Source organism: Frankia umida (assembly GCF_023242945.1).
Lineage (GTDB): Bacteria > Actinomycetota > Actinomycetes > Frankiales > Frankiaceae > Frankia > Frankia umida.
This window is the reverse complement of sequence record NZ_JALKFT010000006.1, coordinates 173,015-288,283: the sequence shown is the minus strand read 5'-3', so window position 1 is coordinate 288,283 and position 115,269 is coordinate 173,015. Positions and strand designations below refer to the sequence as shown.

At 71.8% G+C, this 115,269-nt stretch carries 86 protein-coding genes, 1 tRNA gene and 4 pseudogenes; 38 read left to right on the top strand and 53 right to left on the bottom strand.

Annotated features, from left to right (window positions below):
- The 4 genes and pseudogenes from MXD59_RS08910 to MXD59_RS08895 form a co-directional block, all read right to left on the bottom strand.
- A pseudogene (locus MXD59_RS08910) lies at window positions 1-406 on the bottom strand (hypothetical protein); the annotation flags it as partial.
- 67 nt (window positions 407-473) lie between these two features.
- Window positions 474-1,151, bottom strand: a complete 678-nt coding sequence (locus MXD59_RS08905) for a TerD family protein (protein ID WP_248824254.1) — start codon at window positions 1,149-1,151, stop codon at window positions 474-476.
- A 230-nt stretch (window positions 1,152-1,381) separates the two neighbouring features.
- On the bottom strand, window positions 1,382-2,557 hold the full coding sequence (locus MXD59_RS08900) for a DUF475 domain-containing protein (RefSeq protein WP_248824253.1): 1,176 nt from the start codon (window positions 2,555-2,557) through the stop codon (window positions 1,382-1,384).
- Window positions 2,558-2,771: 214 nt separating this feature from the next.
- Entirely contained in the window at window positions 2,772-3,347 is a 576-nt protein-coding gene (locus MXD59_RS08895; RefSeq protein ID WP_163547736.1) for a TerD family protein, read from the bottom strand.
- A gap of 662 nt (window positions 3,348-4,009) precedes the next feature.
- On the opposite strand from MXD59_RS08895, the gene MXD59_RS08890 reads away from it, so the two are divergent.
- From MXD59_RS08890 to glgB, 4 genes are all read left to right on the top strand, one after another.
- A complete protein-coding gene (locus MXD59_RS08890; protein ID WP_248824278.1) occupies window positions 4,010-6,004 on the top strand; it encodes an alpha-1,4-glucan--maltose-1-phosphate maltosyltransferase in 1,995 nt (664 codons plus the stop codon).
- Complete coding sequence (gene treS / locus MXD59_RS08885; protein ID WP_248824252.1) at window positions 6,001-7,806, top strand: maltose alpha-D-glucosyltransferase; 1,806 nt, start codon at window positions 6,001-6,003, stop codon at window positions 7,804-7,806. Before MXD59_RS08890 ends, treS begins: the two co-directional genes overlap by 4 nt.
- A gap of 304 nt (window positions 7,807-8,110) precedes the next feature.
- The gene (locus MXD59_RS08880; protein WP_248824251.1) at window positions 8,111-9,514 is read left to right on the top strand and encodes a maltokinase N-terminal cap-like domain-containing protein; all 1,404 of its coding nucleotides are present in this window, start codon (window positions 8,111-8,113) and stop codon (window positions 9,512-9,514) included.
- Window positions 9,515-10,113: 599 nt separating this feature from the next.
- Window positions 10,114-12,315, top strand: a complete 2,202-nt coding sequence (gene glgB / locus MXD59_RS08875) for a 1,4-alpha-glucan branching protein GlgB (protein ID WP_372512004.1) — start codon at window positions 10,114-10,116, stop codon at window positions 12,313-12,315.
- Between the two features lie 218 nt (window positions 12,316-12,533).
- Here the strand turns inward: glgB and MXD59_RS08870 are convergent, their stop codons facing one another.
- Together MXD59_RS08870 and MXD59_RS08865 are read right to left on the bottom strand one after the other, a co-directional pair.
- Window positions 12,534-13,547 (bottom strand): tetratricopeptide repeat protein, encoded by a 1,014-nt coding sequence (locus tag MXD59_RS08870; RefSeq protein WP_372511986.1) that lies wholly within the window; start codon window positions 13,545-13,547, stop codon window positions 12,534-12,536.
- Window positions 13,548-13,674: 127 nt separating this feature from the next.
- A complete protein-coding gene (locus tag MXD59_RS08865) occupies window positions 13,675-13,980 on the bottom strand; it encodes an MTH1187 family thiamine-binding protein (protein WP_163547740.1) in 306 nt (101 codons plus the stop codon).
- Window positions 13,981-14,301: 321 nt separating this feature from the next.
- Between MXD59_RS08865 and MXD59_RS08860 the strand changes: the two genes are divergently transcribed.
- Window positions 14,302-16,116: an ATP-binding response regulator gene (locus MXD59_RS08860; protein WP_248824250.1), complete on the top strand. Its 1,815-nt coding sequence runs from the start codon at window positions 14,302-14,304 to the stop codon at window positions 16,114-16,116.
- Window positions 16,117-16,198: 82 nt separating this feature from the next.
- On the opposite strand, the gene meaB is transcribed toward MXD59_RS08860, so the two are convergent.
- The 4 genes from meaB to MXD59_RS08840 all read right to left on the bottom strand — a co-directional run bounded on the left by meaB (window position 16,199) and on the right by MXD59_RS08840 (window position 20,346).
- Window positions 16,199-17,260 carry a methylmalonyl Co-A mutase-associated GTPase MeaB gene (meaB, locus tag MXD59_RS08855; RefSeq protein WP_308301675.1) on the bottom strand — a complete coding sequence of 354 codons (1,062 nt, stop codon included), beginning with the start codon at window positions 17,258-17,260 and terminating at the stop codon, window positions 16,199-16,201.
- Between the two features lie 71 nt (window positions 17,261-17,331).
- The gene (locus MXD59_RS08850; protein ID WP_248824249.1) at window positions 17,332-18,519 is read right to left on the bottom strand and encodes an acetyl-CoA C-acetyltransferase; all 1,188 of its coding nucleotides are present in this window, start codon (window positions 18,517-18,519) and stop codon (window positions 17,332-17,334) included.
- A 256-nt stretch (window positions 18,520-18,775) separates the two neighbouring features.
- The gene (locus tag MXD59_RS08845) at window positions 18,776-19,792 is read right to left on the bottom strand and encodes an FG-GAP repeat domain-containing protein (RefSeq protein ID WP_248824248.1); all 1,017 of its coding nucleotides are present in this window, start codon (window positions 19,790-19,792) and stop codon (window positions 18,776-18,778) included.
- Window positions 19,789-20,346, bottom strand: a complete 558-nt coding sequence (locus MXD59_RS08840; protein ID WP_251080282.1) for a SigE family RNA polymerase sigma factor — start codon at window positions 20,344-20,346, stop codon at window positions 19,789-19,791. The genes MXD59_RS08845 and MXD59_RS08840 overlap by 4 nt, the downstream gene beginning before the upstream one ends.
- A gap of 196 nt (window positions 20,347-20,542) precedes the next feature.
- Between MXD59_RS08840 and ccrA the strand changes: the two genes are divergently transcribed.
- Both ccrA and MXD59_RS08830 read left to right on the top strand, forming a co-directional pair.
- Complete coding sequence (ccrA, locus tag MXD59_RS08835) at window positions 20,543-21,892, top strand: crotonyl-CoA carboxylase/reductase (protein WP_248824247.1); 1,350 nt, start codon at window positions 20,543-20,545, stop codon at window positions 21,890-21,892.
- Between the two features lie 74 nt (window positions 21,893-21,966).
- A complete protein-coding gene (locus MXD59_RS08830) occupies window positions 21,967-22,680 on the top strand; it encodes an ATP synthase subunit B family protein (protein WP_248815005.1) in 714 nt (237 codons plus the stop codon).
- A gap of 103 nt (window positions 22,681-22,783) precedes the next feature.
- On the opposite strand, the gene MXD59_RS27315 is transcribed toward MXD59_RS08830, so the two are convergent.
- From MXD59_RS27315 to MXD59_RS08795, 7 genes are all read right to left on the bottom strand, one after another.
- A complete protein-coding gene (locus MXD59_RS27315; RefSeq protein WP_504858346.1) occupies window positions 22,784-23,002 on the bottom strand; it encodes an Rv1322 family protein in 219 nt (72 codons plus the stop codon).
- A gap of 122 nt (window positions 23,003-23,124) precedes the next feature.
- On the bottom strand, window positions 23,125-23,748 hold the full coding sequence (locus MXD59_RS08820; RefSeq protein WP_248824246.1) for a YkvA family protein: 624 nt from the start codon (window positions 23,746-23,748) through the stop codon (window positions 23,125-23,127).
- Between the two features lie 180 nt (window positions 23,749-23,928).
- Window positions 23,929-25,764, bottom strand: coding sequence for a 3-hydroxyacyl-CoA dehydrogenase family protein (locus tag MXD59_RS08815; RefSeq protein WP_372512003.1), 1,836 nt, complete (start codon window positions 25,762-25,764; stop codon window positions 23,929-23,931).
- Between the two features lie 169 nt (window positions 25,765-25,933).
- Window positions 25,934-26,596, bottom strand: a complete 663-nt coding sequence (nucS, locus tag MXD59_RS08810) for an endonuclease NucS (protein ID WP_163547699.1) — start codon at window positions 26,594-26,596, stop codon at window positions 25,934-25,936.
- Window positions 26,597-26,700: 104 nt separating this feature from the next.
- On the bottom strand, window positions 26,701-27,351 hold the full coding sequence (locus tag MXD59_RS08805; protein ID WP_248824244.1) for an HD domain-containing protein: 651 nt from the start codon (window positions 27,349-27,351) through the stop codon (window positions 26,701-26,703).
- Window positions 27,332-29,413: an ethylmalonyl-CoA mutase gene (locus tag MXD59_RS08800; protein WP_248824243.1), complete on the bottom strand. Its 2,082-nt coding sequence runs from the start codon at window positions 29,411-29,413 to the stop codon at window positions 27,332-27,334. The genes MXD59_RS08805 and MXD59_RS08800 overlap by 20 nt, the downstream gene beginning before the upstream one ends.
- Before the next feature lie 147 nt (window positions 29,414-29,560).
- Window positions 29,561-30,196: a hypothetical protein gene (locus tag MXD59_RS08795; protein ID WP_248824242.1), complete on the bottom strand. Its 636-nt coding sequence runs from the start codon at window positions 30,194-30,196 to the stop codon at window positions 29,561-29,563.
- Between the two features lie 435 nt (window positions 30,197-30,631).
- On the opposite strand from MXD59_RS08795, the gene MXD59_RS08790 reads away from it, so the two are divergent.
- Window positions 30,632-31,009, top strand: a complete 378-nt coding sequence (locus tag MXD59_RS08790) for a hypothetical protein (protein ID WP_248824241.1) — start codon at window positions 30,632-30,634, stop codon at window positions 31,007-31,009.
- Window positions 31,010-31,067: 58 nt separating this feature from the next.
- Here the strand turns inward: MXD59_RS08790 and murA are convergent, their stop codons facing one another.
- A complete protein-coding gene (murA, locus tag MXD59_RS08785) occupies window positions 31,068-32,372 on the bottom strand; it encodes a UDP-N-acetylglucosamine 1-carboxyvinyltransferase (protein WP_248824240.1) in 1,305 nt (434 codons plus the stop codon).
- Between the two features lie 240 nt (window positions 32,373-32,612).
- On the opposite strand from murA, the gene MXD59_RS08780 reads away from it, so the two are divergent.
- A complete protein-coding gene (locus MXD59_RS08780) occupies window positions 32,613-33,185 on the top strand; it encodes a cob(I)yrinic acid a,c-diamide adenosyltransferase (protein WP_248824239.1) in 573 nt (190 codons plus the stop codon).
- A 259-nt stretch (window positions 33,186-33,444) separates the two neighbouring features.
- On the opposite strand, the gene MXD59_RS08775 is transcribed toward MXD59_RS08780, so the two are convergent.
- The 23 genes and pseudogenes from MXD59_RS08775 to MXD59_RS08665 form a co-directional block, all read right to left on the bottom strand.
- The gene (locus MXD59_RS08775; protein ID WP_163547705.1) at window positions 33,445-33,705 is read right to left on the bottom strand and encodes a F0F1 ATP synthase subunit epsilon; all 261 of its coding nucleotides are present in this window, start codon (window positions 33,703-33,705) and stop codon (window positions 33,445-33,447) included.
- Entirely contained in the window at window positions 33,705-35,144 is a 1,440-nt protein-coding gene (gene atpD, locus MXD59_RS08770) for a F0F1 ATP synthase subunit beta (protein WP_163547706.1), read from the bottom strand. Before atpD ends, MXD59_RS08775 begins: the two co-directional genes overlap by 1 nt.
- A 173-nt stretch (window positions 35,145-35,317) precedes the next feature.
- Complete coding sequence (locus MXD59_RS08765) at window positions 35,318-36,226, bottom strand: F0F1 ATP synthase subunit gamma (RefSeq protein ID WP_248824238.1); 909 nt, start codon at window positions 36,224-36,226, stop codon at window positions 35,318-35,320.
- 21 nt (window positions 36,227-36,247) lie between these two features.
- Window positions 36,248-37,807: pseudogene (gene atpA / locus MXD59_RS08760) on the bottom strand (F0F1 ATP synthase subunit alpha); the annotation flags it as partial.
- An 84-nt stretch (window positions 37,808-37,891) separates the two neighbouring features.
- Window positions 37,892-38,728 carry a F0F1 ATP synthase subunit delta gene (locus tag MXD59_RS08755; protein ID WP_248824237.1) on the bottom strand — a complete coding sequence of 279 codons (837 nt, stop codon included), beginning with the start codon at window positions 38,726-38,728 and terminating at the stop codon, window positions 37,892-37,894.
- Window positions 38,729-38,730: 2 nt separating this feature from the next.
- Window positions 38,731-39,318 carry a F0F1 ATP synthase subunit B gene (locus tag MXD59_RS08750; protein ID WP_163547709.1) on the bottom strand — a complete coding sequence of 196 codons (588 nt, stop codon included), beginning with the start codon at window positions 39,316-39,318 and terminating at the stop codon, window positions 38,731-38,733.
- Between the two features lie 15 nt (window positions 39,319-39,333).
- The gene (locus MXD59_RS08745) at window positions 39,334-39,579 is read right to left on the bottom strand and encodes an ATP synthase subunit C-like protein (RefSeq protein ID WP_163547724.1); all 246 of its coding nucleotides are present in this window, start codon (window positions 39,577-39,579) and stop codon (window positions 39,334-39,336) included.
- Between the two features lie 68 nt (window positions 39,580-39,647).
- Window positions 39,648-40,517, bottom strand: coding sequence for a F0F1 ATP synthase subunit A (atpB, locus tag MXD59_RS08740; RefSeq protein WP_163547710.1), 870 nt, complete (start codon window positions 40,515-40,517; stop codon window positions 39,648-39,650).
- Between the two features lie 881 nt (window positions 40,518-41,398).
- Window positions 41,399-41,545: a F0F1-ATPase subunit family protein gene (locus MXD59_RS08735; protein WP_248815018.1), complete on the bottom strand. Its 147-nt coding sequence runs from the start codon at window positions 41,543-41,545 to the stop codon at window positions 41,399-41,401.
- A 284-nt stretch (window positions 41,546-41,829) separates the two neighbouring features.
- On the bottom strand, window positions 41,830-42,264 hold the full coding sequence (locus MXD59_RS08730) for a Cg1360 family ATP-synthase-associated protein (RefSeq protein WP_248824236.1): 435 nt from the start codon (window positions 42,262-42,264) through the stop codon (window positions 41,830-41,832).
- The gene (locus MXD59_RS08725) at window positions 42,261-43,367 is read right to left on the bottom strand and encodes an MraY family glycosyltransferase (protein ID WP_163547711.1); all 1,107 of its coding nucleotides are present in this window, start codon (window positions 43,365-43,367) and stop codon (window positions 42,261-42,263) included. The genes MXD59_RS08730 and MXD59_RS08725 overlap by 4 nt, the downstream gene beginning before the upstream one ends.
- A gap of 39 nt (window positions 43,368-43,406) precedes the next feature.
- Window positions 43,407-44,726, bottom strand: coding sequence for a serine hydroxymethyltransferase (gene glyA, locus MXD59_RS08720; protein WP_248824235.1), 1,320 nt, complete (start codon window positions 44,724-44,726; stop codon window positions 43,407-43,409).
- A 220-nt stretch (window positions 44,727-44,946) separates the two neighbouring features.
- Window positions 44,947-45,597 (bottom strand): L-threonylcarbamoyladenylate synthase, encoded by a 651-nt coding sequence (locus MXD59_RS08715; protein WP_248824274.1) that lies wholly within the window; start codon window positions 45,595-45,597, stop codon window positions 44,947-44,949.
- A complete protein-coding gene (gene prmC, locus MXD59_RS08710) occupies window positions 45,597-46,529 on the bottom strand; it encodes a peptide chain release factor N(5)-glutamine methyltransferase (RefSeq protein WP_372512002.1) in 933 nt (310 codons plus the stop codon). Before prmC ends, MXD59_RS08715 begins: the two co-directional genes overlap by 1 nt.
- Window positions 46,529-47,599 (bottom strand): peptide chain release factor 1, encoded by a 1,071-nt coding sequence (prfA, locus tag MXD59_RS08705; RefSeq protein WP_248824233.1) that lies wholly within the window; start codon window positions 47,597-47,599, stop codon window positions 46,529-46,531. Before prfA ends, prmC begins: the two co-directional genes overlap by 1 nt.
- A gap of 139 nt (window positions 47,600-47,738) precedes the next feature.
- Entirely contained in the window at window positions 47,739-47,975 is a 237-nt protein-coding gene (rpmE, locus tag MXD59_RS08700) for a 50S ribosomal protein L31 (protein WP_136446497.1), read from the bottom strand.
- A 219-nt stretch (window positions 47,976-48,194) separates the two neighbouring features.
- Window positions 48,195-50,549 carry a transcription termination factor Rho gene (gene rho, locus MXD59_RS08695; RefSeq protein WP_248824232.1) on the bottom strand — a complete coding sequence of 785 codons (2,355 nt, stop codon included), beginning with the start codon at window positions 50,547-50,549 and terminating at the stop codon, window positions 48,195-48,197.
- Between the two features lie 473 nt (window positions 50,550-51,022).
- Window positions 51,023-51,979, bottom strand: coding sequence for a homoserine kinase (gene thrB / locus MXD59_RS08690; RefSeq protein WP_248824231.1), 957 nt, complete (start codon window positions 51,977-51,979; stop codon window positions 51,023-51,025).
- A 44-nt stretch (window positions 51,980-52,023) separates the two neighbouring features.
- Complete coding sequence (gene thrC, locus MXD59_RS08685; RefSeq protein WP_248824230.1) at window positions 52,024-53,202, bottom strand: threonine synthase; 1,179 nt, start codon at window positions 53,200-53,202, stop codon at window positions 52,024-52,026.
- Complete coding sequence (locus MXD59_RS08680) at window positions 53,199-54,482, bottom strand: homoserine dehydrogenase (RefSeq protein WP_248824229.1); 1,284 nt, start codon at window positions 54,480-54,482, stop codon at window positions 53,199-53,201. The genes thrC and MXD59_RS08680 overlap by 4 nt, the downstream gene beginning before the upstream one ends.
- Window positions 54,479-55,879 carry a diaminopimelate decarboxylase gene (lysA, locus tag MXD59_RS08675; protein ID WP_248824228.1) on the bottom strand — a complete coding sequence of 467 codons (1,401 nt, stop codon included), beginning with the start codon at window positions 55,877-55,879 and terminating at the stop codon, window positions 54,479-54,481. The genes MXD59_RS08680 and lysA overlap by 4 nt, the downstream gene beginning before the upstream one ends.
- A gap of 38 nt (window positions 55,880-55,917) precedes the next feature.
- On the bottom strand, window positions 55,918-57,576 hold the full coding sequence (gene argS / locus MXD59_RS08670; RefSeq protein ID WP_248815028.1) for an arginine--tRNA ligase: 1,659 nt from the start codon (window positions 57,574-57,576) through the stop codon (window positions 55,918-55,920).
- Window positions 57,577-57,685: 109 nt separating this feature from the next.
- Window positions 57,686-58,072 (bottom strand): response regulator transcription factor, encoded by a 387-nt coding sequence (locus MXD59_RS08665; RefSeq protein WP_163547719.1) that lies wholly within the window; start codon window positions 58,070-58,072, stop codon window positions 57,686-57,688.
- A 74-nt stretch (window positions 58,073-58,146) separates the two neighbouring features.
- On the opposite strand from MXD59_RS08665, the gene MXD59_RS08660 reads away from it, so the two are divergent.
- The 10 genes from MXD59_RS08660 (at window position 58,147) to MXD59_RS08615 (ending at window position 75,051) form a co-directional block, all read left to right on the top strand.
- Window positions 58,147-58,218, top strand: a tRNA-Arg gene (locus MXD59_RS08660).
- Window positions 58,219-60,019: 1,801 nt separating this feature from the next.
- Entirely contained in the window at window positions 60,020-61,000 is a 981-nt protein-coding gene (locus tag MXD59_RS08655; RefSeq protein WP_308301674.1) for an AAA family ATPase, read from the top strand.
- On the top strand, window positions 60,997-62,139 hold the full coding sequence (locus MXD59_RS08650; RefSeq protein ID WP_248824227.1) for a DUF58 domain-containing protein: 1,143 nt from the start codon (window positions 60,997-60,999) through the stop codon (window positions 62,137-62,139). Before MXD59_RS08655 ends, MXD59_RS08650 begins: the two co-directional genes overlap by 4 nt.
- 188 nt (window positions 62,140-62,327) lie before the next feature.
- On the top strand, window positions 62,328-64,685 hold the full coding sequence (locus MXD59_RS08645) for a transglutaminaseTgpA domain-containing protein (protein WP_248824226.1): 2,358 nt from the start codon (window positions 62,328-62,330) through the stop codon (window positions 64,683-64,685).
- Window positions 64,678-67,470 (top strand): PKD domain-containing protein, encoded by a 2,793-nt coding sequence (locus MXD59_RS26350; protein WP_283096552.1) that lies wholly within the window; start codon window positions 64,678-64,680, stop codon window positions 67,468-67,470. The genes MXD59_RS08645 and MXD59_RS26350 overlap by 8 nt, the downstream gene beginning before the upstream one ends.
- A gap of 6 nt (window positions 67,471-67,476) precedes the next feature.
- The gene (locus MXD59_RS08635; protein ID WP_248824224.1) at window positions 67,477-70,041 is read left to right on the top strand and encodes a protein kinase domain-containing protein; all 2,565 of its coding nucleotides are present in this window, start codon (window positions 67,477-67,479) and stop codon (window positions 70,039-70,041) included.
- A gap of 1,041 nt (window positions 70,042-71,082) precedes the next feature.
- The gene (locus tag MXD59_RS08630) at window positions 71,083-72,198 is read left to right on the top strand and encodes an ABC transporter substrate-binding protein (RefSeq protein ID WP_248824223.1); all 1,116 of its coding nucleotides are present in this window, start codon (window positions 71,083-71,085) and stop codon (window positions 72,196-72,198) included.
- Between the two features lie 157 nt (window positions 72,199-72,355).
- Entirely contained in the window at window positions 72,356-72,964 is a 609-nt protein-coding gene (locus MXD59_RS08625; RefSeq protein WP_248824222.1) for a YdeI/OmpD-associated family protein, read from the top strand.
- Between the two features lie 70 nt (window positions 72,965-73,034).
- Entirely contained in the window at window positions 73,035-73,712 is a 678-nt protein-coding gene (locus MXD59_RS08620; RefSeq protein WP_248824221.1) for a type II toxin-antitoxin system PemK/MazF family toxin, read from the top strand.
- Window positions 73,713-74,763: 1,051 nt separating this feature from the next.
- The gene (locus MXD59_RS08615; RefSeq protein ID WP_248824220.1) at window positions 74,764-75,051 is read left to right on the top strand and encodes a putative quinol monooxygenase; all 288 of its coding nucleotides are present in this window, start codon (window positions 74,764-74,766) and stop codon (window positions 75,049-75,051) included.
- A 4-nt stretch (window positions 75,052-75,055) separates the two neighbouring features.
- On the opposite strand, the gene MXD59_RS08610 is transcribed toward MXD59_RS08615, so the two are convergent.
- The 3 genes from MXD59_RS08610 to MXD59_RS08600 all read right to left on the bottom strand — a co-directional run bounded on the left by MXD59_RS08610 (window position 75,056) and on the right by MXD59_RS08600 (window position 77,493).
- Entirely contained in the window at window positions 75,056-75,598 is a 543-nt protein-coding gene (locus tag MXD59_RS08610) for a GNAT family N-acetyltransferase (protein WP_248824219.1), read from the bottom strand.
- Complete coding sequence (locus MXD59_RS08605; protein ID WP_248824218.1) at window positions 75,595-76,482, bottom strand: GNAT family N-acetyltransferase; 888 nt, start codon at window positions 76,480-76,482, stop codon at window positions 75,595-75,597. Before MXD59_RS08605 ends, MXD59_RS08610 begins: the two co-directional genes overlap by 4 nt.
- 147 nt (window positions 76,483-76,629) lie before the next feature.
- Complete coding sequence (locus tag MXD59_RS08600) at window positions 76,630-77,493, bottom strand: SDR family NAD(P)-dependent oxidoreductase (RefSeq protein WP_248824217.1); 864 nt, start codon at window positions 77,491-77,493, stop codon at window positions 76,630-76,632.
- A gap of 245 nt (window positions 77,494-77,738) precedes the next feature.
- Here MXD59_RS08600 and MXD59_RS08595 point away from each other — a divergent pair, with 245 nt between their 5' ends.
- A complete protein-coding gene (locus tag MXD59_RS08595) occupies window positions 77,739-78,359 on the top strand; it encodes a helix-turn-helix domain-containing protein (protein ID WP_248824216.1) in 621 nt (206 codons plus the stop codon).
- Window positions 78,360-78,367: 8 nt separating this feature from the next.
- On the opposite strand, the gene MXD59_RS08590 is transcribed toward MXD59_RS08595, so the two are convergent.
- A complete protein-coding gene (locus MXD59_RS08590) occupies window positions 78,368-79,186 on the bottom strand; it encodes a class I SAM-dependent methyltransferase (protein WP_248824215.1) in 819 nt (272 codons plus the stop codon).
- Between the two features lie 377 nt (window positions 79,187-79,563).
- Here MXD59_RS08590 and MXD59_RS27755 point away from each other — a divergent pair, with 377 nt between their 5' ends.
- From MXD59_RS27755 to MXD59_RS08540, 10 genes are all read left to right on the top strand, one after another.
- Window positions 79,564-79,905: a hypothetical protein gene (locus tag MXD59_RS27755; protein WP_248824214.1), complete on the top strand. Its 342-nt coding sequence runs from the start codon at window positions 79,564-79,566 to the stop codon at window positions 79,903-79,905.
- A 29-nt stretch (window positions 79,906-79,934) separates the two neighbouring features.
- Complete coding sequence (locus tag MXD59_RS27750; RefSeq protein WP_248824213.1) at window positions 79,935-80,297, top strand: DUF2127 domain-containing protein; 363 nt, start codon at window positions 79,935-79,937, stop codon at window positions 80,295-80,297.
- Between the two features lie 176 nt (window positions 80,298-80,473).
- On the top strand, window positions 80,474-81,307 hold the full coding sequence (locus tag MXD59_RS08575; protein ID WP_248824212.1) for an amidohydrolase family protein: 834 nt from the start codon (window positions 80,474-80,476) through the stop codon (window positions 81,305-81,307).
- Between the two features lie 152 nt (window positions 81,308-81,459).
- Window positions 81,460-81,981, top strand: coding sequence for an MSMEG_0572/Sll0783 family nitrogen starvation response protein (locus tag MXD59_RS08570; protein ID WP_248824211.1), 522 nt, complete (start codon window positions 81,460-81,462; stop codon window positions 81,979-81,981).
- 3 nt (window positions 81,982-81,984) lie between these two features.
- Window positions 81,985-83,043: an MSMEG_0568 family radical SAM protein gene (locus tag MXD59_RS08565; protein ID WP_248824210.1), complete on the top strand. Its 1,059-nt coding sequence runs from the start codon at window positions 81,985-81,987 to the stop codon at window positions 83,041-83,043.
- Window positions 83,043-84,446: an MSMEG_0567/sll0787 family protein gene (locus tag MXD59_RS08560; protein ID WP_248824209.1), complete on the top strand. Its 1,404-nt coding sequence runs from the start codon at window positions 83,043-83,045 to the stop codon at window positions 84,444-84,446. The genes MXD59_RS08565 and MXD59_RS08560 overlap by 1 nt, the downstream gene beginning before the upstream one ends.
- Window positions 84,443-85,318 carry a carbon-nitrogen hydrolase family protein gene (locus tag MXD59_RS08555; protein WP_248824208.1) on the top strand — a complete coding sequence of 292 codons (876 nt, stop codon included), beginning with the start codon at window positions 84,443-84,445 and terminating at the stop codon, window positions 85,316-85,318. The genes MXD59_RS08560 and MXD59_RS08555 overlap by 4 nt, the downstream gene beginning before the upstream one ends.
- Window positions 85,315-86,703 carry an MSMEG_0569 family flavin-dependent oxidoreductase gene (locus tag MXD59_RS08550; RefSeq protein ID WP_248824207.1) on the top strand — a complete coding sequence of 463 codons (1,389 nt, stop codon included), beginning with the start codon at window positions 85,315-85,317 and terminating at the stop codon, window positions 86,701-86,703. The genes MXD59_RS08555 and MXD59_RS08550 overlap by 4 nt, the downstream gene beginning before the upstream one ends.
- The gene (locus MXD59_RS08545; protein ID WP_248824206.1) at window positions 86,700-87,617 is read left to right on the top strand and encodes a carbon-nitrogen hydrolase family protein; all 918 of its coding nucleotides are present in this window, start codon (window positions 86,700-86,702) and stop codon (window positions 87,615-87,617) included. Before MXD59_RS08550 ends, MXD59_RS08545 begins: the two co-directional genes overlap by 4 nt.
- Window positions 87,614-88,810, top strand: a complete 1,197-nt coding sequence (locus MXD59_RS08540) for an MSMEG_0565 family glycosyltransferase (RefSeq protein WP_248824205.1) — start codon at window positions 87,614-87,616, stop codon at window positions 88,808-88,810. Before MXD59_RS08545 ends, MXD59_RS08540 begins: the two co-directional genes overlap by 4 nt.
- 40 nt (window positions 88,811-88,850) lie before the next feature.
- Here the strand turns inward: MXD59_RS08540 and MXD59_RS08535 are convergent, their stop codons facing one another.
- A complete protein-coding gene (locus tag MXD59_RS08535; protein ID WP_248824204.1) occupies window positions 88,851-89,441 on the bottom strand; it encodes a hypothetical protein in 591 nt (196 codons plus the stop codon).
- A gap of 119 nt (window positions 89,442-89,560) precedes the next feature.
- Window positions 89,561-91,036 carry an NsdA family TPR-like regulatory protein gene (locus MXD59_RS08530; protein WP_504858345.1) on the bottom strand — a complete coding sequence of 492 codons (1,476 nt, stop codon included), beginning with the start codon at window positions 91,034-91,036 and terminating at the stop codon, window positions 89,561-89,563.
- Window positions 91,037-91,040: 4 nt separating this feature from the next.
- Here MXD59_RS08530 and MXD59_RS08525 point away from each other — a divergent pair, with 4 nt between their 5' ends.
- The 3 genes from MXD59_RS08525 (at window position 91,041) to aat (ending at window position 95,922) form a co-directional block, all read left to right on the top strand.
- Complete coding sequence (locus MXD59_RS08525; RefSeq protein WP_248824202.1) at window positions 91,041-91,280, top strand: hypothetical protein; 240 nt, start codon at window positions 91,041-91,043, stop codon at window positions 91,278-91,280.
- Between the two features lie 1,173 nt (window positions 91,281-92,453).
- Window positions 92,454-94,823, top strand: coding sequence for a putative bifunctional diguanylate cyclase/phosphodiesterase (locus MXD59_RS08520; protein WP_248824272.1), 2,370 nt, complete (start codon window positions 92,454-92,456; stop codon window positions 94,821-94,823).
- Window positions 94,824-94,902: 79 nt separating this feature from the next.
- Entirely contained in the window at window positions 94,903-95,922 is a 1,020-nt protein-coding gene (gene aat, locus MXD59_RS08515; RefSeq protein WP_248824201.1) for a leucyl/phenylalanyl-tRNA--protein transferase, read from the top strand.
- A gap of 18 nt (window positions 95,923-95,940) precedes the next feature.
- On the opposite strand, the gene MXD59_RS08510 is transcribed toward aat, so the two are convergent.
- Complete coding sequence (locus MXD59_RS08510) at window positions 95,941-97,425, bottom strand: aminotransferase class I/II-fold pyridoxal phosphate-dependent enzyme (protein ID WP_248824200.1); 1,485 nt, start codon at window positions 97,423-97,425, stop codon at window positions 95,941-95,943.
- Window positions 97,426-97,988: 563 nt separating this feature from the next.
- Here MXD59_RS08510 and MXD59_RS08505 point away from each other — a divergent pair.
- Window positions 97,989-98,726, top strand: coding sequence for a class I SAM-dependent methyltransferase (locus MXD59_RS08505; protein WP_248824271.1), 738 nt, complete (start codon window positions 97,989-97,991; stop codon window positions 98,724-98,726).
- A 184-nt stretch (window positions 98,727-98,910) separates the two neighbouring features.
- Window positions 98,911-99,474 carry a dihydrofolate reductase family protein gene (locus tag MXD59_RS08500; protein WP_248824199.1) on the top strand — a complete coding sequence of 188 codons (564 nt, stop codon included), beginning with the start codon at window positions 98,911-98,913 and terminating at the stop codon, window positions 99,472-99,474.
- A gap of 210 nt (window positions 99,475-99,684) precedes the next feature.
- On the opposite strand, the pseudogene MXD59_RS08495 reads toward MXD59_RS08500, so the two are convergent.
- Window positions 99,685-100,047 (bottom strand): annotated as a pseudogene (locus MXD59_RS08495) (ArsI/CadI family heavy metal resistance metalloenzyme); the annotation flags it as partial.
- Between the two features lie 97 nt (window positions 100,048-100,144).
- Between MXD59_RS08495 and MXD59_RS08490 the strand changes: the two are divergent.
- On the top strand, window positions 100,145-100,633 hold the full coding sequence (locus MXD59_RS08490) for an ArsR/SmtB family transcription factor (protein WP_308301678.1): 489 nt from the start codon (window positions 100,145-100,147) through the stop codon (window positions 100,631-100,633).
- Here the strand turns inward: MXD59_RS08490 and MXD59_RS08485 are convergent.
- From MXD59_RS08485 to MXD59_RS08475, 3 genes and pseudogenes are all read right to left on the bottom strand, one after another.
- Window positions 100,621-101,781, bottom strand: a pseudogene (locus MXD59_RS08485) (MFS transporter); the annotation flags it as partial. The gene MXD59_RS08490 and the pseudogene MXD59_RS08485 overlap by 13 nt on opposite strands.
- A gap of 188 nt (window positions 101,782-101,969) precedes the next feature.
- Window positions 101,970-102,884, bottom strand: a complete 915-nt coding sequence (locus tag MXD59_RS08480; protein WP_248824198.1) for a GntR family transcriptional regulator — start codon at window positions 102,882-102,884, stop codon at window positions 101,970-101,972.
- Window positions 102,885-102,921: 37 nt separating this feature from the next.
- On the bottom strand, window positions 102,922-106,413 hold the full coding sequence (locus tag MXD59_RS08475; RefSeq protein ID WP_248824197.1) for a UvrD-helicase domain-containing protein: 3,492 nt from the start codon (window positions 106,411-106,413) through the stop codon (window positions 102,922-102,924).
- Window positions 106,414-106,667: 254 nt separating this feature from the next.
- On the opposite strand from MXD59_RS08475, the gene MXD59_RS08470 reads away from it, so the two are divergent.
- Window positions 106,668-111,821 carry a PDDEXK-like endonuclease domain-containing protein gene (locus MXD59_RS08470; protein ID WP_248824196.1) on the top strand — a complete coding sequence of 1,718 codons (5,154 nt, stop codon included), beginning with the start codon at window positions 106,668-106,670 and terminating at the stop codon, window positions 111,819-111,821.
- On the opposite strand, the gene MXD59_RS08465 is transcribed toward MXD59_RS08470, so the two are convergent.
- A complete protein-coding gene (locus MXD59_RS08465) occupies window positions 111,729-113,108 on the bottom strand; it encodes an acetamidase/formamidase family protein (protein WP_248824195.1) in 1,380 nt (459 codons plus the stop codon). The genes MXD59_RS08470 and MXD59_RS08465 overlap by 93 nt on opposite strands.
- Window positions 113,109-113,363: 255 nt before the next feature.
- Between MXD59_RS08465 and MXD59_RS08460 the strand changes: the two genes are divergently transcribed.
- A complete protein-coding gene (locus tag MXD59_RS08460; protein WP_308301673.1) occupies window positions 113,364-114,440 on the top strand; it encodes a thiamine-phosphate kinase in 1,077 nt (358 codons plus the stop codon).
- Window positions 114,441-115,269 lie beyond the last annotated feature (829 nt).

Sequence of the window (115,269 nt, the reverse complement as noted above, 5' to 3'; positions counted from 1 at the left end):
GGGCCGCGGGGGGGGGGCCCCCCGCCGCGGCGCCCCCGCCCCGGCGGGGGGCCCGCCCCCCCGGCGCCGGCCGGTAGGGACCGGACGCGAAGCCCGCGGACACCCGCGGATCCGCGTGCCGTGGACGGACGTCGAGCGGGTCCACGGACGCGCCGGGACCCGCCACCTCCCCGGCACGCGGGTCGGCGTCACGTACGTCGCGCGGCTCGCGTGGGTCGGCCCCCTCCGACCCGGCGTCGCGTGGGTCGGTCCCGCCGGGGTCGGCCTCGCGCGGGTCGGCGCCGTGGGAGTCCGGATACGCGACAGGGTCGTCACGCTCCTGCGACGACCCGTGGCGCGCCGACGCGGTGGGAAACCAGCTCGTCCGCTCGGTTCGTGGGGCGGGGTCGCGGCGTGGCTGGAACATCGGAAAACGATCCTCCTCGCCGCCGGGCGGCGGGACCGGGGGGGTCATCGCGAGGTACCGGCGTGTCCTACTTACTGCCGGCGGTCCAGTTCAGACCCCATGCGTATGCCTTGTCGAGCTCACGGTGCCCGCTGACATACCGGACCTCGCGGCTGACGCTGAAGTCGTTGCCAGTATTCGTCAACAGCGCGATCGCGCACATCCGGGACCCGCCCGCCTGCTCGTCCAGCCGTACCTCGATCGGGGCCCCCTGCGCGGGGGTCAGGGTGACCACGGCGTCGGCCTGGTCGAAGGACGCCACACCCTCGTAGATGAAGGCGAAGACGAGCACCCGACGGATCTGGGCGATCTGGTTGAGGTTGACGTAGAGGTTCTCCCCGCCGGCCGCGGCACCGGTCCGGTCGTCCGCGTCGAGGTTGAGAAACGGCGCCGCGTCGAACGAGCCGAACGCGTTGCCGAGCGCCTGCACGACGCCGGAGCGGCCGTCGGAGAGCTCGAACAGCGCGGCCAGGTCGAGGTCGATGCCGCTGGAGCCGGCGCCGAGGACACGCTTGAGGAAGCCACCCTTGGGGGCGCCGGACGCGGGGTTCTGGTTCCAGTTCAGGTTCACGTGCAGTCGACCGCCGCCGCCCTGCTTGCTCAGCGAGACGGTCGGGGTGGATTTGGTCAGCGTCACCTTGCTCAACGACACCGGGCCGGAGCCGGCCGGTGGCGCGGCCGGACGCTTCGAGTAGTCAATGCCCATGGATCCGCTCCCTCGCGGTCGCCGGGTACCTGCGCGGTCGCCGGGCGCCTGCGCGGATACCGGATGTCAGTCAGATCACTGGATGCTCCCGACGATGTCACATCCGTTGCGTACTGCTCCAGACCCTGTCCGTCGTCCCACGGACAGGGCCGTCCCAGAAGCAGCGCGGTCAAGCGGGCCGTGCGACAACGCTGTGTGCCCAGGTGTTACAGGAAGTGCGGGAAGTGCGGTTACAGCGGGGCCGGGGCCGGCTCGCGGGATGTGTCGGGTTCGTCGTCCTGCCCGGCGTTGTCACCCCCGGCCGCGGCCTCCTTGCGGCGGTGTCGGATGGAGGACACCAGCGCCAGGCCGATGAAGGCGACGCCGACCAGGCCGGTGATGATCTCCGGCACCTCGGTCTCGATCGAGATGGCCAGAATGATCGCCAGCGCGCCGATCGCGTAGTGCGCACCGTGCTCGAGATAGATGTACTCGGACAGGGTGCCGCGCCGGACCAGGTACACCGTCAGTGACCGGATGTACATGGCACCGATGCCGAGACCGGCGGCGATGACGAAGATGTTCTGGGAGATCGCGAACGCGCCGACGACCCCGTCGAAGGAGAACGAGGCGTCGATGACCTCCAGGTAGAGGAACAGGAAGGCGGCGGCCCGGCCGGTGGCGAGCACCAGCTTGGGCGTCCCACCGGAACGGGCGGGTGCGGCCGTGTCCCCGGCCGCCACTGCGCCGCCCACGGCGCTGTCGTCGTCAGCACCGTCGTCCTCGTCGCCGATCCCCTGCGCCTCGAAGAACTCCCCGAGACCACGCACCGCCAGGTAGGTGGCCAGACCCGCGACGCCCGAGGTGAGCACCTGCTGGGTGTGGTCGCCGGAGAAGGCCTCACCGACGACGAGCAGGGCCACGAGTGCGACCACGATCGGGATCACGTCCAGCTGGCCGGCCCGACGCAGCGGCTCCTCCAGCTTCCTGATCCACTGGATCTCCCGCTCGGGATCGAACAGGAAGTCCAGAAAGATCATGAACAGGAAGATCCCGCCGAACGCGGCGATCGCCGGATGCGCGTCCCCGAGCTTCTCCGCGTACTGCGCGCTGTCGTTGAGAGCCAGGTCGAACACGTCGACCGGGCTCAGATGCGCGGTCAGTGCCACGATCACGATCGGGAAGATCAGCCGCATGCCGAACACGGCGATGAGCACGCCGAGCGTCAGGAAGATCTTCTGCCACCACTCGCTCATCCGGCGCAGGATCGTGGCGTTGATCACCGCGTTGTCGAAGGAGAGGCTGATCTCCAGGATCGCGAGGATGGCCACGATGGCCGCGTCCCGGGGCCCGCCGAGCACCCCGGCCGCAGCCACCCCCAGCGCGGTTATTGCAAAGGACCATCCGAAGATCCTCAAGGCGTGCACGCCCACCAACACCTTTCCGGACCGATCGCCAGACCACGGTCACCCGGCCACACCGCGCGGGTGGATCCGCGGTCCGTCGGATCCACCGGGTCGCTCGAAGTCACCGGAGACCGCGTCGATCCCGAGGCCATCGGCCCAGGTCGGCGGTCGACGGCATCGTAGCCGCTCACCAGGGGTGCGCGACCTGACAAATGGGCTACACCAGGCGTTGGATTCAGACGTTTACGCCGAAGTCCCGGGCGATGCCGGCGAGACCGGAGGCGTAGCCCTGGCCGACGGCGCGGAACTTCCAGTCGCTGCCGTGCCGGTAGACCTCACCGAAGACCATCGCGGTCTCGGTGGAGGCGTCCTCGGTCAGGTCGTAGCGGGCGATCTCGGTACCGCCGGCCCCGTTGACGACCCGGATGAAGGCGTTGCGGACCTGGCCGAAGTTCTGCTGGCGCGACTCGGCGTCGTAGATCGACACCGGGAACACGATCTTGTCGATCTCGGTGGGCAGCGAGCCCAGGTTGACGGTGATCGCCTCGTCGTCGCCCTCGCCCTCACCGGTGAGGTTGTCGCCCTGGTGCTCGATCGCGCCGTCCGGGCTCTTGAGGTTGTTGAAGAAGATGAAGTGCCCGTCCGAGACGACCTTGCCGTCGGCGCGGCAGGCGATGGCGCTGGCGTCCAGGTCGAAGTCGGCACCGGTCGTGCTGCGCACGTCCCAGCCCAGACCCACCAGGATGCTGGTCAGGCCGGGGGCCTCCTTGGTCAGCGAGACGTTGCCGCCCTTGCTGAGGCTTACTCCCACTGTGCTCTCTCCTCCTGCGTCCGCCGACCACCGTCGAGGTTCGGTCGGCTGCGATGTGTGTGCCCTGTGGTCACCCGGTGCCATGGTTCGGACCAGGCGCCGGCAGCCTACTGTCGGGCGCGATCGCCCCCGTGCGGCCGCACCCGGGTACGCCCGGGCACCGCCGCGGCCGTGCCCGGCCGTGCGACAGTGGCCTCGATGCGGTGCCCGTCAGCGCAGATCCCCCAAGCTCCGTGTGCACTGCGGGACGAACGAGCGCCGCGCAGGGTTCCCGGCGACCCCCCGAGGAGATTGGTCACGTGGCCGTAACACGCGGGGCCGCCGTAACACGACTGGAAACTCGGCCACCGACCCGATGGACGCATCCACACCGTGCACCCAACGCCCGGGCACCTGCGGTGGGCTCGGCCAGACCGCCGCGTGGCCGTGGTCTGGCCGCGAAAGTCCACGCCGAACCGCACAACAGACGCGGTTCGGACGTTCGTACGCCTGGCAACTGGGGAACATCGGCAGCAGTGCAGACCATCCGGACGGTGCCGACTGACCCACCTCGACGCCAACATTCACCCACGCGATGGTCGCGGGCAGTTCACGTAGAGGTGTCGCTATTCGCCACGTGCAGGGCGGACCATTGAGGCGTGGTTCGTCTGGATAAGGTCGCCATGATGATCGGACGTTCAGTAGGCCGGGTTGTCATCTCCGACGTGACCCCGGTCGTGTCGTGCGGCCAGTGGCCCGCGCGCGCGGTCGTGGGCGAGAGAATTACCGTGGGCGCGACCGTCTTCCGGGAGGGTCACGATCTCATCGGTGCGAACGTGGTGCTGTCCGGGCCCGACGGCCAGGGCACGCCCTACGTTCCGATGCGGGTGGTCGGCGCGGGCACCGACCGCTTCGAGGCGGAAATCACCGTGGGCGGAAGTGGCCTGTGGGGATTCCGCGTCGAGGCGTGGGCGGATCCTGTCGCCACCTGGCGCCACGGCATCGAGCTGAAGGTCGGCGCGGGGCAGGGCTGTGACGAGCTCGCGGTCGACTTCGAGGACGGTGCCCGGCTGCTGCTGCGGGCACTACCAGGGGTACCGGAGGGGCGGCGGGCGGAGATAGCCCGGGCGGTAGCCACGCTGCGTGACGATGCGCTCAGCGATCCTCATGATCGGATCGCTGCCGTGCTCGACGCGCACCTGGTGAGCCTGCTCGACGCGTTTCCGCTGCGCGAGCTGATCACCCGCTCCCCGCTGTACCGGGTGTGGGTGGACCGGCCCAGGGCGCTCTACGGGAGCTGGTACGAACTGTTCCCGCGCTCGGAGGGTGCCACCCTGGACCCGCCGCGCTCCGGGACGTTCCTGACCGCCGCCGAGCGGCTGCCCGCGGTCGCCGCGATGGGCTTCGACGTGGTGTACCTGCCACCGATCCATCCGATCGGCGAGGTCAACCGCAAGGGCCCGAACAACACCCTCACTCCGGGTGAGGACGACCCGGGTTCCCCGTGGGCGATCGGCAGCGAGCACGGCGGCCACGACGCCGTGCATCCAGACCTCGGCACGATCGAGGACTTCGACCTGTTCGTCGCGCGGGCCCGCTCGCTCGGCATGGAGATCGCCCTCGACCTCGCCCTGCAGTGCGCGCCGGACCATCCGTGGGCCAAGCGGCATCCGGAGTGGTTCGTCGTGCGCAGTGACGGATCCATCGCCTATGCCGAGAACCCGCCGAAGAAGTACCAGGACATCTACCCGCTGAACTTCGACGCGGACCCGAACGGTCTCTACCAGGAGATCCTTCGGGTGGTTCGGTACTGGACCGGGCACGGAGTGCGCATCTTCCGGGTCGACAATCCCCACACGAAGCCGGTCGAGTTCTGGGAATGGCTCATCGGTCAGGTGAAGGCGACCGAACCGGACGTGCTCTTCCTCGCCGAGGCCTTCACCCGGCCGGCGATGATGCACACACTGGCCAAGGTCGGTTTCACTCAGTCATACACCTACTTCACCTGGCGCAACGAGAAGTGGGAACTGGAGGAGTACGCGACCGAACTGGTCGCCTCCGCGCATTACATGCGGCCGAACTTCTTCGTCAACACCCCGGATATCCTGCCCGGTTTCCTCCAGGACGGCGGGCCGGCGGCGTTCCGCCTGCGGGCGGCGCTCGCGGCGACGCTGTCGCCGACCTGGGGTGTCTACGCCGGGTACGAGCTCGGTGAGAACCTCGCGGTCCGGCCGGGCGGCGAGGAGTACCTCGACTCCGAGAAGTACCAGTACCGGCCGCGGGACTGGGCGGGTGCCGAGGCGGCCGGGCTCTCACTCGCGCCGTACCTGACCCGGCTCAACCAGATCCGCCGGGCCCACCCGGCCCTGCACTGGCTGCGCAACCTGCACCTGCACCAGGCCGACAGCGAACAGATCATGGTCTATTCCAAGCGCCTGCCCGCCACCGACGCCGCCGCCGCCGACACGGTGCTCGTCGTCGTCAACCTCGATCCGCACCAGGCCCACGAGACCACGGTGCATCTCGACCTGCCCGCGCTCGGTTCCGACTGGGACGACACGATCGAGGTCACCGACGAGATCACCGGGGCGACCTACCAGTGGGGCCGGCACAACTACGTCCGGCTCGACCCGACGGTGGAGTCCGCGCACATCTTCACGGTGCGGACCCGGTCATGAGCGACGCGCTCGACCCCGGCCGGCCATCCGAAGGCGCGTTCGTCGAGGCGGAGGTCATCGTCAACACCGAGCCGGAGCCGTTGAGCGAGCGGATCGGCGCCGAGGCCCCGCGCCCGGCGCCGGGGCCGGCACCGTCCGGGCCGGTCGGCCCGTCCCCCCGCGACCCGCACTGGTACAAGCGCGCGGTGTTCTACGAGGTACTGATCCGCGGCTTCGCAGACTCCAACGGGGACGGCACCGGCGACATCCGCGGACTGATCTCCAAGCTCGACTACCTCGAGTGGCTCGGCGTCGACTGCCTGTGGCTGTTGCCGATCTACTCGTCGCCGCTGCGCGACGGTGGCTACGACATCGCCGACTACTTCCAGGTCCTGCCCGAGTTCGGCGACCTGGGCGATTTCGTGGCTCTCGTCGACGAGGCCCACCGCCGCGGCATCCGGATCATCGCCGACCTGGTGATGAACCACACCTCGGACGCGCATCCGTGGTTCCAGGCGTCCCGCTCGGACCCGGACGGCCCCTACGGCGACTTCTACGTCTGGTCCGACACCGACACCCGGTATCCGGAAGCCCGGATCATCTTCGTCGACACCGAGAAGTCGAACTGGTCGTGGGATCCGGTGCGCGGCCAGTACTACTGGCACCGCTTCTTCTCCCACCAGCCCGACCTGAACTATGACAATCCGGACGTCCAGGAGGCGATGCTCGAGGTCCTGCGGTTCTGGCTGGATCTCGGCATCGACGGGTTCCGCCTCGACGCGGTGCCCTACCTGTACGTGCGGGACAACACCAACGGCGAGAACCTGCCCGAGACGCACGAGTACCTGCGCCGCGTCCGCAAGGAGGTCGACGCCAAGTACGCCGACCGGGTGCTGCTCGCCGAGGCCAACCAGTGGCCCTCCGACGTCGTCGAGTACTTCGGCGCCGACGACGAGTGCCACATGGCGTTCCACTTCCCGTTGATGCCACGCATCTTCATGGCGGTCCGGCGTGAGTCGCGCTACCCGATCTCGGAGATCCTGGCGCAGACCCCACAGATTCCGACGAACTGTCAGTGGGGCATCTTCCTGCGCAACCACGACGAGCTCACCCTCGAGATGGTCACCGACGACGAGCGTGACTACATGTGGGCGGAGTACGCCAAGGACCCCCGCATGAAGGCGAACATCGGTATCCGCCGCCGGCTCGCGCCGCTGCTGGACAACAGCCGCGACCAGATGGAACTGTTCACCGCGCTGCTGCTGTCGCTGCCGGGTTCCCCGGTGCTGTACTACGGCGACGAGATCGGCATGGGCGACAACATCTATCTGGGTGACCGCGACAGTGTCCGCACCCCGATGCAGTGGTCGCCCGACCGCAACGCCGGGTTCTCCACCTCCGACCCGGCCCGCCTCTACCTGCCGCTGATCATGGACCCGGTCTACGGCTACCAGGGACTCAACGTCGAGGCCGGGCAGCGCACCCAGACCTCGTTCCTGTCCTGGACGCGGCGGATGATCGAGGTACGCAAGCGGCATCCCGTCTTCGGCCTGGGCAGCTTCGAGGAACTGGGCGCGTCCAACCCCTCGGTGTTCGCCTATGTGCGCGAGTTCGGCGACGACAGCGTGCTGTGCGTGGCGAACCTGTCACGCTTCGCCCAGCCGGTGGAGCTTGACCTGCGCCGCTTCGAGGGAATGGTCCCCGTCGAACTGCTGGGACGGGTGCACTTTCCGCCGATCGGCGACCTGCCGTACCTGCTGACCTTGCCAGGTCACGGACATTACTGGTTCGCGCTGTCCAGACCGGGGGAATTCACCCCCTGAGCCCTGTCCACGTCCAGTCCGTACACTGCCGCTCCGGTCGCCCCACCGATCGCCCCGCCGGCCATCCCGATCCGTCCGGACCTGTTCGATGCCGGATGGGTCGGGCTGGCCGTCGTAGGCGTCGGTGTCGGCGTCGTGGCGCGGTCAACGGATGCTCAGCTGACGGACGACCGACGCGGTGGGGACAGTCCGGACCGGTGTCGGCGCGCTGCGTAGGCGTAGTACGGACAAGGAAAGGTATTTTCGGGATATTCGACGTTAGGTGCGATGATGATCGTCGACTGCGGGGACCGGGAGGCCGGGGATGGGTGACCACCATGGTGAGCTGACCGGCCTGTTGACGGACTGGCTGCCGCGGCAGCGCTGGTTCGCCGGCAAGGGCCGGGCCAGCGGCCGGTTGCGGATTCACCGGGACATCCTGGTCAGCGAGCCGTTGCGGCTGCTGATCGTCGAGGTCGACTACGACCGCGGCCCCGCCGAGTTCTACCAGGTCCCGCTGGTGCTGCGTCATGACGCGCCGCACGGGCACGAGGGGTTCCTGATCGGCGAGTGCGCCGGCGGCCTGGTGTACGACGGGCTCGCCGATCCCTCCGGCGCGGCCACACTGTTGGACTTCCTCGCCCGGGCCGTGCACCGCGACGACCTCGTCGCCGAACGCTTCCCGGCGCCGGACGACGACACCCGGGTACCGCTGGTCGACCTGCCCGCGGCCCCGATCGGGGCCGAGCAGTCCAACTCCTCCGTCGTCTACGGCGACGCCTACATCCTCAAGGTGTTCCGCCGGCTGTGGCCCGGCGAGAACCCCGACCTCGAGGTGACCCGGGCGCTGGCCGCCGTCGGCAGCCAGCACGTGGCCGCACCGGTGGCCTGGTACACCGGCGAGGTCACCGGCGTCCCGACCACGTTCGGTTTCCTGCAGCAGTACCTGCGCAGTGGCAGCGAGGGCTGGCGGATGGCGCTGGCCAGCGTCCGCGACCTGTACGCCGAAGCCGACCTGCGCGCCGACGAGGTCGGGGGTGACTTCGCCGCCGAGGCCGAACGCCTCGGCGCCGCCACCGCGCAGGTGCACGCCGACCTCGCCCGCGCCCTGCCGACCCGTCCGCCGACCGCGGACGACCTGCGCGGGCTCGCCGCCTACCTGCGCGGCCGTCTCGACGCCGCCCTCGACGGGGTGGAGGCGCTGCACCCACACGCAGAGGCGATCCGCACCGTCTACGACGCGCTGCACGCAGCGCCCCCGGCCCTCGTGCACCCCCGGCCCTTCCAACGCCTGCACGGCGATCTGCACCTGGGTCAGGTGCTGCGGGTCGACTCCGGCTGGGTGCTGTTCGACTTCGAGGGCGAGCCGGCCCGGCCGGTCGCCGACCGTGTCGGCCTCGAGTCCCCCCTGCGCGACGTCGCCGGGATGCTGCGTTCCTTCGACTACGCGGCCCGGTCACTCCAGCTCGAACGGGACGACGAGCCGGGCCTGGAGTACCGCGCGCAGGAATGGGCGCAGCGCAACCGGGACGCCTTCTGCCAGGGCTACGCCGCCACCGCCGGACGTGACCCGCGCGACGACGCGACGATGCTGCGCGCCCTGGAACTCGACAAGGCCGTCTACGAGGTGCTCTACGAGGCACGTCACCGACCCGGCTGGATTCGGATCCCGCTGGCCGCGGTCACCCGGCTCACCGCGACCGCGGCACCCGCCGCACCCGCCGGCTAGCACTCTGCCTATTCGACCATCCAGGCCCCATTCGACCATCCAGGCCCCATTCGACCATCCAGGCCCCATTCGACCATCCAGATCACCTGATCCCCCACGCGGAGAGAGGCAGGGGTGTCCCCGTGACCAACGGCGACGTCACCAACGGCACGGCGCGAACGGGGCGCCGCGGCGCGCAGGGAGCCATCGGTTGGCCGGCCCCTGCCGGCCCCGCCGGCCCCGACGCGTCGATCCGTGACCGGGAGGGCCGGGTGGCCCTGGCCGATCGCGCCGCCGAGCGGTTCAGCCACCCCGGCGAGCCGACCACCGCCACCACCACCGAACGAGCCGAGACAGAACGGACCGACACCGAACAGACCGAGACCGTGCCGTCCGCCGAGTCCGCCGGCGCCACCCCCGCGGGTGACGGGTCGGGCAGTGGCGACAGGTCAGGCAGTGGCGACAGGTCAGGCAGTGGCGACGGGTCGGGCGGCGGCGACGGGGTACCGACAGGCGAGGGTGACGTGGGTGAACCGCAGCGGCCGGCCGAGGTGAACGGCGCGGCGCGGGAAACGGCCGTGGCCGTGGCCGAGCCGCCGCCGCTGGACGTACCGCCCGGGGTGCTGGACCGGCTGGTGGCCGGCACCCATCACGACCCGCACTCGGTGCTCGGCGCCCATCCCAGCGGCGACGCGACCGTCGTACGCGTGCTGCGCCCGGACGCGAGCTGCGCGACCCTGCTCGTCGGCGAGGCGCGCTACCCCGCCACCCGGCTGCACAGCGGCGGGGTGTTCGCCGCCGTGCTGCCCGGTCACCTGCCCGACTACCAGGTCGAGGTGACCTATCCGCACGCCACCGGCGTCATCGACGATCCCTACCGGCATCTGCCGACCGTCGGCGAGATCGACCGGCATCTGATCGCCGAGGGACGCCACGAGCAGCTGTGGAAGGTCCTCGGCGCCCACCCGCGCACCCTGCACACCCCCGGCGGCCAGGCGGTCACCGGTGTCAGCTTCGCGGTGTGGGCCCCGTCCGCGCGGGGGGTTCGCCTGGTCGGCGACTTCGACTTCTGGGACGGCCGCGCCTTCCCGATGCGTTCGCTGGGCAGCTGCGGTGTGTGGGAGCTGTTCGTCCCCGGTGCGGGCGCCGGCCTGCGCTACAAGTACGAGATCCTCGGCTTCGACGGTGTCTGGCGGCAGAAGGCCGATCCGATGGCCTTCCGCACCGAGGTTCCACCCGCGACCGCGAGCGTCGTCACCCACTCGACCCACACCTGGTCGGACGGGGACTGGATCGCGCGTCGGGCCAGCACCGCCTGGCACACCGAACCGATCAGCATCTACGAGGTGCACCTGGGCTCCTGGCGGCGCGGACTGTCCTACCTCGAGCTCGCCGAGCAGCTCACCGCCTACGTCCAGGACAGCGGTTTCACCCACGTCGAGCTGCTGCCCGTCGCCGAGCATCCCTTCGGCGGCTCCTGGGGATACCAGGTCTCGGCCTACTACGCGCCGACGGCCCGCTTCGGCAGCCCGGACGAGTTCCGCCACCTCGTCGAGACCCTCCACCAGGCCGGCATCGGCGTGATCGTCGACTGGGTGCCCGCGCACTTCCCCCGCGACTCCTGGGCGCTGGGCCGCTTCGACGGCACCCCCCTGTACGAGCACCCCGATCCGCGCCGCGGTGAGCAGCCCGACTGGGGCACCTACGTCTTCGACGTGAGCCGTCCCGAGGTGCGCAACTTCCTCGTCGCCAACGCCGTGTACTGGTTCGAGGAGTTCCACGTCGACGCCCTGCGGGTCGACGCCGTCGCCGCCATGCTCTACCTGGACTACTCCCGCCCCGACGGCCAGTGGCTGCCCAACGAGCACGGCGGCCGGGAGAACCTCGACGCCGTCGCCTTCCTGCAGGAGACCAACGCGACGGTCTACCGCCGCTTCCCCGGCGCCATGATGATCGCCGAGGAGTCGACCGCCTGGCCCGGTGTCACCCGCCCGACGCACCTGGGCGGACTCGGCTTCGGCTTCAAATGGAACATGGGCTGGATGCACGACACCCTGGACTACACCTCCCACCAGCCGGTGCACCGCAGCTTCCACCATCACCAGATGACGTTCTCCATGGTCTACGCCTACTCGGAGAACTACATCCTGCCGTTCAGCCACGACGAGGTCGTCCACGGCAAGGGTTCGATGCTGCGCCGCATGCCCGGCAACCGCTGGGAGCAGCTGGCGAACCTGCGCGCCCTGTACGCCTACATGTGGGCGCATCCCGGCAAGAAACTGCTCTTCATGGGCAGTGAGTTCGGCCAGGACAACGAGTGGAACGAGGGCGCCTCCCTCGACTGGCCCCTGCTCGACGAGCCCGGTCACCACGGTCTCGCCGCCCTCGTCCGCGACCTCAACGCCCTCTACCGGGCCTCCCCCGAGCTCTACCGCCGGGACGTCGACCCCACCGGCTTCTCCTGGATCGACGCCAACGACACCGGCAACAACGTCTTCTCGTTCCTACGCTGGTCCGGCGCCTCCGACACCGCCGCCTCCGACACCGGCTCGGGTGACGCGACCTCCGGCGGCTCCGGTGTGATCGCCTGCATCACGAACTTCGCGGGCATCGCCCACCACGAGCACCGGATCGGGCTGCCGTTCCCCGGCCGCTGGCGGGAGGTGCTCAACACCGACAGCCAGCGCTACGGCGGCGCCAATCTCGGCAACCTGGGCGCGGTCGAGGCCACCGACCGGCCGTACCACGGCCTGCCGGCCTCCGCGTCCGTCACCCTGCCGGTCCTCGGCGCCATCTGGCTCCGCCACGACCCCACTGTCTGACCCGCACCCCACTCCTGACCCGCACCGACACCTCGCGGACCCCAGGCGGACCGGGTGGTCCGGGTGGTCCGGGTGGTCCGGGTCCATGACGCCGGGGCCGCGACCAGGGCAGTGTCCGGCCGGGGCCTGCGCAGGGATCGAAACAGCGGATTCCTCAGCAGGCCCCGGCGGGGACGATCATCTGGCCACGGCGCGGGTGGGCCAGAACGGGGCGGGGGTCAGAACAGGGCTGCGGCCAGGGATCTGCGGGCGGGGGCCACGGCGGGGTCCTCCTCGCCCAGGGCCTGGAAGAGACCGACCAGGTGGGCTCGGACCTGCTCGCGCTCGGGGCCGCTGGTGCGCCGGACCAGTGCGACCAGGTCGGCCAGGGCACCGGGGGTGTCACCCTCGGCCAGACGCAGGTCGGAGGCGGCGATCGCGGCCTCGAGGTCGTCCGGATCGGCGGCGAGACGAGCCCGGATACGGGCCGGGTCGTGATCGCGTACCCGGCGCAGCAGCTCGGCCCGGGCCAGGCCCAGCGTGGCTTCCGGGTCGCCGGGCGCCTCGTCGAGACGAGCGCGGTAGGACTCGACCGCCGTGTCGAGATCGCCCTGGGCGAGGGCGTCCTCGGCGGCGGCGAGGTGCGGGTCCTGTTGGGGCGCGCCGCCGGGTACGCCACCGGGCGCATCGCCGGTCGCCTCGGCGACGACGGACAGCAGCTGGTCGAGCCAGGCGCGGGCCTCCCGCTCGGGGACGGCGCCGGTGAACTCGCCGATGATGCGCCCGCCGACGACCGCCTTGACGGTCGGAATGCCCTGCACCCCGGCCGCCTGGGCGAGCTGCGGGTTGGCGTCGACGTCGATCTTCGCGAGAATCCAGCGCCCGCCGTCGTCCGCCGCGAGCTTCTCCAGTACCGGGCTGAGCTGCTTGCACGGGCCACACCACGAGGCCCAGAAGTCGAGCACGACCGGCACCTGCATCGAGCGGTTGACCACGTCCGTCTCGAAACTCGCTTCGGTCACGTCGATCACCACCGGGCCGGTGGCGGTGCCCGCGCCGGCCGGGGCGCCGCCGCCCGCTCCCGCGGGGGCGGGACCCGGGTTGGGGGGTGGGGGCGCAGCGGCCGGCTTGGGGTCGAGCGGAACGGCGCCGGCGAGGCGCAGGCCGCCGAGGCTGTCGGGCAGTCGCCCGGGTCGTCCCGGGCCTCCCGCGCCCCGCGGCACTCCGGATGGAACTGGTGGCCTACGTTGCATGCCTCCATCGTGACATCCGGCGCGCGTCCACGGAGGTGCTGGCCGGCGCCAGTTCGCGTCCGGCTGTAGCTCCGCTCGTCGGCCCGCGCGTCAGACCGGGCTCGTCCGGCCGGGTCCGGCCGGATCGTCAGGCCGGATCGTCGGCGGCGAGGATGCGCTCGATGCTGGCCACCTTGCTGTGCAGCGCGTCGTCCACGGAGTCCCGCAGGTCGGCTTTCAGGACGAGGCTCACCCGGCCCGCGTGGGCACGGACGGCCTCGGTCGCGCGGCGCACGACCTCCATGACCTCGTCCCAGTCCCCTTCGATGGTCGTGAACATCGCGTTGGTCTCGTGCGGCAGGCCGCTGGCGCGTACGACCCGGACGGCCTCGGCGACCAGCTCCGCGACCCCCTCGCCGGCTCCGATGGGCGTGACACTGAAGGCAACCAGCATGAACCACACCTACCACGCGAAGCCCCGTCCGACCATCCGATGACCCTCCCCGGTGGACGACGTCCCACGCCGGACGACGGCGATCGGCGGGTGACGGCGACCGGAGTGCGGCCCACGGGCCGGCGGACCGGTGTCTCCGGAGGGCCGACAGCCGCCTGCTACCGTGACAAATCCGGGCGGCCGGTAAGCTGTCGACATGTCACCAGAAGTCACGGGTGGCGCACCGAACGGGCGATTGCGCAAACCCGGGACAACAGGGCCTGGCGACACGCCCTACCATTGCCCGCCGTGGGGTGGACGAAGACGGATAACGAGGCGTAGGTGGGGCCACGCACGCTGCTCGACGCGCTGACGGACCTTGCGGTGGTCGTCGGCGCGGACGGCCATGTCACCGACATGGGTGCGGCCGCCCAGGCGTTCCTGGCCGACCGTGTGCCGCGCGATCCGCATGTCACCGATCTGGTCGAGGTGGTCGACCCGGCGTTCCGGGTGGCCCTGGTCGAGGCGGTCACCGCCGGGCTGGCGCACAGCGATCAGTGGCGCGGGTCGGTCGGCCTGGTCACGGGCTCCGGGGCCACCGCGCCGCACCACGTCACCGTCCGGCGCGATCCCGAGGGCGGGCTGGTCGTCATCGCCCGGGACACCAGCGACAGCCGGGCCCGTGAGGTCGCCGAGAACGAGTCGCGCGCCAAGGACGAGCTGATCGCCCGGCTCGGCCACGAGCTGCGCACACCGCTGAACGCGATGCTCGGCTTCGCCCAGCTCCTCGAGCTGGAGCCGCTCTCCCCCGATCTGCACGACGATGTCGAACGCATCATCACCGGCGGCCGGCACATGCAGGCGCTCATCGACGACGTGCTCGACCTGGCCCGGTTGCGGGCTGGCCGCGGCGACATCAGCAAGGGTCCGGTGAACGTCCTGGACATCGTCAAGGGCGTGGTGGAGCTGGTCGAGCCGCTGGCCGCGCCGCGCAGCATCCGCCGGGTCATCCATCCGGCCGAGCCGCTGATCGCCGACGCGGACCGTCGCCGACTCTGGCAGGTTCTGCTGAACCTGGTCGGCAACGCGCTGAAGTACGGCCGCGAGGGTGGCTGCGTCCGGGTCGGCGTCGTCCCGATCACCGGCTCGCGGATTCGCATCGAGGTCGAGGACGACGGCGTGGGCCTCTCGCCCCGCGCGATCGACCGCCTGTTCCGACCGTTCGAACGCCTCGGCGCCGAACGCACGGGCATCGAGGGCAGCGGCCTGGGCCTCGCCCTGTCCCACGCCCTGGTGACAGCGATGGGCGGCGTGCTGACGGTCGCCAGCCGGCACGGTGTCGGCAGCGTGTTCGCCGTCGTGCTGGACGCCGTCGACATGCGCTTCGAGGACCCGGACGCCTACGACGACGACGGCTTCGACCAGCCCTACAGCGGTGGCTCGAGTGGCTACGGCTCCTCGGGCGGCTACGGCTCGTCCAACGGTTATGGCTCCTCGGGTGGCTACGGCTCCTCGGGCGGTTACGGTGCCTCGGGCGGTTACGGTGCCTCGGAGGGCTACGGCTCGTCGGAGGGCTACGGCGGCGCGGGAGATCGCACCGGCACGGGCAGCTACACCGGCGCGAAGGGATACGGGAGCACAAGCGGCCCCGCCAGCGCCGGAGCGCAGGGTTCCGCTGGCGGGGCCGGCTGGAGCGCGGGTGCCGCGAGTGGGTACAGCGGTGCGGCGGCGGCACTGTCAGGCGGTTCGAACGGGCGGCGAGCACCCTCGGACGACCTGCGGGTGGTCCATGTCAGCGGCGATCCGGCGGTGCGCTCCGCCGTCGCGAAGGTCCTCGCCGACACCCTTGGCGCCGACACCGTCACCGTGCCACGGGCAGGGCTGGCCCTGGACGCGGTGCGCCGGGCCCGGCCGGCGTTCGTCCTGATCGACCAGGATCTTCCCGACGCGTCCGCGCCGGAGCTGCTCGCGCAGCTGGCGGCGGACCCGACCGGCGCCGCCATCCCGGCGTTCGTGCTGGCGGAGGATGCCGACTCGCCCGAACGCACCCGGCTGCGCCGGGCCGGCGCCGTCGACGTCCTCGACCTGCCGCTTGTTCCCGCGAGCCTCACCACCGTCACCGCCGCGCTGACCGCCACGGTTCCCGCCCACCGCTAGCGCGCTGTCCACGATCGTTCAAGGACGGCGTTGCCGGCACGGGCCGTCGTCGCATCACTCCACCGGTGGTGGGTGGCAGGGGTCAGTCGGTCGACGCGTCCGCCGGGGGTGACCAGGCGGCGGACAGCAGGCGCTCGGACGCCCGGGCGGGGTCGATCGTCGCGTCGACCACGGCGCCGGCGAGTGCGGCGAGTGCGGCTTCCATCGCCGGGTCGGCGAGCCTGGCCCGCACGGTGGCCAGCGCGAGCGTGCGGATCTCGCCGCGGGCGCGGGCCAACCGGCGCCGTCCGAGCTCGCCGGAGGCGACCAGCCACTGGTAGTGGTCCGTGATCCGCCCGAGGAGGATGTCGATCCCCTGCCCGTGGACGGCCGCCAGCCGGACCACCCCCGGACCGGGACCGTCCGCCTGCGGCGTCCGTCGGCCCAGGCGGAGCATCGCGGTGAGGTCGGCGACGGTACGGTCGGCACCCGGCTGATCGGACTTGTTCACGACCAGGATGTCGGCCACCTCGAGCAGACCGGCCTTGACCGCCTGCACGCCGTCTCCGGCTCCGGGCGCGAGCAGCAGACAGGTGGTGTCGGCCAGCGCGGCGATGTCGACCTCGGCCTGGCCCACCCCGACCGTCTCGACCAGCAGCAGGTCGTAGCCGGCGGCCCCGAGCACGCGCAGCGCCTGCGCGGTCGCCAGGGCCAGACCGCCGAGCTGACCACGACTGGCCAGGGAGCGCACGAAGACACCCGGGTCACCGGCGAGCTCGGTCATCCGAATCCGGTCGCCCAGCAGCGCGCCGCCGGTCACCGGGGAGGACGGGTCCACCGCCAGCACCCCCACCCGCCGCCCGGCGTCCCGAAAGGCACGCGCCAGTGCCGCGGTCGTCGTCGACTTGCCCACCCCAGGTGGCCCGGTCAGCCCGACGATCTGCGCGGGCCTGGCCGGCCCGGCGTGGACCGCGTGCGCGGTGAGAGCGGCGCTGAGCTCCGGCCATCCGGCCGGGTTGTTCTCGGCCAACGACAGCAGCCGGGCCACGGCCCGCCGGTCGCCCTCGGCCGCCGCGGCGACCAGACCCGCGATCCCGGCGCCGGCCGCGGCGGGCCGCACCGGGCCGGTGTCCCGCTGGTTCGCCCGCACCGATCCAGTGTCCACCCGGCCGTCCGGTTTCCCGGGGACCGTCAGCGGACGAGGCTGTGACCCGGTCAAGGCCGTCGGGGGCCCGGTCAGGCCGTCGGGACGCGCAGGACGAGAGCGTCGCCCTGGCCGCCACCGCCGCACAGACCAGCGGCACCCAGGCCGCCACCGCGGCGGGCCAGCTCCTTGATCAGAGTCAGGACGATGCGGGTGCCGGAGGCGCCGAGCGGATGACCGATCGCGATCGCGCCGCCGTTGACGTTGACGATGTCGGGGTTGAGGCCGAGTTCGCGCACCGACTGGACCGACACCGCGGCGAACGCCTCGTTGATCTCGACGAGGTCGAGGTCGGCGGGGGTGAGGCCCTCCTTGGCCAGCGCCGCGGTGATCGCGTTCGACGGCTGGGAGTGCAGGGTGGCGTCGGGGCCGGCGACGAAGCCGTGGTGGCCGACCTCGGCGAGGATCGGCAGGCCGAGCTCCTCGGCCTTGGCCCGGCTGGCCACGATGACCGCGGCGGCGCCGTCGGAGAGCTGGGAGGCGGAGCCGGCGGTGATCGTGCCGTCCTTGCCGAAGGCGGGACGCAGGCGGGCGAGCGACTCCGCGGTGGTGTCGGCGCGCACCCCCTCGTCGGCGCTGATCACCAGTGGCTCGCCGCGACGCTGGGGCACGGTGACCGGGACGATCTCGTCGTCGAACAGGCCGTTCTTGGCGGCGGCGGCGGCCCGCTGGTGCGAGCGGGCGGCGATCTCGTCCTGCTCGGCGCGGGTGATGGCCAGCCGGCCGTTGTGCCGGTCGGTGCTGGCGCCCATCGAGACCTGGTCGAACGCGCACAGCAGCGCGTCGGTGTCGATCGAGTCGGTCAGGGCGGTGTCGCCGTACTTCACCCCGGCGCGCAGGGAGCGGACCAGGTGCGGCGCGGCGGTCATCGACTCCATCCCGCCGGCGACGACCAGGTCGAACTCGCCGGCGGCGATGTAGGTGTCGGCCAGGGCGATCGCGTCCAGCCCGGACAGGCACAGCTTGTTGATGGTGACCGCGGGGACCCGCATCGGGATGCCGGCCTCGACAGCCGCCTGCCGGGAGGCCATCGGACCCGCGCCGGCCTGGATGGCGTGCCCCAGGATCACGTAGTCGACCTGGTCGCCGGTGAGCCCGGCCCGCTCCAGCGCGCCGCGGATCGCGATGCCGCCGAGCTGCGCCGCGGTGAAGCCCCTGAGCGCCCCCGAGAGCTTCCCGATCGGTGTCCGCGCACCGGCCACGATCACGGAACCCGGCATGCCTGCCTCCTCATCGCCCCGCCGGCAACGTGCCCGCCGGTATCCAGCCCGCCGGCATCGTGCCCACTGGGCCTCGCCCCTCTGACTCGGGACACCACGCTCGTTCCCGTGGACACCACGATAACGTGATCTTGCTCGTGGCGCCCGCGTCGTGTGGGCCCTCGGCCCGGCCACACGACGGGCTCGGGCCGCTGCCACCCGGACCGGGACACCCCGCCCGCGGCGGTCGTGGCCGGGCGTCCCGGGGGTGCCGCCGTCAGGACAGCGAGCCGCAGCCTGGGACGAAGGGAGACGTGTCGGAGGGCAGCCGCACGGTGCTGGTGGCCGGGCTGCCGGTCACGGTCAGGCCGTCCCTGCTCAGGGTCAGCGCCGTGGTGGTGACGGAGAACGCATTTCCGTCCGTGGAGGTTCCGACGCTGATCTCGAGGTCGTGGTCGTGGTCGCCGCAGCGAAAGCCGCTGGCGGTGTTGGTGTGCGTCCCCGAGGTCAGGGTGAACCCGGTGGGCGGGGCGACGGCGACCAGGGTGTCGAGGCCGATGTAGTGCAGCAGCGCGTAGCTTTTCGTGCCGCCGCTGTCGCTGGTCTGCACCAGCAGCTCACCGAAACCGTCACCGTCGATGTCGACGACGGCGCTTGTCAGCGGCACGGAGATCTCGGGCAGGGTCACCCGGGCGACAACCGCGTCCCGCGAGAAGGTCACCCTGACGGTGGCGCCGTCGGATGACACGTCATCGGAGCGACCGTCCCCGTCGATGTCACCGGCCCCCGCCGGCCTGGCGGCCGGGCTGGGCAGCGGCGGACTGTTGACACCGGGGCCCGTCGAGGACGACGGTGAGCTGGGACTCGCCGACACCGTGGGCGAGGTGGTCGTCGGCAGGGTCGGCCGGGTGCCGGGCGAGCTGGGCGGTGTGCTGGCGCCCCCGCTGGCGGCCGGACCGCGGCCACCGGATGACTGGCCACCACCATGGGTGGAACCCGAGCCGCTGGGCCCGGAGCCGGTGCCGGCCGGGGTCGGACCGGTGTAGTTGCTCGGCACCACCGGGGGGACCGCGGGTTCGACCAGCTGGTTGGACGGGCTGGGTCGGATCGCGACCACGGCCAGCGCGATCAGCGCGGCCATCACCATCCCGCCGAGGGTGAACGCCGGCAGCCGCCAGCGGCGCCGACGATCGATACCGGCCCGGATCTGCCGATAGGCGTCCGCGGAGGGCCGGATCGGGTCGACCGCCTCGCTGAGCAACCGTGTGAGCTCGTTCGGTTCCAACGTGCTCACCGCAGCCCTTCCAGCTTGCCGCTGAGCGCGGACAGCCCCCGGGAGGTGTAGGCCTTCACCGAGCCGACACTGCAGCCCATCACCGCCGCCGCGTCCGCCTCGGACATGTCGGCGTAGTAGCGCAGGACGACCGCCTCTCGCTGACGCCGCGGCAGCTCACGCAGTGCCTGGATCACGGCGGCCCGCTCGACCAGAGAGTAGGCCCCCTCCTCGGCGCTCGCGGCATCGGGCATCGGCTTCGGGGCATGCTTGAGAGCGACGAGTCGACGACGCAGCGTGGAGCGTGCGAGATTGACGACCGTCTGCCGAAGGTAGGCCAGGGCCTTGTCCCGGTCCTGGAGCCGCCCCCAGGCCGCATGCACCCGGATGTAGGCGTCCTGGACGACCTCCTCGCACAGGCCGATGTCGTCCAGCAGCAGCGCGGCGAGACGCACGAGTGACCGGTAGTGCTCGGAGTACAGGGCGGTCAGGGCGGCGTCCGCGTCCCGCGCGACATCGCTACGGGCGGCGTCGCTCCGCGCAGGCACGGGCCGCCACCCTTCTACGACAGTCATGGGCGCGGTCACGCCACGTTGGACGCCGACCTGACCCTCGAAGTTGCCCCGAACTCACCACGGGTTGTCCGAATCGTTCTATCGCGTCGCGTGCCAAACAGACAGCCCCCACCCCCTGCCGCCGCACCGCGACACGCCGCCGCGCTCCGCCACCGTGCGGCGCCCGGGACCCACCACCCGCCGCTGGAGGCCGACCGTGAAGGACATCGTCGAGGCGATCATCGCCGGGCTGTCGCCGTCCGAGGCCCGTCATGCCGAGTTCGCCCAGTTCACGGTGCCCGATTCGTACCGTGCCGTAGTGGTTCGCCGGGACGAGACGGCCATGTTCGACGGCCTGCCCACCCAGGAGAAGGACCCGCGCCGCTCGTTGCATGTCGACGAGGTACCGACCCCGGAACTCGGCCCTGGTGAGGCGCTGGTCGCTGTCATGGCCTCCTCCGTGAACTACAACACTGTCTGGACTTCGATCTTCGAGCCGGTGCCGACGTTCGGGTTCCTGTCCCGCTATGGCCGGACGTCCGCCCTTGCGGCTCGTCATGACCAGCCGTATCACGCGGTGGGGTCCGATCTGGCCGGAGTCGTGCTGCGGACAGGACCAGGAGTACATGTCTGGTCCCCGGGGGACGAGGTCGTGGCGCACTGCCTGTCGGTCGAGCTCGAACACGCCGATGGTCACAACGACACGATGCTGGATCCCGAGCAGCGGATCTGGGGTTTCGAGACGAACTTCGGCGGCCTGGCCGAGCTTGCCCTGGTCAAGGCCAACCAGCTCATGCCCAAACCCGCGCATCTCACCTGGGAGGAGGCCGCCGCCCCCGGTCTGGTCAACTCGACCGCCTACCGGCAGCTGGTCTCCACCAACGGGGCGACGATGAAGCAGGGCGACATCGTGCTGATCTGGGGCGCCTCGGGCGGGCTGGGCTCCTACGCCACCCAGCTGGCGCTGCGCGGTGGCGCGATTCCGGTGTGTGTGGTCTCCTCGCCGGCCAAGGCGGCGCTGTGCCGGGCACTCGGTGCCGACCTGGTCATCGACCGGGCCGCCGAGGGCTACCGGTTCTGGCGCGACGAACACACCCAGGACCCGTCGGAGTGGCAGCGGTTCGGCCGTCGCATCCGCGAGCTCACCGGCGGGGAGGACCCGGACATCGTGTTCGAACACCCCGGACGGGAGACCTTTGGCGCCTCCGTCTATGTGGCCAGGCGTGGCGGGACGATCGTCACCTGCGCGTCGACGAGTGGATTTCGCCATGAGTTCGACAATCGTTACCTGTGGATGCACCTCAAGCGGGTGATCGGCACGCATTTCGCGAACTACCGGGAGGCGTGGGAGGCCAATCGCCTGGTCTGCCGGGGGATGATCCACCCGACCCTCTCCCGGGTGTACCCACTTGCCGAAACCGGCCAGGCCACCCGGGATGTGCACCGCAACGTCCATCAGGGCAAGGTCGGTGTCCTGTGTCTGGCTCCGTCCGAAGGGCTGGGTGTGCGCGACGAACAGCTACGCGCCCGCCACCTGAGGGCAATCAACCGGTTCCGTGGCGTGTAGTCGCGGAATTCGCGACGGGCCCAAACACCGGCTGGCCTCACGCTGTGCCGCAGCGTCTGAGATGCTCAGGTCCTATGACCGAACACACCGATCTGATCCCGATGGCCGGCGAGTCCGGCGGGACCCCCGCGTTCGACCTGGTGCGTCGTGGCTACGACCCCAACCAGGTCACACACCACGTGAACTGGTTGACCGAACAGCTCCACGAGGCCGAGGCGCACCGGGCGGCAGCCGAGGCCGCGGCGTCGGAGGCGGCGAGCGAGGCGGCCCGGGTCCGTGACGACCTGGCCGCCAACCGTCCCGCCTGGGAGGAGTTCGGTGGCCGGGTCACCCAGATCCTCCAGCTCGCCGAGGAGGAGGCCGCCACCGTCCGCGCCGAGCGGACCAGGGAGGCCGAGGCCCGGCTCGAGGAGGCCCGGCGCATCGTCACCGAGGCCGAGGCCGCGCGGGAGAAGACCCTGCGCGACGCCGACGAGCAGGCCGCCTCGATCGTCTCGACGGCGCGCGCCGAAGCCGAGCGGATCGTGGACCTCGCCCGTTCGACCGCGGCCGCGGCCGAGGACGAGTCCCGGCGGCGTCTCGGCGACCTCGAACGCCAGCGTGAACAGGTCACCACCCAGCTCGCCGCCCTGCGCGACCAGGTGACGACCCAGCTCGGCGCCCTGCGCGACAAGCTGACCGCCGCGAGCGCCTCGATCGCCTCGATCGAGGCCACCCCGATGGACGACCGCAAGGCGCTCACCGCCGAGCCACAGGCCCTGCCGGCCCCCGCCGGGCGCGGCGCCTGACCGCACCCGCACCCGCACGGCCCTCGGGCGTGGCGCCGTCGGGCGCCGTGGTCCGGGTGGTTCATGGTGGCCCCAGGGGTCGGTCAGCCCTGCGGGCCGGGCGTCAGCCTGCCTGGTTCGGCCGTGGCCGGGACGCGCGACAACGGCGCTCCCAGCAGCCGCGGTGCCAGTGCCGGCGGTCGTCGACCCGCTCCGGCTGCCACACGACCAGATGCGGCGTGCCCGGTCTGATCTCGTGATCACAGCCGGGACACCGGTACATCTTCACCGACGCCGCCCCACTGAGCGACCGGACGGTCCACTCGCCGTCGCGCAGCCGCACCACCGGGTCCGCGATCCACCACACACCCGGCCGCGGCCCCGTGTCCCGTTCACGTTCACGTTCACGCTCGTGCCCGGATCGCCGCCGTCGCTGTACGCCCCCGCCACGGCGTGCCCCGCGGGTCACGAGCGTGTGGTTCCACCTGCCGGACCGGAGCCGCCCCGGCCACGATCCCGGTCCCGGTCCCTGTCCCGCCGCCCTCGCCACGAGCCGGACCCGGCACCGCCACCCGCCGGACCGGCATCGGACTCGGTCACCCAGTCCGCCCGGCTCACGACCTCACCGTCGACGATGCGCGGCGGATCCCCGCCCGACGCACCGCGTGCCGCGTGCCCCGGCCGGACCCGGTCGATGCCGGCCACGACCAGCGACCGTGCCACCTTCGCCTTGCGCACAGCTCCCGCGGGGCTCGCCAACGCCGCCGAGGCGCCGATGAGCACCTGGAAGCCACGGTCGCTGCCGCGCCAGTGCTCCCGCAGAATCGGCTCGCCGGCGCCGACCACCAGCCGACGGAACGCGAACGCCACGATCGCCACATCGTCGAGTTGGCCGACGACGGGGATCATGTTCGTCACCCGGTTCTTCGGCGACGCCAGATAGGCCAGCGCCACCGCGGCCTCCACCTTCGCCGAGTGCGGCACCCGCGGATCGGCGACCACCCGACGCAACATCACGACGAGGTCGGGCAGAAAGGTCACGACCTCCCGGCCAAAGGTCAGCAGAGCGTCCTTGTCGAGCGTGGCCATCGCCGCCGTGCCACCTCCCAGCTACCCGCCAGTACCCAGCTACCCGCCGGTACCTGTGATCACCTGTACCAGCGATCACGCATCCGCAAACCGGGCATCCGGTCGACCGACCACATTCTAGTGCGCGTCACCGACCCTCCTCGGCCGCCGACACCACCGGGTGGGGGCCTCCCGGTGGCCTCACACCGGCGCGCGACGGCCGTGTTCCCGAAAGCCCCGTCCCGTCTTGCGACCGAGAAAGCCAGCTCGAACCAGCTGCTCGAGCAGCGCGGCGGGTGCGAGGCCCGGCTCGCGGAACTGTTCGTGCAACGACCGGGTGATGGCCAGGGTGACGTCCAGTCCGATCACGTCCGCGAGCGCGAACGGCCCCATCGGATGGGCACACCCGAGCGTCATCGCCGTGTCGATGTCCTCCATCGTGGCGTAGTGGGCCGCCACCATGCGGATCGCGTCGCCCAGATACGGGAACAGCAGTGCGTTGACGATGAAGCCCGCCCGGTCGGCGCAGCGCACCGGCTGCTGCCCCGCCGCTCGGGCCAGCGCCAGTACCGTCTCGGTCGCCGCCGCCCCCGTGAGCACCGTCGGCACCACCTCGACCAGACGCATCGCCGGCGCCGGGTTGAACCAGTGCATCCCCACGACATCCCGCGGCCGGCTCGTCGCCGTGGCACATTCGATCACCGGCAGGGATGACGTGGTCGTCGCGAGCACCGCCCCCGGTCGGGCCACCTTGTCCAGATCGCTGAACAGCGCCCGTTTGACCGCCAGATCCTCGACCACGGCCTCGATGAGGATGTCGCAGTCGCCGAGATCCCCCAGGTCGGTCGTGGTCCGCAACCGGCCGAGCGCCGCCGCACGCTCGTCCTCGGTACACCGTCCACGGGTCACCGCGGCCGCCAGCGCGGCGTCCAACCGTCCCCGCACTCCCCCGGCCGCGGCGGGATCCGCCTGGTCGGGACGGCGCACCCGCACCACCACCTCATGCCCGCTGCGCAGCAGCACCTGCGTGATCCCCAGCGCCATCGTGCCGCCGCCCACCACCCCGCACACGCGTACCGGCCGGGAGGGCGGCGCTGCCGCTGCCGGTACCGCTGCCGGTGTCGGGTCGCCCGGCACCGTCCCGTTCGAGTCCGGGCCGGTGGCCGGCGGGTAGGTGTGGAAGCCCCGTCCGGACTTGCGTCCCAGCAGGCCGGCGGCGACGAGCTGGCCGAGCAGCGGCGCCGGCGCGTGGCGGCGATCGCCGGTCTGGGCGAACATCGAGTCGAGGATCTCCCGGGCGGTGTCCAGCCCGATCAGGTCGAGCAGGGCGAGCGGCCCCATCGGATGCCCGCAGCCCAGCCGCATCGCGGTGTCGATGTCGGACGCGGTGGCGAAGCGGGCCTCGGCCATCCGCACCGCGTCGTTGAGATAGCCGAACAGCAGGGCGTTCGCGATGAACCCGGCCCGGTCGGCGGTCACGACCGGTGTCTTGCCGGCCGCCTCGGCCACCTCGACCACCATCGCCAGCGCATCGGGGTCGGTCACCACCGTGCGCACCACCTCGACCAGGCGCATCACCGGCGCCGGGTTGAACCAGTGCATGCCCAGGACGCGCTGCGGTCGTCCCGTCCCGGCGGCGAGCTCCAGCACCGACAGCGAGCTGGTGTTGGTCGCGAGCACCGTGTCCGGCGCGGCCAGCTCGTCCAGCCGGGCGAGCAGTGCCGCCTTGGCCTCCAGCCGCTCCTCGACGGCCTCGATGACCAGTCCGCAGCCGCTCGTCCCCGCGGCGGCGACCGCCGCGAGATCGGTGCCAAGCCGCAGCCGGGCGACCACGGCGTCGTGCCCGGCGGCATCAAGCTGACCGTGCGCCCTGGCCCGTTCGAGCGATCGCGCCACCCGTTCACCGCCGCGGCGCAGCGCGTCGGCGTCCCGCTCGATTCCGACCACCGTGAACCCCGCCCGGGCGAGCGCCTCGGCGATCCCCGCGCCCATCGTGCCCAGTCCCACGACGGCGATCGGCCGCTCCGACAACGACATCTCGGCCATGCCACGCTCCCCGCTACCGACGGTGATACCGCGGACACGCCGATCCTCCCAGGCCACCCCCGGCCCGGCCCGACGATCATCTGCCGGCGAACCACGGCCATGGTTCACGACGCCCCGGTGCGAGGCCGCGGATGTGCGGGGGTCGCCGTGGGGGCGAGGGTCAGAACAGGGTGGGGATGGAGGGTTCCAGGCCGCGCAGGTCGTCATAGTCGACGACGGCGCAGCCCAGGCCGCGGTCGGCGGCGAGCAGACGGGCCTGGGGGGTGATGGACTGGGCCGCGAGGATGCCCCGCACCGGGCGCGGCAGCGCCGGATCATCACGCAGCCGGGCCAGGTAGCGGGTGAGCTGCTCGACCCCGTCGATCTCACCCTTGCGCTTGATCTCGACGGCGACCGTGGAGCCGTCGAGATCGCGGCAGAGCAGGTCCACGGGACCGATGCCGGTCTCGTACTCCCGGCGGACCAGGGTGAGCCCGGGTGCGATCGCGTCCGGACGGTCGGCCAGCAGGACCTGCAGGTGCGCCTCGACGCCGTCCTTGCGCAGGCCGGGGTCGATCCCCAGCTCATGGCTGGAGTCGTGGAGCACGTCCTCGATGGTGATGATGAGCTGTTCGGACGCCTTGTTGCTCACCCGCCACACGCCGGGCTCCTCGGCGATGACACAGGGCGGGCTCATCCAGTTCAGCGGTTTGTACGCTCGGCCATCCGCGTGGATGGACACCGAACCATCCGCCTTGACCAGCACGAGCCGTACCGCGCTTGGCAGATGGGCGGTGAGCCGCCCGACGTAGTCGACGCTGCACCGAGCGATCACCAACCGCATGCGGTCACGGTACCGCGCCCGATCCGGCCCCCCTGCCCGACCCCCGACCGCCAGCGGTCGTCCGGCGCCCGCCGAACGCCCACGACAGACGAGCGGCAGGACCGTCAGGAAGATCCCCCGGCGGAGGGCTTCACGGCGGAGGGCTTCACGGCGGAGGGCTTCACGGCGGACGCCTCTTCGGCGCCGCGGTGGTGTTGGAGGACCAGGTCGTCGAGCAACGCCCGGCGCCCGGCGTAGCGCTGGCCCAGGGCCTGTGCCTTCTCGGCACCCAGCCGCGCCAGCCGGACGGGGTCGGAGTTGTCCTGCATGTCGGCGTGTTTGACGACGACGGCCAGCGGGTCGGCGGCGACCCGGGCCAGATAGTCGCGCATGGACTCGTCCGGACGATGCGAGAGCGCGTCCACCGCGGCGACGACCAGGGTCGGATATCCGGCCGCGGTCAGGTGTTCCAGCGTGATCTCGCTGTCCTCGACGACGTCATGCAGGATCGCGGCGAACTGGGCGGCCAGGGGGTCGACCCCGGCCGGTCCGGCGGTGCGGGACACCGTGTCCATCACCCGACGGGGATGGCCGATGTACTCGTCGCCGGCCTTGTCCCGTTGCCCGGCGTGCATCCGGGTCGCCAGCGCCACCGCGTCCTCGAGCGAGGGCACCGCCGGAGCAGCCGTGGCGGGGCTGGCGGAGGTGGCAGGGCTGGCGGGGCTGGCAGGGGTGGCGGAGGTGGCAGGGGTGCCGTCAGGAGGACTCGAGCCCATGAGCTGACCGTACGACCTCCAGGATGTTCAGGATGATGGCGTCCAGCTCGAAGTCACGGGGAGTGAAGACACCGGCCACGCCGAGTCGGGTCAGGCGTTGTGCGTCGGCCGGCGGGATGATGCCCCCGACGATCACCGGCAGGTCGCCGGCACCGGCGGCCCGCAGCCCACCGATCACCTCCGTCGCCAGATCCAGATGGGCACCGGAGAGGATGGACAGGCCCACCACGTGGACGTCCTCCTCGATCGCCGCGGCCACGATCTGCGCCGGCGTCAACCGGATGCCCTGGTAGATCACTTCGAATCCGGCGTCACGGGCCCGCACCGCGATCTGTTCGGCACCGTTGGAGTGCCCGTCCAGACCGGGCTTGCCGATCAGCAGCCGGACTGGCCGCCCCAGCTCGGCCCGGGTGCGCACGACCAGCTCACGCACCTCGTCCGCCCGCGAACGTCCCCCCGCTCCCACCTCACCCCCGCTGGACGGGACACCTGCCGTGGACGAGCTGCCTGCCGTGGACGAGGCGCCTGGGGCGATGGTGCGGGTGGCGCCGGCGACGCCGGTCGGGGCGCGGTACTCACCGAAGATCTCACGAAGAGTGTCGGTCCACTCGCCAGTGGTCACCCCGGCGCGGACGCAGGCCAGGGTGGCGGGCATCAGGTTCGCGGTGGTCGCGGCGGCGGCGCGCAGCTCGAGCAGGGCCGCGCGGACAGCGGCCGCGTCCCGTCCGGCCCGCCAGGCGGCGACGGCACGCTGCGCCGCCTTCTCGGCCTCGGGGTCGACCGGCTGGATCGCCGCGTCCAGCTCGGCGAGCAGTGGGTTCGGCTCGGTCTCGGTGAACCTGTTCACGCCGACGACGACCTGGGTACCATCCTCGATCCGGGCCCGGCGGTCGGCCTGGGCGGACACCATCGCCGACTTCAGGTAGCCGCTTTCCACGGCGGCCACCGCGCCCCCCATCGCCTGCACCCGGTCGATCTCCGCGCGGGCACTGGCGACCAGCTCGTCCACCCGGGCCGCCACGACGACCGAGCCCTCGAAGAGATCCTCGTGCTCGAGCAGATCGGTCTCGTGCGCGAGGATCTGCTGGATACGCAGCGACCACTGCTGGTCCCACGGCCGGGGCAGGCCCAGCGCCTCGTTCCAGGCCGGTAGCTGCAACGCGCGGCAGCGGGCGTTCTTCGACAGTGTCACCCCGAGGGTCTCCAGCACGATCCGGATGATGTTGTTCTCCGGCTGCGCCTCGGTCAGGCCGAGCGAGTTGACCTGCACTCCGTAGCGGAACCGGCGGGCGGCCGGGTCGGTCACCCCGTAGCGGGTGCGCAGCAGCTCGTCCCAGAGGGCGACGAACGCGCGCATCTTGCACAGTTCCTCGACGAACCGCTCGCCGGCGTTGACGAAGAAGGACACCCGCCGGCAGACCTCGCTCATCCGCTCCGGCGTGCCGATGCCCGCGGCGGCCACCGCGTCCAGCACGGCGATCGCCGAGCAGATCGAGAAGGCGAGCTCCTGCACCGGGGTGGCGCCGGCTTCCTGGAGGTGGTAACTGCAGATGTTGATCGGGTTCCAGCGCGGCAGTTCCGCGACCGCGTACGCGATGACGTCGGTGACCAGGCGCAGGGACGGCCCGGGTGGGAAGACATACGTCCCGCGGGAGAGGTACTCCTTGATGATGTCGTTCTGGGTGGTGCCGGCGAGCTGCGCCGGGTCGGCGCCCTGCTCCTGCGCGACGACCTGGTAGAGCGCCAGCAGCCACATCGCCGTGGCATTGATCGTCATGGACGTGTTCATCCGCGCCAGCGGGATCTCGTCGAACAGCTGGCGCAGGTCACCCAGATGCGCGATCGGCACGCCCACCCGGCCGACCTCACCGCGGGCCAGCGGATGGTCCGGGTCATAGCCCGTCTGGGTGGGTAGGTCGAAGGCGACCGACAGGCCGGTCTGCCCCTTGGCCAGGTTGCGCCGGTAGAGCGCGTTGCTGCGCGCCGCGCTCGAGTGCCCCGCGTAGGTCCGAAAGATCCAGGGCCGGTCCCGAGCCGCCGCCGCCGACTCCACTGGTGTCATTGCCGCGGCCTCATTTCCGAGCGGGCCGCGCCGGCGGCCGGGGACGGACGTGTTCCCGCCCCGGCCGAGCGGACGGCGGGCGAGGGCATGAGACTACGACCACACGCCCCGCCGGCGCTCACCGAACGTCCATACCCCGCTACCCGCTCAGGCGCCGATGCAGGGCTGCAGCGAACCCTTCCAGACGTCCACCAGGGCCTTGGGGATGCTGTCGCAGGCTCCGGCGCCGTGGCTCACGATCGTCCAGGGCCCGGACCCGATCCGGCGCCACACGTGCGGATCGGCCGGCGGGCTGGCGACACCGGCGACGTTGATCCGGCCGATCGCCCAGTACTGGTCCTGCGCGGCGTCCACACCCTCGACCGCACCGAAGTACATGCCCTCCACCACCGTCACCTGCGCGGCGGTGACGGTGGTGGAGGGATCGGTCTCCTTGATCTCGGCCGCCACGGTGAACTGCAGGGCCAGGCGGAGCGCCGCCGGGTTCGGTTCGGAGTTGAGCACCATCTGGTGTGCCGCGCCCGGACTGCGCGTGGCCGCCCAGGACGGCGTCCCCTGCACCGGGCTGAGTTCGGCCGCGGGCGTCTGACCGGTCGCGGTGTCGCCGGCGGAGTGGTCACGATCGGCGGTGGCGAACCCGATCCCCAGGCCGAGCACGATCGCGACGACGAACGCCACGATCACCACGACGGGTCGCAGCTCACGCGCCCCGAGCAGCCCCACGGGCCGCGCGCCGCGTTCGCTGGCGATATCCACCTGCGCGGGCACCTCCACGTCCTGCACGCCTCCGTCCAACCTCCACCGTGCCGTGACCGGCGAGCCGCCACCCGTAGGCCGAACCCGATCAGCACGTACCCGGCAAGCATGCCCCATCCGACGGGCGCGCGGCAGGCAGGCACACCCTGGATGACACACCGCTTTCCCTTGGGTTCGATCCGCTTACCAGACGATCGGATCGCACCATCGCCATCATCCTCCGCAGCCAGCGAAACACCGCACGATTCGCCGACCCGACCGCGAGGCTGCGGCCGGGTGCGTCCAGACGCGGTCCACCGGCCACCAGATGTGACCAGGCCGCGGGGACGGATCGGCCCGCATCGGTCGGGAACCCGCCGACCGATGCGAACGTCTGGGACGATGGACGGCGGGCCGGGCGAGCCACGCCAGGCCGGACGGGCCGCCTCGGAGCAGCGGGGCGTCGGGAGGTGTCGGGCGGCCGTGAACACGGCGGAGTTCCTCATCGGGCCGACGGTGCTGGTGGTGGTACTGGGGCTGCTGCTCATCGCGGCGCGGTGGGCGAGCACTCCGCTGCGGGCCCTGCCCCGCGGTATCCCGCTCGGTCACGACTTCGGGCTGCTCGTGCCCGTCGCCATCGTCGACACCCCGGCCGAGGTGACCCTCGCCCAGGCGGTCCTGTGCACCCAGGGCATCCGCTCCACGTGGGCGATGGCGATGACCCCGCTGCACATCGACGCGTCCGGCAACATCCTGTCCCGCCCGCGCCACCGCCGCCACGTGCTCGTCTTCGGCGTGGACGCCGCCCGCGCCACCCGCACCCTGCACCCGCCCCGCGGCGGTCAGCTCCCCTACGCCTGACCCCGCGGCGCCGGCTCTCCCACCCGAGCGGCGGATGAGTGGATGACCGGTGGCACCTTCAGGCGACCGCGCGGTCCCGGACGCGGGTGATGTCGGCGCCCAACGCCCGCAGATCCTCGACGAAATGGGCGTAGCCGCGGTCGATGTGGTGCACCTCGGTCACCTCGGTGACCCCGTCGGCGACCAGACCCGCGAGCACCAGGGCCGCCCCCGCCCGCACGTCCGAGGCCATCACCCGCGTACCGGTCAGCCGAGCGGCCTGGCGCACGATGACGTGATGGCCGTCGGTACGCAGATCGGCGCCCAGTGTGTGCAGCTCCCGGCAGAACACGAACCGACTGTCGAACACGTTCTCGGTGATCAGCGACGTGCCGGAGCTGATCGCCTCCAACGCGATCACCTGCGGCAGCAGATCCGTCGGGAACCCCGGGTACGGCAGGGTCACCACGTCGATCGAACGCGGCCGCTGCGACCCTGCCACCCGAAACCCGTCCCCGCGCACGTCGACCTGCGCGCCGGCCTCGACCAGCTTCTCCAACACGATCGCGAGATGCTCCACCCGACCGCCACGGATCAGCACGTCCCCGCCGGTCATCAGCGCGCCGACCGCGTACGTCCCGGCGACGATCCGATCCGCCACCGTCTCGTGCTCCACGGCGGACAGCCCGTCCACCCCGTCCACCACGAGCGTGGACGACCCCGCCCCACCGATCTGCGCCCCCATCGCCGTCAGCATCGCGCACAGGTCGGCGATCTCCGGCTCGCGCGCGGCGTTGTCGATGACGGTCGTGCCCTTCGCCAGCACCGCCGCCATCACCAGGTTCTCGGTGGCGCCGACGCTGGGAAAGTCCAGCCAGATCGACGCCCCCTGCAACCGCCCGTCGGTGCGCGCGACGAGCACCCCGTCCTCCACGTCCACCACCGCACCGAGCTGGGTCAGCCCGTTGACGTGGATGTCCAGCGCCCGCGACCCGATCGCGTCCCCACCGGGCAGCGCCACCCGCGCCTCACCGCGGCGCGCCACCAACGGCCCGAGCACCGCCACGGACGCCCGGATGCGCCGCACCAGATCACCATCGGCGGCTCCCCCGGCGTCCTCGGGCATGTCGATGCACAACCGCCCGCCCGCCGCGCCGCCCCCCGAGGGTGTCTCCCACTCCCGGTGCCGGCTCACGGTGGCACCCAGCCCCGTGAGCACGTCCGCCATCACCGTCACGTCAAGGATGTCGGGGACGGCTGTCAGGACCGTCCGGCCGGGAGCCAACAGACTCGCGGCCATCAACTTCAGCACCGAGTTCTTCGCACCCGGAACGGCGACCTCACCGATCAACCGGGTGCCGCCAGTCACCACGAAGCGTTCCACGGATCTCGATGCTAGGTCCTGGCCGGAAGATCTTCACCGGCCCCCACCACTTTGACCATAAGCACACCTAGTAATCGCCTTGTCCCCCAGCGCCCTCCGCCAGGACCGACACCCCGTCGTGCACCCGCACGAACGCCTCATCCCGGCCCGCCAGAGCGTCCGCCACCCGCACCGCGAACACCTTCGAACCGTTGGCTTCGCGTCCGCGCGTCGGGCCGGCCCGCTTCCTAGACTGGGGGCATGGCGGTACACCTGACCCGGATCTACACCCGTACCGGTGACGACGGGACGACGGCGCTCGGTGACATGTCCCGGGTGGTGAAGACGGATCCGCGGCTGGCCGCCTACGCCGACGTCGACGAGGCGAACGCGGCGATAGGCGTGGCGCTGGCCCTCGGCGGGCTGGCGGACGAGGTGCGCACCGTGCTCGGGCAGGTCCAGAACGACCTGTTCGACGTCGGCGCCGACCTGTGCACCCCGGTCGTGGCGGACCCGCCGTATCCGCCGCTGCGGATCACCGAGGGCTATGTCGACCGGCTGGAGGAGGCCTGCGACCGGTTCAACGCCGATCTGCCGAAGCTCGCCTCGTTCATCCTCCCCGGTGGGACACCGGGCGCCGCTCTGCTGCACACCGCCCGCACGGTCGCCCGGCGGGCCGAGCGGTCGGTCTGGGCGCTGCTCGAGGCCGACCCGGAGCACACCGGTCCCCTGCCGGCCCGTTACCTCAACCGGCTCTCGGACCTTCTGTTCATCCTCGCCCGCATCGCGAACCCCGGCGGCGACATCCTCTGGCGACCCGCGGCCCACGCCTGATCACCGGCTCCCCCGCGTGGGAGCCAGAGGCCGTGCGCGGCCGGCGGTGGTGGTGAGGCGCCACGGCGCGCGCCGGCCGGGGCCGGTCACATCCCGGGTGGACGTGCGACGGGCGCGTCCCCGTCGTGCGAGGAACGCGCCCGTGAGATACCCGACCGGCTGACGTGAGCCAGCCGGTCGGAACCGCCAGCCGCCCAGCCGCCCAGCTGACCGGGACGGCCAGCCGATCCAGGCGGTGGTCAGCTGTTCGGTGTGGTGGTCAGCTGCTCAGAGTGGCGGTTTCGGCCAGGATGCTGACGCCGGAGTGGGTGACGGAGATGAAGCCACCGTCGACCGCCGCGGAGATCTCCTGACCGCCGGTCTTCACCCGGACGGTGCCACCGGGGGCCAGGACCCCCAGCAGCGGCACGTGGCCGGGCAGTACACCGAGGTCACCGTCGGTGGTGCGGGCGATCACCATGTCGGCGTCGCCGGACCACACCTCCTGCTCGGGCGAGACGATCGCGACCCGGATGGGCATCAGAGGTTCTCGGCGTTCTTCTCGGCTTCCTCGATACCACCGCACATGAAGAACGCCTGCTCGGGCAGGTGGTCGAAGTCGCCCTGGGTGAGCCGCTTGAACGAGTCGATCGTCTCGTCCAGCGGGACGAACTTGCCGGGGATGTTGGTGAACTGCTCCGCGACGAAGAACGGCTGCGACAGGAACCGCTGGATACGCCGAGCCCGGTTGACGAGGATCTTGTCCTCTTCGGAGAGCTCGTCGATGCCGAGGATGGCGATGATGTCCTGGAGGTCCTTGTAGCGCTGCAGGATGCGCTGGACCTCGCGGGCGGTGTCGTAGTGCTCCTGCCCGATGTAGCGCGGGTCGAGGATGCGGGAGTTGGAGTCCAGCGGGCTGACCGCGGGGTAGATACCGAGGTCGGAGATCGACCGGTCGAGCACCGTCTGGGCGTCGAGGTGGGTGAACGTCGTCGCCGGCGCCGGGTCGGTCAGGTCGTCCGCGGGGACGTAGATCGCCTGCAGCGAGGTGATCGAGTGACCGCGGGTGGAGGTGATCCGCTCCTGCAGGACGCCCATCTCGTCGGCCAGGGTGGGCTGGTAGCCCACGGCCGACGGCATCCGGCCGAGCAGGGTCGACACCTCGGAACCGGCCTGGGTGAACCGGAAGATGTTGTCGATGAACAGCAGCACGTCCTGCTTCTGGACATCGCGGAAGTACTCGGCCATGGTGAGGGCGCCCAGCGCCACCCGCAGCCGGGTGCCGGGCGGCTCGTCCATCTGGCCGAACACCAGGGCGGTGTCCTCGATGACGCCGGCCTCGGTCATCTCCAGGAACAGGTCGTTACCCTCGCGGGTGCGCTCGCCGACCCCGGCGAACACCGACACGCCACCGAACTCCTTGGCGACCCGGCGGATCATCTCCTGGATGATGACGGTCTTGCCGACGCCCGCACCGCCGAACAGGCCGATCTTGCCACCGCGCACGTACGGGGCGAGCAGGTCGATGACCTTGATGCCGGTGGTGAACATCTCGGTCTTCGACTCGAGCTGGTCGAACGCCGGGGCCGAGCGGTGGATCGGCCAGCGGGTCTCCGCGTCGACCTTGTCGACGTCGAGCGGGGTGCCGAGCACGTTGAACACGTGCCCCTTGGTGGCATCGCCGACCGGAACGGAGATCGGGGCTCCGGTGTCGCGCACGGGTGCGCCGCGCACGAGGCCGTCGGTCTGCTGCATCGAGATGGCCCGCACGGTGTTGTCACCGATGTGCTGGGCGACCTCGAGGGTCAGCGTCAGGGTCTGGCCGCCGATTGTGCGGTCGACCTCGAGTGCCTGATAGATCTCGGGGAGCTCGTCTGGTGCGAACTCCACGTCGACGACCGGTCCGATGACTCGGGCGACCCGGCCGACTCCCGGGGCCCGGCCCTCCGCCGCAGCCGGCGAGCTGGTGGTGACGGTCATGGCGTCCTCAGTTTCCCATCGTTGCCCGTCGCCGCAGCCTCGGGCTAGCCGTTCTCTGGCACCTGGGGCACTGCGCCGGCGCGGCGGGCTCGTCCCAGCCCGCTACACCGGCGCCGTACCGTCTTACAACGTTGCGATCGTTCCGTTAGTGCCGGTTGCCGGCCCGAAGGTGATCAGCCGGCCGAGGCAAGGGCGTTCGCCCCACCGACGATCTCGGAGATCTCCTGGGTGATGGCGTCCTGCCGGGCCCGGTTGGCCAGGCGGCTGTAGATCCGGGCGAGGTCCTCGGCGTTGTCCGTGGCCGACTTCATCGCCCGCTGCCGCGCGGCGGACTCCGACGCGGCCGATTCCAGCAGCGCCGCGTAGAGCCGGCTTTCGACGTACCGGGGCAGCAGCGCGTCGAGCACCGCCTCGGCCGACGGCTCGAACTCGTACTGGGGCAGCGGCGTGCCGGAGGACGAGGCGGGGGCCGCCCCGTCCGACTCGCCGATCGCCTTCGGCAGCAGCCGGTTCGCGACGGCCGTCTGGGTCAGCGCCGAGACGTACTCGGTGTGCACCAGGTGGATCTCGTCGACCCCGCCGTCCTCGCCGCCGGCGACGAACGACGAGATCAGCGCGTCGGCGACCGACTTGGCGTCGGCGTAGGACGGCTGCTCGGAGAACCCGGTGTACTCGCCGTTGATCGTGCGGCCGCGGAAGCGGTAGTACCCGACTCCCTTACGGCCGACGACGTGCAGCTCGATGTCCTTGCCCTCGGCGCGCAGCGTCTCGGTGAGCTCACCCGCCCGCTTGAGCGCGTTCGAGCTGTACCCGCCGGCCAGACCACGGTCGCTGGTGACCACGACGACCGCGACCCGGGTGGGGTTCTCCCGGCCGGTGGTCAGCGGGTGGCTGGTCGTCGACTGCGACGCCACCGCCTCGATCACCCGGGTGATCTCCTCGGCGTACGGGCGGGCCGCCGCGACCCGGGCTCGCGCCTTGGCGATCCGGGAGGCGGCGATCAGCTCCATCGCCTTGGTGATCTTCTTCGTCGACTGCACCGAGCGGATGCGCCGCCGGTACTCACGAAGCTGCCCCGCCACGGATCAGCCCTCGTTCCGGGCCAGCGGCTGCCCGTCGGCCAGCGTGAACTGGTTCTTGAAGGTGGCGATGGCCGTCTCGAGCGAGGAGACCGTGTCGTCCCCGAGCTTGCCGGTGGCGATGATCGAATCGAAGATCGTGCCGTGCGAGCGGCCGACGTAGTCGAGGAACTCCCGCTCGAACCGGCGGATCTCGCCCACCGGCACGTCGTCGAGCTTGCCCGTGGTGCCGGCCCAGAGCGACACGACCTGCCGCTCGCTGGCGTACGGCTGGTTCTGCGGCTGCTTGAGCAGCTCGACCAGCCGCGCGCCCCGGGCCAGCTGGTCCCGGGAGGCCTTGTCCAGGTCGGAACCGAAGGCGGAGAACGCCTCCAGCTCGCGGTACTGGGCGAGGTCCAGGCGCAGCCGGCCGGCGACGGACTTCATCGCCTTGGTCTGTGCGGACCCGCCGACCCGCGACACCGAGGTGCCGACGTTGATGGCCGGACGGACACCCTGGTTGAACAGGTCCGACTCCAGGAAGACCTGGCCGTCGGTGATCGAGATGACGTTCGTCGGGATGTAGGCCGAGATGTCGCTGGCCTTCGTCTCGATGATCGGCAGCCCGGTCAGCGATCCGCCGCCCAGCTCGTCGGACAGCTTCGCGCAGCGCTCCAGCAGACGGGAGTGCAGGTAGAACACGTCGCCGGGGTAGGCCTCACGGCCCGGCGGGCGGCGCAGCAGCAGCGAGATCGCCCGGTACGCCTCGGCCTGCTTGGACAGGTCGTCGAACACGATCAGCGCGTGCTGGCCGTTGTACATCCAGTGCTGGGCGATCGCCGAACCCGAGTAGGGGGCGATGTACTTGAAGCCGGCCGGCTCGTCCGCGGGGGCGGCGACGATGGTGGTGTAGGCCAGCGCGCCGGCCTCCTCCAGGGTGTTCACCACCTCGCGGATGGTCGACTTCTTCTGGCCGATGGCCACGTAGACGCACTTGACCTGGCGCTTCGGGTCGCCGGATTCCCAGTTGTCACGCTGGTTGATGATCGCGTCGATGGCCACCGTGGTCTTGCCGGTCTGCCGGTCACCGATGATCAGCTGGCGCTGGCCGCGGCCGATGGCGGTCATGGCGTCGATCGCCTTGATGCCGGTCTGCAGCGGCTCCTTGACCGGCTGGCGCTGGACGACCGTCGGCGCCTGCAGCTCGAGGGCACGGGTGCCCTCGGTCTGGATCTCGCCGAGGCCGTCGATCGGCCGCCCGAGCGGGTCGACCACGCGGCCGAGGAAGCCGTCGCCGACCGGGACCGCGAGGATCTCGCCGGTGCGGCGGACCTCCTGGCCCTCCTGGATGTGCTCGGCGTCGCCGAGGATGACGCTACCGATCTCGCCGACCTCGAGGTTCAGCGCGAGACCGAGCACGCCGCCTTCGAACTCGAGCAGCTCGTTGGTCATCGTGTGCGGCAGACCCTCGACCCGGGCGATTCCGTCGCCGGTGACGACGACCCGGCCGACCTCCTCCCGACCGGCGGAGGTGGCCTGGAAGGAGTCGACGTACTCCCGTAGGGCGTCGCGGATCTCCTCCGGCCGGATGGAGAGCTCAGTCATCGCTTACGTCCTTCGTCGTGCATCGCTGGCGGGGTTCGTCGCTGGCAGGGTTCGTCGCAGGCAGGTTCATGATCGCCACGGCGACTACCGGAGCATCGCCCGGCGCGCGGCGACCAGACGGCGCAACACGCTGCCGTCGACCACCTCGTCACCGACCTGTACCACGACCCCGCCGAGCAGCGTGGGATCGAGGTCTACCTGGAGTTGGATCTGGCGACCGAAGTACCGGCTGACGGCGGCGCCCAGGCGGGTGACCACCTCGTCGGACAGCGGCACCGCCGAACGGACGACCGCGACGACCCGGTCCCGGCGGGCCGCGGCGATCCGGCTGAAGTCAGCCAGGCGCCGTTCGACATCGCCGTGCACCCGGTCGGCCGCGGCCTGCTCGGCGAGCTTGAGGGTCACCGGATGGGCCCGCCCGGACAGCAGGCGGGCCAGCAGCCCGTTCTTGAGCTCCGTGGGCGCGGCCGGGTCGGTGAGGGCGAGCGCGAGCTGCGAGTTCTGACCGAGAATCCGACCGAACCGGAACAGCTCGTCCTCGACCTCCTCCAACGCCCCGTCCCGCTCGGCCTCGACCAGCAGCGCCTCGACGCTCAGCTCGAGCAGCGCGAAGCGCAGATCGGTCTGCCGCGACCAGCGGGCGCTGACCGCGGCCTGCACGATGGTCAGGCTCGCGGGGGCGAGCTGACCAGCGAACAGCCGGGCGGCCAGATCGGTGCGGGCCGCGACCGGCGCGCCGGGGTCGGTGAACGCCCGGCGCACGGTCGGTTCACGGCCAAGCAGCGCGGCGACGGAGCGCAGGTCCGCGGCGACCCGCGCGGCATCGGCGGCGCTGGCCGCGGTGACGCCGACCGGAGTCGCCATCACCTGGTCGAGGGTGGCCCGGGCGGCGGCGAGGCCATGCCTGCTGGCTCCCTCCACCGTCAGCCCCCCGGCCCGACCGGCGCGGCAGTGCTACCCGCGGCCGAGTTGTCCAGCGCGGCGATGAAGTCGTCGATCAGCCGGCTCTGGGTGGTCGTGCTCTCCACCTGGTAGCCCACGATCTTCGACGCCAGTTCGACGGCGAGGTCCCCGACTTCCCGACGAACCTGGGCGACGATCTGTGCCCGGTCGGCCGCGAGCTGGGCATCGGCTCGCGCCCGCAGTTCGATGATCTCCCGCTGGGCCTCGTCCCGGAGACCCGCGGTGATCTGCAGACCTTCGCTGCGCGCTTCGTCCCGGATGCGCGCTGCTTCGGCCCTGGCCTCGGCGAGCTGGGCGCGGTACTCCTCCAGCAGCGCCTGTGCCTCACGCTGTGCCGCCTCGGCGCGGGCCAGCCCACCCTCGATGCGGTCGGTGCGCTCCTGATAGACCTTCGAGACCTGCGGGCGGATCTTCCAGAAGAAGAAGGCCACCAGCAGCCCGAACGCCAGCGTGCCGATGATCAGTTCGCTCAGCGGCGGGATCAGGACGTTCTCGTCATGGCCACCACTCTCGGTGGCGGCAGACACAAGGGCAACTGTCAAAGACATGATCGCTCCCCCGGTTTACGGGAAGACGAAGGGAACGACGAAGCCGATGAGCGCGAGGGCCTCGGCCAGCGCGAATCCGATCAGCATGTACCGGAAGGCCACCTGCTCAGCCTCGGGCTGGCGCGCGATCGCCTGGACGCCGAGACCGAAGATGAGGCCGATGCCGATACCCGGGCCGATGGCGGCCAGACCATAGGCGACTGCGCCGAGGCTGCCGGTGACGGCATCCTTCGAGGCCAGGACGTTGGTGACTTCGAGCACGGACACGGTGCTTTCCTATTCAGTCAGGCACCGGGCTCGCCGGTGCAGGTAGAGAGAGAGGAGGGAAATCAGGCGTGTGCCGCCGCGGGCACGCCCACCGGGGCGTGCTCGGCGAGATCCTCGGACGGAGCGACCTCGTGCTCTCCGTGCGCCATCGCGCCACCGATGTAGGCGGCGGTGAGGATGGTGATGATGTAGGCCTGGAGAGCGTCGATGACAAGCTCGAACGCCGTGAGGACAATCGCCACGAGCAGCGACGCGACACCGAAGACAAAGGGAGGCTTGGGCAGCAGGTAGTCCGCGCCCAGGGAGAAGACCAGCAGCAGGAGGTGCCCCGCGAACATGTTCGCGAACAACCGGATGGCCAGCGTGAACGGCCGCACGATCAGGGTCGACAGGACCTCGATCGGAGCCAGCAGCACCCGGATGAACAGTGGCGCCGTCGGCGCCGGGTCGACCATCTCCTTGAAGTACGCACCCGCACCGTTGGCCTTGATACCGGCGTAGTTGAACATCACGTAGGTGATGACCGCGAGGACCATCGGCACCGCGACCCGTGACGTCGCCGGGAACTGGGCCCCCGGGATCACCGCGAGCGAGTTCGCGACCAGCACGAAGCTGAACAGGACCAGCAGGTAGGGCGTGTACCGCGCGCCCTTCTCGCCGATCACACCGCGGGCGATCTGGGTGTCGACGAAGTCGTAGGCGGACTCGCACAGGTTCTGCAGACCGCGAGGTATGATCCTAGCTTGACGGAAACCCAGCCAGAAGATCACGCCGACGAACAACGCGGCGAAGATCGTGAGACCGGTCGCCTTGTTGAGGTACAGATGTACGGAACCGACCTCGATGTCAAACCAGTGCGGGGTCTGAAAGACCTCCTTCGTGGGTCCTTCGAAGCCCTCATCAGCGAGGACCGGCACGACTGACACCTCCATGATCGATTAGGTAAGGCACCCACGGCTCAGCGAGCTTGCCGTGCCGGCGGCAGATTGCCCCCACCCTACCGGGTTCGCACGACACGCCCACACCGAAGAACGACTCGTAGTCAACCGGCGGTAGCGCGTCGAAGGACGCCCCGGCGCACCCGAACCCTGATGGGTGTCGACCGCCCGACGTCCTGTTGACCGCGATACTATCCACACCCACGCGCCGCAGGCACGAACTCGCTTCGAGGTTCATCCTGACTCATGCGCGCGTTGTCCGTGGGTTTCGCTCCGTTGATGACGATTCCACATTGCGTGACCACCTTATGACGTCGCGTTCGGGCGGCTGCCCGAACACAGGTCGCTGGTCGACCTGGTGGCGAGGTGGACGCACGGTGCTGCCGGCTCACCCTCATCCTCACCTTCACCCCCTCCCACCTGGTTGTGGCGCTTTGACGGCCCTTGCGGCACGTGCTGGCTGCCCCCACTCTCTCCGATCTCGACCCCGCCGTCGATGACCCAGGAGGTCATGACGAAGCGGGCGTACCGGTTCGCGCTGGTCGTTCGCCACGGAATTTCTCGTGACCGGCCGGACCGCGACAAATCGGACCGGCAGCACCCATCGAACAGCCGACAATGCCCAGCAACCAGGTCCCTCGGGCAGGAACGGTCGGGTCCATTCGGAACGCCGCGGTCGGGACCATCGCAACGTTACGACAGGCCACGCGGCCGGCTGGCACCTCATTAGCGAACAAAAGGTGCATTGCACCCTTGACGTTCCGAGTTCCGCAGCCTCATGGTTCCGCACCGTCAGGAATCCACCTGGTCACGGTCTCACAGCCCGATCACGATCCCACACCGCCCGCGCCGGGCAGCGCCTGGCCGCCGCTGTGTCAGCGCCTGGTCAGGCGGTAGATCACGAGGTACATGGCCGCACCGATGCCGATCGCGAGGCCGATCGGCAGAAACAGACCGTCGAAGCCGAGCAGGCGATCAGCGCCGAAGCCGACCGCACCCCAGAAGCCCAGGCCCGCGGCCAACGTCCCGAAGATGTTCCATGCCTCGCCCGGATGCCGCGTGCTCCCCCGCGGCGCCGCCGGCCCCGGTGGTCGCCGTGGCCCTCGAAGCGACCCACCCCGGCCCGCGGCCCCACCAGCATCACCTGAGGTGACACCGGAACGCGGTCGCGGTGGACTGGCACCTTCGGGCCGTCCGGGACCGTCGCCAGGGTTCTTGCCAACACCGGATCCGCCGGGCCGGGCGGCATCAGCACCGTTTCCGGTCCTGGCGTTCGAATCAAGGTCGGGATCGGGATCGGGCGTCATCAGGTGGGTGGGCGACGGCTGGTATCCCAGGCACCCGGCCGCTGGGGATCGTAGAACGGCACCCGGGTGTGGGTGGCGACCCAGAGCTCCGCACCCATCCAGACGAACACGCCGACGAAGATCGACCAGGCGAACGCCAGCAGATCGAGCGTGTCGGTATCCTGAATCGCGAGCAGCAGCCCCCCGAGCAGGCCGATTTTCAGCGCGTAGGTGCCAAGCGCCGCCGGCAGCAGATGGTGCGGGGCGCGGCGGGCGACCGCACCGACGGCAAGTTTCGAGATGCTGAAGAACGCCACCACGATGGCCAGACCCACCACGACGCTTACCACCCCGGTGCCCCCACGTAGCGCCGCGGTGAGGGCGATCGCGGGCACCGCGAGGGCGACGGTGAGCACAAGCCCCAGCCGGATCACCCGGGCGGCCGGCACGATCATGCCTTCGCCGATCGCTGCGTGCTGACCAGCAGGGCGAGCAGCGCCGCGAGCCCCACCCCGACCGTGGCCACGAGGATCGGCAGCGGCGAGGCGGAGAACGACGCCGCGACACCACCGAATCCCACGAGAGCCGCCCAGAAATACATGAACAGAACCGCCCTCACATGCGAGTTGCCGATTTCGAGCATCCGGTGATGAAGGTGCATCTTGTCGGCCGCGAACGGCGACCGCCCCGCCCGGGTCCGCCGGATCACCGCAAGCCCCAGGTCCAGGAACGGAACCGCGAGGACGGCCAGCGGGATCGCGAGCGGTATCAGGGACGGATACGACCGGGAGGGCCCAGCGTATCCCCCGTAGGCCACCTGGCCGGTCACGGAGATCATCGAGGCGGCCGAGAGCAGACCGATCAGCATCGAGCCCGAGTCGCCCATGAACAGCCGGGCGGGATTGAAGTTGTGTGGCAGGAAACCGACGCACACCCCCGCGGTGACGGCCGCCAGCAGCGCCGCCGGGGACGCCCGGTAGAACCCGTCGATCACCGCGATCTCGTAGGCGAAATAGAACGTCGCCAGCGACGCGATCGCCGCCACGCCGGCGGCCAGTCCGTCCAGACCGTCGATGAAGTTCATCGCGTTGATGAGTACCACCGTGGCCAGAATCGACAGTGGGACCGCCGTTTCCGGGCCAAGACTCAGCGTGATCTCACTGTCCCGGTTGATCGCGAACGACCACTGGACGCCGAGCAGCACCATGATGCCCGCCACGGTGAACTGACCGGCGAGTTTGGTCAGCGAATCAAGGTCCCAGCGGTCGTCGGCGACCCCGAGCAGGCAGATCAGCGTCCCGGCGACCAGCACTGCCCGGGTCTCGGACCAGTCCTGCGAGACGACGGACAGAAACGGCAGCCGGTCCGCCACCTCCAGGCCCGCGTACAGACCCGCGAGCATCGCGAGACCACCGAGCCGGGGCGTCGGGGTGGCGTGCACGTCCCGGGCGCGCACCCCGGCGACGGCGCCGATCCGCAGGGCGAACGCCCGAGCCAGCGGCGTGGCCAGGAAGGTCACCGCCGCCGAGACCACGAAGACCAGGAGGTACTCGCGCACCGTTCGAAATCTCCTACTGTTCGTGGATCTACCAGGATCTCACCTGGATCTGACGGACCTTGTGTGCAGGGACGTGGCGTCGGTGGACCCGGGATGGTCGGTGGACCTGGGGTAGGCGGGATGCTGGGTGACCAGCGCGGACACCGCTGCCCGTATCTCACCTGCGGCGTCCGGCTCGCGCAGCGCCCGGCCGATCAGCGTGGCGATCTCCTTCATCTCACCGGAGCCCATACCCTGGGTCGTCACCGCTGGCGTACCGACGCGGATCCCCGAGGAGATCGCGGGTGGCTGCGGGTCGAACGGGATCGCGTTCTTGTTCAACGTGATGCCCGCGGCGTCGCACCGGGTCTCCGCATCCCGCCCGCTGACATCGAGTTCGCGCAGGTCAAGCAGGGCGAGATGGGTGTCGGTGCCGCCGCCGACCGGACGGATGCCCTCCGCCCGCAACGCCTCGGTCAATGTCTGGGCGTTCGCGACGACCTGACGAGCGTACCGCCCGTAGTCCGGTGTCGCGGCCTCACGCAGTGCCACGGCCTTCGCCGCGACGGCGTGCATCAGCGGCCCGCCCTGGCTGAACGGGAACACCGCCTTGTCGATCCGGCCGGCGAGCTCCTCGCGGGCCAGGATCATGCCGCCCCGCGGGCCGCGCAGCACCTTGTGCGTGGTGAAACTGACGACGTCCGCGTAGGGCACCGGGCTCGGGATCGCCCCGCCGGCCACCAGGCCGATGAAGTGGGCCGCGTCGACCATCAGCCAGGCACCGACCTCGTCGGCGATCGACCGGAACGCGGCGAAGTCGATCAGCCGCGGGTACGCCGTCGCCCCACAAATGATCATCTTGGGACGGTGCTGCCGGGCCAGGTCGCGAACCTGGTCGTAGTCGATGAGCTCGGTGTCCTCCCGCACGCCGTAGGCCACGACGTCGAACCACTTCCCCGAGAAACTGACCTTGCTGCCGTGGGTGAGGTGCCCGCCATGCGGCAGCGACATCGCCAGCACGGTGTCACCGGGGGTCAGCAGAGCCGCGTACACCGCGAAGTTCGCCGACGCGCCGGAATGCGGCTGCAGGTTCGCGTGCTCCGCGCCGAACAGTTCCTTCGCGCGCGCGATCCCGATCTCCTCGGCCCGGTCCACCACCTGACATCCGCCGTAGTACCGCCGGCCGGGGTAGCCCTCGGCGTACTTGTTCGACAGGGTCGATCCCAGCGCGGCGAGCACCGCCGGTGAGGTGAAGTTCTCGCTCGCGATCAGCTGTAGCCCACCGCGCAGGCGGGCCAGCTCGTCCAGCACCACCCCGGCGATCTCCGGATCGGTGCCGGCCAGCTCATCGAAGTCGGGCCCCCAGAACAACGCGCTCATGACGTGGCTACCTCCCGTATGACCGGCCTGTGCTCCCATGTCCTGCCTGTGCCCTGACGTCCGCCCGTACGTGCGTGTACCTCGTCGTATACCCGCGGCCGGGAACCATGGTCCTCCCCACCCGCCCCCACCTCCACCCGCCCCCACCGCCAGCCGGAAGCCGGAAACACCACCGGAACACCCCGAGCCGAAAAGCCCCCTACCGCGGGCCGAGGCGTTCTCAGGAGCTGGCGGGCTCGCGGATGAGGGGGAGAACCTCGCGCAGAGCGTCGAGGCTGATCGCGCCGGCGCGCAGGACGACGGGGACGTCTCCGGTGCAGTCGACGATGGTGGAGGGGGTGGCGGCGACGCAGCGGCCGCCGTCCAGGTAGACCTCGGCGGCGCCGCCGAGCTGGGCGACGGCGTTGTCGGCGGTGGCGGCGGGCGGTTGGCCGCTGATGTTCGCGCTGGAGACTGCCATCGGGCCGGTGCGGCCCAGCAGTTCGATCGCGACGGGGTGCAGCGGCATGCGAATGGCGACGGTGCCGCGGGCATCGCCCAGATCCCAGCGCAGCGATGGGACGTGGCGGACCACCACCGTGAGCCCACCTGGCCAGAAGGCCTGGATCAGGTCGCGGACCTGCGGGGTCACCCGGTCGATCAGGCCGTCGAGGGTTCGCCAGGCGCCGATCAGGACGGGCACGGGCATGTCCCGACCGCGACCTTTGGCGGCGAGCAGGGTGGCCACGGCCGCCGAGTCGAACGCGTCGGCGCCCAGGCCGTACAGGGTGTCGGTGGGCAGCACGACCAGTTCGCCACGGCCGACGGCGGCGACGGCCGCGTCCAGGCCGGCGGCGCGCTCGGCCTCGTCGGAGCAGTCGAAGCGCTGCATCACCTGTGCTCTCCCTCCCCCGGCCGGGCCATCCGGCCGGTGACGAACCGGTCCCGACCACCCAGGTCGGGATGGTCGGCCACATCCTGCCAGCGGCCGTCCGCACGCAGCAGTGCCGGCGCGCTCTCGCCATGGCCGTCGGCGTGTTCGATCACCAGCAGCCCGCCGGGGCGCAGCAGCCGCGCGGCCAGCCGCACGACGGCACGCACCACCCGCAGTCCGTCGGGGCCACCCCACAGCGCCGCCGCCGGATCGTGCACACCGACCTCGGGCTCCACGGTCGCACGGTCGGCGTCGGGCAGATACGGCGGGTTGCTCACGACCAGGTCCACCGTCGCGTCCAGCCGGGCCAGCGACGGCGGCGGTTCGTCGGCGACGTCAGCCTCGTGTATCTCGACCGCCAGCCCGGTGGACGTCACGTTGCGGCGCAGCCAGTCCAGCGCCGCCGGTTCACGTTCGACGGCGTGCACCCGCGCCCCCGGCACCTCCCCCGCCAGCGCCAGCGCGATCGTCCCACTCCCCGCGCACAGATCCACGCACACCGGCGCCACCTCGGCACCACCGCCGCTCGCCCCGGCGGCGCGCAGCGCGTCGATGGCCCAGCCGACGACGGATTCCGTCTCCGGACGGGGGATGAACACCCCGGGGCCGACCGCCAGGTCCAGGTAGCGGAATCCGGCGATGCCGGTCAGGTGCTGCAGGGGTTCGCGGGCGGCCCGGCGGCGCACCAGCGCCTCGAAGCGGGTGGCGGTGGGGGCTGGCAGGTCGTCCACGAGCAGGAGCTGGGCGCGGCCGATGCCCAGCACGAAAGCGGCGAGCTGCTCGGCGTCGGCCCGCGGGCTCGCCACACCGGCCGCGGCGAGCCTCGCGGTGGCGGCGTCGATCCGTTCGGCGGCCGGTGTCCGGGCCCGCCGCCCGGTGACCGGGGGGATCACGAGGCCTTGGCGGACAGCCGGGCCTCGAGGTCGGCGGCGGCGAGCGCGTCGAGTACCTCGTCGAGTTCGCCGTCGAGCACCTGGTCGAGGTTGTGGGCCTTGTAGCCGACCCGATGGTCGCTGATCCGGTTCTCGGCGAAGTTGTAGGTGCGGATGCGCTCGGAGCGGTCGACGGTGCGCACCTGGCTGGCCCGCGCCGCGGACGCCTCGGACTCGGCCTGTTCGCGGGCAGCACTGAGCAGTCGGGCCCGCAGAATACGCAGCGCCGATTCCTTGTTCTGCAGCTGGCTTTTCTCGTTCTGGCAGGAGACCACCAGACCGGTGGGCAGATGGGTGATGCGCACCGCCGAGTCGGTGGTGTTGACGCTCTGACCACCTGGACCGGACGAGCGGAACACGTCGATACGCAGGTCGTTCTGGTCGATATCGACGTCGACGTCCTCGGCTTCGGGCAGGACGAGCACGCCGGCGGCGGAGGTGTGAATGCGTCCGGCGGATTCGGTGACCGGTACCCGTTGGACGCGGTGCACCCCGCCCTCGAACCGCAGCCGGCCGTACACCCCGGGGCCGGTGTCCCCGCCGCGGGATTTCACCGCGACGCTCACATCCCGATATCCACCGAGATCGGACGCGTTGGCATCAAGGATCTCCGTCTTCCACCCGCGGCGCTCGGCGTAGCGCAGGTACATCCGCAGCAGATCACCGGCGAACAGGGCTGATTCCTCCCCGCCGGCACCGGCCTTGACCTCGAGGATCGCGTCCCTGGCATCGTCGGGGTCGACCGGGACGAGATAGGCCCGCACCCGCTCGTTGAGGCCGCCGAGTTCGGCGTCGAGGTCCGCGACCTCGCTGCGGAAGGACGTGTCCTGCACGGCGAGCTCGCGGGCGGTCGCAAGGTCGCCGGACACCCGCTCGAGCTCCCGGGCGAGGTCCACCACCGGGGCGAGCTGGGCGTAGCGACGGCTGAGGGCACGGGCCCGGGCGGGATCGTTGTGCACCGCCGGATCGGCGAGCTGCCCCTCGATCTCGGCGTGCTCCGCGACGAGGCCGGCGAGTGGGGACGTCATGCTTTGGTACCTCTTCGCACGTCGCGGTCCCGACGCGCGACATGGCGCCGGGGAAGTGGACAGGGCCGTACCGGCGTACCGATCCGACCGGGACGCAAACGGCGCCCGCCCGGGGAACCGGACGGGCGCCGAGGCGTCACTACTTCGCGCCGCCGACCTTTTCGCCGGGGCGACGCCGGCCGAACCGACGCTCGAACTTCTCGACCCGGCCACCGACGTCGAGAATCTTCTGCTTGCCCGTGTAGAACGGGTGGCACTGCGAGCAGACCTCGGCGTTGACGACGCCGTTCTCCTTGGTGCTGCGGGTGGTGAAGACACTCCCGCAGGTACAGGTCACGGTCGTCTCGTGGTAGGTCGGGTGAATGTCAGCCTTCATGGTCCCTCATCTTCGAATGTGGCCGCCGGGTCGCCATCCTCGGTGTTGGACGGCGTGAACCGGAGCCGGTCTGCTGCCAGTGTGCCAGAGCGGGTCGCGGAGGCCGTCATGATGCCCGCGCGTCCCACCGCTGGCAACGTCGACCCCACCCCGCGTGTTCCCGCGGGCGACTCTCCCGTCTGCCGGCTCCCCCGCGAGCCGGCGTCCCCACGGGGCGGATCAGTCCTGCGGCGGAGCGGTCTTGGCGATCTGCATCAGGAACTCGTAGTTCGTCCGGGTCTGCTTGATCCGGTCGAGCAGAAGTTCCAGGGCCTGCTGGTTCTCCCGGGTGTGCAGGACACGCCGCAGCTTGTGCATGATCGCGAGCTCGTCGGGAGCCAGGAGGATGTCCTCCTTACGAGTGCTGGAGGCGTCCACGTCCACCGCGGGGAAGATGCGCTTGTCGGCGATCTTGCGGTCGAGCTTGAGCTCCGCGTTACCGGTGCCCTTGAACTCCTCGAAGATGACCGTGTCCATCGTGGAACCGGTCTCGACCAGCGCGGTCGCGATGATGGTGAGCGACCCGCCGTCCTCGATGTTGCGGGCGGCGCCGAGGAAACGCTTCGGCGGGTAGAGCGCGGTCGAGTCGACACCACCGGACAGGATGCGGCCGGAGGCGGGGGCGGCCAGGTTGTAGGCGCGGCCCAGCCGGGTGATGGAGTCGAGCAGGACGACGACGTCGTGGCCGAGTTCGACCAGGCGCTTGGCCCGCTCGATGGACAGCTCCGCGACGTTGGTGTGGTCGGCCGGCGGACGGTCGAAGGTCGAGGCGATGACCTCACCCTTGACCGAGCGCTGCATGTCCGTGACCTCTTCTGGCCGCTCGTCCACGAGGACGACCATGAGGTGCACTTCCGGGTTGTTGGTGGCGATCGCGTTGGCGATCGACTGCAACACCATCGTCTTACCGGCCTTGGGCGGGCTGACGATCAGCGCGCGCTGCCCCTTGCCGATCGGCATGACCAGGTCGATGACCCGGGTGGTCAGCAGGTGCGGCTCGGTCTCCAGACGCAGCCGGTCCTGCGGGTAGAGCGGGGTGAGCTTGGTGAACTCCGGGCGCCCGCGGGCCTCCTCGGGGTCCATCCCGTTGATGGTGTCGAGGCGGACCAGCGCGTTGTACTTGTCGCGACGCTGCTCGCCTTCCTGCGGGGCGCGCACCACACCGGTGATGGCATCGCCGCGGCGCAGACCGTTGCGGCGGACCTGGGCGAGGCTGACGTAGACGTCGGTCGGCCCGGTCAGGTAACCACTGGTGCGCACGAAAGCGTAGTTGTCCAGGACGTCGAGAATGCCCGCGACCGGAACGAGGACGTCGTCCTCGCGCACCACCGGCTCGTTCTCCGCCGGCACCGGGCCCCCACGGCCACGGTTGCGGCCACGCTCGCGGAAGCGGCCCCGCCGGCTGCGGCCGGCCAGGTCGTCGTCGCTCTGGCCTCCCTGACCCGAACGGTCGTTCTGACTGGAGCGGTCGTTCTGACCCGAACGGTCGTTCTGGCTGGAACGGTCGTTCTGGCTGGAACGGTCGCCACCCTGTGTACGGTCGGAGCGGCTCCCACGGTCGCCACCCTGCCGGTCCGACCGGTCGCCACGATCGGCACGCTCACCACGATCGGCACGCTCACCGCGGTCAGCGCGCTCACTGCGGTCAGACCGGTCGGCACGCTCACCACGGTCAGCACGCTCACCACGGTCAGCACGTTCACCACGGCGCTCGTTGCCGGAGTCGCCGGATCGGCCGTTGTCCGCGGAGCGGTCCCGCCGGTCCTCGCGGGTCCGGGGACCGCCGTCGCTCTGGCGACCGTTGGCGGGCGGGGTCTGCGCCGGGGCGGTGGTCGCCGGGGCGGTGGTCGCCGGGGCGGTGGTCGCCGCGGCGGCTGGCTGCGTGGCGGTGGCCGGGCCACCGGTCACCGGCGCCGCGGCGGTCACGGCCGACGCCGGACGGGCCTCCGCGGTGTCCCCACCGGCTTCGGGCAGGGTCGGCTGCTCGGCTGCCGGGCTCGCGGCCGAGCGGGAGGCGCCTCGACGGGTACGCGTACGGGTCGGGGTGGCACTGCTGGCGGCCTCGCCACCGCGACGCGACGACTGGCCGGCCGAAGCGGTGTCACCCGCTGCCGGGGTGGCGGCGCTCGGCGCGTCGGCGACCGGCGCGTCGGTCGCCGCGGGCGCGGCCGAACCACCCGAGCTCTCGTTCTGGAGATTCTGAATTGCGGCGATGAGCTGGCCCTTACGCAGCCGGCCCACGCCCTGGATGCCCATGGACTGCGCCATGGCCTGCAGCTCGGGGAGCAGCATCGCGGACAGGCCGGTGCCCTGACGGCGCCGACGGGTCACGCTCGCCGCGGCGGCGGCGGCAGCAGCCGCGTCCCCGCGGGTGGCCCGCTCGCCGCCGTTGTCGGCGGTGAGGACGGACGCGGTGGTGAGGGTGTCTGCGGACGAGGTGGCGGCCGCCAGCCCGCTCTCGTGAAGCGATGCAGGCGTCGCCGACGCCGCAGACTCACGTGCGCTCGGTGGCAGCACGTTGGTGGTGTCGCTCAAGGTTTTCCTTCCCTGAAGGAACTGGCTCGACAGACGAGCCGGGCGTAGCGTGTGAACCTTCTCCGCCTGCACAAATGCCGGGTGAAGGGGATGTACAGCACCGGATGGGCGAAAGACGCGCCCGTCTACGGCGCCAGCGGCCGTCCGCCGCGGGCGAACTCGCCGATCCCGCCCAGGTGCACCGGTGTGGAGCCGAGGCAACGACGACGAGGCCGAAACACCGGAGTCCCGAACCTTGGCCCAACGGACAGGGCCAGAGCGACCCGGACACCAGAGTGACCCAGCGCCAGAGCGACACTGCGGGGGCGAGCACGCGCCGCGGTGGCAGCGGGTGCAGTCACCAGACTATCCAGCCGCGGACACCTGGGCAACAACCTTGCGCCCTCAGGACTTCCCGAGAGGACTCCGAACCGTGCCCACCGAGCCATCCGGCGATCCGGACGCTCGTACGAGCACCCCATCACGATATACGATCACCCGTTGCGGTCAACCGTGAGCACCTGCGCCCCACCTCGGTCGACGCTCAGCGGCAGAACGGTGAACTCACCGGTCACAGCGCCGGCGGCCACCGTGGCCTGCTGCCCACCGACGGCCAGCGCCAGTACCGACGGCCCCGAACCGGACAGCGTCGCGGCGATTCCCATCGCCCGCAGCCGTCCGACAAGCTCCCCGGTGGCCGCGGTCGCGGGCAGCCGGTACGGCTGGTGCAGGAAGTCCTCGGTGGCCCGCAGCAGGGTCGTCGCCCGCGTGTCGGCCGCCGCGGGCTCGGCCGCCGACATGGCCAGCGCCAACAGCGCGGCCCGGCCCAGTGTGCGGGCCGCGTCGGCGAGGGGCACCCGCTCCGGCAGCGCGCCGCGGGACGCCTCGGTCGACTGCCGCAGCGTCGGGACGAACACCACCGGACGCACCTGCTCGAACGGCTCCACCCGCAGACAGTCCGCGCCGTGCGCGTCCGACCAGGCGACGGTGAAACCCCCGACCAGCGCCGCGGCGACGTTGTCCGGATGCCCCTCAAGCTCGTCCGCCAGCCGCAACATCCACCCAGCACCGCCAGCACCGCTGGCCGGGCCATCGGCTTCGGCCAGGGCCGCGGCGGCGATGATGCCGGCGACGATCGCCGCGGCCGACGAGCCGAGGCCACGGCCGTGCGGGATCCGGTTGACGCACCGCAGCGCGAGCCCCGGCTGCGGCCGACCGAGGACGTCGAAGGCCGCCCGGATCGCCCGCACGACGAGATGGGTCTCGTCCTGGGCGACGGCGTCGGCCCCGGTGACGTCCACGGTCAGACCGCTCGCGGTCAGTGCGACCTCGACCTCGTCGTACAGGCCGAGGGCGAGCCCGAAGGAGTCGAAGCCGGGACCCAGGTTCGCGCTGGTGGCCGGCACCCGCACCCGCACCCGACCGGCGACACCCGAACTCGCCCCACCCACCGTCACACCCTCGCCCGTCGACGTACCTGTCGTCGCGCCTGTTGTCACGACAGGGTGAGGCCGAGCGCCTCGGCGGCACCGGCGACCGTCGGCCGAATGGTCTCCGGTCGGGCCGCCCCGCTGATGGCCCAGTCGGGGTCCTTCAGGCCGTTGCCGGTGACCGTGCACACGATCCGCGAGCCGGCCTCGATCCGCCCGTCCGCCCGGGCCATCAGCAGCCCCGCGACGCTGGCCGCGCTGGACGGCTCGACGAACACGCCCTCGCGGTGCGCCAGCATCCGGTAGGCGGCGAGGATCTGCCGATCGTTGACGGCGTCGATGAGCCCGCCGGAGGTGTCACGAGCCTCGACGGCCTGCTCCCAGGACGCCGGATTGCCGATCCGGATCGCCGTGGCGATGGTCTGTGGGGCGGCCACCACCGCGCCACGCACGATCGGCGCGGCCCCGGCGGCCTGGAAACCGCACATCCGGGGTCGGCCCGAGCCGGTCAGCGCGTCCTGCTCGAGGTAACCCCGCCAGTAGGCGGTGATGTTGCCGGCGTTGCCGACCGGCAGGCAGTGCACGTCCGGAGCCTGTCCGAGCGCGGCCACGATCTCGAACGAGGCGGTCTTCTGCCCCTCGATCCGAAACGGGTTGACCGAGTTCACCAGGGTGACCGGCGAGGTGTCGGCGAGCTCACGGGCGACCCGCAGGCAGTCGTCGAAGGAGCCCTCGAGCTGCAGCAGCCGCGCGCCGTGCACCAGCGCCTGGGCCATCTTGCCCAACGCGATCTTGCCACTGGGGACGAGCACCGCGCAGGTGATGCCGGCGCGGGCCGCGTAGGCCGCCGCCGACGCCGAGGTGTTGCCGGTGGACGCGCAGATGACCGCCTGCGAGCCGGCACCGACAGCGCGGCTGATCGCCACCGTCATCCCGCGGTCCTTGAAGGAACCCGTCGGGTTGGCCCCTTCGACCTTGAGATGAACCTCACATCCGGTCAGTTCGGACAGGTACCCGGCCGGCACCAACGGGGTACCGCCCTCCAGCAGGGTGATCACCGGAGTGTCGGCGTCGACCGGCAGCCGGTCGCGATACTCCTCGATGAGCCCCCGCCAGGGCCGGTAGCCCGACTGCCCGCCGGTGGACGGCTGGCCTCCGGCGGCCGGCCTGGTACCCGTGGCCGTCCCGACCTGGGGCGCCTGCACTGTGGTGGACGACACATCAACCGTGGACGACGTGGTCACGACTCACCTCCCTCGACCCGCAGCACCCCGGACACCGCCCGCACCTCGGCGAGGCCTCGCAGCTCCTCGACCGTGGCGGACAGCGCCTCGTCCGGCGCCGCGTGCGTCACCAGGACCAGGCTCGCGTCGTCACCGCGGCCCTCCTGACGGACACTTCTGATGGACACATCGTGACGCGCGAAGGCACCGGCGACCGCCGCCAGTACGCCGGTCTTGTCGGTGACGTCGAGGTTCACGTGATACCTCGTCACGGTACGGCCCATCGGCAGCACGGGTAGCGCCGCGTAGGACGACTCACCCGGCCCCTGCCGTCCGGCGATGCGGTTGCGGGCGACCGCGACCACATCACCGAGCACCGCGGACGCCGTCGGCGCGCCGCCGGCCCCCTGCCCGTAGAACATCAGCTGGCCGGCGGCCTCCGCCTCGACGAACACGGCGTTGAACGCCTCACGCACCCCGGCCAGCGGGTGGCTGCGCGGAATCATCGCCGGGTGGACCCGGACGCTGATCCCCTCGGACTGCGTCGAGCGCTCCGCGACGGCCAGTGCCTTCACGACGCAGCCGAGTTCCCGGGCGCTGGCGATGTCGGCCGCGGTGACGTCGCCGATGCCCTCGCGGTAGACGTCGTCGATCGTCACCCGGGTGTGGAAGGCCAGCTGGGCCATGATGGCGGCCTTGGCGGCGGCGTCGTACCCGTCGATGTCGGCGGACGGGTCGGCCTCGGCGTAGCCCAGCGCCCCGGCCTCGGCCAGCGCCTCGGCGAACGAGGCGCCCGTCTCGTCCATGCGGGTGAGGACGTAGTTGGTGGTGCCGTTGACGATGCCGAGCACCCGACGGACCCGGTCGCCGGCGAGGCTCTCCCGCAGCGGCCGGATCAGCGGGATCGCTCCGGCGACGGCCGCCTCGTAGTAGAGGTCGGTGCCGGCCGCGGCCGCCGCGTCGTGCAGCGTCGTGCCGTACGAGGCCAGCAGCGCCTTGTTGGCCGTGACCACCGGTTTCCCGGCGTTCAGGGCCGCCAGCAGCCACTGGCGCGCCGGCTCGATCCCGCCGACCACCTCGATGACCAGGTCGACGTCGTCGCGGGCGACGAGCGCCGCGGCGTCGGAAGTGAGCAGCGCCGGGTCGACCTCGGCGTCGCGGACCCGTTCGGGCCGACGCACCGCGATGCCGACCAGCCGCAACGGCTCGCCGACCCGGGCGGTCAGGTCGTCGGCGCTGGTGCGCAGCAACCGCACGATCTCGGTGCCGACCACACCGCAGCCCAGCAGCGCCAGGTTCATCGCGCCACCCGCGCCTCGCGCGAGTCGGCCCGCTCGGCCGAGGTGACCGAGACAGCCGGGTCGGGCGGGTCGGCGTCCAGCCGGAGCAGGTCGTCCTCGGTCTCCCGTCGGACGATCACCCGCGCGGTGCCGTCGCGCACGGCGATGACCGGCGGCCGGGGCACATGGTTGTAGTTGCTGGCCATCGAGCGGTGGTAGGCACCGCTGGCCGGCACCGCGACCAGGTCACCGGGGCGCACGTCGCCCGGCAGCGGCACGTCGTGCGCGACGACGTCGCCGGACTCGCAGTGCCGCCCGACCAGCGTGACGACCTGCGTGGTGGCCGCGCCGGGCCGGGAGACGAGCCGGGCGGTGTAGCGGGCGTCGTAGAGCGCGGTGCGGATGTTGTCGCTCATACCGCCGTCGACGCTGACATAGGTGCGCAGCCCGGGGAGTTCCTTGACGGTGCCGACCTCGTAGAGCGTCACCGTGGACGAACCGACGAGGGCCCGGCCGGGTTCGACACCCAGCCGCGGCACGGTCAGGCCCAGCGCCGCGCACTCCTTGCCCACCAGCGCGATCAGCCGCTCGGCCACCTCCTCGACGTCGAGCGGGGCGTCCTCGCTGGTGTAGGCGATGCCGAGGCCGCCGCCGAGGTCGAGTTCGGGCAGTTCGACGCCGTGCTCGTCGCGGATGCGGGCGAGCAGCCCGACCATGCGGTGTGCGGCCAGGCCGAACCCGGCGGTGTCGAAGATCTGCGAACCGATGTGGGCGTGCAGCCCGACCAGTTCGAGGCCGCTCTCGGCGAGCACCGCGGCGACCGCCCGCGCCGCCGCGCCACCGGCGAGCGAGAACCCGAACTTCTGATCTTCCTGACCCGTCGAAATATAGCTGTGGGTGTGCGCCTCGACGCCAGGGGTGACCCGGACGAGCACCCGCTGGCGGATTCCCGCCGCGGCGGCGACCGCGGCCAGCCGCTCGATCTCGACGAAACTGTCGACGACGATCCGCCCGACCCGGTACTCCACCGCCGCCCGCAGTTCACCCAGCGACTTGTTGTTGCCGTGGAACAGCAGCCGCTCGGCCGGGAAACCGACCGAGCGCGCCACGGCCAGCTCGCCACCGGTGCACACGTCCAGGCGCAGGCCCTCCTCGTCCACCCAGCGCGCGAACGCCCGACACAGGAACGCCTTGCCGGCGTAATAAACATCACAGTCGGCGAAAGCCTGCCGCCAGGCCGTGGCACGGGCCCGGAAATCCGCCTCGTCCAGCACGAACGCCGGCGTGCCGAACTCGGCGGCCAGCGCGTCCACCCGCACACCACCGACGGACATCACCCCGTCCGCCTCGAGCCGGGCCGTGAGCGGCCAGAGGTTCTCCTCCAGCCCGGTCACCGCGCCGGGTGCGCTCTCACTCATCTCGTCTCCGCCTGCCACCCGCATGTCACGCACGCGTCTCACATCCGATCGGGGGCGCTCACGCCGAGCAGCGCGAGGCCGTTGGACAGCACCAGCTGGGTGGCCGCGGCCAGCAGCAGCCGGGCGTCGGTCAACGGGCCGGCCGGCTCGTCCCCCTGAGGGAGTACCCGGCAGACGTCGTAGAACCGGTGGTAGACCCCGGCGAGTTCCTCGAGGTAACGCGCGACCCGGTGGGGCCCGCGCAGGCTCGCCGCCGACTCGATGACCCGCGGGAACTCGCCCAGCGCCCGCAGCAGGTCCCCCTCCCTCGGATGGGTGAGCAGCGCCACGTCCGCCCCCTCCGGGGACAGCGTGAGACCCAGCGCCTCGGCGCCACGCAGCAGCGAGCTGATCCGGGCGTGCGCGTACTGCACGTAGAACACCGGGTTCTCGCTGGTCTGCCGGGCGATCAGGTCGAGGTTGAGTTCGAGGGACGAGTCGTGCGACTGACGTACCAGCGAGTAGCGGGCGGCGTCGACCCCGACCGCGTCCACCAGGTCGTGCAGGGTGAGGAAGGTGCCGGCACGCTTGGACATCTTCACCGGCTCGCCGCCACGGGTCAGCGTGACCATCTGGCCGATGATGACCTCGAGGTTGACGTCCGGATCGTCCCCGAAGCAGGCGCTGATCGCCCGCAGCCGGCCGATGTAGCCGTGGTGGTCGGCCCCCAGCAGGTAGATCACCCTGTCGAAGCCGCGCCCCCGCTTGTCGCGGTAGTAGGCGGCGTCGGCGCAGAAGTACGTCCCCTGACCATCGCTCTTGATCAGGACCCGGTCCTTGTCGTCACCGAAGTCGGTCGTGCGCAGCCAGACGGCGCCGTCCGCGTCGAAGACGTGGCCCTGCGCCCGCAGATCCTCGACGGCCCGCTCCAGACCACCCGCGTCATGCAATGCCTTCTCGGACGCCCACGTGTCGAAGTGGACGCCGAAGCTCTCCAGCGTCGACCGGATCTCGCCCAGCATCAGCGTGAGCCCACGCTGGGCCGCGACGGCCAGCGCCTCGTCGCCCGGCAGCTCGAGCAGGTCGGGCCGCTCGGCGAGAACCGTCGTCGCGATCTCGGCCACATACGCCCCGTGGTAGCCCTCAGCCGGGATCTCCCGCCCCGCGGCCGCCGCCAGCACCGACGCGCCGAACCGGCTGATCTGCACGCCGGCATCGTTGACGTAGTACTCCCCACCGACCGAATACCCGGCCGCGGTCAGGATGCGCACCAGCGCGTCGCCCACCGCCGCCCAGCGAGCCGAGGCGAGCGTGACCGGCCCGGTCGGGTTCGCGCTGACGAACTCCAGGTTGATCCGCACGTCACGCGGCTTCTCCGCATGCCCGTACGACGCGCCCGCCCGCACCACCCGGCGAGCCACCTCGCCCAGCGCCGCCCCGACCAGCGTGATGTTCAGGAACCCCGGGCCGGCGATGTCGACGCGCGCGATGCCCTCCGCCGCCGCCAGCCGGGCCGCCAGCAGCTCGGCGACCGCCCGCGGGGGCCGTCGCGCGGCCTTCGCCAGCTGCAGGGCCACCGGGGAGGCGTAATCCCCGTGCTCGGGGTTCTTCGGTCGCTCCACCGTGACAGTGGTCGGCACCGGCACGTCCAGGTCACCGTCGGCGACCGCGCGGCCAACGGCCGCCACGATGGCATCGGCGAGATCGGCGGGGCTCATGTCGCGATGCTATCGGCGCGCCCCGACAAGACGACCGCCCCGACGCCCACGGTCACCATCGACCCACCCGGCGCCGACTCCGCCCACCCGGGTCAGGAACCCACGCGGGTCAGACCGGCTGGCCCTCCGCGAGCTTCTGCACGACGGTGATCAGCTCATCCGGGTCGAACGGCTTGGTCAGGTAGTAGTCGACCCCGAGCCTCGACCCACGCCTGACATCGGCCTCCTGCGCCCGTGCCGTCAGCATGATCAGTTTGATCCCGGCCGTGGCCGGGTCCTCCCGCAGGGCGGCGGCCACGTCCCAGCCGTCCATCCGGGGCATCATGATGTCCAAAGTGATCACATGTGGGGCCACCTCGCGCACCATCTGCAACGCGTCGACACCGTCGACGGCCGTATGGACCTCGAAACCTTCCAGCTCGAGGTTGACGACCACAAGCTGACGGATCACCGCGTCGTCATCGACAACAAGGACCCTGGGGGCGGCGGCGTACACACTCGGCAGCTTACGACCACCCGGGCGCACGATCCGAGGTTCCCACCTGGTAGCGTTAGCCCCGTCAGCCCCGAGCCCCCGTAGCTCAGGGGATAGAGCACCGCCCTCCGGAGGCGGGGGCGCAGGTTCGAATCCTGCCGGGGGCACGCGACTCTGGGGTTCCCTGTGCCGGCTTTGCGGCACCTGGTCGTCTGCGTCATGTTGGCCGGGGGGGCCTAGCCCCCCCGAGCCCCCCGAGTTTCTGCCTCCGTCCTCGAAGTTGGGTGGGTGGGTGGGTGGGGTTTTTCTTTTGGTGTGGGTTTCTGGGCTGTGGTTCCTTGGGGGGCTTGGTCGAGACTGACGTGGGGTGGCGGTAGGGCCCCTCTGCCGTGTCAGGGTCTTCGAATTCTTCCATGTCGCTCCAGAGGATTGCTGGACATAGTCCGAAAACCTGGTTCGCCCTGGTTCTTCCACGCGGCCAGATCGCGGCCGAGGAAAGCGGTTCCGCATTGTTCGGCAGCACTCCGGGGCACGTTTCGATTATCACGGACGAGGCCCGTCCCGACCTCTCAGGTGTGGGCTGGAGATGCGAACGGGATGGATTTCTTCCGGCCGTCCCGGTTGGCGGATGACCGGATCGTTTCGCAGGCCTGCCACGGTGACGGAGCCGGCTTTCCAGATGTGGGAGCGCTCCAGCCGGAGGTGGCAGGCTGTTCCTCACGTTCTTGACAGCGGCGGGCCCAGCCTCGCGTACCAGTCCATCTTTGATCTGCGCGCCGGCGCCATGGCCGGAGTGGAGGCACTGCCCCGGTTTCCCACCCCCGCTGCCGATCCCGAACAGTGGTTCGCCCACGCAGCCAGCGTCGGGCTCGGGCAGAGCCGGACGGTAAAGCTGGAACCGGCTGCCCGTCCACAGGGCCCTCCCGTGCTACACCAGGGTCCCCCGTCAGTCCGGCTGGCAGTCAGCTGTCCCGAGCGCTCTCGTCGGCGACCCGATCGACCTGCTGGTCACCAGCACAGCCCGGCCGGAATCGACTACGGCCAGGGGCACCTGCTCGCTCGACCGAATGTCCGACCAGTCTTCTGGTGAACCGACCGTCGCCGCAACGCCCGGCCCCGAATCGCCGGACGGACTGGCCTTCACAGCGCTCGGCGGATATGCCATATCCAGCGGTGACCAAGCCAAATCGGAACATGTTCCTGTTCTCGATCGCAGCAGGTGTCGAAGCCGCTGTGGCGTGGGCAGTTGATGGCGTCGCCTGCGGGGCAGTAGTACATGTCGGGGCAGCGGCAGTCGTGGACGACGTCCGCCCACGCGCGCCTGGCTGCCCGCGCATGATCGCGATGCCAGATCCGGCTCACAGGTCACCTTCTTGCCCGGCCCGGCCACAGGGCGTGGTGCGTCACACGAAACACGCGCTCAGACTATTCCGAAGATTCCTCGCATACCCCCATCGCCGCCGCGCAGTTCTGGTCAGCAGGGAGCGGCCGGCGATCCAGTGCCGTCGACTGCTGGTCGTTTACCCGGACCTTCGCGGGCGAGTGACCGCCCGTCTCGGTGCCACCGATCCCGAGCAGGGGCGCAGCTCGTCGATCAGCGGCCCCCGGTGAGCTGCTCGCCAGCCGGCCCGCGGACTGGGCGGTTGGCTGGAACGCCGCCGACCCTGACCACCTCCGTGGCCGTGGCCCGGGTCGTCCGACGACGGGCACCCTCGATGACTCGTGTCACGCCGTCCGGAGAATCCACGGGCGAGCGGTGTGGAAGCCAAAAGACCGAGAGCGCGTCGCCGGTGGGGAAGTCTCGTGTAATCTTGCGCGCGTCGTCCACGATGGGGGTGCGTGGTGAACTGTCTTCCTGGGTATCAGCGTCGGTGGCCGATGATCGGTCTGCCCGGTGGGAGCACACCGGATTCCGGCCGTAGCTGACGTGGCGTTGCGGACACAACAGATCGACGCAGCAGGAGACCTGTGGAAACGACAGCGGCAGACGCGGATTGGTTCTCGCGGCAGCATCAGCAGCTCGCCGCAAACATCACCGGATTCTTCAAGGGGAACCCTGCGGTAGTCGAACGGGCTTTGACCTGCATGTACGCCGAGGGCCACCTGCTGCTGGACGACGTTCCCGGCGTTGGCAAGACCTCGCTGGCAAAGGCGATCGCGCATTCGGTGAGCGGAGTGGTCCGGCGGGTGCAGTTCACCGCGGACCTGCTTCCGTCCGACGTCACCGGGGTGCGGATCTGGGACGCCGGGGCCCGGACGTTCGAGTTCCACCAGGGGCCGGTGTTCGCGAACGTCGTGCTCATCGACGAGATCAACCGTGCTTCGCCGAAGACCCAGTCCGCGCTGCTGGAGGTGATGGAGGAGCGACGGGTCACCGTCGACTCGGTGTCCTACCCGGTCCCACGGCCGTTCATGGTCGTCGCGACACAGAACCCGGTGGAGCACGGCGGGACCTACGAGTTGCCCGAGGCGCAGATCGACCGGTTCATGATGCGCTCCACCGTCGGGTATCCGGATCATGCCGCGGAGGTCGAGATCCTCAGCGCGGGCACGCGCGGCGCCGAACCCGAGGACCTGGCGCCCGCCCTCACCGCCGAGGACCTGCTGCGCATGACCCAGATCGCCCGCGGAGTGCACATCGCCGCAGAGGTGTTCGACTACATTGTCATGATCGTCGCGGACACTCGGCGGCACCCGGATCAGATCCGACTCGGGGTGAGCCCCCGCGGCGGGCTCGCCCTCGCCCGCGCCGCGCAGGCCCGGGCCGCGTCGGCGGGGCGGCCCTTCGTCACTCCCGACGACGTCAAGGCGCTCGTGCCCGCGGTCCTCGGCCACCGGGTGATCATGCGGCCGGAAGCGGCACTGGACGGGTTGGCGAGCGCCGATGTGGTGGCTCGGATCGCCGCGTCGGTACGTGTCCCGGCCCCCTTCGCCGCCCACGGTAGATGATCTCCCGGTCGGGTTGGGGGGCTCTTGTCGCCACCGTGCTGCTGCTGGCGAGCTGGCCGTTGCTGCACTACCCCGAGCTGCTCGGGCTTGGGGTGACCGGGGCTGCGGTACTCGTCGGCGGGGCGCTGTGGATGCCTGCCCGGCCGCGGTTGCAGGTGGTTCGCCGGGTGGAGCCGGCCCGGGTCGCGCAGGACGGCCCGGCCCGCGGGGTGCTGACGGTCACGAACATCGGTCGGCGGCGCTGCCCGCCGTTCGTCGCCGTGGAGACGGTCGCCGGTGAGCGGGTGACGGTGACGTTGCCAAGCCTTGCGGCGGGTGCCACCGGGCAGGTCGAGTATCCGCTGCCGACGGCCCGCCGAGGCATCCACCCGATCGGCCCGCTGACCGTGGGGCACAGCGACCCGCTCGGCCTGTTCCGCACCGGGCAGTCGTACCCGTCGACGACGCGGATGTGGGTGTACCCGACGCCGCATCCGATGGCACCGCTGCCCACCGGGCGGTCTCCGGAGCTGGACGGGCGGACGTCGGCGGTGGCACCTGGCGGCGGGGTGGCGTTCCACAGTCTGCGGGAGTACGTCCGCGGCGACGACCTGCGGCTCGTCCACTGGCCGTCGACGGCCCGCACCGGCACCCTCATGATCCGGCACAACGTGGTCCCGCACGAGCCCCGGATGCTGGTGCTGCTCGACACCAGCGCCGCGCCGTATACGGAGGAGTCGTTCGAGGCGGCGGTCCGGGTCGCGGCCTCCCTCGCGGCGGCGGCGTTCCACGGCGGCCATCCGGTGGAGGTGCGCACCACGGCGGGCGCCCGGGCCGCCGCCGAACGGGGAGTCACCGGGCAGGGTGCGCTGCTGGCGCTGTTCGCCGAGGCCAGCCTCGGCGTGCCTGGCGACCGTGGCCTGGCCGTGCTCCCCGGGTTCGGGGCCACCGCCGAGGGTGCGGCGCTGGGGGTGGTGACCGGTAGCCCGCGGCAGGCGGAGCTGGCCGCCCTCGGGCCGGCGCTGCGCCGTTTCGCCGTCGCGAGCGTCGCCCTGCTCGGCCCCGGCGGTGGGGCTGTGCTTTCGGTACCTGGTGCGTTCACGGTGGCGGCGACCACCAGCGCCGAGTTCGCCGAGCGCTGGAACCGGACCGTTCGGTGAGCTCCTTCGACACACAGGCGACGGTTGCGGGGGGCGCTGACCGGTGGCTGGCGCCCGGTCAGGTCAGGCTCGGGTCGTCGCAGCCGGATGGCGGTGGCCCACCGACCCCACCGCCAGCGACGGGTGGGCCGCAGGCGGCCGGGGGGCGCCCGGCGCCCCGGTGGCGCCACGGTGCCGCCACGGTGGTCGTGGCCGAGGCAGCGGCACTGCTCGTCGCCGCGCTGGCGGTCGCCGGCACCTTCCGCACCCTGTACGCGGGCGGGCGGGCCTGGGGTCCGCTTGTCGGCGCGATCGTCGCCGCGGCGGCGGTGACGATCGGGATGCGCCGGCTGACGGACCGGTGGGACGCCCTGGCTGCCACCAGCCTTGTCGGAGCCGCCGGTTACCTGATCGTCGTCGTGTTCGGCTGGGCCGACGGGCGGGCCGTCGGCGGCGGGCGGGCCTTCGTCATCGGGCTGCGGTCGGGCTGGGCGAACCTGCTGAGCGTGGGCCTACCGGCCGACCCGGATCCCGAACTGCTCGTCGTGCCGGTCCTTGCGCTGTGGCTGGCTACCGCGAGCGCCCTCGCACTGGCGATGCGGCCCGGCACGGTTCTTGCTCCGCTCGCCCCGCTCGGGCTGGCGTTCGCTCTGGCCGTGACGCTGCTTGCCGGTGGCCACCATCCCCCGCCGGTTCTCCTGGCGCTGCTCGTCGCGGCCGCTCTCGGCTACGGCATCCTTCGCGCAGCCCGGCACGCCACCGCGCCGCAACGGCCCGCGCCGGAACCCCCCGCGCTGGCAGGACGGTCAGCCGGAGCGGGCCAGCACGCCGGGGCAGCACACCTGCCCGGGGCGGGAGCGCTGCTGCTCGGTGTTCCGGTGCTGGTCGTCGCCACGCTGATCGGGACGCTGTTCGCTGTGGTGGTACCGGCCGGCGGCCGGTTCGACCCGCGGACGGTCCACGCGCAGCCGCTGGTCGACGTGCCTCAGCCGGACCCGTTGGCGCAGGTTCGCGCCCAGCTCACCGCTGCACCGCCGCGGGCGGTGGCCTCGGTACGGCTGGCGTCGTCGTCCAGTCGGCTGCCCGTCGACCGGGTGACGACGGCGGTCCTCGCCGACTTCGACGGCGCAAGCTGGCGTAACCATGACGCGTTCTGGCCGGTCGGCGCCGCCCTGCCCGGTGACCGCGACGAGGCAGGCACCGGTCTCGGCCCGCAGGTCGCCGTGCACGCCGACGTCACCGTCCAGCAGTCGGACTCGCCGTTGCTGCCCGTCGTCGGACGGCCCACCCGGCTCGCCACCGCACCCGCGACCGCCGCCTACGACCCCCGAACCGGCACCCTGCTGCGCACCTCGGGGGCAGCAGCCGGCCCGCTGCGATACCAGCTCACCGCGACCGTCCCGACACCGTCACCGGCTCAGCTCGCCGCCGCCGTCCCTGGGTCCGGCCCGGCGCTGGCTCGCTACCTCGCCGTTCCCCCGGGCCTGCCCGCGCTGCCGGTCACCGAGGTCACCCGCGCCACCGCCGCCGCGCGCACCACCTACGACCAGCTGACCGCGCTCGCCGACTACCTGCGGGACCCGCAGCGGTTCCCCTACGACCTCGCCGGCCGGCCCGGCCATTCCTACGGCGCCGTCACCCGGCTGCTCACCAGCACCGACCCGCGGGAACGGCGCAGCTACGCCGAGGCGCACGCCGCCGCGTTCGCCCTGCTCGCCAGGCTGCGCGGCATCCCGTCCCGGATCGCCGTCGGCTATCTGCTCGGTCCACGCGCCGGGAGCGGGCCCGGCACGTTCACGCTCACCCAGGCACAGGCGCACACCTGGCCGGAGGTGTTCCTCGCCGGTCTCGGCTGGATCCCGTTCGAGCCGACGGACACCTCACGGCTGTCCCACGAAGAGCCGCCGGACGCCTCCGGCGCGGCGGCGGGCGGCGGTTCCGCGGCCGGTGCCGGCAGCGCCGAGCCGATCCCGGCCACGCCGCCGACCCAGACCGCGATCCCCCGACTCACCCTGGACGAACGCCACGCCGCGGCCAACCTCGGACTGCGGCTGCTGATCGTCGTCCTCGCGGTGCTGGTCATGCTGGTGGTGCTGGCACCGCTCGTCATTGTCGTGGCGAAGGCCGAGCGGCGCCGCCGACGGCGCGGTGCGCACCCGCCGGGACGCCGGGTTGCCGGCGCCTGGCAGGAGGCCCGGGACCGGCTGGCCGAACGAGGTGTGGCCACGGAACCAACCCGCACGCCCGGCGAGATCGCCGCCGCGGCGGCCAGGCTCGGGCCGGGGGTCACCGAGCCCGTCCAGGCCCTCGCGACGCTGGTCAGCCAGGCCCTGTACGGCCGGACGGGGGGCACCGACGCGGACGCCGCGCGGGCATGGGACCTGCTCGCCCTGCTGCGCACCCGCCTTGGCGCCCAGGGCCGCCGTCGCCAGCGGCTGGCTGGCGCCCTCGACCCGCGCCCGCTGCTGCCGACCCGCGCTGCCAGCCGCCGCCGCGCTCTGACGGCACCCGCTGGACGGCCCGCGACCGCGCCGCCCGGGGCGGGTTCGGGAGGCGGCGATGACTGAGCAGGCACGGCGCGTCGGCGGCGACCAACGTCCGCGGCTGGCGGATCCATCGCAGCGACGTTCGGGGCTGCGGGGCCAGCTGGGGCGCGTGCGCGGCCGGCCGTTGCAGGCGGTGGTGGCGGTGGTGGTGCTGTTCGGGGCGCTGGTGGTGGCCGGTTCGGCTGGCGGCGCGCAGCGGCATGCGGTCGCGTTCAACGGTGGTGCCGCGTGGCTGCCCTCCGACGCCGTCGGGCAGGTGGCTCTCCTGGACGGCGCCTCCGCCAAAGTGATCACCCAGGTGTCCGTCGGTCCACCGAATCAGCCGTCGCGGCGGATCGGGGTCATCCAGTCGGACCTGGACGCCTACGTCGTCGACTCCGCCACGGGCACCGTCGGCCGGATCAGCGGCGCCACCTACACCTGGGCGCACCGCGACGGGCTGCTCGCCCGCGGCCGGGCGGCACAGCTGTTCGTCGGCGCGGACACGCTGTACGTCCTCGACGGCCAGGCCGGCGTCGTCACGACCGCGCAGGCCGCGACCCTGCAGCCGCGCGGTCGACAGTCGCTGGCGGCGCGGGTCGGCGCCGGGGCCGGCATCGTCGACGGTGACGGACGGCTGTGGGTGGTCGACGCGCGGACCGGCGACCTCGTCTGGTTCGACGGTGCCCGGCGCCACGACCGCCGTCAGGGGGCGGACCGGGCCCGCAGCCAGCTTGTGCTCGCCGAGGGGCGCCCGGCGCTGGTCGACCTCGCCCGTCGGGAGATCACCGCGCTCGGCACGGATGGCCATCCCGGCGCCACGACCTGCCTCGACGTCGCCGGTGGCGATGCCAGCGTGCGGGTGGCCGGCGCGTCGGATGCCGGCCGCGTCTACGCCTCGGTCGGCAGCCGCGGGGTGCTGATGGTCGCCGACCTCGCCGCCCGCGGCTGCGGGTCGGTCATTGACCTGGCCGCCGCCGGGCATGACCTCGGCGCACCCGTCGGCCTCGGCGACCGGGTCTTCGTCCCGGACTTCACCACCGGTGCCGTGCACGTCGTCGACGTCGCCGGCGGTCGGCTGATCTCCACCCGCCGGGTCCTCACCCCCGGACGCGGCTTCACCCTCGCCGCCGAAGGCGGTTTCGTGTTCTACAACGATGCGGCCGGCGCCGAGGCCGGCGTCATCCGCGCCGACGGCACCGCCACCTCCGTCCGCAAGTACGGCACGGGCAGCGGCGGCACCTCCGACGACGACACCGAGGCCAAGGCCACCACGGACGGTTCCGGCGCTGCCGCCGGCACCCTTGGCACCGGCGGCAGCGGCGCCGACAACGGTCGCAACACCGATCCCGGCGACCGCGGCGACCCCCGTGACCAACCGATGCCGGGCCCCAGCACCGCGCCCGCCACCCCGCCGGCATCCGCAGGCCCGCGCGTACCCAGCAGCGCGCCGTCACCGTCCACCGCACGAACGCCCACACCGGCGCGGACACCGTCCGACCAGACGCGCCGGACACCCTCCGACCAGGCCCCGTCCGCGCCACGCGCGGGTGGCGCTCCCGGGACGACGCCACCCCCACCAGGCCCGGGCCGGACGCGGACCACGCCTCCCGCGGCCGTTGCCGGCCCCTCCAGCCAGAACCCCGGCGGCGGCACACCGCTGACCGGTGATCCCGGCACCGGCCAGCGGTCCGGCGACACCCGGAATCCGCCGCCCGGAAGCGACAACCAGCCGCCGGTGACGGCGGCCGTCACCATCGAGGCCAGCACCGCCACCGCCACCGTCGGCGATGTCGTCCGACTACGTGCCACCGGTGCGGGCCTCGTCTCGGCGACCTGGTCGTTCGGGGACAACACCTCGCAGGCGACCGGCACGAACGTCAGCCACACCTGGACCGCCCCGGGCCGGTACACCGTGACCGCCAGCGCCACCCTCACCGACGGCCGCACCCCCATCGCCAACGCCGAGATCGTGGTCACCGCGAAGCCGGTCGAACAGCCGCCCGCCACCGGCCCGACCGCCCAGCTCGCGCTCGACCCCGCGACCGGCAACGCACCACTCACCGTGGCCGCTGACGCCGGCGCGTCCACCGCCGGCAGCAACCCCATCACCACCTACGTCATCGCCTGGGGCGACGGCAGCACCGATAACGGCCGACGAGCCACCCACACCTACCCCCAGGCCGGCACGTACACCGTCACCGTGACGGTGACCGACAGCGCCGGACGCACCGCCACCGCCGCCGCCACCGTCCAGCTCACCGCCCCCGCCACCCCGCCCAAGGCCGCTCTCAGCGTCGGGAACTTCAGCGGAAGCTCCTATGTCAGCGGAGCGCGGGCCCTGTCCGCATCGCAAAGCGTCGCGGGATCCTCGCCGATCGTCAGCTATCGCTATGAGTTCGGCGACGGAAGCCCGGGGACCACCATCCAAAGCACGGACAACTATCAGCTAGCCGGCCACCACTACGCGATTGGCACCTATCAGGCGTCCGTGACCGTCACGGACCAGAACGGGCTCCAGTCGACGGCGACCGCGACCGTGGACACCGAATACAGCATCTCCTTCGCCAAGCAGGCCGCAAGTTCCTCTCCGGGTGGTACGACCTGGACCGTCACCATCAGCGGGAACGGCGGTAGCAACGGCGAGGCCATCCAGTCGGTGACCGGGGAGGGCCTGCGCGACGACGGCTGTTCCGGTTACAAGTTCCTGATGGGTGGGAGCAGCTGCACCGTACAGGTCGATGTTCCCTCCGGTACCCCGTCCAGGGTCATCACCGTGCGCAGCAACGCTCGGAACAATCCGGCCACCTACGACGTGGCCCGGTAGGCGGTCGTGTTCGTCGAGCGCTCCCAGGTCGAGGCCGCGCTGCCGGGATACGAACTGGGCCGCGAACTCGGCTCGGGCGCGAGCGGGATCGTGCTGGAGGCGCAGCACCGGCAGATCAACCGCCGGGTCGCTGTCAAGGTCCTGACCCGGGCGGGGGAGAAGGCACGGGCCGGCTTCCGGCGAGAGGCGGACGTCCTCGCCGGACTGGACCACCCGCACATCGTGCGGATCTACGACTACGTCGAACGCGGCGACCTGTCCATGCTGATCATGGAGCATCTGTCGGGTGGGACGCTACGTTCCCGCCTGTCCCGCACGACACCGGCGGCGGCCTGCGCCGTGGGCCTCGCCGCCGCCGACGCACTCGCCGCCGCGCACACGGCCGGGGTGCTGCACCGGGACGTCAAACTGGCGAACATCCTGTTCGCCCGTGATGATGCGCCGAAGCTCGTCGACTTCGGTATCAGCCGGTTCTTCGGCGGCAGCGCCACGTCGGTGGAATCGATCGCCGGCACGCCCGGTTACATGGCACCCGAGCAGATCGGCGGCGACCGGGTCGGCCCCGGTACCGACCTGTACGCACTCGGCGTGGTGCTCTACCGGCTGCTGTCCGGCCGGATGCCGATCGACCCGTCCCTGCCGGTCGCCCACGTCTGGAAACGCCAGCTGGATGGTGCCCTGCCGGCCCCGGTCGGCGTAGCCGAACCGCTCGCCGCGGTCATCGTCCAGGCGCTGCAGCCGGCCCGGGCCGACCGGCAGCGGTCCGCGCGGATCTTCGCCCACCAGCTCGCCGAGGCCGCTGCCACCGTGTTCGGCCCTGGCTGGCTCGCCACCAGCGGGATCATCGTCCGCGCCGAACGGGACATCCTCGACGCCGCCGAGCCTGCGCCCAGTGCGCCGCCTCCACCTGATGCCCCTCCCCCTCCCCCTCCTACGGCCCAGCCCCGGCTACCGGCCGTGGGCACATCCGGGCCGACGTGGACGCCGTCCCAGCCATCCTCGCCACCGTCAGCGTCCCCATCCCACGGGTCAGCTCCGCCGCCTCCGTCTCCGCCAGGTCGGCCGCTGCCGACAGCAGCGACTCCCTCCACGTCGGCGAAGGCCGACCTCTCGCCCCCACCACGGCCGGCCCCAGGTCGTCCCACCCGGCCAGCCCCACACGCACTCGACCCAGCGACGAGGCCGACGCTGCATGTTGCCGCGCCGCAGCGGCCATCCGATTCCTCGCGGTGGGCTCGCCGGACGCCGGCCGCGGCCGGCCCGGTCGGTGGCGCGCATGTGCTGCCGCCGGTGCTGCCAGCGGTACTGGACGGCGGCGACGGGGACGGCAGCCTCATGATCAGCACGGTCGCCGACGTGCCGTCGCGGCGCCGGCTGGGTGAGCGGAGCAGTCTCCTGGTCGCGGCTTCGGCTGGCCTGGCGGCGCTGGTGATCGCCCTTGTGTTCGTCCTTGGTCCGGGCGGCTCGACGGGCGGAGGTCCATCGAGACCCGGTGATCCCGGCGCGGCCAACGGCCAGGCGAGCGTGACCGTGGCCCCGCGGACCGGCAGCGCGGTGGGCACGGACCGCCGCCTGGTCGACGCCACCACCACCGGCGCGGAGGCGAACGGCGCGATCATCACCGCGCTCGCGGACGGGGACGACGGAGTGCAGGTGGCGGTGGGACGGCGCACATCCAGCCTGGCCGTGACCGGACCCACCGGTACGAAACCCGTCGTCTGGCTACGCGAGGACGGGCAGGGGTGGCACGCCCTCGCACTTCCGCTGCCGACTGGCACCCAGTCCGGGGCCGTCTCCGCCGTCGCGTTCCTGGCCGGGCGCGGCTTCATCGCCGTCGGCGCGGCCGTCGTCGAGCGCGGCGCGAACCCCTCGCTGGTGGCGACCACCGCTCCACAGCCGGCAACCGATGGTGGTTCCCCGGCCGATCTGTCGAACCGGCCGGTACTGTGGCGATCCGCGGATGGCCGGAGCTGGGGCGTTCTGCCCACCTCCGGCGGTCTGACCGGTGAGGTCACGGGGCTGGTGACCCATGATGGCGAGCTGCTCGCGGTCGGTCGACCCGCGGGCGCCCTCGGCGACGGCGCCGTGTGGCGCTCGACGGAGGGGACGTCGTGGACGCGCCTGCGCACACCGTCCCTCGGCGGCCCGGCCGAGCAGCATGTCGACCAGGTCGTCGAGCTTACTGACGGGTCGCTGCTCGCTGCCGGCAGCGAGCTGTCCGGTAGTGCGACGGTGACCAGACTGCGTCACTCCAGCGATGCCACGTCCTGGCGGCTGACCCAGACGACGCTGCCACCCGGGGTGCTCGTGCACGCATTCGCCGTGCTGTCCGACGGCCGGGTGCTCGCCGCCGGTTCGATCGCCGGCGACGGCCCGGCTCCCGAGCAGCCGGCTGTCCTCATCGGCAGCCGCACCGGCGAGGGCTGGACCGTCCACCCGGTCACGACGGCCATGCCCACCCGACTGCTCGGCGCCGCCGTGGTCGACGGTGCGGTGTTGCTCACCGGCGCCGACGCCACGCTGGACACCGGCACACCCACTGCCGGCATCTGGTCGCTGCCACCACTGTGATCACGCCCTGCTGACCCGCACGCCCCTCCCGAGCTGCCGTCCGTAGCCCCGATCGCCATCCAGGCCACGCTCGAGCCGTAGACCAGCAGCACGCGGACCGCGCCGGCATCACCCTCCGCCAGCGCGACCATCAGGGCCTCGTCAGGCTGCACCGTCCAGTAAGCAGCAGATTCCATCGCACCGGTTCACAGACATCGCACGGGGTGGATGGCTATGGAGATGCGGTGGTGGAGGTTGTCCGCCACGTGGGCGAACAGGTTCGACAGCGGATTGTTCTGTGCGGCACCGTCCGGCGCACACCTCGACCAGCCGCCGAGGCTCGTCGAGCAGACTGGGCGAGAACATCGCGTGGCCGACGACGTCGTGCACCGATGCCCGATCACCGGCCAGTTCGCGGCGAGGACGCACCATCCGTTCATCGTCACCCGACGGTCACACCCACCCGGGCCCACTCGCGCGTCCATCACCCGACCGCTTCCGCTTCCCCCACGGCTCGTCACGTTGGGAGCAGGCGACGGTCTTACCAGCACCGCGACAATCACAACCTCAGGCCTACCATTCGGCGACCCCAAACGGTCCGTGCACATCGCCCAGCCTGTCGCCGTGATCTCCTTGTTGCTCTTGATGGACTGCTGGGATGACATCAAGGGGAGTGGACGACAGTTGCCTCCAAATGTAGACAGTGTCACACTTTGCTCCCCAGGTGGGGGTGTCATCTGGGGCAGTCCGACGCGCGCCGCCCGCCGCGGGGCCCGGTCCGCGCCTCAGTGCGCCGCCGTCGGCGGTGTCGGGCTACGAGCTGATGAGGTCAGGAGACATATGCTCATAGATAGGAATCGGTTCAGCGCTTTCGGCCACCGAGCGGATCCGGGGCGGCCTCGGTCCAGGCGGCTGAGGCCCCGTGCCACCGCGGCCGTGGCGGCCTTGTCCGCGGGAATGGTGTTGGCGGTGGTGGCCGGCTGCGGGAGCGACGGGAGCGACGGGGGCGGCAGCGGGGGATCCACGACGGGTGCCTCGAGTAGCGCGGCATTACTGGGTCCGGTGGCACGGGCTTCCGGCGCCCCGGTGAAGATCGGTCTGATCTCGGACGGCAAGGGCCCGTCGGCTGACACGTCGATCGAGCTGCGGGCGGCGGCTGCGACGGTCAGGTTCCTCAACGAGCACCGCTCTGGTATCGGTGGTCGGCCGATCCAGCTGCTCACGTGTGAGACGGCGAACGATCCGAACAAGGGCACCGACTGCGCGAACCAGGTGATCGAGCAGAAGGCCGTGGCAGTGGTCGTGGGCGCCTCCGCGGTCTCGCAGCAGATCTGGACGCCGCTGCACGCGGCGAAGGTCCCGGTGTTGCTCTTCTCCACGGCCCTCCCGGAGCAGCTCCAGGATGCCCAGTCGACCTTCGCCCTGAGCGACCCGACCGGGGTCACGATCAGTGGAATCCTGCCGCTGGCCGCCAAGGCGAAGACCAGGAACCTGACCGGGGTCATCATCGACGTGCCACCGGCGCTGGCCCAGTTCAAGGGCACGGGCGCGGCGGCGCTGACGAAGGCCGGGATCAGTTTCAAGGTCATTCCTGTCCCGCTGGGAACGGCCGACATGACCCCTCAGTTGCAGAGCCTGTCCGGCAGCGCGCCGGGTGTCATCGAGATCGTCGGGAACGACGGATTCTGCATCAGTGCGTTCAACGCGCTGCGGACGTCTGGTTTCACCGGCCCGTTCTTCGTGAACTCCCAGTGCATCACGGACGCGACCCGCAAGGCGGTTCCGGCGGAGACGCTGGAACGGGTCACCATGAACGCGTCCGCGCCGGTGGGCGTCGACAACCCGTCGACCCGGCTCTACAAGGCCGTCGTGGCGGCCTACGGCAAAAACGTCAAAATTGACGACTCCAGTGGCATGAACATGTTTGCGGAGCTGAACGCCTTCCAGGTCGCGCTGGCGGACATCAAGGGTGAGGTCACCCCGGCCACGGTCATCTCGACGTTCAAGTCGATGCCGGAGAAGGAGATCCCCGGTAGCGGTGGTCTGAGGTTCCGCTGCAGCGGCAAGGCCTACCCGGCCACACCGGCGGTGTGCAGCCGCGGTGGCCTGACCGCACAGCTGGACGGCGAGGGCCAGCCGGCCTCCTACCAGATCGTCGGCTACAGCCCGATCCCGTAGGCCGGTGGACGCGCAGGCCCGGTAGCGGCACGTGAGCGGCCACCGGTGATCACGACGGGTTCGTACGGACATGTCATGATCACCGGTGGCCGCGCCCCGGTAGGGGTGTGGTCGTATGCGCGGGGATGCGGACCTTCACACCCGTACGCTCGCCACCATGGGTGTGGGTGATGAGGCCGCCGGGAGCAGGGCGCGGACAGCCGCGGCGCCGGAGCGGCTGGTCGTGGCCGACGGCGTCGTGTGGCGGGCCTGGCTCGACGTGAACGAGGACGTCTCCGACGGCGTCTGGCTGGTCCTGGCCAAGAAGGGCACCACGTCGCCGACGTCCTTGCGCTATGACCGCGCACTGGAGGAGGCGCTGTGCAGTGGCTGGATCGACGGGCAGAAGAAGAGCCTGGACGCCGCCACCTTCCAGCAGCGCTTCACCCCACGCCGGAAGGCCTCGATGTGGTCGCAGCGCAACACCGTCCTGGTGGCGCGACTGGTCGAGGAGGGTCGGATGCGGCCCCGGGGGCAGGCCGAGATCGAACGCGCGAAGGCGGACGGACGGTGGGACCGCGCCTACCCGGGAGCGGCGACGGCCCAGGTTCCCGACGACCTGGCGGTCGCGCTGGCGGCGTCGCCCACGGCCAGCTCGGGGTTCGCCGCACTGAACGGCGCCGGGCGCTACTCCGCTCTGCACCGCCTGCTGACCGCGTCGAACCCGGCGACCCGCGCCACCCGGCTGGCGGCCCTGCTCGCGACGCTGGAAAGCGGCCGGCCCTGAACTGATCGGAGCGCCGGTCAGGTTGGGGCGTTCCGGCGGAGGCCGTGACCGACCTCATTATTCTGGCGGCATGGGACTACTGGCGGACCTCTTCAAGATCGTGTCCGACGTGCTGACGGGTGGCCGCCACCAGGGTGACGCACCCCCGCGGGAGTCGGGGCGCGACGGTCGGCGGCGCTCCACGGCGACGCCGAAGGCCCGTCCCTCCGGCACGGCTCCATCCCCAGCCTCGGTGGCCGCGCGCAGCCGCCCGGCCGAGGAGCGGGCCAGGACGCGGGCGGGGGCGGGGGCGGCAGCAGCCGGTTCGGAAACGGGAGCAGAGGTATCACCGGGCCAGTCCGGGCCGGACGCCACCACCGAGGTCGATCCCCAGCGCATCGGGTCGGTGCGGATGAGCTACGCGCCGCGACGGGACGCGGCCCCGGACCCCGGCGAGATCGTCTGGACGTGGGTGCCCTTCGAGGAGAACGACGGACGAGGCAAGGACCGACCCGTCCTCGTGGTGGCCGCCGAGCCCGCCGGCTCCTTCCTGGCCGTGCAGCTGACCAGCAAGGAGCACGACGGCGAAGGTGATTTCGTGCCGGTCGGCGCGGGCGAGTGGGATCGCGAGCACCGGCCGTCCTGGGTCAACCTGGACCGGGTCCTGCGGGTGCACGAAGGCGGAATGCGCCGGGAGTCGGCGGCCCTGCCACGTGAACCGTTCGAACGGGTCACCGACCGGCTGCGGCAGCGCTACGGCTGGAACTAGAACACGACCGGCTGGTTCCGCGGCCGGATTCTGCATGATGTCCTGGTCTCGCGGGCGAACCATGTTCGCTGGTCTACCAGCTGGACAAGCAGATCGGTGGCTCGTTCGGCGACGTGGAGTTCTACCGGGAGCGGCTGGCCGGCACCACCGGATCGTGGACGTCGATGACCGCTGCCAGACCAGCTGTGCCGCTACGCACTGTGGCGCGACGGCATCCTGACCGGCTCCCGCCGTCCATACCTTCCCGCAGTCGTCACCGATCGTGCACACGGGCGTCATCGATCAACCTGATCATCAGAGAAAAGGGTGACAGGCCTTCGTCACAAAACTTACCCAGCTAAATGTCACCTGCTGTCACCCACTACTCTTCGCGTCCGATTTTCGGCCCGAAATATCACCCACCGCACACGCTCGCCCGTTGTCGACGTCGGACGGTAACGCCCGCCGATAAACCGCCGAAATAGCCTATCGCGAACGTACGACAGAATGCGCCGCGCGACGACCTTACCATGCACATCGGACGCCCCACTGGGACCCATCCGCGTCCGATGTCAAGACCCTGAAAAGCAGGCCACGTGACGCTGCGCAAGGGTGTCGGACCGATCCGATACGCTTGTTTGTTCACCCACCGGAACAGCAGCCCTTCGATATCGGACGACGTTTCGCACCTGAGCATCCGACTCATGTCCTCTTTTTCACACACCGTTGCCGAAGGGCGCAGCGAGTGGCGACATCTCCGTTGACCGCGGATACCCGCGACGATCAGCGTTTATACAGGCACGGTGTGCAGCGGGCCGCTCCGGATCGGAAAACTGGCGAGAAAACCCAGCGTCAAAGGCGGCCAACTGGTGACACTTGGCCGGGTAGGTTGTTCGACGGAGACTCTCTCCTCTTTTCACGGCTACCGTCGGTAGTAGCTCACGACCCCGAACACGCGGCGAATGGCGGATGTTCGCCCTGGCCGGCGACGGAGCCAGAACGTCGCGGCGGAACCGGCCCGCATGCGGAGGGCAGGATGGGTCGCGTCGTGGACGAGAGCGGGAGGCAACGGATGGTGATTGTCGCGGGGCGGTTGGTGGTGGCGCCGAAGCAGCGGGAGGCGTACCTGGACGGCTGCGTCAGCGTGGTGGAGCAGGCTCGGCGCGCGCCCGGATGCCTGGATTTCTCGATCACCGCCGACCTGGTCGATCCGGGTCGCATCAACATCTTCGAACGGTGGGAGGCGCAGACCGACGTCGAGGCGTTCCGGGGCGGCGGGCCGAGTGACGACCAGAGCGCCGCGGTGGTGTTCGCCTCGGTGTCGGAGTACGACGTCGCGGGCAGCCGCAGCCTCACCTGACCAGTCAGCCGGGGAGGTCCAGGTCCAGCCAGACGCGGTCACGCAACGCGATGCCGTCGAGGAGGATGCCCGGCGGATACCCGGCGGCCTCGGTGAAGGCGTCGCGTTCGATGGACCGGAGGCGGAATCCGCACCGCTGGTAGAAGCGCAGGTTGCCGATGCCCGCGGCCGCGGTCGCGACCAGCAGGACCCGCGGTGACTCGGCCGCGATCAGGTCGATGAGCGCCTTGATCAGGGCCTGGCCGATGCCCTGGCCCTGGTAGGCGGTCAGCACCGCCATGTTCCTGATCTCCGGTGTGCCGACCGCTGTGCCGACCGGCATGCCGACCGCGGGGTGATCGGGGCCGTGGCTGTCGTGGTGTTCGGTCGGGACGACCTGGAGGTGGCCCACGATGTCCGGACCGATCCGCGCGACCAGCACCCGGCCGAGGGGGAGGTAGGCGTCGAGCAGCGCGGCGGAGTCCTCGGCCAGTTCGAACTGACTACGCAGCGCGCAGCGGTCACCGTCGTACAGCTCGATGGTCGGTGTGCTGCGCTGGCCGGTCATGCGGGCTCCCGGACGAGGATGGCGCGGGTGTACAGCAGGTCGAACCCGCTGCGCTGGGCGTTGTGCTGGGATTTCGAACCCGGCTGGGTGGTGATCACGGCGACCTCGCAGCCGGCCGCGGTGGCATCGGCGAGGCGGGCGGCCAGCAGCGCCGACTGGATGCCGCGGCGGCGATGCGCCGGGACGGTCGCCGCACCGCCGAACTGGGCGATGTCGCCCGAGATCCGCAGGCTGGCGCCACCGGCGAACACCCCGTCGCGCCAGGCGCCGTAGCGCCGAACCCCGACCGCCGCGGCGAGGTCCCGCATGGCGCCGAGGAGGACCTCCCGGGTGAACTCCTCGTGTGCGGCGACCCCTTCGGTGTCCGAGACCGCGACACCGTCCGCCATGACCTCGAGCCACTGGTCGAACGCGTCCTGGCCGCTGGTTCGGATCTCGATTCCCGGCGGGGTGACCGTCCGGTGGGCGCCGTCCAACGCCCGTCCGAGCACGTTCTCGAAGGAGACCAGGCGGTAGCCCCGTCCGGTCAGCAGGTCGGCGACCGCGGGATCGGCGAGCGTGGCGACCTCGGCCTGCACCGGTGCGCCGCGGCTGGCGAAGGCCCGTTCGACCTCCGCCAGGTCGTTCGCCGTCGGCACCACACCGAAGCCGAGCCCGGCGACCTTGTTGAGCGGCGACCCGTCCTCGGCGTAACTGGCCACCCCACCCGCGAGGGGCAGCACGAACCCCACCGCCTCACCCGGTGGACGGCGGCGGCTGGCCGCGGCGTTGCCCTGCGCGATCAGCTCCACCTCGGCCCGCTCGATGCGGGCGGCCAGCGCCGGGTCGCAGAACAGCGGCGATCTCTCGGTACCCGCGGGCGTACCGCGGCTGATGGTTGTCATACCGGTAAGTGCGTCCGGCGCTCCCACCGTTACAGGCCGCCGCCGTTGCTTTCTCCCCCGCCCTGTCGGGTGGATGACACCCACGCCGCCGCCGCCCGCCCGCACCGCGGTGCCGTGGCGGGAGTTCCTACCCGACGACCGGCCCGGTCAGTAGCCGAAGGCGGAGGGACGGCCCTGGGCGCCGTCGACGGTGATGTCGGCGCCGTTGATCCAGGTGGCGCGGTCGGAGAGCAGGAAGGCGACGACGTCGGCGACCTCCTCGGCGTTACCGAGCCGGCCGGCCGGGAAATCCCGGCGGACGAACTCGGCGAAACCATCCGGGTCCTGCTGGGCGTAGGTCTCCCAGGAACCACCGGGAAAGATGATGGAGCCGGGGCTGACGGTGTTGACCCGTACCTTCAGCGCGGCCAGTTCCCGGGCGAAGGACGCGGCGAGGTAGACCTCCGCGGCCTTCGACGCTCCGTACTGTGCCAACGGGGCGGGTTTCGCCGCGGCGACCGACGAGACGATGACGACCGAGCCGCCACCACTGGCCGTCAGATGTGGGACGGCGCTGCGCAGCGCGCGGACGGCGTGGCCGGCGTTGAGTTCGAAGGTCCGCGCCCAGTCCTGCGCGGTGGAGTCGAGCAGTCCGCCACCGACGATGCCGCCGACGTTCGCGACCAGCAGGTCCACCCGGCCGAACGCGTCCGCGGCTTCGTCGACGAACCGCTCGACCTCGCCGGGACTCGTCACATCGGCCACGCACGTGAACACGCCGCCACCGACACCGTCGGTCTCTGTGCCACCCACCCTGGTGTCGCCCACGCCGGTGCCGCCGGTGCCGCCCACGCTGGCGGTCTTCGGTGCGGCGAGCGCCAGGTCGCTGGCGGCGTCGGCGAGCGAGCGCGGATCACGTCCGCAGATGGCGACGCGGGCGCCCTCGGCCGCCAACTGCCTGGCGATGGCCCGGCCGATGCCACGCGAGCCACCGGTGACCAGCGCGACCTTGCCGTCCAGATGAAGATCCATGGAGATGCCCCCGATGTTCGTTCACTCGTCGATCCATGCCGTGCCCACGGCGCCGACGGCGGGCAGCAGCGCCCCCACCGCCGGCTCGCACCCGACATGACGGCCACGCAAAGCGAGGCTTCGACGGTAAACAGTTACAGAGTGGACACCTTGAGCGTTCGCTCATGTGCGCCAGGAAACATCTAGCTATTTCGGGGTCGATCCGGCGAACAACACGTGGCGGACGGCGGGCATAGGTTGCCGCCATGGCATCGGGAACACGTGACCAGGAGCTGGAGTCGGCACTGGCGGCCGTCGGGCCACGGTTGCGGCGGCTACGACAGGATCGGGAGACGACGCTGGCCGCGTTGTCGGCCACGACCGGTATCTCCACCAGCACGCTGTCCCGGTTGGAGTCGGGGCGGCGCCGGGCCACCCTCGAACTGCTGCTGCCGCTCGCCCGCGCCTACGAGGTGCCGCTGGACGAGCTCGTGGGCTCCCCGCCCACCGGCGACCCGCGTGTGCACGGCACGCCGATCTCCTTCGGTGGCATCACGGCGATACCGCTGTCGCGCCGGCCCGGCGGGATTCAGACGTTCAAAATGATTCTTCCCGCCGGCAGCCAGCGACGGGAGCCGGACCAGAAAAGCCATGACGGATACGAATGGCTGTTCGTGCTCAGTGGCCGGCTGCGGATCGTCCTCGCCGAACACGACTTCGTGCTCGGTCCCGGTGAGGCGGCCGAGTTCGACACCCGGGTGCCGCACTGGTTCGGCGGCGCCGACGAGAATCCCGTCGAGATTCTCAGCATCTTCGGTCCGCAGGGCGAGCGGGTCCACATCCGCGCCCGCTCCCGCCCGACGTCCACCGCCGGCCACCGCGGCTGACGCCGGGATCAGCCGGTGCGCCGCAGCCGCACGACGCTGTCGGTGCGAGTGCCGGGCACCCCCTCGGGTGACGGGATGCTGGGAACCACGACGGCACGGGCCGCGACGACGGTCCAGCCGGTCAGGTCGAGGGAGGCGACGGTCTCCTCGGGGCTCGGCGGGTCGAAGTGCGGCGGCGGCTCGGTCATCCAGGACGGAGCGCCCAGATGACCGATGATGATCAGGGTGCCGCCCACGGCCACCGCCGTGGCCGCCCGGCGCAGGATCCGCTCACGGTCCAGCGCGACCGGGGAATGCAGGTAGGCCGTGGTGACCAGATCCCAGGTGCCGGTGGGAAAATCGGTGTCGAGATTGTGGGCGGACCAGCGGATCCGTCCGTCGAGGCCGAGCGCCCGCGCCTCGGCCGCCCCGCGCGCCAGCGCGGTCGGGGAGATGTCGACGGCATCGACCTGCCAGCCCTGACCCGCCAGCCAGATCGCGTCGCCCCCCGTGCCGCAACCAAGATCGAGTGCGGTGCCGGACGCGCCGGAGCCGCCGGAGCCGCCGATGGGGCGCTCGGCCAGCTCGTCGACCAGGGCCGGATTGGCCCGGCCGCTCCACGGCTGACCCTCGGAGTAGAACCGCTCCCACAGCTCGGTGGGGTCGGTCGCGGGATCGGCGTCGTGAATCCAGTGCCGGCCGGAACTCCCCTGACCACCGTGGTCATGGCCGTCGTGACCCGCGTGGCTCTCGTGACCCGCGTGGCTCTCGTGGCTCTCGTGACCGGCGTGACCGGCGTGACCGGCGTGACCGGCCACCGTGTCGCCATCAGCTACTGCTTCGTTCATGGTTGACCACCTCCACCGGTAGCGTGCCGACCGTGCGAACAGGACGGCAAGAAAGTTTGCCGAAATGGCAAGGGAATGCCTGCGCGGCGCCGCCTCACCGGGGGCGAGCGGTGCGCAGGGGGGCGGTCACCGGGACGCTGCTCTCCGGCCTGCTCGGCGCAATCCTGCTGGCCCGGACGTTCAGTGGCGCGCTCGGGACGTGGCCGGGCGGCGGGCGCCGACACGTCCGCGGTGTCGGATGGGTGCCACCCGTCGCCCGCCGAACCGGCGTAGCTGCCAGACTCGGTGCCCGCCGCCGGCGTCGACGACCGGCTGGACGGTCAGGTACACCGGTTGGCGCCCACGGGTCGCGAACGGCCGGGGTGAAGGGGATACGGGTGGACTGGGAGCTGCGGACCTGTGCGCGCAGGGGGCACGTCACCTACCGGCCGGACGAGCCGGAGCTCGCCGCGCGGCTGACGGCGGTGACGCCGGCCGGCCCGAGCTGGCGGTGCCTGCGCTGCGGGGACTTCGTGCCGGGCGCGCCGAAGCTCACCGGCCCCGCCCAGGACGCGCCGCTGCTGCTGCGCGGACGGGCACTGCGGGACGCGACCGTCCTGCGGCTGCTCGCGGCGGAACGGTTCGTCCGGGCACTGCTGATGGTGCTGATCGGAGATGCCATCCTGCGGTTTCGCCGGTCCGAGGGGCAGGTGCAGCAGCCGAGCATCTGCGCCATCTGATCCACACGAAGCCGAACACTCTGCTGCTGGTGGCGTGCCTGCTGTTCGGTTATGCGGCGGTGCAGATCGTCGAGGCGGTCGGGTTGTGGCTGCTCAAACGGTGGGGTGAGTACTTCGCGGTCGTGGCGACCTCGGCCTTCCTGCCGTTGGAGGTCTACGAGCTGACCGAGCGCATCACAGTGCTGCGGATCGGGGCGCTGGTCGTCAACATCGCCGCCGTCGCCTGTCTGGTCGCGAGCAAACGGTTGTTCGGGGTGCGGGGTGGGGCGGCGGCGTTCGAGGCCGAGCGACACGCCGCGTCGCTGCTCGAGGTGGAGGACGCCGCGCAGGTGGCGCACGTTAGGACCGAGGAACCAGGCGCATTTCCACCGGATGTACGCGTACGGCACTAGCCGGGACGATACAGTGCGCCATCTGGCCGACGGAGCGAGATCTTCCCTGGTAGACAGGGAACCTCGAGTGTCAGAAGTCGTCCGAGACAGTGCCGCACCGCCCAGGAGGGCCGATCCTCGCGATACGCGAACATGTTCCGACGTTCATGGATCCGACATGCTGCAACCGTGTACTGATGAACATGTCCTCCACTGGTCTGGCCGATGCGCACCGGCACCTCGGTGTGCTTCCGGCCTACCCGTTCTACGGGGGTCCGGCCGTGCACCCCGACATCGGCGCCCGGGCGACGATCGACGAACTCATCGCCGATCTCGACCGGGAGGGCACCGCCCGCGCCCTGGTCATCCCGAACTACGGCGTGCCCGACGTCAGCCACACCTTCGCGCTCAACGACCTGGTGCTGGAAGCCGCCGCGCGCGACGACCGCGTCCGGGCCGGCCTCTACGTCTCGCCCCTGCCCCGGGACGCCGCACTCACCGCCCGTGCCCTCGCGCTGGCCGGGGAACACGGTGTGCGCGCGTTGAAGACCACCTTCCTGCTCGGCGGCAGCGTCGAGGATGCCGGCTGCCTCGCCCAGCTCGACCAGATCTTCGCCACCGCGGTCACCCACGACCTGACCGTGCACGTGCACACCTCGCCCGGCGCGGCCAGTGACATCGACCGGGTCGGCCAGCTCGTCGAACGATACGGCGACGAGGCGAAGATCCATCTGGTGCATTTCGGTGGTGGGATGAGCGGTCACATCAAGCTCGCCGGCGGCCGGTTCTTCGACTGGATCGCGGCCGGGAAACGGGTCTACACGGATCTGAGCTGGGCGATCGGATTCGCGCCGCGCTGGCTGGCCGCGGAGATAGACAGCCGCGGGCTCGGGCACGACCGGTTGTTGTTCGCCTCCGACGAACCGTGGGGCGACCAGGCCGGTGAACATGCCCGGATGACGGCCGCCGTCGGCGACGGCGAACTGGCCCGGCACGTCTTCACCGAGAACTTCGCCGCTCTCTACGACTGATCCCCAGCCACCAACACCCAGCCGACCGGACCCGCACGCAGCAGCATGTTCCGCCGTACCCGGAGCATGCCGGACAAGGACCCCGACACCGTCATCCGCGCGCACGTCCGGCGCCGAACAATCCGCCGTCCCACCAGCGAGGAGCAGCAAGGATGTCCCTGGACGACACGATTGCCGAGAACATCGCCCGCAGCCTGGCCGAGATCCCGCACCCGTCGCTGCCCAAGGGCAGCAACATCTACGGCTCGACCAAGATTTTCCCCGATTATCAGGCCGAGAACGGCGAATCGTACTTCACGCTCGTCCACGGTATAGCGCACGAGTCGTCGGTGAGCTTCGTCGCCGTTCTCCAGGCCACCCGCGCGCTGCGCAAGGGATTCGAGTCGGCGATCTACTTCTACGGGCCCGGAGCGATCAACTGCGTCGCGAACCGTGGTTTCCCGACCACCGGCGACGCGGCCTTCCCCGGCGAGACGAACATCAACCTGGCGCTGGAGACGTTCATCAAGGAGGGCGGCACGGTCTACTGCTGCCGTTTCGGCCTGGCGCTGCACGGTGCCCGCGAGGAGGACCTCATCGCCGGGGTCATTCCCGCGCATCCGCTCGACGTCCAGGACGCGGTCATCCACTACGCCCGCAAGGGTGCCATCATCAACTCCACCTACATGGTGTGATCGATGACGAGCACCGCGCTGAGAAGTGAGCTCGCGGTCCGCGGGGTGGCGCTGGACGCACCCGTGCGGCGCCGCGGCGGTGCCGGTCCCTCCGACGACGGCCATGTCCTGCTGGACGGGGTCGGCACGGCACTACCGATCGTGGCGACCAGCCGTTACCGGGTGAGCGAGGGCCGGCTACTGCTGGACGGGGCCGATCTCGGGCTCGACGTCGAACCGGTGCGCCGGCCGGCGTTCTACGACCTGCGCACCGCCGACGGCATCCCCTACCACCAGATCGCCCGGCTGCACGGCGCGGACGTGCTGGCCACCACGGTCGTGCAGACCTGTGTCCGCTACGCGCCGGAGCAACGATGCCGGTTCTGCGCGATCGAGGAGTCGCTGCGCTCGGGGGCGACCACCGCGGTGAAGACCCCGGCGCAGCTCGCCGAGGTCGCCGAGGCGGCGGTGCGCCTGGACGGCGTCCGCCAGCTGGTGCTGACCACCGGGACGTCCGCCGGGCGTGACCGCGGCGCCCGCCACCTGGCCCGCTGCGTGCGGGCGGTGGTCGAGGCGGTGCCGGACCTGGCCATCCAGGTGCAGTGCGAACCGCCGGAGGAGCTGGCCGTCCTCGGTGACCTGCGCGACGCCGGCGCCGTGAGCATCGGCATCCACGTCGAGTCCCTGGACGAGCAGGTCCGGCGGCGGTGGATGCCGGGCAAGGGGTCGGTGCCGCTGAGCGAGTACCGGGCGGCCTGGCGGGAGGCCGTGCGGGTGTTCGGCCGCAACCAGGTCTCCACCTATCTGATCGTCGGTCTCGGCGAGGACCCGGACGAACTGGTCGCCGGTGCGGCCGAACTCGTCGAACTCGGCGTCTACCCGTTCGTCGTGCCGCTGCGGCCGATCGCCGGCACACTCGCCGTCGACGTGGACGGGGCGGTCACTCCCCCGGCCGCCGTCGTCGCGGACGTGACCAGCCGGGTCGCCGCCCTGCTGCGGGCGGCCGACATGACCGGCGCCGACCAGCGGGCGGGCTGCGCGGCCTGCGGGGCGTGCAGCGCCCTGCGCTCGGCAGGTGCGTGATGTCCCTGGGTGATGTTCTGCTCGGCGTCCCGGCGCCGGACACGCTGCGTCGGGCGTGGACGATCGACGTGGCCGACGACCCGCGGGCGCTGTCGGCCTACCGGCGGCTGCGCCACGACGTGTTCGTCACCGAGCAGGGCCTGTTCACCGGCAACGACCACGACGACGCCGACGATGATCCGCGCACCGTCGTCCTGCTCGCCCATGATCCGGACGGCTTCCTGCTCGGCGGCGTCCGGTTGCACTGCGTCACCAGCGCGGAGCTCGGGTGGTGGCGCGGCAGCCGACTGGTCGTCGAACGGGCGGCGCGACGGCGGGCCGCCGGGGTGGGGGCGGCGCTGGTGCGGGCGGCCTGCGCCCACGCCGAACAGGCCGGGGTGCTGCGTTTCGAGGCGACGGTGCAGCCCGCGCCGGCGAGGATGTTCGCCCGGCTCGGCTGGCAGGCGGTGCGACCGCACCTGGTGGCCGGCCGGCCGCACATGCTGATGCGCTGGCCGGTGAACCGGTTCGCCCGGCAGGCCGCGGCGGTGAAGGCCCCGTTGGGCGGGCTGCTCGCCCAACTGCGCCCCGGCGGGTACGGGTTCGTCGGCGATGACGGCGCGCCCGTACCCGGCAGCGATCTGATCGCCGCCTGCGACGCGATCGTGCCGTCGCTGGTCGAACGGGACCCGGAGTGGGCCGGCTGGTGCGGGGTGCTGGTCAACGCCGGCGACCTCGCGGCGATGGGCGCCGAACCCGTGGGGCTGCTCGACGCGCTCGGCGCCCGGGACGCCTCCTTCGCCGCCCGGGTGCTGTCCGGGCTGCGGGCGGCCTCCGCCGCCTACCGGCTGCCCGTCCTCGGTGGGCACACCCAGCTCGGCGTCCCGGCGGCGCTGTCGGTGACGGCGCTGGGACGGGCGTCCCGTCCGGTGCCGGCCGGCGGTGGACGCCCGGGACACGCCGTGACCCTGACCGCCGATCTCGGTGGGGGCTGGCGGCGCGGGCACACCGGCCGCCAGTGGGATTCGAGCACCCTCCGCGGCGCCCTCGAACTCGCCGCGATGACCAGCGTCGTCGCCCGCACCGCCCCCGCCGCGGCGAAGGACGTCAGCATGGCCGGCACCGTCGGCACCCTCGGCATGCTCGCCGAGGCCAGCGGCTGCGCCGCCGTGCTGGACGTGGCCGCCGTGCCCAGGCCCACCGGTGTGCGCCTGGCCGACTGGCTGTCGTGTTTTCCCGGTTTCGCCATGCTCACCGCCGACGAGCCAGGCCGTGGCGTCGCCGACGCGGGCCCCGCGACCAGCGCCGTCTGCGGCGCCCTGGTCGCCGGGACCGGGGTGGCGCTGCGCTGGCCCGACGGCGACATCACCACGGGCGTGCCCGGTGCCGTCACCGGGCTCGGCCCCGCTGGAGGAATCTCATGATCACGGTCGCCGCGGTGGCCGCCGAGTTCGGACGGGACCTGTCCGCGGCGTTCGCCCGCATCGAAACCCTGCTCGAGGCCGCGCGGGACCGCGGCGCGAGCCTGGTCGTCCTGCCCGAGGCCGCCCTCGGCGGCTACCTGACCGCCCTCGACTCCCCCGCTCCCGCCGCATCGGACGACCTCGTCGACGAGGCGTCGGTGCTGCCGCCCGCCCTGGACATCGACGGGCCGGAACTGCGCCGGCTGGCCGCGCTCGCCGGGGACCTGGTCGTCGCCGTCGGGTTGTGCGAGTCCGACGGGGCGGCCCGGTACAACACCGCGGTGGCCCTCCACGGTGGCGGGGTGCTCGGCGTCCACCGCAAGGTGCACCAGCCGCTCGGGGAGGGCGCGTCCTACCGGGCCGGGGACAGCTTCGCCGCGTTCGACACACCGGTGGGACGCCTCGGCATGCTGATCTGCTACGACAAGGCGTTCCCGGAGGCGGCCCGAGCCCTGGCCGTCGACGGGGCCCAGATCGTCGCGTGCCTGTCGGCGTGGCCCGCCGCCCGCACGTTCGCCGCCCCGGACCTCACCCAGGACCGGTGGACCCGCCGCTTCGACCTGTTCGACCGGGCCCGGGCGCTGGAGAACCAGGTGCTGTGGGTGTCGTCCAACCAGGCGGGCACGTTCGGTTCGCTGCGCTTCGTCGCCAGCGCCAAGGTCGTGGACGCCGGCGGCGACATCCTGGCCACCACCGGAACCGCGCCCGGCGTCGCCTACGCCACCGTCGACCTCGACGACATGCTCTCGGCCGCCCGGGCCAGCATGTTCCACCTACGTGACCGGCGCCCCGACGCCTACCCGGCCGGCGCCATGGGACGGATCGAGCCGTGAGTGAACACCTTCCGGTCGCCATCATCGGTGGCGGCCAGGCCGGCCTCGCCCTGAGCTGGCATCTGGTCGCCGCCGGCGTCGAACACGCCGTCCTCGAACGTGACACCGCCATGCACACCTGGCGCGACGCCCGCTGGGACAGTTTCTGCCTGGTCACCCCGAACTGGCAGTGCCAGCTCCCCGGCTACACCTACACCGGCCCCGACCCGGACGGCTTCATGGTCCGCGCCCAGATCCTCGACTGGCTGGACGGCTACCGCGCGAGCTTCGCCCCGCCCCTGCGCGAGCACACCGCCGTCACCTCGCTGCGCCCCCGCGGCGACGGCCCCGGCGCCGAGGATCCCGCCGGCGGCTTCGTCCTGCGCACCACGACCGCCGCCACCTCCAGCGGCGGGGACGAGCACGAGATCGTGGTCGATCAGGCGGTCGTGGCCACCGGGGGTTACCACGTGCCGGCGATCCCCCGGCTGGCCGAACGGCTCCCGGCCGGGCTCGTCGGGGTGCACTCCTCCGCCTACACCAACCCGGACGCGCTGCCCGCCGGGCCGGTGCTGGTCGTCGGCACCGGCCAGTCCGGGGCGCAGATCGCCGAGGATCTGCACCTGGCCGGCCGCGAGGTGCATCTGGCCGTCGGCAACGCGCCGCGCTTCGCCCGCACCTACCGCGGCCGCGACGTCATCGCCTGGATGCACGACACCGGCCACTACGCCAGGCCCGTCACCGACCGGCCGCTGGCGGAACGCACCCAGGACCGCACCAACCACTACGTCACCGGACGCGACGGCGGCCGCGACATCGATCTGCGGGCCTTCGCCCGCGACGGCATGATCCTGCACGGCCGGCTCCTCGACCTCGTCGACGGCCAGTTCCACTTCGCCGGCGATCTCGGTGCCAACCTGGACACCGCCGACGAGGTCTACAACGGCATCAACGGCCTGATCGACACGCACATCGCCACCCACGGTCCGGCGGTGGAGATCGGCCCCAGCCGCTACGTCCCGGTGTGGCATCCGCCGTCGTCCACCGGACCGGACCTCGCCGTCGACGACATCGCCGCCGTCGTGTGGGCCACCGGTTTCACCCGGGACCACCGCTGGCTGCACGCCGGTGTCTTCGACGGAGCCGGCCACCCCCAGCACCTACGCGGCGTCACCGCCGTGCCCGGCCTGTACTTCCTCGGCCTGCCCTGGCTGCACACCTGGGGTTCGGGCCGTTTCGCCGGCCTCGCCCCGGACGCGGCCTACCTCGCCGAACACATCACCGAACGCATCGCCGACCAGCACCGCTCCCGGACGCGAACCCAGCCGCCGACCCTCGCCGAGCAGCCGGGCGGGCGGGAGCAGACCGGCGGAGCGGAGCAGACAGGCGGGGTGATCTGCCGGTGACAGTGCTGCGTCTCGCCGCGGCGGGCGCCCATTTCGGCCGGGACCTCGACCGATCACTGGAACGGATCAGTTCGATCATCGACGCGGCGCGCCGAGCCGGGGCGTCGATGGTCGTCCTGCCCGGCGGTGCCCTCGGCGGTTACCTCGCCGATCTGCGCTCCCCCGATCCGCACGCCCTGCCGCCCGCGGTGGACGTCACCGGCCCGCACCTGCGTCGGGTCGCGGCGCTGGCCGGTGACCTGCTGGTCTGCCTGGGGTTCACCGAGCTCGCCGACGGACGCCGCTGGAACTCTGCGGTGTGCGTCCACGGGGACGGGGTGCTCGGCCACTACCGCAAGGTCCACCAGCCGCCGGGTGAGGCGCTGGTGTACGCCGCCGGCGAGCGGATCGCCGCCTTCGACACCCCGCTCGGCCGGGTCGGGATGCTCGTCGACTACGACAAGACGTTCCCCGAGGCCGCCCGCACCCTGGCGTTGGACGACGCCCGCATCGTCGCCTGCCTGTCCGCCTGGCCCGCGAGCCTGACCCGACGCGCCGAACGGCTCACCCAGGACCGGCAGGCCCGCCTGTTCGACCTGTACGACTGCGCTCGCGCCGCCGAGAACCAGATCGTCTGGCTGTCGTCGAACCAGACCGGCACGATGGGCGGCCTGAACTTCTTCGGCCAGGCCAAGGTGGTCGGCCCCGGCGGGGACATCCTCGCCCGCACCTGGGCCAAGGGCGGCCTCGCCGTCGCCGAACTGGACGTCGACGCCGAGATCGAGCGGGCCCGGCTCGTCCTGCACCACCTCGCCGAACGCCGTCCCGACCTGTACACCCCCACGGACAGCCGCCCGCCGACAGCGGCACGGGCACCCGGCGGGCGCTCGGACGGCCGATCGGATCGGCGAGCCAGCGAGGGTACGCCCGGATGACGGGCCCGCTGCGCATCGCGCTGCTGACCTACTCGACCCGTCCACGCGGCGGCGTGGTGCACACCCTGGCGTTGGCCGAGGCCCTCGTCGCCCTCGGGGCCAGCGTCGACGTGTGGACACTGGCCCGCGGCGGGGACGGCGGCTTCTTCCGCCCCCTCGACCCGCGGGTCGTCGTGCGGGCCGTCCCCTTCCCCGACCTCCCGGACGAACCGGTCGGCGCCCGCATCGTCCGCTCCATCGCCGTGCTCGCCGACGCCTTCACCCCACACGCCACCCAGGACCACGACCGCGGGTACGACGTGGTGCACGCCCAGGACTGCATCAGCGCCAACGCCGTCCTCAACGCCAACGCCAGGCTCCGCGCCACCGGTTCGGGTGGTTCAGGCGGTTCGGGGCATCTCGCCAGCTGCGTGCGCACCATCCACCATCTCGACACGTTCAGCACCCCGCAGCTGGCCGCCTGCCACGAACGTGCGGTCGTCGCCCCCTCGGCGCACGTGTGTGTCTCAGCCGCCGTGGCCGCCGAGGTGACGCGCGGATGGGGCATCCATCCGACAGTGATCCCCAACGGGGTGGACGCCGCCCGGTTCACCGCCGCGGCCGACGACCGGGCGGCCCGCTCGTCCTGGGCGGACACGCTCGGCGGCCCGTACGTTCTCGCCGTGGGCGGCATCGAGCCCCGCAAGGGCACCGCCGACCTGGTCGAGGCGATGGCGACGGTCCGCGCCGCCCGCCCGGACCTCTCCCTCGTCATCGCCGGCGGCGACACCCTGTTCGACTACCGCGGTTACCGGGACGAGGTGCTCGCCAGCGCCGACCGGCTCGGCGTCACCCCGCGGATTCTCGGCCCGGTCGAGCACGGTTCGCTCCCGTCCCTGGTCGCCCAGGCCACCGTGTTCGCCTTCCCCTCGACGAAGGAGGGCTTCGGCCTCGCGGCCCTGGAGGCGCTGGCCGCCGGGGTGCCGGTGGTGGTCCGCGACCTGCCCGTACTGCGTGAGGTCCTGGGCCCCACCGTCCGCTACGCCGCCACCCCCACCGATGTCGCCGCCGCGCTGCTCACCGCCGCCACCCACCGCGACCCCGCACTCACCATCGCCGGCCGCGCCCTCGCCACCCGCTACACCTGGGCCGCCGCCGGCCGCGCCCACCTCGACCTCTACCACCGTCTGACCAGGACCTCCACCACCGCCTGATGTCGAAGATCCACGAGAGGCGACGCGGGAACGCGGGGACTCAGGAGCGCGGGGACTCGCTGAAGCCGCCGTCCCAGACGGCCTTCGCGCCGCTGTCGCCGATGCGGTAGACCTGCACGACCGATCCCACCGAGACCACGATGCTGAGCACGGCGAGCACGACCATGACCGCGAGCCCCGTCGTCCCCCCAAGCGCCGCTGCCCGCCCTGGCCCGGACCCCCCGGCTCCACCGGACGCAGGGGCCTCCGTCGTCGCATGGACGCCAGCGCCCGTCCGGCCACGCAGGGGCCAGGTGCCGCCGGAGTAGGCCGCCCACAGCCAGCCGACCAGGGCCAGCACGAACAGGGCGATCACCCAGGGAAGCAGCTCGTCGCCGAGTTCGGTGTGCCGGCGCACCAGTTCGTCCGAGGACACGCGTGCCTCGAGCCATTCGCCGGCGTGCGTCGTCAGGGGCACGCTCACCAGCGCCACCAGCGCGACCAGCGGCGTGACCAGCCCAAGCCGACGGCGGGCCGCCGGCCAGACGGCGGCCAGGACCACCAGCAGGGCCGCGAGCGGCACCAGGATGACGACCACGTGCACCAGCAGAACGTGTGCGGGTAGCCCGCTGACTTCCGTCGGTCCCACCATGCCTCCGATCCGGGTGCCATGGACGCTACCGTGAGCGTGCGGTCAATCACCGTGTCATCTGCGGGGCGCCCCGGTCAGGACCGCCGTACCTGTCCTCACGGCTCGGCGACGCCCCCGGTTCAGTTGCTGGCGCACCTTTCGGACGACACCCGCGGAGCCGGCGGCCCGGGCCGCGCCGCGGGGGGCGGCGGGCCCCCACCAGAAGACGGCCCTCCGCCGGACGACGGGCCGCCAGCGGCCGGCCGAGCACCACCGGAGGACGCAGCCCCACCAGCAGGAGACCGCGCCCCAGCAGCGGACGGCCGGGCCCGGCTGGCGGGAGGCCGGGCCCCACCGGCAGGTGGTGGGGGCCCGGCGTCGGAGGGCGGGGCCCCACTGCCAGGAGACGGGACGGCGGTGGATGGCGGGGGTTCGGGCGCGACGCCGCGCAGCGCCTGGTAGACCTCCAGGAAGTCGCGGACGGCGGGGACGGAGCGGTAGCCGACGAGGCGTCCGGCGAGCATCCGCAGGCGTTCGGACGTGCGCGCCGAGTTGACCCGGCTGTCGAGGCGGGCGATCCGGATGGCCCGTTCGCAGGCCTGCTCGACGTCGCCGCGCAACAGGTTGACCTCGGCGAGCCACGACTCGTAGAGGGCGACCTCCCGGGCGCGCAGCGGATCGTAGCCGGCCAGGCCCGCCCGCAGCCGGGCCTCGGCGCGCTCCGGACGGCACAGCTGGGTCCAGCAGCGGCCGGCCATCACGTCGATCTCACGTTCGTCCAGCCAGTAGGCCCAGTCGGGGCGGGGCTCGCGGTCGGCCTGGTCGTAGAGGCGTTCGACCTGGGCCAGGGTCCGCTCGCAGGCGGGCCGGTCACCGGCTCGGGCGTAGGCCCAGGCGAGCCGGTCCGCCAGCAGGGCCTGCGCGGCCGCCGGGGTGGCACGGTCGACACCGGCGCAGGCCGTCTGGGCCAGCAGCACACCGCGCCGGACATCCCCCTGGTTGACCAGCTGGTAGGACTGGGTGGAGATCAGATTGGCCGCCAGCGCGACGTCTCCGCTGGCATGGGCCGCCCGGATTCCGCCGGACAGGATGCGGCGGGCGCTGTGCTGACGGCCGGCGTCGGCGGCGATCCATCCGACGAGCTGACAGAGCTGGGCGACGGAGGCCAACAGCCGGCGACCCACGGCGGCGTCGTAGGACGCCTCGCGCAGCATCGTGACGGTGACGACCATCTCCCGTTCGGCCAGGCCGATCAGGTCATGCCCGCCGATGTGGTCGTCGAGCCGGCGAAACTGGGCGACCCGCCCTTCGACCCGTTCGGCCAGCGCCGCGCCGATGTGCCGTCCGGCGGCGAGTTCCATGATCTGCGGCGGCTCGGTGAGCAGCCATTCGTGGGCGAGCCGCAGAATGTCCCAGCCGGAGCCATCGCCGTCGGCTCTCCCCTGCGCGTCGTCCGCCGGTCCGCCGGCCACGGGACGCGACGATCGTGGCGCTCCCGCCGCGGCCCCGGGCGTCCCCGCCCCACCAGCCCCGACCGACCGGGACTCCCGGTCGGAGCGCGCCGCCCCGGGCACTGCCCCCGCCCCCGGCCGTACGCCCGATCCAGGCGGCGACATCTGCGTGGACGGCGCCATCGACCCGGCGGGCGGCATCGACCCAGGCGGCGACATCGGTCCTGCCGGCGGCATCGGTCCTGCCGGCGGCATCGGTCCTGCCGGCGACATCGGTCCTGCCGGCGACATCGGTCCAGGCGGCGACATTGGTCCAGGCGGCGACATCACCGCGGACGATGGCATCGACCCGGACGCTGCTGTGGCGGCGGGCGAGCGCAGCTGGACGTTCACCGAGGCCGACAGGTAGGCCGCGAGCAGCTCGCTGCTGCGCCGGGTCCAGGCGGCGGCGCCAGGGGCCGGTGCGCCTCGCCGTGGTGGCCCGCTCCCGGGCCATGGCCCGGGATGAGCCCGCAACGGCGCGGCCCGCGCGGAGCCCACCGACGCGGCTCCGGACACACCCTCGGAACCAGCGTCGCCACCGGTTTCAAGACCAGGACCTGAGCCGGGGGCCGTGGCCGGCCCGGAGCCACCCACGGCCCGATCGTCCGGATGGACGCGTCCGGGCGGCGGCGCGGAGGTGCCGGGCAGCATGCGGGACAGCAGGTCAGACGGGACGGCCACGACCGCCGGGCCGGTGGCGGCGAGCGACGCGTCCAGCGGCCATTCGCCGTAGGGGCGGCGACCATCGACCGACTCGCCGGAAAGCGGCGGACGAAAGCCCAGATCCGGCTCGGTGACACCGAACAGGCGACAGTACGCCCGCCGGTAGGCGACGCCGGGGAACACCTTACCCAGTTCATGACGTCGGATCATTTCCGCGGTCGCCGCGGGCGGTCGTGTTCCATCCTTCTCGGGCAGTCCACGCACTCGTTCGGCCAAGCCGTCCTGTGTGAGGCCATGCGCCTCACGAAAACGCCGAAGAGTGTTCGGAACCCATCCAGGATGTTTGTCTACAGACATTACAAGCCCCCGTTCGCGTCCCCCCTTCTAATGAGATCAGGATAGTCAGAACGATGCCGCCGACCGGGTGAACCACGAGATTGTGCGCCCCTCGCGCGTCGATGTCCGCTTCCTGTCCGGTGGCTGGATGCCCCGCCGGCCGACCGGCCCACTGTCCTGCTCACGACCGATCCGAGCGATATGCGCGGTATGCGCGATCCGGCGCTGATCGGCGGGCCACCGACGGCCGCCGGCGGCAGCGGGCCGGATCCGGTGGCGGCGCGTGGGCGTCCCCGCGGATGCCAGATCGCCCGGTGAGAGCAGTCCGCATACAGAGAGTTTCGACAGACCCAACATCACCACAGCCGCTCCGCGACGGACTTCCACCGGTTATGCCGCGAATCGTCGTTGTACGACAATCCAGATATGGCACCATCGAAAGTCGCTCTCGCCACCGTCGTCGGCAAGGGCGACGAGGGATGACCCGTTGACCATCCTGCCGGCTCCACCATGGCGGTTCCGCCTGATCCGAGTGGCGCAGATGCTGCTGGTGTTCGTGGCCGTCCCGCTGGCGGTCGCGTCCTTCGAGGTGGGACCGTCGGGGCTCGGGGCGCAGGCGCGCTCCCTGCGGTTCTGTGTGGCGCTCGGCTCCGGCGGGATCTGTCTGGCGCGGGCCGCCCTGGTGCGTGGGGAACGGCTGCCCTGGGCGCTGCTCGGCGCCGGCCTGGTCAGCTACAGCGGCGGCATCATCTACCACAACGCCACCGCCGGTGGTCAGTCGGCGACGCTCGGGCCATCCCCGGCGGACATCGGCTGGCTGCTGTTCTACCCGGCCTGCTACGCGGCGGTGATCCTGCTGCTGCGCCGCCGGCTGGTCCGGCTGCATCGCAGCGTCTGGCTGGACGCGGTCGCCGGGGTGCTGGGCATAGCCGCGCTGACCAGCGGCCTCGCCGTGCTGATGGCGCGCTCCAGCGCCGAGTTGGACGTGTGGTCGCTGACGATCAATGTGGTCTATCCGGTGGCCGACCTGTTGCTGATCCTGCTGGTGGTCACCGTGTTCGGTCTGCTCGGCTGGCGCCCAGGCCGGGTGTGGTGGCTGCTCGGCGCCAGTCTGGTGGGGTTCGCGGGTGCCGACTCGCTGCTGCTGATGATCGTCGAGGCGGGCTGGGAGCCGCCGGTGGGGGTGCTCTCGACCCTGTGGCTGTTCTCGACGCTCACCCCGGCACTGGCGGCCTGGGTGCGACCGCGCTGGCAGCCCTCGGCGCGGATGTCCGGCTGGGGTGTCATCACCGTGCCGCTGGTCCTCGCGGTGCTCGCGCTCGGCCTGCTCGTGGTCGGTGCCACCGTGGACCTGCCGCCGGTGACCGTGGCGCTGGCGGCCGCGACCGTGCTGGCGGCGCTCGCCCGCGCCGCGTGCACCTTCGTCGAGGTCCAGCACCTCGCCGAGAGCAGCGTCCTGGCCCGCACCGATGACCTGACCGGTCTGGCCAACCGCCGGGCCTTCCTCGAACGGCTCGCCCGCCTCGAACACGACGGCACCGCCGGCCGCGCCGTCCTGCTCCTGCTCGACCTGGACCGCTTCAAGACGATCAACGACTCGCTCGGGCATCACACCGGGGACGCGCTGCTCATCCAGGTCGGTTCGCGGATCTGCGCGGCGCTGCGCCCCGGTGACCTGCTCGCCCGCCTGGGCGGGGACGAGTTCGCCGTGCTGTTGGACAACGCCGACGCGGACGTCGCCCGCCGCGTCGCCGACCGGATCCTCGCGATCCTCGCCGAACCGTTCGACGTCGGGGGAACAACCCTGCACGTCACCGCGAGCATCGGCGCGGCCATCCACCCCGACGACGTGACCGCCGACCTTCTCCCGCCCCCCACCGCCACCACGACTGCCGCCGCCGTCGCCACTGCCGCAGCTCCGGCTGTCACCGCCGGGCCGGGCGGTACCCAGGTCCTGCTGCGCCGGGCGGATGTCGCGATGTACGCGGCGAAGGCCGACCGCAGCGGCTTCGCGACCTTCCACCCGGGCCTGGACGCCGGCAGCCGGGAGCGCCTCGACCTGGTCGAACAGCTGCGCGCCGCACTCGGCACCGGTCAGCTCGAGGTCTTCTACCAGGTCAAGGTCGCCCTGGCCAGTGGACGGACGGAGTCGGTGGAAGCCCTCGTCCGCTGGCGACATCCGACCCGCGGTCTGCTCGGACCGGAGCTGTTCATCCCCCTGGCCGAACAGGCCGGCTTCATTCAGATGCTCACCGGTGAGGTGCTGGGCATCGCGCTTGACCAGGCCCGACGGTGGCGGGTGGCGGGCCTGGACATCACCGTCGCCGTGAACATCACCGCCCCCGATCTGCTCGACCCCGAATTCCCGACCCGGGTCCGCGGACTGCTCACCCGGTTCGGTCTGCCGCCCACCGCACTCGAGCTGGAAATCACCGAGACCGCGCTCATGCGCGACCAGGACTGCTCCGCCCGCATGCTCGCGGCCCTGCGTCAGCACGGCATCGGCATCGCCGTGGACGACTACGGCGTCGGCTATTCCTCACTCGCCCGGCTGCTCGAACTACCCGTGGACGTCCTCAAGCTCGACAAGTCGTTTCTTCGCCGGACGGTCGATGACATCCGGGCCGAGGAGATCGTGCGCTCGACGGTCCGGCTCGCCCATGCGCTGGGGCTGCGCATCGTCGTCGAGGGGGTGGAGACGGCAGCGGCCGTCCGGATGCTCGGCGACGTCGGATGCGATCTCGCCCAGGGCTATTTCTTTGGTGAGCCCGGTCCCGCCGAGACGATTACCGAACATCTGCGCCGATGCCGGGAGACGATGGGCCCGGACCAGACAACAGCTACGGCCCGGACGGCTGCCGCGGACCACCCGACGGTCGCCGACCAGGCATCGGTGGGAGTCACACAGTGAGGTGCGACGCGCCCGTGACAGGGGACGTTCGGCGGCAGGGACGTTCGGTGGCAGGGACGTTCGGTGACAGGGACGTTCGGTGGCACTGACCGCGGCGCCACGTCCGGTCGGGCCCTCCGTCTGGGACGGGGTCTCCCTGCATCGCAGCCCACGCCGGGCCCCGGTGGCCGTCGGCGGCACCATGGACCCGGCGACCCTCGTCGGTGCCTACCGCGTCGGCGCCTTCCCCTGGCCCAGCGACGAGCCCGCCGACGACGCCACCGATGTTCCCGCCGCCGCGGCGGTGGCCAGCTCCGGTGCCACCATCGACGAGTCCGGCGACCTGGCCCCGGTCGAGGCGGTGGACGGCATCGTGAGCGTCTACGGCTACGGCGCCACCGACCATCCCGCCAGCACAGACGGGCGACCCGGCGGCACCGACGGGCAGCGCGGGTCGACCGATTCGGCGGAGCCGGCGGAGTGGGGGCTGGCCGAGTACTACCGGATGCTGCGGGCGGCCGTCGCGGCCCGGCGGATTCGGCATCTGTCACCGCAACGGCCCGGCGGGTACGACCTGCCCTGGTGGAGCCCGGACCCGCGGGCGGTGATCCCCGCCGGCGGCGTGCGGGTGAGCCGGTCGCTGCGCAAGCGGCTACGTGGCTGCGGGTGGACGACGTCCATCGACGAGGCGTTCGTCGATGTCGTGCGCGGCTGTCAGCGCGACGGCACGTCGGGATGGATCACCGACGAGCTGCTCGACGGGTACGCCGAGCTGCACGCTCTGGGCTGGGCGCACAGCATCGAGGTGTGGGACGGCGACGAGCTCGTCGGCGGCATGTACGGGGTGGGGATCGGCGGTGTGTTCGCCGGAGAGTCGATGTTCCACGCCCGCACCGACGCGTCCAAGATCGCCCTTGCCGATTTCGACGCCCGGTTCCGCGCCGGTGGTGGTGTGCTGCTCGACGTGCAGCTCACCACCGAGCATCTGATCTCCCTCGGCGCCCGGGACGTCCCCCGCCGCGACTATCTCGCCGTGCTCGCCAAGGTGCGCGACGATGACGTCCGCCTCACCCGGGACCGCCTCCCGGTCAGCCGGCTCGCTCCCCCCACCACCAGCTGACCGTCCGGACGACCCGACTCAGGCGCCTTCGGCACCGACGTTCTGGACAGCACCGACGTTCTGGACAGCACCGACGTTCCGGGCAGCACCGTCGCCCGCCGCCGCCTCGGTATCGGCGAGGGCCAGAGGGTAGCGGGCGTGGGCGTCGGCGAGAACGGCGAGCAGGTCGTCGATCTCGGCCTCGGTGTTCGCCGCGGTGACCTGAACCCGCATACCCACCTTCTCCCGCGGCACGATCGGGAACGGCACCACCCCGGCGAGCACTCCCCGCGCGTACAGGAAGTCACCGAGCTCGGCGGCATGGTCCGGATCGCGCAGGGGAATCTCGATGATCGGAAAGCCGCTGGTGTTGAGGGTGGCGAGCCCGAGCCCGTGAATTCCGTCGAGCAGGCGGCGGGTCAGCGTGTACAGGCGGGCGCGAAGCTCGTCCCCGCGCCGTTCGTTGATCTGCAGGCCGACCAGCCCCGTGGCCAGCGACGCCACCGGCGACGGCCCGGAGAAGATGTAGGAACCAGCCGCGGACTTGAGGTAGTCCTTCACCGGCGTCGGGCAGGCGACGAACGCCAGCAGCGAGGAATAAGCCTTCGAGAATCCCCCGACCAGGATCACATTGTCGTACGCCTGGCCCAGATGACGAACAATGCCGTTTCCGCGGGAGCCGTAGGGGCTCGTCTCGTTCGCTGCCCGTTCACCGACGACACCGAAACCGTGCGCGTCGTCGATGTAGACCAGTGCGTCGTGCCGGCCGGCGAGGGCGATCAGGTCGGCCAGCGGCGGGGCGTTGCCGGTCATGCTGTGGATGCCGTCCACGCAGATCAGCCGGGGAAACGGCGCCCGGCGAAGTCTTCGTTCGAGCCGGTCGAGCCGGTCCTCGCGGAACCGGGCGACCGTGCCGCCGCGAGCGGCGGTCATCACCGCGCCGTCGTGCGCCGTCTGATGCGCGTGCACCTCGACGAACAGCGACCCGCGGGCGACCAGCGCCGGCAACACCGACAGCTGGATATGGGTGATGGTCGGCAGCAGCAGCGCGTCCTGCGTACCGAGCAGCGCGGCCAGCGTCATCTCGATGTCGGCGTACGGCTCGGGGCTGGCGATCATCCGCGACCAGCTCGGATGTGTTCCCCACCGGTCCAGGTAGGGCCCGACCGCGGCGATGACCTCCCGGTCCAGGTCAAGGCCGAGATAGTTGCAGGACGCGAAATCGGTCAGCCAGTGATCGCGGATACGCACTCGACGCCCGGCGATCTCGTTCACGGTCGCGTCGTAGAACGGCGCGGTCGCACGCATCCGGTCCAGCTCCGCGCGTAGCCCGATCGGCTGGTTCAGCACGGCCCGCCACGCGTCGGAAAACCCGTCCAGGTACCCCGGACGCGGGGCTTCGACCGCGTGCACCACTTCGACCGCGACACCAGGTTCTGTCGCGCCGATCGGTTCTGCCACCTCGGCTGGTTCTGCCGCCTCTGCCTGCACCGGGACGTTGGTGGGGACGGAGATCTGGGTCATGCCGCGACACGTCCCAGCACCGGAAAAAAGGTCGAAAGTCGCTGATACTCACTTTTAAACCGAAATTTGACATACAGCAAGGTCAGCACCGATCCTTGAAGTCGCCGGGAGGAGTCACCGGCAGGGGTCAGGGACAACAAAAGGCGAGACAGCACCCGAAAACGACCGCTGATTCACGTTAATCGGTACTGGGCTGATTTTTCGCAAGATTGCCCGAAAGTAGGGCGAACGGCCTATTGCGGCATAGTTACGGCCATCATGGGACCCTCGTTCGCCGATGCCCGCTCCCGCCCCTCCTCCCGGATGGTTGCGGAACGCACCCAAACGGGCACCCCGGGCGCCAGCTCGCGGCGCCCCTCCGGCGCGGTGTTATCGTGCCGGCCATGTCTGACACGGCGGCATCCCCGACGAGCGCGACCGAACCCTCGGCAATCGGGGCGGAACCGACGAACGGGTCCGCCTCGGTCAGCACCGATGTCCCGGCCGGCCCAGCGGCCCCCGCCAGGCCGGCAGCACCGGCCAGCACGGCGGTCGTGGAGGCGGAGGCCGACGAGGCACCGCTGGTGCGGACCCTGCCGTATTCGGGTTGGGGTCTGACCCGGTCGAAGACGCTGTTCCTCGCGCACCGCAAGGAGCCCGTCGACCCCGCCGGCTTCTACTCGTTGATCGCCGCGGACTCCGTCCGTCAGCTCCAGCGCTACACCTCGCTGACCGGCCAGCTGATCCTGGACGTCGGCGGCGGCCCCGGCTACTTCCGTTCCGCCTTCCTGGACGCCGGCGCCCGCTACGTCTGGGTCGAGCCGGACGTCTCCGAGATGGAGGCCGCCAGCATCGAGGTGCCCGGGCGGGTCCGTGGCAGCGCGCTGGACCTGCCGTTCCAGACGGGCAGCATCGACCTGACCTACACGTCCAACGTGCTCGAGCACGTGCCCGACCCGTGGCGGATGTGTTCGGAGCTGGTCCGCGTCACCCGCCCCGGCGGGCTGATCTTCCTGAGCTACACCAACTGGCTCTCCCCCTGGGGCGGCCACGAGACGGCCCCCTGGCACTACCTCGGTGGTGACCGCGCCGCCGCCCGGTTCGAGCGCCGCAAGGGCCACGCGCCGAAGAACATCTACGGCCGCACCCTGTTCCCCGTCTCCGTCGCCGACACCCTGTCCTGGGCCCGGCGCCGCGGCGACGTCGAGGTTCTCGACGCGATGCCCCGCTACCTCCCCGACTGGGCCAAGCACATCCTCAGGGTCCCCGGTGCCCGCGAGATCATCACCTGGAACCTCGCCATGGTCCTGCGCAAGCTCTGACCTTCGGCCGCCGCTCCCTGACCCGCCTCCGACCTGCATCGCTGCTGCTGGTCACACCGCCACGGCTCCAACCACGCCCGGTCGTTCCCTGCGGCGCGCAGGCCGAATTTTTTGTCGGTGGGGCCGGGCAGGATGTCGGTGTAGCCCCAACAGGCAGTTTCCGCAGGCCAGGAGGAGAACCCCGATGCGCACTCTGATCGTCACCGCCTTCGTCTCACTGGATGGCGTCATGGAGGCGCCCGGCGGCGAGGCCGACTACCGCAACACCGGCTGGACGTTCAAGGACATCGAGTTCGACCCCGCCGCCTACGAGCTCAAGGGCCGCGAGCAGGAGGAGACCACCGCGCTGCTGCTCGGCCGCACCAGCTACGAGGCCTTCGCGCCGGTCTGGCCGACGATGACGGAGTTCGCCGGCTACAACGCGATGCCCCGTTACGTCGTCTCCACCACCCTCGAAGGCGACGACTCGCGCTGGCCGGCCACGATCCTGCGCTCGGTGGAGGAGGTGGCAGCCCTCAAGGAGACCGAGGGCGGCCCGATCGCCGTCCACGGCAGCGCGACCCTGGGTGCGAGCCTCGCCGACGCCGGCCTCGTCGACCGCTACCACCTGCTCGTCTTCCCGGTGCTGCTCGGCGCCGGCAAGCGCCTGTTCAGCGCGGCCGACAAGGACAGGACCGGCCTGAAGCTGATCGAGTCCGAGGCCTACCCCAACGGCATCCAGAAGCAGGTCTTCGACGTCATCCACTGACCCGGCCCGCCGGGTCCACATCCGCGAGTACGCCTGGCAACGCCGGCTGGCCGTGGCCCACGCCCAGCGGCCGGCGGCCGGCGCCGCGGCACCGGTCCTGCGCGGGAGGTCACACGCCGACCCCGGCCGGTTCGCGTCCGACTCGACCTGCCGAAGCTGGCTACCCGCGCTGCTGGCGGGATCGGCGCTCTCGGCGATGTCGGCGAGCACCGTGTAGATCTCCCACGGGGCACCGTCGGGATCGTCGACCCACACCTTGTCCTGCAGCGCGTAGCAGCAGGCGGTGTTCTGCTCGGTGGCCGTGGCGAGCCCGGCGCCGGCCAGGCGTGCGGTCGCCGCCGAGACCTCTTCGGATGTCGCGACCTCGACGCCAAGATGGTTGAGCGCCCCGGCCACCCCGGCACCGCGTGCCGCCGGGTTCTCGATCAGGACCAGCTTCAGCGGCGGCCGGTCGATCGCGAAGTTCGCGTACCCCGGCCTGCGCTTCACCGGCCGCGCCCCGAACAGCTTCCCGCAGAACTCCACCGCCGCGTCCACATCCGAGACGTTGAGCGCCAACTGCACCCGGGCCATCATGATCACCCCTATACATAGACAACCATCTATACCTGCCGGGATGAGGATGAGGGCAGAGATAGACGGCTGTCAATGCCTGGGGCATGCTGGAGCGGTGGCCACGACCTCCCTGCCGGCTGTGCTCCCGGCCCGCGCCGTTCAGACCGTCCAGAGCGGCGAGGCCGACCTGGACGCGCCACCAGGTGCGGCCGGGGTGGTCTCGGCGTGCTGCACGCCGCTGACCGGCGCCCCGCTGTCGAGCGCCGAGGCGGACACGCTCGCCGCGGTGCTCAGGGCCATCGCGGTACCCACCCGGCTGCGCCTGCTGTCGATGATCTACGCCCGTGAGGGTGGCGAGGCGTGCGTCTGCGAGCTTACCGAACCGCTCGGGCTGACCCAGCCGACCATCAGTCATCACCTGAAGGTCCTGGTGGACGCCGGCCTGCTCACCCGGGACAAACGCGGGGTCTGGGCCTACTACCGGGCCGTCCCCGGTGCCCTTGCCGCCCTGGGGGCGATCTTCGCGCCACCCGCCCGGGACGAGGGGTCGCGCGCCGACCAGAGCAGGAGCACGAGGGCGAGCAGCATCCAGGCGGCGAGGTAGCCGAACGCCAGCCGGGGTGAGACCACCGTGTACAGCAGCCCGGCGACCACGCTGGCGGCGATGTTCCCGACCGCCTGCACGGTGGCCAGCAGACCGAACGCCGATCCACGAATCCGCTCCGGCGCGAAGGCGGCGACCGCCGCGTGTTCCGCGGTCTCCGCGCAGCCGATTCCCACCCCGGCCAGAACGAACGCGACTCCCAAAAGCCAGATCGCGGACCCGGACACCGCGAACACCAGATAGGAACCCAGGAACGCCGCCACACCGGCGGCGGTGACCAGCACCGGCCCGCGCCGACCCCACCGGTCGGCGAAACCACCGGCGGGAAAGGACACCACCGTGGCGGCGATGTTGTAGGCGATGTAAAGGCCGATCGCGAGCTGGGTGGCCGTGTGCGTGCCATGGCCGGGGGCGAGCAGATCGGTGGCCCGAAGAACCAACAGCGTGGCGGCCACATTGCCGAGCTCGAAGGCGGTGAATCCGGCCATGACCCGCCCGAGCGGCCCCCGCAGGATCGGTCGGACGACGAATCGCGGCCGGCTGGCCGCACGGGTACGGGGAAGCCGCGCCCGCCGAATCGCGTAGACGATCGCGAACGCGGCCAGCAGACCCGGCACGATCGACAGCAGCATCGCGGTACGCAGGCTGACGAACGTCACCAGGACAAGTGCCAGCAGCGGCCCGACAATAGCCCCGAGATTGTCCATGGTCCGCTCGAACCCATAAGCCCGGCCGTAGGCGGCGGCGGGCACCAGATCGGCGAGCAGCGCGTTGCGTGCCGGAACCCGCAGCCCACGGGCGGCCCACGCGGCGCCGCGCAGTACCCCGGCCTGCACCGTGGACGTGGTCACTCCGATCAGCCCGGACAGCACGGCGGTAGTGGCATAGCCGCCGACCGCCACGGCGCGGCGCCGGGCCGGCTCGTCGGCCAGGGCGCCGCCGACGAAACGGCCGGCGCCGGCCAGCCCGTCCGAGATGCCCTCGATCGCCCCGAGCGCGGCGGCGGGTGCGCCCAGGGTCGTGGTGACAAAACCGGCCATCAGCGCGGTCGGCACCTCATGCCCCACGTCGGCCAGGAAACTCGCCGCGCCGATGCCGCCGACCCCGGGGGTCAGCCAGGGTCGACGGCCAGCCGCGGCCTGCGCCATGACGGCCGGTGGCGGTGGCGGTGGCGGGGATACGTGGATGTCCGACACATCCGCAAGGAGACGTCAGCGCGTTCCACGAAAGGAAGACTGTTTCCGTTCGACCAGGCCGACTATAATGATCTTCGATGCGGTCTGTACTACCACTGACCGAAGCAACAACCGCAGCGGTATTCGTGGGAACGACCGCTTCACCCCACCGAGCGGATCGTGGCGCTGTGGGAAAGGTCATAACCACCCAGGTCGGCGAGCGCATTGCGCAGGGCCGGATCGCGCAGGGCGGAAAGCAGCGGCCGGGCCGCGCCCAGCGCATGACGGCCGAGCGCGATCTCGTACGGTTCCCACAGCAGTGGCACGAACTCCAGGCCCAGATCCGTGAGCCCGGCCCGCAGGCCCAGCGCGGCATCGGCGATTCCCAGGGCGACCGCGAAGGCGACCTCCATATGCGAGGGCAGTTCCGGTCCGGCCACCGTTTCCGGCGCGATGGCGTCGGCCAGCAGCATCTGGTCGAGCACCACCTGCGTTCCCGCTCCCGTCTCGCGCCGCGCCACCCGCAGCCCTTCGAGCTGGGCGGCTCGCGTCAGCCCCCGCGGATTTCCGGCCGGGACGATCAGCCCCTGCTCACGCCGCCACAGATGCAGCAGATACGGCTCGTCCTGATGCAGCACCGCCCGCACGAACGACTCGTTGTACACGCCATCGCGATGCCGCAGGTGAATCACCGCGCCGTCGGCCTCACCCCGCTCCACGGCCCGTAGCCCGGCGAAACTGCCGCGGGCTCCCACCGTCTCCACCAGCACACCAAGATGCTCCAGCAGAATGCCCAGGGCCGGATCATCACTGCCCGCCAGCCGAAACACCCGTTCCGGTTCGAGGAGCCGCGTCGCGGCGATCATGCCCTGTTCGGCGATCCGGGCCCGGCGCCGGTCCGACACGGTGATGACCCCGCCATCGGCCAGGAAGCGGTATGCCCGCACGACCGTCGACGACGTGGTACCCACCGCCCGTGCGTGCTCGCGCACCCCGGGCAGTTCCGTGCCCGCCGCCAGGTCACCCGCGCGCACCCGACGCGCCAGATCATCGGCGATCTGTCGATAACGGCTCACGGCCGAGCACTGTACGACCCGGCCTCGGCGAGGCTGGTCAGACGAGTCGCAGCTGCTGGCCGACGGACTCGCGACGGTTACGGCGGCGTGGGGCGTCCGTCTGCGGTGTCGGCTCCGTGGACAGCAGGCTCGCGTCGATGTCGGCGAGGAACGGGGACGGGCGGATCTCGGCGTCGGCGCCACGGCCGGGGCGCCGCGCCGCGCTGGAGAGGATCAGGCGGTCCCGGGCCCGGGTGATACCGACGAAGAACAGCCGCCGTTCCTCCGCCTCGGCCGCCCGCGCCGCCTCGGCCGCCACTGCCACATCCGGGTTCGCAGCCACATCCGGGTTCGCAGCCACATCCGGGTTCGCAGCCGTAGTCGGGTTGGCAGCCGCGCCGTCATCCGCGCCGGCCTTGGGCCGAGCCGCGCCGAAACGCAGGGGGAGCAGGCCGTCCTCGCAGCCGATCAGGAAGACCAGGCCGAACTCGAGGCCCTTGCTGGCATGCAGGGTGAGCAGTGAGACGCGGTCGGCGCGGGGGTCGTAGCCGTCCACCTCGCTGGCCATCGTGACGGTGGTGAGGAAGGTGTTCAGATCGGTGCCGGCGCTGGCCGCGGCCGGCATCAGCAGCTCGACCGCGAGGCGCAGCTCCGCCTCGGAGGGCACTCGACCAGCCGGTATCAGGCCACCATCCGGGAAAGCGCCGGGCTCGGTGAGCAGGCTGGACGCGCCGAGTTCGGTGCCGATCGCGTCCGCGAGCGCGCCGGCCCGGCCAGCCGCGTCCCGGACCAGCGACGACACGGGCCGGGGGCCGACCGGACCTGCTGTGGGGGCACGCAGCAGGGCGAGCAGGAAGGCGACGGCGGGGGCGTCGGCCAGGGGCAGGTGGGAGCGGCGCTGGAACGGGAAACCGCGTGTGGCCAGGGCCTCCATGATGGGTTCGGCCTGGCGGGTGGTGCGGTAGAGCACGGCGATGTCGGCGAAGGACAGGCCGGCGTCGACCGAGCCGTCCACGCCGACGTCCAGGGCGTGGAACGAGGTGCCGCCGAGGGCCGCGTCGATGCTGTCGACGACGGCGATCGCCTCCTCGGTCTCGCCGCGGTGGCGGCGCAGCAGCACCGGGCCGTCCCCGGCGTGGCCGCGCACGGCGGTGAGGGTGCGGCCGGGGACGAGGCTCGCGGGGGCGATCGCGTCGAGGGCGGCGCGCACGATCGTCGGGGTGGAGCGGTAGCCGCGGGTGAGGGCGGCGGTGCGGGCGCCCGGGTAGTCCTGCTCGAAACGCAGGAAGAAACCGACGTCGGCGCCGCGAAAACTGTAGATGGCCTGGTCGGGGTCGCCGATGACGGCGAGGTTCGCCGTCGGCGGGCACAGCAGCGACAGCAGCCGGTACTGGAGCTCGTCGGTGTCCTGGTACTCGTCGACCCAGACGTGACGAAACCGTGCCCGGTAACGCTCGACGAGATCGGGTGCGTCCCGCAGCAGCGTCAGCGGCAGCACGATCAGATCGTCGAGATCGACCATGTCCCGGTCACGTAGCGCCGCGTCGTAGCGGGCCAGGACACCGAGTAGCTCGTGGTCGCGCCGCGCCGCGCCGAGGGCCCGCTGCCGTTTGAGGTCGGCGATCCCGGCGGCGATCCGCCGCTGCTGGCGGGCGTCGCCCTCGCCGTGCAGGGCGGCGTCGAGCAGTTCGGCGCGCACCGCGTCGTCGGCGACCTGGACGTGCGCGCCGCGGGCCAGCCGCGCGTGCTGCTCCCGGACGATCGTGAGGCCAAGCCCGTGGAACGTCGTCGCGAGGATGCCTACGGCCCGCTCACCGAGCAGCGCCTCGAGCCGTTCGGCGAGTTCGCCCGCGGCCCGGCGGGTGAACGTCACGGCCAGGCACTGGTCGGCCGGCACGCCGAGCTCGGCGACCCGGTGGGCGATCGCGTGCACCAGCGTGCGCGTCTTGCCGGTACCGGGTCCGGCCAGGACCAGCAGCGGCCCGTCCGCGTGCGCCGCCGCCTGCCGCTGATCCGGGTCAAGCCCATCCAGGACGGACGGGGCGGCAGCGACGGCGACAGTGGCAGTGGCAGTGGCAGCAGTGGCGGTGGCGGCAGTGGCGGTGGCGGCAGTGGCGGCGAGCGCCTCGTCCAGGGATGGGCTGGGCGGGTCCGCGGCGGATGTCCGCGGTGTCCCGGCGGCGAGTGCGCTGTTGCGCGGGTGCCGCCCACCACCCGAGGTCGAGAGGGTGGCGGGGGCGGCGGATGTGGCGGTGGGGGGTGGGGTGAGGTCGAAGAGGGTGTCGGGGGCGGCGGACAGCTCGTCGGGGGTGAACAGGCGGATGACGCCGTACTCGCCGTCGTAGCCGGCCTGACGGATGACCTCGCCGCGGCGCAGCCTGGTGATGGCCTCGACCAGCTCCGCGGAGCCGACCTCGGCGATCCGGTCGGTCGGGACGTCACCGAGGATGCCGAGCTCGGGGCCGAGCCGCGACACCAGGGAGGTGACCTGGGTGGCGACCGCCTTGCTCTTCGGACCGACGCCGAGGATCTCCCCGACGATCTCCGGCAGCGGCACCAGCGAACTGACCGTGCCGGCCGTCGCCGGGACCGTCCCGTCCGGGCGGTCGGCGAGCGCCTCGACCCGGTTGAGCACGCCGACGGTGAGCAGCCCGCCGCAGGTCGGGCAACGTCCGCCGACCTCACGGGTCTGCTCGGGGGTCAGCACCACCCCGCACTTACGGTGGCCGTCCAGGTGGTACTTGCCCTCCTCGGGGAAGAACTCGACCGTGCCGGCGAAACCGTCCCCGCCGCGCAGCGCCGCCTCGATCGCGAAGTAGTCCAGCTCGCACGTGAACGCGGTCGCCTCCCGGCCGAGCATCGGCGGGGAGTGCGCGTCCGAGTTGCTGACCAGGCGGTAACGGTCGAGGCCGGAGATCCGCCAGAACATCTCCGGGTCGGCGGACAGGCCCGTCTCCAGGGCGAAGATCTCGTCGGCCAGGTCGACGTAACAGTCCTCGACCGCGTCGAAACCCGATTTCGAGCCCAGCACCGCGAACCAGGGCGTCCAGACGTGCGCGGGGACGAGGTAGCAACCCGGCCCGCCGGCCAGGGTGATCTCCAGCAGGTCGCGGGAGTCAAGGCCGAGGATGGGACGTCCGTCCGCGGCCAGGTTGCCGATCCGGGCGAGGGTGGCGGTGATGGCGGCGGCCTGCTCGCGGGTCGGCGCGTACAGCAGATGGTGGACCTTGCGGGTACGTTCGCCGCGCTTGTAGATGGTGGAGATCTCGCTCGAGATCATGAAGCGGGTGGCTGTGCGGCACGATGCCGGCAGTGTGCGCAGCACCTCTGCCTCGAGGTCGGGCCGCAGCCGGAACAGCCCCGGTTCGGCCGGCACCAGCCTGTCCGCGAGCTCCTGCGACCACGCCGGATGGGTGAAGTCCCCCGTCCCGACCACCGCGATCCCCTTGCGGGCCGCCCACCAGGCCAGATGCTCCAGGTCGCAGTCACGGCTACACGCCCGCGAGTACCGGGAGTGGATGTGCAAATCCGCATAGAACCGTGACATCACAGATGTGTATGTTGTCGCATCCACCGTCCCCACTCCGCGTCGGCACGCCGCCGCGGACACCACGACCTCCACGTGGCCAACGGCAGGAACACAAAGGACCACTTCCAGACCATGGGACGCCCGCCTTCGTCCCGGCGGGCCCGTGCGGACCCCCAGCCGGCCGGGCGCGACGGGCAGCCGTCATGATGCGAGGGTTCGTACGATCACGGCCGATCTGATGGCCGGATGACCGCGGGGCGGAGGGAGACGGGCCCATGTCGGCGGACGACCAGCGCGCCGCACTGGCCGACCGGTGTCACCGGCTGGTGCGCTTCCTGCATGAGCTGGCCGTGGCCCGGGGCGTCCGGGTCCGCCAGGTCGACGAGCATCCCCTGGCCCTCTGGCTGGCTGACCTGCCCGCGGGCGTACCGGTGTCCGAGCAGGTGGGGCCCGGTGAGGTCCTGCTGACCGCGCCGGGCGCGGCCGCGCTGCCGCCGCCGCCCGCCCCGCCCCCCATCCTGGCCGGACGGCTGCACCTGCCGAGCCCCGCCCTCGCCGACCCCGACCGTCCCCCCGTACCGGACAACAACCCCAGCGCGGACCCGTCCGACATGGATCTGGCGGATGTGGACCCGGCCGAGGTCGAGCTGGCGTATCGGGGATGGCTGCCGGCCTGGCGGATCTGGGCGTCGCGCGCGCGGGCGGACAGCGAGCGACGGGCGCTGCACAACACGTTGCACGCCCTGGCCGCCCGGCTCGCGCAGGAAGGCGACGCGCTGGAGCTGGTGCTGGCCACGGGCCTGCTCACCTGGGCGCCGCCGGATGGTCCGCCCATCCGCGAGCATCTGCTGTCGACCCGGGTGCGCTGCGAGATCGACCCGGTCACCTCCGACATCCGGGTGCGGCTGCCGGCGGACGCGACGACCCGCCTCGCCGATGGCCACCTGCTCGACGGTGTCGCGTCGTTCCACCGGGAGCGCACAAACAACCTCCACGATCGTCTGCGGCACCGCGCTCCGGCACCGCTGGGCCCGGACGACACTCGACTGCTGCGCGAGTGGCTCACCCTGGCCGTGGACGTTCCCGCCACCGGCTTCGACCCCCAGACCGCTCCCCCGCCGCCGCCCCCGGCCAGCGCCGCGGCCGCGGCCTCGCGAGCCGGCGGCGGCAGCGGGCCGCAGGTGACGTTCGCTCCGGCGCTGGTGCTGCGGGTGCGCGACTCGGCCGCGCTGCTGAGCTACTACGAGCGGATGCTGGACGCGTTGCGCGGTGACGGTCCGCCGCCGCTCGGACTCGCGCAGCTGGTGGCGACCCTGGACACGGACGAGCGGCTCGCGTGGCTCGCCGCGGAAGGCGCCACCGACGGCTCGGTGCTCGGCGCCGACCCGTTGCTGCCGCTGCCCACCAGCCCCGAGCAGGCTCTGGTGCTGGAACGGCTGCGCCATGACAACGGCGTCGTGGTGGAGGGACCACCCGGCACCGGTAAGACCCACACGATCGCGAACCTGATCTGCGCGCTGCTCGCCGAGGGCCAGCGGGTCCTCGTCACCAGCCAGAAGGCGCAGGCCCTGCGGGTGCTACGGGCGAAACTGCCCCCCGACCTGCGCGACCTGTGTGTCTCCCTGACCGACACCGCCGACGATGTCGAGGACACCGAGGACGCCGGCGCTGCGAGCGGAACCGGCGGCGATCACCTCGCCGATCCCGGCGATGTCGCCACCGGGATCGGCGCGCCAGAGCTGGCCCTGAGCGTGAGCGCGTTGGCCGCGCGGCGGGCCGCCTACCGACCCGAGGCCCTCGACCGCCGCATCGCACGGGCCACCGAACGCCGCGACCAGGCACTACGGGAGCGGGACGCGCTGGCCGCACGCGCCCGGGACGTGCGGGCGGCCGAGGGCACGATCCACCCCGACACCGCGATCGCCGCGGGCTGGGGCGGAACCCGGGCGAGCGTCGCGGCCCGGGTCCGCGCGGCCCAAAGCGCACACGCCTGGCTGCCACTGCCCATCCCGACCCCGGCCGGCCGATCCGCCCTCGCCACCGCCGGGCCGCCGCTGACCGACGACGAGGCCGTCGAGCTGCGCGGTCTGCTGCGCCGGTACCCCGCGGACTCCTCGAATCCCCCGCGTCCCACGGGTCACGTCGACGCGGACGAGTCGACCTGGCCGGTGCTGGCGGCCGACCGTTTCGCCACGTTGGTCGCCGCCGGCGCATCGGCCCGGACCGCGGCCGCGACCGCACGGGAGAGCCTCACCCCGGCGGCCAGCGCCCTGCTCGCTGCCCTGATCGCGGCCTCCCCCGCGTCCGCCGACGAGTTGCGTTCCGCCGTGCGCGCCCTGCACCGGGCGCTGGACGAGGTGCACAGCCGCGCCGCCCGGGTGGCCGACCGGACCTGGGTTCCGGCCGCCGTCCACGACGCGCTCACCGGTCACGACCGGCTGGTGTGGGCGAAGATCGACACGGCCGCGGAGCAGGTCGCCGAGGCGGCCCGGCAGCTGACCGAAATCGGCCTGCACGAGGTGCTGCTGCCCGCCGAGGCCACCAGCAGCGGCGAGGCCACCGGCAGCGAAGTGGTCACCGGCAGCGAAGTGGTCACCGTCAGCGAAGTGGTCACCGTCAGCAGCAACGGTGGCGGTGTCAGCGGCGGCGGTACCGAGCCCGCGGACGGCTCGAGGGCCAGCGGCGACGAGCCCGCGGACGGCGAGACGAAGCCGGCGGACGCGGCGGTGCGGATGTCCGCACCTGCGGTGTTGTTGGCGCGAGGTGAGGCGCTGCGGGCGCACTTCGACGACGGGGGCGGGCTGCGCCGACGGTTCAGGGGGAAGGCCCAGCGGGCCGCCGAGACCCTGCTCGCGCAGGTGACCGTGGACGGACTCGCCCCGACCACCCCGGAACTGCTCGACCTGGTGTTGATCCGGCTGCGGGCGCAGCTCGCTCTGGACGCCGCCGGACGGGCCTGGGTGCTCGCCGGTCATCCGCCGCAGCCGGGTCTGCCCGTCGAGGCCGCGGTGTCCCGGCTGTTGGAACGACACGAGGTGATCGAGGCGATCGGCGCCCTGGTGACCGCCCGCGACCACCTGCTCGCGACGGCGGCGAACCATGGCGACGAGGCCACCCCGACCGCCCCGACCGCCCCGACCGCCCCGACCGCCCCGACCGCCCCGACGGCCCCGATCGTCAGCGCCATCACCAGTGCCGAGACGATCGGCGAGCTTGCCGCGGCGCTCGCCGCCGAACAGCCGGCACGCGCCGCGGCCGCCGCCGAGGCGGAACTCGCCCAGGTGCGGGACGACCACGAGCGACTCGCCGCCCATCCGGCGGCACCCGCCCCGCTGGCCGCCGTGCTCGCGGCCACCCACGCCCGGGACAGCGCCGCCTACACCGCCGCCACCGAACGGCTCACGGCCCAGCTGGCTCAGGACCGGGCCACCGTCCGGCGCGACACGCTGCTCGCCCGCCTCGACGCCGCCCATCCCGTCCTCGCCCAGCGGCTGCGCACCGGGCCGACCGACCCGCCCACCGGCGGGAAGGATCGCGGCCTCGAGCTGGACGACTTCGGTGCGGCCTGGTCCTGGGGGCTGGCCACCGGCTGGCTGGACGCCACCCGTGCCATCGACCACGCCGGCATCGAGCCGAACAGCGCCCAGCAGCCGAACAGCGCGGCGCCGGCCGACCTCGACGCCGATCTGGACGCGGCCGAGGACGTCCTGGCCGCCGCCACCGCGGAACTCGCCGGCGCCCGGGCCTGGCGGCACTGCCTGGAGCGCCTCGGCGCCGGGCAGTCCGCCGCCCTGCGTGCCTACAGCGAGGCGGTCGCCGCGGGCGCGACCCACGGTGGACGGCAGGCCGAGCGCTACCGACAGGCCGCCCGGGAGGCGATGGCGATCGCCCAGACGGCCGTCCCGGCCTGGGTGATGCCGATCCGCGAGGTGCTCTCGACCATCCCGCCGGTGCGTGACAGCTTCGACGTCGTCATCGTGGACGAGGGCAGCCAGGCGGGCCTGGACAGTCTGTTCCTGCTCTGGCTCGCCCCCCGGGTGATCGTCGTCGGTGACGACCGGCAGTGCACCCCGGCGGCGGTGCCCGGGCGTGACCTCGATGACGTCCTCGACCGGCTCGACGCCCTGTTGCCGGACGTCCCGGCCTGGCTGCGGGTCGGGTTCAGCCCGCGGTCGAGCCTGTTCAGCCTGCTGCGCACCCGGTTCGGTGAGGTCGTGCGCCTGCGCGAGCACTTCCGGTGCATGCCGGAGATCATCGAATGGTCATCCGCGATGTTCTACCGGGAGGCGCCGCTGGTGCCGCTGCGCCAGTTCGGCGCCGATCGACTGCCACCGCTGGTCGCCCGGCATGTCCCGCACGGCTCCACCATCCCGACGCCCACCGGTCCGCGTAACCGGGCGGAGGCGGAGGCGCTGGTCGGGCAGGTGCTGCTCAGCGCGCAGGACCCCCGCAACGCCGGGTTGGCCTTCGGCGTGGTGGTCATGGCGGGACAGGCGCAGGCGACCCTGATCCGTGACCTGCTGGCCGAACGGCTGTCCGCGGCCGAGCACCGGCGCCGCCGACTGCGGGTCGGTACCCCCGCGGACTTCCAGGGCGACGAACGCCACGTCGTGTTCGTGTCGCTGGTCGTGGCCCCCTCGACCCCGCCGACGCCCCTGACGACGCTGGAGTACCAGCGCCTGTTCAACGTCGCCGCCTCCCGCGCCCGCGACCAGGTCTGGCTGTTCCATTCGGTGACCCTCACCGACCTCGATCAGCACGACCTGCGCCACAGCTACCTGGCACACGTCCTGTCCAGCACCCGGTCCGCGTCCACCGCACGGTCCGCGACCGCCACCCAGCTCACGGCGGCCACCCGGCCCGGCCGGGCCAGCGCGCCACCGGAGTCCCCGGACCCGCGGCTGGTACCCGAGGACCGTCCGCATCCGGCGTTCGGCTCGTTGCTCGCGCAGCGGGTGTACCGGCGGGTGGCCGGCCGCGGTTATCTGGTCGACCCCCAGGTGGAGATCGGCGGGCTGCACCTGGACCTGGTGGTCAGCGGTGGACGGTCCCGCTTCGCGATCGGCTGCGACGATGACGCCGGCGACGCCGACATCGCCCGGGGCTTCGACCGCGAGCGCGACCTGCGCCGGGTCGGTTGGCGGTTCTGGCGGGTGCGCCAGTCCGACTTCGAGCTCAACCCCGAGGCGGCCCTCGCCACCCTCTGGCCGCGCCTCGCCGCCGCCGGGATCACCCCCGTCCCCACCTCGCCGGACGCCACCCCGCAGACCGGCCCCATCCCGGACAGCGGCACCGGCCCCACCCAGGACAGCACCGACCAGGACGGCGCGGTGCTCTCAGACGGGGGTGCCGTCGGTCATCTCGTCCGACTCGCGCGCAACCGCGAACCCGCGGGTCCGTTCGCCGTCGGACAGTTCCCGCCGCCCTGAGCCGGCGCCGCCACCCGCGCTCGCGGCCGGCGGGTCCAGCGGTGTGGGATCGAGGCGCGTGTGGTCTGGCGACTCCGAGTCCACAGGCACGGGGTCATGGTGGTCGGGGTCGTCCTCGGTGGCACCGACGATGCGGGCGAAGGGCTGGCGGGCCAGCCGGGAACGGGCAGCCGGCGGTTCCAGGAAGTCGGCCCGGCGGATGCGACAGAAGGCCGTCTGTGGGCCCGAGCCGACGTGGCACACCCCGATCTGCGCGGCGGCCGACAGATAGGCCATGGCCTCGGACCGTTCCAGCCCGATCCGGCTGGTCAGGAACAGCATCGCCGAGCGGGCGGCCCGGCGGACCGCCTCGGACAGCTCGGCGTCGACACCCATCGTCACCCAGGCCGTCTCGGTCTCGACGAACGGTTCGCGCAGCGCCCCCAGCACCGCACCCGCCGCCCCCTCCCGCAGCGTGGACAACCGCAGGGTCGCCCGCAGCGGCCCCTCGAGCGCGGTCGCACCCAGCCGTCCTTCACTGAGCGCATAATGCGGGTCGCCCACCGCGAACAGCCCGCCGGCCACCTGGACGGGTAGGTACAGGTGACCACCGACGCCCAGATCGACGCAGTCCAGCGCGCCTCCGTGCAGTCCGACCGATGTGGACGCGATGACCTCGGTGGTACTGTCCACCGCGACCGCCATGACGCCGAGAAAGGGAGTCAGCGGGAAGCGGGTCCGGGTACCGCCGACGCTGGTCAGCGCACCGAACAGCCGCCCACGGCGGCGTTCGATCGCGCAGAGGGTGGTGACGGTGCCAAAGCGCTGCCAGTGCCGCGCGCTGGCGCTCGCCTCGGGCGGTGGCCCCTCCGGAAACTCCCCGGCGAACAGCCCCGCGCCATGGCGACTCGACACGATGCCGTACCGCGCCCGCGGGTGCAGCGAGAGCACGTCGACGCGCAGCATGTCACCGGGCTCCGCGTCCCGGACGAACACCGGCCCGGTCACGATGTGCGGCGCGTCCACACCGTACTGGTGCGGCAGGCCGGACGCGGCGATCGCCCGCGCGTCCGCGAGCACCTCGGCGGGCACCACGCCGAGACCTGCGAGAAAGGACTCGGGGTCGCGACCCTGGTCGCCGAGGATGCCCTCCTGGCTGACTGTGTCGATGGTGACGGTGGCACCGGGATCGATGGACAGGACCGGTCGGGAGCGGGCGTTCGGCAGTTCACCCCAGGTGACGGTTTCGGGGGTGGAGGGCAGATAATGTCTACCCTCGATCTTGCCGCGGCCCGGTTGCAGCGCCACGGGCGGCTCTACCGGGTCCGGGACCGTCCGGGCGGGCTCCCACCGTGACGAGCCGCCTGGACCCACGCCCGCGCACCGTCCTGCCTCCCGGCAGGGGGTACGCAGGATGCACATCGACAGCGCAGGTTCACGCGCGTCACATTTTCAGTGGAATGTGACAAAAAGGTCACATATATGTTGCGATCACCGTCATTCCGAGGCGCGGAAGGTGGCTGGCCCGTGGATGCGGAACTTTTTAGCCCCAAGGGTCCGCATGTGCGGGATCTAGGGGAGTTCGAACTCATCCGGGCGATCACCGCTCGCTTCGGTCGCAGCCCTGACGTCCTCGTCGGGCCGGGCGACGACGCCGCCATGCTCGCCGCGCCCGACGGCCGCGTCGTCGTCACCACCGACCTTCTCGTCGAGGGACGTCACTTTCGCCGGGACTGGTCCGGCGGCGCGGACGTCGGCCACAAGGCCGCCGCCCAGAACCTCGCCGACGTCGCCGCCATGGGTGCCCGTCCCACCGGCCTGTTCGTCGGCCTGGCCACCCCCGGCTCCACCGAACTCGGCTGGGTCCTGTCCCTCGCGGACGGCCTGGCCGCCGAATGCGCCCGCGCGGGCACCACCGTCGCCGGCGGCGACATCAGCTCCGCCGACACGATCATGCTCGGCGTCACCGCCCTCGGCGATCTGGGCGGGCGCGCGCCCGTCCTACGCTCCGGCGCCCGCCCCGGCGACATCGTCGTCCTGGCCGGCACCGTCGGCCCCTCGGCCGCCGGCCTCGCCCTGCTCACCGCCATCCCCCGCACACCGCCGGCCCCCGGCGGCGGTTCCCCATGGCCCGCACCCGACGGGTTCAGCCCCACCCGACCGGACGACGATTCCCTCACCGCCCGCGGCTGGGACCACCTCCTCACCGCGCATCGTCGCCCCCGACCGCCCTACCACCTCGGCCCCGCCCTCGCGGCCCTCGGCGCACGCGCCATGTGCGACGTCTCCGACGGGCTCGTCCAGGACGTCGGGCACCTCGCCGCCGCGTCCGGCGTGCACATCGACCTCACCACCGACGCCTTCCCGATCGACGACGCCCTGCGCGGCGCCGCCGACCACCTCGGCGTTGATCCCCTCGACTGGGTCCTCACCGGCGGTGAGGACCACGCCCTGGTGGCATGCCTGCCCCCGCTTCCACCGAGCGTCGCGCTACCACCCGGCTGCGTGCGGATCGGCTCCGTCCAGTCCGACGGAACGGGCGTGACCGTCGACGGACGCACCCCGACCGGTGTGGGCGGCTGGACCCACTTCGGCCGATCCACCTCGAACCACCCCGACCGACCACACTCGCCCGAGTGAACCGGCCCACCACCGCGTAACAGCGCCACCCCCACCCTCACCGACCACCGCACCCTCACCGACCACCGCCACCACCCTGATCGCCCGCCTGACCGCACCCTGATCAGCATCCCGACCGGCCCCGACGACCAGCATTCCCTCGCCACGGGAATGTCCGGTGCCGACCACGGCCCGACCGGCCTCGAGTCGGCTCCGGGTGGCCGACCCGGCCATCATCCCTGCCATTCCGAACGCCCGGTCAGGTTGGCGCTCAACCCATTCAGCCGTCGTTCTTTCGGCCCATCCAGCGGTACTGGCTCCGCACGTGAACGCCCATCCGTTGGAACGCGAACAAAGCACATATCGGACGTCTCGTACACGCCGGCGATGACTGGTCCGGGCCGACCCCGCACCGCACCGCAGGCGGTGGAAAGTCACCTGTCGCGACAGCGGCGCCCCTCCACCCGCTCACACCAGTCGGCGGCCACCACGGCAACGGTCGACGGCCACGACAACGGCGACAACAACGGTCGACGGGAACGATCGATGGTCCGCAACGCCGATCAACGTCGCCCTGTTCTGGCCGCCAGCCATGGGATCGCATCTGTGACGCCATCACATGGCCTTCGTACCAGCACCGCGACGGTGCGCGACCACGTGCCCCGCGCGGGCCTCAGCCCCCGAAAAGGGGGTGTACGCGCCACGGCACCCAAGGTGCTCGGTGCTCGGTGCTCGGGGAGAGGAGAAGTCTAGGTGCCGACCCGCCAGGTCGCCTCACGGGCGTAGGCCGCTCGAAGCGGCGTTCATTGGGTCCGGGGGCCATGATGCGGGCCGGCACTGACAAGTTTAA

What these genes read in the sequence shown, in the direction of transcription:
- MXD59_RS08905 (WP_248824254.1), bottom strand. Translation starts at nt 1,151, where the DNA reads ATGGGCATTGACTACTCGAAGCGTCCGGCCGCGCCACCGGCCGGCTCC.
- MXD59_RS08890 (WP_248824278.1), top strand. Translation starts at nt 4,010, where the DNA reads ATGATGATCGGACGTTCAGTAGGCCGGGTTGTCATCTCCGACGTGACC.
- treS (WP_248824252.1), top strand. Translation starts at nt 6,001, where the DNA reads ATGAGCGACGCGCTCGACCCCGGCCGGCCATCCGAAGGCGCGTTCGTC.
- MXD59_RS08880 (WP_248824251.1), top strand. Translation starts at nt 8,111, where the DNA reads ATGGGTGACCACCATGGTGAGCTGACCGGCCTGTTGACGGACTGGCTG.
- MXD59_RS08870 (WP_372511986.1), bottom strand. Translation starts at nt 13,547, where the DNA reads ATGCAACGTAGGCCACCAGTTCCATCCGGAGTGCCGCGGGGCGCGGGA.
- MXD59_RS08865 (WP_163547740.1), bottom strand. Translation starts at nt 13,980, where the DNA reads ATGCTGGTTGCCTTCAGTGTCACGCCCATCGGAGCCGGCGAGGGGGTC.
- MXD59_RS08850 (WP_248824249.1), bottom strand. Translation starts at nt 18,519, where the DNA reads ATGCCGGGTTCCGTGATCGTGGCCGGTGCGCGGACACCGATCGGGAAG.
- MXD59_RS08840 (WP_251080282.1), bottom strand. Translation starts at nt 20,346, where the DNA reads ATGACTGTCGTAGAAGGGTGGCGGCCCGTGCCTGCGCGGAGCGACGCC.
- MXD59_RS08830 (WP_248815005.1), top strand. Translation starts at nt 21,967, where the DNA reads ATGACCGAACACACCGATCTGATCCCGATGGCCGGCGAGTCCGGCGGG.
- MXD59_RS08820 (WP_248824246.1), bottom strand. Translation starts at nt 23,748, where the DNA reads ATGGCCACGCTCGACAAGGACGCTCTGCTGACCTTTGGCCGGGAGGTC.
- MXD59_RS08815 (WP_372512003.1), bottom strand. Translation starts at nt 25,764, where the DNA reads ATGTCGTTGTCGGAGCGGCCGATCGCCGTCGTGGGACTGGGCACGATG.
- nucS (WP_163547699.1), bottom strand. Translation starts at nt 26,596, where the DNA reads ATGCGGTTGGTGATCGCTCGGTGCAGCGTCGACTACGTCGGGCGGCTC.
- MXD59_RS08805 (WP_248824244.1), bottom strand. Translation starts at nt 27,351, where the DNA reads ATGGGCTCGAGTCCTCCTGACGGCACCCCTGCCACCTCCGCCACCCCT.
- MXD59_RS08800 (WP_248824243.1), bottom strand. Translation starts at nt 29,413, where the DNA reads ATGACACCAGTGGAGTCGGCGGCGGCGGCTCGGGACCGGCCCTGGATC.
- MXD59_RS08780 (WP_248824239.1), top strand. Translation starts at nt 32,613, where the DNA reads ATGGCGGTACACCTGACCCGGATCTACACCCGTACCGGTGACGACGGG.
- MXD59_RS08775 (WP_163547705.1), bottom strand. Translation starts at nt 33,705, where the DNA reads ATGCCCATCCGGGTCGCGATCGTCTCGCCCGAGCAGGAGGTGTGGTCC.
- atpD (WP_163547706.1), bottom strand. Translation starts at nt 35,144, where the DNA reads ATGACCGTCACCACCAGCTCGCCGGCTGCGGCGGAGGGCCGGGCCCCG.
- MXD59_RS08750 (WP_163547709.1), bottom strand. Translation starts at nt 39,318, where the DNA reads ATGTCTTTGACAGTTGCCCTTGTGTCTGCCGCCACCGAGAGTGGTGGC.
- atpB (WP_163547710.1), bottom strand. Translation starts at nt 40,517, where the DNA reads ATGGAGGTGTCAGTCGTGCCGGTCCTCGCTGATGAGGGCTTCGAAGGA.
- MXD59_RS08730 (WP_248824236.1), bottom strand. Translation starts at nt 42,264, where the DNA reads ATGATCGTGCCGGCCGCCCGGGTGATCCGGCTGGGGCTTGTGCTCACC.
- glyA (WP_248824235.1), bottom strand. Translation starts at nt 44,726, where the DNA reads ATGAGCGCGTTGTTCTGGGGGCCCGACTTCGATGAGCTGGCCGGCACC.
- MXD59_RS08715 (WP_248824274.1), bottom strand. Translation starts at nt 45,597, where the DNA reads ATGCAGCGCTTCGACTGCTCCGACGAGGCCGAGCGCGCCGCCGGCCTG.
- prfA (WP_248824233.1), bottom strand. Translation starts at nt 47,599, where the DNA reads ATGACGTCCCCACTCGCCGGCCTCGTCGCGGAGCACGCCGAGATCGAG.
- rpmE (WP_136446497.1), bottom strand. Translation starts at nt 47,975, where the DNA reads ATGAAGGCTGACATTCACCCGACCTACCACGAGACGACCGTGACCTGT.
- MXD59_RS08680 (WP_248824229.1), bottom strand. Translation starts at nt 54,482, where the DNA reads ATGAACCTGGCGCTGCTGGGCTGCGGTGTGGTCGGCACCGAGATCGTG.
- lysA (WP_248824228.1), bottom strand. Translation starts at nt 55,879, where the DNA reads ATGAGTGAGAGCGCACCCGGCGCGGTGACCGGGCTGGAGGAGAACCTC.
- argS (WP_248815028.1), bottom strand. Translation starts at nt 57,576, where the DNA reads ATGAGCCCCGCCGATCTCGCCGATGCCATCGTGGCGGCCGTTGGCCGC.
- MXD59_RS08650 (WP_248824227.1), top strand. Translation starts at nt 60,997, where the DNA reads ATGATCTCCCGGTCGGGTTGGGGGGCTCTTGTCGCCACCGTGCTGCTG.
- MXD59_RS26350 (WP_283096552.1), top strand. Translation starts at nt 64,678, where the DNA reads ATGACTGAGCAGGCACGGCGCGTCGGCGGCGACCAACGTCCGCGGCTG.
- MXD59_RS08625 (WP_248824222.1), top strand. Translation starts at nt 72,356, where the DNA reads ATGGGTGTGGGTGATGAGGCCGCCGGGAGCAGGGCGCGGACAGCCGCG.
- MXD59_RS08620 (WP_248824221.1), top strand. Translation starts at nt 73,035, where the DNA reads ATGGGACTACTGGCGGACCTCTTCAAGATCGTGTCCGACGTGCTGACG.
- MXD59_RS08615 (WP_248824220.1), top strand. Translation starts at nt 74,764, where the DNA reads ATGGTGATTGTCGCGGGGCGGTTGGTGGTGGCGCCGAAGCAGCGGGAG.
- MXD59_RS08610 (WP_248824219.1), bottom strand. Translation starts at nt 75,598, where the DNA reads ATGACCGGCCAGCGCAGCACACCGACCATCGAGCTGTACGACGGTGAC.
- MXD59_RS08605 (WP_248824218.1), bottom strand. Translation starts at nt 76,482, where the DNA reads ATGACAACCATCAGCCGCGGTACGCCCGCGGGTACCGAGAGATCGCCG.
- MXD59_RS08600 (WP_248824217.1), bottom strand. Translation starts at nt 77,493, where the DNA reads ATGGATCTTCATCTGGACGGCAAGGTCGCGCTGGTCACCGGTGGCTCG.
- MXD59_RS08595 (WP_248824216.1), top strand. Translation starts at nt 77,739, where the DNA reads ATGGCATCGGGAACACGTGACCAGGAGCTGGAGTCGGCACTGGCGGCC.
- MXD59_RS08590 (WP_248824215.1), bottom strand. Translation starts at nt 79,186, where the DNA reads ATGAACGAAGCAGTAGCTGATGGCGACACGGTGGCCGGTCACGCCGGT.
- MXD59_RS08575 (WP_248824212.1), top strand. Translation starts at nt 80,474, where the DNA reads ATGAACATGTCCTCCACTGGTCTGGCCGATGCGCACCGGCACCTCGGT.
- MXD59_RS08570 (WP_248824211.1), top strand. Translation starts at nt 81,460, where the DNA reads ATGTCCCTGGACGACACGATTGCCGAGAACATCGCCCGCAGCCTGGCC.
- MXD59_RS08565 (WP_248824210.1), top strand. Translation starts at nt 81,985, where the DNA reads ATGACGAGCACCGCGCTGAGAAGTGAGCTCGCGGTCCGCGGGGTGGCG.
- MXD59_RS08560 (WP_248824209.1), top strand. Translation starts at nt 83,043, where the DNA reads ATGTCCCTGGGTGATGTTCTGCTCGGCGTCCCGGCGCCGGACACGCTG.
- MXD59_RS08555 (WP_248824208.1), top strand. Translation starts at nt 84,443, where the DNA reads ATGATCACGGTCGCCGCGGTGGCCGCCGAGTTCGGACGGGACCTGTCC.
- MXD59_RS08540 (WP_248824205.1), top strand. Translation starts at nt 87,614, where the DNA reads ATGACGGGCCCGCTGCGCATCGCGCTGCTGACCTACTCGACCCGTCCA.
- MXD59_RS08535 (WP_248824204.1), bottom strand. Translation starts at nt 89,441, where the DNA reads ATGGTGGGACCGACGGAAGTCAGCGGGCTACCCGCACACGTTCTGCTG.
- MXD59_RS08530 (WP_504858345.1), bottom strand. Translation starts at nt 91,036, where the DNA reads ATGTCGCCGCCTGGATCGGGCGTACGGCCGGGGGCGGGGGCAGTGCCC.
- MXD59_RS08520 (WP_248824272.1), top strand. Translation starts at nt 92,454, where the DNA reads ATGCTGCTGGTGTTCGTGGCCGTCCCGCTGGCGGTCGCGTCCTTCGAG.
- MXD59_RS08510 (WP_248824200.1), bottom strand. Translation starts at nt 97,425, where the DNA reads ATGACCCAGATCTCCGTCCCCACCAACGTCCCGGTGCAGGCAGAGGCG.
- MXD59_RS08500 (WP_248824199.1), top strand. Translation starts at nt 98,911, where the DNA reads ATGCGCACTCTGATCGTCACCGCCTTCGTCTCACTGGATGGCGTCATG.
- MXD59_RS08470 (WP_248824196.1), top strand. Translation starts at nt 106,668, where the DNA reads ATGTCGGCGGACGACCAGCGCGCCGCACTGGCCGACCGGTGTCACCGG.